General features: G+C 73.7%; 94 protein-coding genes and 1 riboswitch (1 of these 95 running past the window's edge). Of the genes, 65 read left to right on the forward strand and 29 right to left on the reverse strand.

Annotation, left to right across the window (positions count from 1 at the left end):
- Positions 1-244 carry the start of a SpoIIE family protein phosphatase gene (locus J7W19_RS24065; RefSeq protein WP_004954797.1) on the reverse strand. 2,375 nt of this gene lie to the left of the window's left edge, so 244 of the gene's 2,619 nt are visible here — the first part of the coding sequence; it begins with the start codon at positions 242-244; its stop codon lies beyond the left edge, outside the window.
- Positions 245-748: 504 nt separating this feature from the next.
- Here J7W19_RS24065 and J7W19_RS24070 point away from each other — a divergent pair.
- The 13 genes from J7W19_RS24070 (at position 749) to J7W19_RS24130 (ending at position 16,860) form a co-directional block, all read left to right on the forward strand.
- Positions 749-6,229, forward strand: a complete 5,481-nt coding sequence (locus tag J7W19_RS24070) for a HAMP domain-containing protein (protein ID WP_078588271.1) — start codon at positions 749-751, stop codon at positions 6,227-6,229.
- A gap of 244 nt (positions 6,230-6,473) precedes the next feature.
- Positions 6,474-7,163, forward strand: coding sequence for a response regulator (locus J7W19_RS24075; protein WP_004954792.1), 690 nt, complete (start codon positions 6,474-6,476; stop codon positions 7,161-7,163).
- Positions 7,164-7,295: 132 nt separating this feature from the next.
- Positions 7,296-9,986, forward strand: a complete 2,691-nt coding sequence (locus J7W19_RS24080) for a DNA translocase FtsK (RefSeq protein ID WP_210455370.1) — start codon at positions 7,296-7,298, stop codon at positions 9,984-9,986.
- A gap of 247 nt (positions 9,987-10,233) precedes the next feature.
- The gene (locus tag J7W19_RS24085) at positions 10,234-11,046 is read left to right on the forward strand and encodes a helix-turn-helix domain-containing protein (RefSeq protein ID WP_004955580.1); all 813 of its coding nucleotides are present in this window, start codon (positions 10,234-10,236) and stop codon (positions 11,044-11,046) included.
- A 118-nt stretch (positions 11,047-11,164) separates the two neighbouring features.
- A complete protein-coding gene (gene rimO, locus J7W19_RS24090) occupies positions 11,165-12,676 on the forward strand; it encodes a 30S ribosomal protein S12 methylthiotransferase RimO (protein WP_040892751.1) in 1,512 nt (503 codons plus the stop codon).
- On the forward strand, positions 12,673-13,299 hold the full coding sequence (gene pgsA, locus J7W19_RS24095; RefSeq protein WP_004955583.1) for a CDP-diacylglycerol--glycerol-3-phosphate 3-phosphatidyltransferase: 627 nt from the start codon (positions 12,673-12,675) through the stop codon (positions 13,297-13,299). Before rimO ends, pgsA begins: the two co-directional genes overlap by 4 nt.
- A complete protein-coding gene (locus J7W19_RS24100; protein WP_004955587.1) occupies positions 13,296-13,835 on the forward strand; it encodes a CinA family protein in 540 nt (179 codons plus the stop codon). The genes pgsA and J7W19_RS24100 overlap by 4 nt, the downstream gene beginning before the upstream one ends.
- 94 nt (positions 13,836-13,929) lie before the next feature.
- The gene (locus J7W19_RS24105) at positions 13,930-14,313 is read left to right on the forward strand and encodes a helix-turn-helix domain-containing protein (RefSeq protein WP_004955592.1); all 384 of its coding nucleotides are present in this window, start codon (positions 13,930-13,932) and stop codon (positions 14,311-14,313) included.
- A gap of 305 nt (positions 14,314-14,618) precedes the next feature.
- Positions 14,619-15,089, forward strand: coding sequence for a Dps family protein (locus tag J7W19_RS24110; RefSeq protein ID WP_004955596.1), 471 nt, complete (start codon positions 14,619-14,621; stop codon positions 15,087-15,089).
- A gap of 328 nt (positions 15,090-15,417) precedes the next feature.
- The gene (locus tag J7W19_RS24115) at positions 15,418-15,906 is read left to right on the forward strand and encodes a peptidoglycan-binding domain-containing protein (RefSeq protein ID WP_210455372.1); all 489 of its coding nucleotides are present in this window, start codon (positions 15,418-15,420) and stop codon (positions 15,904-15,906) included.
- 100 nt (positions 15,907-16,006) lie between these two features.
- A complete protein-coding gene (locus J7W19_RS24120; protein WP_004945423.1) occupies positions 16,007-16,192 on the forward strand; it encodes a hypothetical protein in 186 nt (61 codons plus the stop codon).
- A gap of 106 nt (positions 16,193-16,298) precedes the next feature.
- Positions 16,299-16,520: a hypothetical protein gene (locus J7W19_RS24125; RefSeq protein WP_004945420.1), complete on the forward strand. Its 222-nt coding sequence runs from the start codon at positions 16,299-16,301 to the stop codon at positions 16,518-16,520.
- Between the two features lie 67 nt (positions 16,521-16,587).
- The gene (locus J7W19_RS24130; RefSeq protein ID WP_004945417.1) at positions 16,588-16,860 is read left to right on the forward strand and encodes a hypothetical protein; all 273 of its coding nucleotides are present in this window, start codon (positions 16,588-16,590) and stop codon (positions 16,858-16,860) included.
- Positions 16,861-17,156: 296 nt separating this feature from the next.
- Here J7W19_RS24130 and J7W19_RS24135 read toward each other — a convergent pair whose 3' ends face one another.
- Positions 17,157-21,974: an ATP-dependent helicase gene (locus tag J7W19_RS24135; RefSeq protein ID WP_004945414.1), complete on the reverse strand. Its 4,818-nt coding sequence runs from the start codon at positions 21,972-21,974 to the stop codon at positions 17,157-17,159.
- Between the two features lie 77 nt (positions 21,975-22,051).
- The gene (locus tag J7W19_RS24140) at positions 22,052-23,017 is read right to left on the reverse strand and encodes a hypothetical protein (protein ID WP_004945411.1); all 966 of its coding nucleotides are present in this window, start codon (positions 23,015-23,017) and stop codon (positions 22,052-22,054) included.
- Between the two features lie 173 nt (positions 23,018-23,190).
- Between J7W19_RS24140 and J7W19_RS24145 the strand changes: the two genes are divergently transcribed.
- The 4 genes from J7W19_RS24145 (at position 23,191) to recX (ending at position 26,055) form a co-directional block, all read left to right on the forward strand.
- Complete coding sequence (locus J7W19_RS24145) at positions 23,191-23,766, forward strand: hypothetical protein (protein ID WP_210455373.1); 576 nt, start codon at positions 23,191-23,193, stop codon at positions 23,764-23,766.
- A 17-nt stretch (positions 23,767-23,783) separates the two neighbouring features.
- On the forward strand, positions 23,784-23,978 hold the full coding sequence (locus tag J7W19_RS24150) for a DUF3046 domain-containing protein (protein WP_004945405.1): 195 nt from the start codon (positions 23,784-23,786) through the stop codon (positions 23,976-23,978).
- Positions 23,979-24,282: 304 nt separating this feature from the next.
- On the forward strand, positions 24,283-25,401 hold the full coding sequence (recA, locus tag J7W19_RS24155; RefSeq protein ID WP_004945402.1) for a recombinase RecA: 1,119 nt from the start codon (positions 24,283-24,285) through the stop codon (positions 25,399-25,401).
- Positions 25,402-25,407: 6 nt separating this feature from the next.
- Positions 25,408-26,055 carry a recombination regulator RecX gene (recX, locus tag J7W19_RS24160; RefSeq protein WP_004945400.1) on the forward strand — a complete coding sequence of 216 codons (648 nt, stop codon included), beginning with the start codon at positions 25,408-25,410 and terminating at the stop codon, positions 26,053-26,055.
- A 49-nt stretch (positions 26,056-26,104) separates the two neighbouring features.
- Here the strand turns inward: recX and J7W19_RS24165 are convergent, their stop codons facing one another.
- From J7W19_RS24165 to J7W19_RS24195, 8 genes are all read right to left on the reverse strand, one after another.
- Positions 26,105-26,479: a rhodanese-like domain-containing protein gene (locus J7W19_RS24165; protein ID WP_004945396.1), complete on the reverse strand. Its 375-nt coding sequence runs from the start codon at positions 26,477-26,479 to the stop codon at positions 26,105-26,107.
- Complete coding sequence (locus J7W19_RS24170; protein WP_004945393.1) at positions 26,476-27,012, reverse strand: cupin domain-containing protein; 537 nt, start codon at positions 27,010-27,012, stop codon at positions 26,476-26,478. The genes J7W19_RS24165 and J7W19_RS24170 overlap by 4 nt, the downstream gene beginning before the upstream one ends.
- A 106-nt stretch (positions 27,013-27,118) precedes the next feature.
- Positions 27,119-27,205 (reverse strand): putative leader peptide, encoded by an 87-nt coding sequence (locus J7W19_RS33705; protein WP_313772161.1) that lies wholly within the window; start codon positions 27,203-27,205, stop codon positions 27,119-27,121.
- A gap of 33 nt (positions 27,206-27,238) precedes the next feature.
- Positions 27,239-29,074 carry an FAD-dependent oxidoreductase gene (locus tag J7W19_RS24175; RefSeq protein WP_078588041.1) on the reverse strand — a complete coding sequence of 612 codons (1,836 nt, stop codon included), beginning with the start codon at positions 29,072-29,074 and terminating at the stop codon, positions 27,239-27,241.
- Between the two features lie 166 nt (positions 29,075-29,240).
- The gene (locus tag J7W19_RS24180; protein ID WP_004945388.1) at positions 29,241-30,116 is read right to left on the reverse strand and encodes an amino acid ABC transporter permease; all 876 of its coding nucleotides are present in this window, start codon (positions 30,114-30,116) and stop codon (positions 29,241-29,243) included.
- Entirely contained in the window at positions 30,113-30,763 is a 651-nt protein-coding gene (locus tag J7W19_RS24185) for an amino acid ABC transporter permease (protein ID WP_004945387.1), read from the reverse strand. Before J7W19_RS24185 ends, J7W19_RS24180 begins: the two co-directional genes overlap by 4 nt.
- A 92-nt stretch (positions 30,764-30,855) precedes the next feature.
- Entirely contained in the window at positions 30,856-31,776 is a 921-nt protein-coding gene (locus J7W19_RS24190; RefSeq protein WP_004945384.1) for a glutamate ABC transporter substrate-binding protein, read from the reverse strand.
- 73 nt (positions 31,777-31,849) lie between these two features.
- Entirely contained in the window at positions 31,850-32,644 is a 795-nt protein-coding gene (locus J7W19_RS24195) for an amino acid ABC transporter ATP-binding protein (protein WP_004945380.1), read from the reverse strand.
- A 274-nt stretch (positions 32,645-32,918) separates the two neighbouring features.
- Here J7W19_RS24195 and J7W19_RS24200 point away from each other — a divergent pair, with 274 nt between their 5' ends.
- Both J7W19_RS24200 and J7W19_RS24205 read left to right on the forward strand, forming a co-directional pair.
- Complete coding sequence (locus tag J7W19_RS24200; RefSeq protein WP_004945377.1) at positions 32,919-33,617, forward strand: response regulator transcription factor; 699 nt, start codon at positions 32,919-32,921, stop codon at positions 33,615-33,617.
- A gap of 15 nt (positions 33,618-33,632) precedes the next feature.
- Positions 33,633-35,033, forward strand: a complete 1,401-nt coding sequence (locus J7W19_RS24205) for a sensor histidine kinase (RefSeq protein ID WP_004945375.1) — start codon at positions 33,633-33,635, stop codon at positions 35,031-35,033.
- A gap of 12 nt (positions 35,034-35,045) precedes the next feature.
- On the opposite strand, the gene J7W19_RS24210 is transcribed toward J7W19_RS24205, so the two are convergent.
- A complete protein-coding gene (locus J7W19_RS24210; RefSeq protein ID WP_004945371.1) occupies positions 35,046-36,041 on the reverse strand; it encodes a TAXI family TRAP transporter solute-binding subunit in 996 nt (331 codons plus the stop codon).
- Between the two features lie 157 nt (positions 36,042-36,198).
- Between J7W19_RS24210 and miaB the strand changes: the two genes are divergently transcribed.
- Both miaB and J7W19_RS24220 read left to right on the forward strand, forming a co-directional pair.
- Positions 36,199-37,722: a tRNA (N6-isopentenyl adenosine(37)-C2)-methylthiotransferase MiaB gene (gene miaB, locus J7W19_RS24215; RefSeq protein WP_004945368.1), complete on the forward strand. Its 1,524-nt coding sequence runs from the start codon at positions 36,199-36,201 to the stop codon at positions 37,720-37,722.
- A gap of 27 nt (positions 37,723-37,749) precedes the next feature.
- Positions 37,750-38,469 (forward strand): class III extradiol dioxygenase subunit B-like domain-containing protein, encoded by a 720-nt coding sequence (locus J7W19_RS24220; RefSeq protein ID WP_004945366.1) that lies wholly within the window; start codon positions 37,750-37,752, stop codon positions 38,467-38,469.
- Positions 38,470-38,667: 198 nt separating this feature from the next.
- On the opposite strand, the gene J7W19_RS24225 is transcribed toward J7W19_RS24220, so the two are convergent.
- Together J7W19_RS24225 and J7W19_RS24230 are read right to left on the reverse strand one after the other, a co-directional pair.
- Positions 38,668-38,904: an antitoxin gene (locus tag J7W19_RS24225; RefSeq protein WP_411848845.1), complete on the reverse strand. Its 237-nt coding sequence runs from the start codon at positions 38,902-38,904 to the stop codon at positions 38,668-38,670.
- Positions 38,905-38,983: 79 nt separating this feature from the next.
- Entirely contained in the window at positions 38,984-39,265 is a 282-nt protein-coding gene (locus J7W19_RS24230) for a hypothetical protein (protein ID WP_004945361.1), read from the reverse strand.
- Between the two features lie 181 nt (positions 39,266-39,446).
- On the opposite strand from J7W19_RS24230, the gene miaA reads away from it, so the two are divergent.
- From miaA to hflX, 6 genes are all read left to right on the forward strand, one after another.
- A complete protein-coding gene (miaA, locus tag J7W19_RS24235; RefSeq protein WP_004945358.1) occupies positions 39,447-40,385 on the forward strand; it encodes a tRNA (adenosine(37)-N6)-dimethylallyltransferase MiaA in 939 nt (312 codons plus the stop codon).
- Positions 40,386-40,491: 106 nt separating this feature from the next.
- Positions 40,492-40,950 carry a hypothetical protein gene (locus J7W19_RS24240; RefSeq protein WP_004945356.1) on the forward strand — a complete coding sequence of 153 codons (459 nt, stop codon included), beginning with the start codon at positions 40,492-40,494 and terminating at the stop codon, positions 40,948-40,950.
- A gap of 227 nt (positions 40,951-41,177) precedes the next feature.
- Positions 41,178-42,062 (forward strand): diaminopimelate epimerase, encoded by an 885-nt coding sequence (dapF, locus tag J7W19_RS24245; protein WP_004945353.1) that lies wholly within the window; start codon positions 41,178-41,180, stop codon positions 42,060-42,062.
- 193 nt (positions 42,063-42,255) lie between these two features.
- Positions 42,256-44,403: a RelA/SpoT family protein gene (locus J7W19_RS24250; protein WP_004945350.1), complete on the forward strand. Its 2,148-nt coding sequence runs from the start codon at positions 42,256-42,258 to the stop codon at positions 44,401-44,403.
- Between the two features lie 105 nt (positions 44,404-44,508).
- Positions 44,509-45,975, forward strand: a complete 1,467-nt coding sequence (locus tag J7W19_RS24255; protein ID WP_004945348.1) for a M1 family metallopeptidase — start codon at positions 44,509-44,511, stop codon at positions 45,973-45,975.
- A 151-nt stretch (positions 45,976-46,126) separates the two neighbouring features.
- Complete coding sequence (gene hflX / locus J7W19_RS24260) at positions 46,127-47,623, forward strand: GTPase HflX (RefSeq protein WP_004945346.1); 1,497 nt, start codon at positions 46,127-46,129, stop codon at positions 47,621-47,623.
- A 63-nt stretch (positions 47,624-47,686) separates the two neighbouring features.
- On the opposite strand, the gene J7W19_RS24265 is transcribed toward hflX, so the two are convergent.
- Positions 47,687-48,895, reverse strand: a complete 1,209-nt coding sequence (locus J7W19_RS24265) for a trypsin-like serine peptidase (RefSeq protein WP_004945344.1) — start codon at positions 48,893-48,895, stop codon at positions 47,687-47,689.
- A gap of 263 nt (positions 48,896-49,158) precedes the next feature.
- Here J7W19_RS24265 and J7W19_RS24270 point away from each other — a divergent pair, with 263 nt between their 5' ends.
- The 3 genes from J7W19_RS24270 to J7W19_RS24280 all read left to right on the forward strand — a co-directional run bounded on the left by J7W19_RS24270 (position 49,159) and on the right by J7W19_RS24280 (position 54,690).
- Positions 49,159-50,676, forward strand: coding sequence for an aminotransferase class III-fold pyridoxal phosphate-dependent enzyme (locus tag J7W19_RS24270; RefSeq protein WP_004945341.1), 1,518 nt, complete (start codon positions 49,159-49,161; stop codon positions 50,674-50,676).
- A complete protein-coding gene (locus J7W19_RS24275) occupies positions 50,628-52,583 on the forward strand; it encodes an IucA/IucC family protein (protein ID WP_004945339.1) in 1,956 nt (651 codons plus the stop codon). The genes J7W19_RS24270 and J7W19_RS24275 overlap by 49 nt, the downstream gene beginning before the upstream one ends.
- Positions 52,584-52,677: 94 nt before the next feature.
- On the forward strand, positions 52,678-54,690 hold the full coding sequence (locus J7W19_RS24280; RefSeq protein WP_004945335.1) for an ATP-dependent DNA helicase: 2,013 nt from the start codon (positions 52,678-52,680) through the stop codon (positions 54,688-54,690).
- A gap of 241 nt (positions 54,691-54,931) precedes the next feature.
- Here J7W19_RS24280 and lexA read toward each other — a convergent pair whose 3' ends face one another.
- Entirely contained in the window at positions 54,932-55,717 is a 786-nt protein-coding gene (gene lexA / locus J7W19_RS24285; protein ID WP_004945332.1) for a transcriptional repressor LexA, read from the reverse strand.
- 913 nt (positions 55,718-56,630) lie between these two features.
- Between lexA and nrdR the strand changes: the two genes are divergently transcribed.
- The 6 genes from nrdR (at position 56,631) to J7W19_RS24315 (ending at position 63,551) form a co-directional block, all read left to right on the forward strand.
- Positions 56,631-57,185: a transcriptional regulator NrdR gene (gene nrdR / locus J7W19_RS24290; RefSeq protein WP_004945329.1), complete on the forward strand. Its 555-nt coding sequence runs from the start codon at positions 56,631-56,633 to the stop codon at positions 57,183-57,185.
- 119 nt (positions 57,186-57,304) lie between these two features.
- Positions 57,305-60,175, forward strand: coding sequence for a vitamin B12-dependent ribonucleotide reductase (locus tag J7W19_RS24295; protein WP_004945326.1), 2,871 nt, complete (start codon positions 57,305-57,307; stop codon positions 60,173-60,175).
- A gap of 180 nt (positions 60,176-60,355) precedes the next feature.
- Positions 60,356-60,790, forward strand: a complete 435-nt coding sequence (locus J7W19_RS24300) for a hypothetical protein (RefSeq protein WP_004945323.1) — start codon at positions 60,356-60,358, stop codon at positions 60,788-60,790.
- A 33-nt stretch (positions 60,791-60,823) separates the two neighbouring features.
- Positions 60,824-61,975, forward strand: a complete 1,152-nt coding sequence (locus J7W19_RS24305; protein WP_051072607.1) for a sensor histidine kinase — start codon at positions 60,824-60,826, stop codon at positions 61,973-61,975.
- Entirely contained in the window at positions 61,972-62,580 is a 609-nt protein-coding gene (locus J7W19_RS24310; RefSeq protein ID WP_004945317.1) for a response regulator transcription factor, read from the forward strand. Before J7W19_RS24305 ends, J7W19_RS24310 begins: the two co-directional genes overlap by 4 nt.
- A 365-nt stretch (positions 62,581-62,945) precedes the next feature.
- Complete coding sequence (locus J7W19_RS24315; RefSeq protein ID WP_004945314.1) at positions 62,946-63,551, forward strand: YdbC family protein; 606 nt, start codon at positions 62,946-62,948, stop codon at positions 63,549-63,551.
- Positions 63,552-63,571: 20 nt separating this feature from the next.
- On the opposite strand, the gene J7W19_RS24320 is transcribed toward J7W19_RS24315, so the two are convergent.
- Entirely contained in the window at positions 63,572-64,258 is a 687-nt protein-coding gene (locus J7W19_RS24320; RefSeq protein WP_004945312.1) for a TetR/AcrR family transcriptional regulator, read from the reverse strand.
- A 104-nt stretch (positions 64,259-64,362) separates the two neighbouring features.
- Here J7W19_RS24320 and abc-f point away from each other — a divergent pair, with 104 nt between their 5' ends.
- The 5 genes from abc-f (at position 64,363) to J7W19_RS24345 (ending at position 69,262) form a co-directional block, all read left to right on the forward strand.
- The gene (abc-f, locus tag J7W19_RS24325) at positions 64,363-65,979 is read left to right on the forward strand and encodes a ribosomal protection-like ABC-F family protein (protein WP_210455375.1); all 1,617 of its coding nucleotides are present in this window, start codon (positions 64,363-64,365) and stop codon (positions 65,977-65,979) included.
- Between the two features lie 46 nt (positions 65,980-66,025).
- Positions 66,026-66,685, forward strand: a complete 660-nt coding sequence (locus tag J7W19_RS24330; RefSeq protein ID WP_004949067.1) for a histidine phosphatase family protein — start codon at positions 66,026-66,028, stop codon at positions 66,683-66,685.
- 11 nt (positions 66,686-66,696) lie between these two features.
- The gene (locus J7W19_RS24335) at positions 66,697-67,593 is read left to right on the forward strand and encodes an ADP-ribosylglycohydrolase family protein (RefSeq protein WP_004949066.1); all 897 of its coding nucleotides are present in this window, start codon (positions 66,697-66,699) and stop codon (positions 67,591-67,593) included.
- Positions 67,594-67,894: 301 nt separating this feature from the next.
- Positions 67,895-68,623 (forward strand): ribonuclease HII, encoded by a 729-nt coding sequence (locus J7W19_RS24340; protein WP_004949064.1) that lies wholly within the window; start codon positions 67,895-67,897, stop codon positions 68,621-68,623.
- Positions 68,624-68,680: 57 nt separating this feature from the next.
- Positions 68,681-69,262: a hypothetical protein gene (locus J7W19_RS24345; RefSeq protein WP_078588132.1), complete on the forward strand. Its 582-nt coding sequence runs from the start codon at positions 68,681-68,683 to the stop codon at positions 69,260-69,262.
- A 66-nt stretch (positions 69,263-69,328) separates the two neighbouring features.
- Here the strand turns inward: J7W19_RS24345 and J7W19_RS24350 are convergent, their stop codons facing one another.
- Both J7W19_RS24350 and J7W19_RS24355 read right to left on the reverse strand, forming a co-directional pair.
- Entirely contained in the window at positions 69,329-69,925 is a 597-nt protein-coding gene (locus J7W19_RS24350; protein ID WP_004949061.1) for a hypothetical protein, read from the reverse strand.
- Between the two features lie 208 nt (positions 69,926-70,133).
- Complete coding sequence (locus J7W19_RS24355; RefSeq protein ID WP_004949059.1) at positions 70,134-72,299, reverse strand: RecQ family ATP-dependent DNA helicase; 2,166 nt, start codon at positions 72,297-72,299, stop codon at positions 70,134-70,136.
- A 140-nt stretch (positions 72,300-72,439) separates the two neighbouring features.
- On the opposite strand from J7W19_RS24355, the gene J7W19_RS24360 reads away from it, so the two are divergent.
- The 7 genes from J7W19_RS24360 (at position 72,440) to J7W19_RS24390 (ending at position 83,041) form a co-directional block, all read left to right on the forward strand.
- Positions 72,440-73,831, forward strand: a complete 1,392-nt coding sequence (locus tag J7W19_RS24360; protein WP_004949057.1) for a DUF4192 domain-containing protein — start codon at positions 72,440-72,442, stop codon at positions 73,829-73,831.
- A gap of 111 nt (positions 73,832-73,942) precedes the next feature.
- Positions 73,943-75,985: a glycogen debranching N-terminal domain-containing protein gene (locus J7W19_RS24365; protein WP_004949056.1), complete on the forward strand. Its 2,043-nt coding sequence runs from the start codon at positions 73,943-73,945 to the stop codon at positions 75,983-75,985.
- Between the two features lie 110 nt (positions 75,986-76,095).
- Complete coding sequence (locus J7W19_RS24370; protein WP_004949054.1) at positions 76,096-76,857, forward strand: NUDIX hydrolase; 762 nt, start codon at positions 76,096-76,098, stop codon at positions 76,855-76,857.
- 159 nt (positions 76,858-77,016) lie between these two features.
- On the forward strand, positions 77,017-78,810 hold the full coding sequence (locus J7W19_RS24375) for an ABC transporter ATP-binding protein (RefSeq protein ID WP_004949053.1): 1,794 nt from the start codon (positions 77,017-77,019) through the stop codon (positions 78,808-78,810).
- 264 nt (positions 78,811-79,074) lie between these two features.
- Positions 79,075-80,013 (forward strand): FadR/GntR family transcriptional regulator, encoded by a 939-nt coding sequence (locus J7W19_RS24380; protein ID WP_078588131.1) that lies wholly within the window; start codon positions 79,075-79,077, stop codon positions 80,011-80,013.
- A 417-nt stretch (positions 80,014-80,430) separates the two neighbouring features.
- A complete protein-coding gene (locus J7W19_RS24385; protein ID WP_051072668.1) occupies positions 80,431-81,987 on the forward strand; it encodes an RNA polymerase sigma factor in 1,557 nt (518 codons plus the stop codon).
- 181 nt (positions 81,988-82,168) lie between these two features.
- Entirely contained in the window at positions 82,169-83,041 is an 873-nt protein-coding gene (locus tag J7W19_RS24390) for a S1 family serine peptidase (RefSeq protein ID WP_004949047.1), read from the forward strand.
- 147 nt (positions 83,042-83,188) lie between these two features.
- Here the strand turns inward: J7W19_RS24390 and J7W19_RS24395 are convergent, their stop codons facing one another.
- Positions 83,189-83,419, reverse strand: a complete 231-nt coding sequence (locus tag J7W19_RS24395) for a DUF7455 domain-containing protein (protein ID WP_004949045.1) — start codon at positions 83,417-83,419, stop codon at positions 83,189-83,191.
- Positions 83,420-83,865: 446 nt separating this feature from the next.
- On the opposite strand from J7W19_RS24395, the gene J7W19_RS24400 reads away from it, so the two are divergent.
- The 4 genes from J7W19_RS24400 (at position 83,866) to J7W19_RS24415 (ending at position 88,727) form a co-directional block, all read left to right on the forward strand.
- Entirely contained in the window at positions 83,866-85,986 is a 2,121-nt protein-coding gene (locus tag J7W19_RS24400; protein WP_004949044.1) for a DNA gyrase/topoisomerase IV subunit B, read from the forward strand.
- A gap of 165 nt (positions 85,987-86,151) precedes the next feature.
- Positions 86,152-86,640 (forward strand): hypothetical protein, encoded by a 489-nt coding sequence (locus tag J7W19_RS24405; RefSeq protein WP_004949043.1) that lies wholly within the window; start codon positions 86,152-86,154, stop codon positions 86,638-86,640.
- A 58-nt stretch (positions 86,641-86,698) separates the two neighbouring features.
- A complete protein-coding gene (locus J7W19_RS24410; protein ID WP_004949042.1) occupies positions 86,699-87,862 on the forward strand; it encodes a sensor histidine kinase in 1,164 nt (387 codons plus the stop codon).
- 61 nt (positions 87,863-87,923) lie between these two features.
- Complete coding sequence (locus tag J7W19_RS24415) at positions 87,924-88,727, forward strand: response regulator transcription factor (protein WP_004949039.1); 804 nt, start codon at positions 87,924-87,926, stop codon at positions 88,725-88,727.
- A 40-nt stretch (positions 88,728-88,767) separates the two neighbouring features.
- On the opposite strand, the gene J7W19_RS24420 is transcribed toward J7W19_RS24415, so the two are convergent.
- Both J7W19_RS24420 and J7W19_RS24425 read right to left on the reverse strand, forming a co-directional pair.
- Positions 88,768-89,445, reverse strand: a complete 678-nt coding sequence (locus J7W19_RS24420) for a response regulator (RefSeq protein WP_004949038.1) — start codon at positions 89,443-89,445, stop codon at positions 88,768-88,770.
- A gap of 158 nt (positions 89,446-89,603) precedes the next feature.
- On the reverse strand, positions 89,604-90,509 hold the full coding sequence (locus J7W19_RS24425; protein WP_004949037.1) for a sucrase ferredoxin: 906 nt from the start codon (positions 90,507-90,509) through the stop codon (positions 89,604-89,606).
- 155 nt (positions 90,510-90,664) lie between these two features.
- Between J7W19_RS24425 and J7W19_RS24430 the strand changes: the two genes are divergently transcribed.
- The gene (locus J7W19_RS24430; protein WP_004949035.1) at positions 90,665-91,708 is read left to right on the forward strand and encodes a CobW family GTP-binding protein; all 1,044 of its coding nucleotides are present in this window, start codon (positions 90,665-90,667) and stop codon (positions 91,706-91,708) included.
- A 30-nt stretch (positions 91,709-91,738) separates the two neighbouring features.
- On the opposite strand, the gene J7W19_RS24435 is transcribed toward J7W19_RS24430, so the two are convergent.
- A complete protein-coding gene (locus J7W19_RS24435) occupies positions 91,739-94,198 on the reverse strand; it encodes a DNA gyrase/topoisomerase IV subunit A (protein WP_004949033.1) in 2,460 nt (819 codons plus the stop codon).
- A gap of 251 nt (positions 94,199-94,449) precedes the next feature.
- Here J7W19_RS24435 and J7W19_RS24440 point away from each other — a divergent pair, with 251 nt between their 5' ends.
- The 4 genes from J7W19_RS24440 to J7W19_RS24455 all read left to right on the forward strand — a co-directional run bounded on the left by J7W19_RS24440 (position 94,450) and on the right by J7W19_RS24455 (position 99,472).
- Entirely contained in the window at positions 94,450-95,835 is a 1,386-nt protein-coding gene (locus J7W19_RS24440) for a M16 family metallopeptidase (protein WP_004949028.1), read from the forward strand.
- 44 nt (positions 95,836-95,879) lie between these two features.
- The gene (locus tag J7W19_RS24445) at positions 95,880-97,247 is read left to right on the forward strand and encodes a M16 family metallopeptidase (RefSeq protein WP_040891068.1); all 1,368 of its coding nucleotides are present in this window, start codon (positions 95,880-95,882) and stop codon (positions 97,245-97,247) included.
- Positions 97,248-97,471: 224 nt separating this feature from the next.
- Positions 97,472-97,627, forward strand: a riboswitch (cyclic di-AMP (ydaO/yuaA leader).
- 14 nt (positions 97,628-97,641) lie between these two features.
- A complete protein-coding gene (locus J7W19_RS24450; protein WP_004949023.1) occupies positions 97,642-98,448 on the forward strand; it encodes a M23 family metallopeptidase in 807 nt (268 codons plus the stop codon).
- 277 nt (positions 98,449-98,725) lie between these two features.
- Positions 98,726-99,472: a GntR family transcriptional regulator gene (locus J7W19_RS24455; protein ID WP_004949022.1), complete on the forward strand. Its 747-nt coding sequence runs from the start codon at positions 98,726-98,728 to the stop codon at positions 99,470-99,472.
- Between the two features lie 186 nt (positions 99,473-99,658).
- Here the strand turns inward: J7W19_RS24455 and J7W19_RS24460 are convergent, their stop codons facing one another.
- Positions 99,659-99,940 carry an HPr family phosphocarrier protein gene (locus J7W19_RS24460; protein WP_152263926.1) on the reverse strand — a complete coding sequence of 94 codons (282 nt, stop codon included), beginning with the start codon at positions 99,938-99,940 and terminating at the stop codon, positions 99,659-99,661.
- A 107-nt stretch (positions 99,941-100,047) separates the two neighbouring features.
- Between J7W19_RS24460 and J7W19_RS24465 the strand changes: the two genes are divergently transcribed.
- The 4 genes from J7W19_RS24465 (at position 100,048) to J7W19_RS24480 (ending at position 105,505) form a co-directional block, all read left to right on the forward strand.
- Positions 100,048-102,834, forward strand: a complete 2,787-nt coding sequence (locus J7W19_RS24465) for a bifunctional acetate--CoA ligase family protein/GNAT family N-acetyltransferase (RefSeq protein ID WP_004949341.1) — start codon at positions 100,048-100,050, stop codon at positions 102,832-102,834.
- Positions 102,835-102,956: 122 nt separating this feature from the next.
- Positions 102,957-103,544: a DUF5998 family protein gene (locus J7W19_RS24470; protein WP_004949338.1), complete on the forward strand. Its 588-nt coding sequence runs from the start codon at positions 102,957-102,959 to the stop codon at positions 103,542-103,544.
- Positions 103,544-104,752 (forward strand): alkaline phosphatase family protein, encoded by a 1,209-nt coding sequence (locus J7W19_RS24475; protein WP_004949336.1) that lies wholly within the window; start codon positions 103,544-103,546, stop codon positions 104,750-104,752. Before J7W19_RS24470 ends, J7W19_RS24475 begins: the two co-directional genes overlap by 1 nt.
- A 63-nt stretch (positions 104,753-104,815) precedes the next feature.
- Positions 104,816-105,505: a thymidine kinase gene (locus J7W19_RS24480; protein ID WP_004949334.1), complete on the forward strand. Its 690-nt coding sequence runs from the start codon at positions 104,816-104,818 to the stop codon at positions 105,503-105,505.
- Here J7W19_RS24480 and J7W19_RS24485 read toward each other — a convergent pair.
- Positions 105,480-106,277 (reverse strand): VOC family protein, encoded by a 798-nt coding sequence (locus J7W19_RS24485; protein WP_004949332.1) that lies wholly within the window; start codon positions 106,275-106,277, stop codon positions 105,480-105,482. The genes J7W19_RS24480 and J7W19_RS24485 overlap by 26 nt on opposite strands.
- A gap of 313 nt (positions 106,278-106,590) precedes the next feature.
- On the opposite strand from J7W19_RS24485, the gene J7W19_RS24490 reads away from it, so the two are divergent.
- Positions 106,591-107,433: a sulfurtransferase gene (locus tag J7W19_RS24490; RefSeq protein WP_040891171.1), complete on the forward strand. Its 843-nt coding sequence runs from the start codon at positions 106,591-106,593 to the stop codon at positions 107,431-107,433.
- 162 nt (positions 107,434-107,595) lie between these two features.
- On the opposite strand, the gene sepH is transcribed toward J7W19_RS24490, so the two are convergent.
- Entirely contained in the window at positions 107,596-108,657 is a 1,062-nt protein-coding gene (sepH, locus tag J7W19_RS24495; protein ID WP_040891169.1) for a septation protein SepH, read from the reverse strand.
- A 346-nt stretch (positions 108,658-109,003) separates the two neighbouring features.
- On the opposite strand from sepH, the gene J7W19_RS33145 reads away from it, so the two are divergent.
- A complete protein-coding gene (locus J7W19_RS33145; protein ID WP_040891166.1) occupies positions 109,004-110,071 on the forward strand; it encodes an ICP22 family protein in 1,068 nt (355 codons plus the stop codon).
- A gap of 21 nt (positions 110,072-110,092) precedes the next feature.
- On the opposite strand, the gene J7W19_RS24505 is transcribed toward J7W19_RS33145, so the two are convergent.
- Both J7W19_RS24505 and J7W19_RS24510 read right to left on the reverse strand, forming a co-directional pair.
- Positions 110,093-111,433 (reverse strand): D-arabinono-1,4-lactone oxidase, encoded by a 1,341-nt coding sequence (locus J7W19_RS24505; protein ID WP_040891163.1) that lies wholly within the window; start codon positions 111,431-111,433, stop codon positions 110,093-110,095.
- Complete coding sequence (locus J7W19_RS24510) at positions 111,372-112,676, reverse strand: MFS transporter (RefSeq protein WP_004949323.1); 1,305 nt, start codon at positions 112,674-112,676, stop codon at positions 111,372-111,374. The genes J7W19_RS24505 and J7W19_RS24510 overlap by 62 nt, the downstream gene beginning before the upstream one ends.
- Before the next feature lie 194 nt (positions 112,677-112,870).
- Here J7W19_RS24510 and J7W19_RS24515 point away from each other — a divergent pair, with 194 nt between their 5' ends.
- Both J7W19_RS24515 and J7W19_RS24520 read left to right on the forward strand, forming a co-directional pair.
- Positions 112,871-113,998: a ferrochelatase gene (locus J7W19_RS24515; RefSeq protein ID WP_004949321.1), complete on the forward strand. Its 1,128-nt coding sequence runs from the start codon at positions 112,871-112,873 to the stop codon at positions 113,996-113,998.
- A 37-nt stretch (positions 113,999-114,035) separates the two neighbouring features.
- Complete coding sequence (locus J7W19_RS24520) at positions 114,036-114,845, forward strand: inositol monophosphatase family protein (protein WP_004949320.1); 810 nt, start codon at positions 114,036-114,038, stop codon at positions 114,843-114,845.
- 92 nt (positions 114,846-114,937) lie between these two features.
- Here the strand turns inward: J7W19_RS24520 and J7W19_RS24525 are convergent, their stop codons facing one another.
- Positions 114,938-115,105 (reverse strand): hypothetical protein, encoded by a 168-nt coding sequence (locus J7W19_RS24525; RefSeq protein WP_004949318.1) that lies wholly within the window; start codon positions 115,103-115,105, stop codon positions 114,938-114,940.
- Positions 115,106-115,343 lie beyond the last annotated feature (238 nt).

Below are 115,343 nucleotides of genomic sequence, written 5' to 3' on the forward strand. Positions count from 1 at the left end.
CACGTTCGGGGTAGCGGTCGCTGACCTCGATGCGGACGCCCTCGTCCGTCCTGACACAGAGGACGTCGGCGGAGGTGCCGGCGTGGACGACGGCGTTGGTGACCAGTTCGCTGGTCAGCACCACGGCGTCGTCGATGATGTCCGGGAAGCCCCATCCCTGGAGGGTGTCCCGGACGAAGGCCCGGGCAGCGGCGACCGAACGCCCGACCGGCTCGAAGGTGGCGGCTGCCCGCGCGGTGATCACAGCACTCCCCATTGGCCTCTCATCGCTCCCCCGAGTCCTGTGCCCGATTCCCATGACGACGATTCGTCCGCCAGGCTAAACCGTCGGCAGAGGGGATGGGGAACGATGGGGGAAGGACGGGGAACGGGAGCGGGGATTCCCGGGGGTAATGCGGGGCCGGGAAGGGGTGGTGAAGGGGGTGGGGATGGAGCGGGGAAGGGGGCCGAACCGTACGCGCTTTCCCCTTGGAATGGAGGGGGCGTGGAAGCGGTCGGGAGCGGTGTGGTCTGCGGGGACGGCTTCTGGGTAGGGGGTGTGCGGGGACGCGGAAAGTGCCGTCGGTATGTGCGGTTCCGCCGAAGCTCCGGCAAGCGTGGGTCAGGTTTTCCTGTTCATCTTTAACGAGCTGTCCCGTCACCTGGTTACGCTCTGACGGGCAGCCGCCCCGGTGCGCTTGAGTGAAACACTGGGAAAGCTGGAAGCGAAAACCCCTACGAGGATCAGCGACCCTGCGGGAGGGACACGGTGGAGTCTGGCGGAGCGACGCGAGGCACAAGCGCGCGCGCGAAGGGCGGACGGTCCCGGCCCCAGGGGACGACGGAGGTGGACAGCGCAGCGCTGTACCGCCTGCTGGGGGCGCTGGAGGCGATGCGGGACGGGAACTTCCGGCGCCGTCTGACGATCTCCGGGGACGGGGTGATGTCCGAGATCGCGGCCGTCTTCAACGAGGTCGCGGACCGGAACCTGCAGCTCACCGGCGAGCTGGCGCGGGTGCGGCGGGTCGTCGGGCGGGAGGGCAAGCTCACTGAGCGGCTGGAGGTCGGCTCCTGCGAGGGGGCCTGGGCCGCGGCGATCGACGCCTCGAACGCCCTGGTCGACGATCTGGTGCGGCCGGTGTCGGAGGTCGGCCGGGTGCTGTCGGCGGTGGCCGAGGGCGATCTGGACCAGCGGATGGACCTGCGGTCGCACGCCGCCGACGGTTCGGCGCACCCGCTGCGCGGCGAGTTCCTCAAGGTAGGGCGGACCGTCAACGGGCTGGTGGACCAGCTCTCCGCGTTCACCGACGAGGTGACACGGGTGGCGAGCGAGGTCGGCACCGAGGGCAAGCTCGGCGGGCAGGCGCGGGTGCGCGGGATGTCCGGCTCGTGGAAGGACCTCACGGACTCCGTCAACACCATGGCGTCGCGGCTGACCGCCCAGGTGCGTGACATCGCGCTGGTGACGACGGCGGTCGCCAAGGGCGATCTGTCCCGGAAGGTCACGGTCCACGTGGCCGGGGAGATGCTGGAGCTGAAGAACACCGTCAACACGATGGTGGACCAGCTGTCGTCCTTCGCCTCCGAGGTCACCCGGGTGGCCCGGGAGGTGGGCACCGAAGGCGAGCTCGGCGGCCAGGCCCAGGTGCCCGGCGTCGCGGGCGTCTGGAAGGACCTCACCGACTCGGTCAACCTGATGGCCGGGAACCTCACCGCCCAGGTGCGCGGGATCGCGCAGGTCACCACCGCGGTCGCCAACGGCGACCTGTCGCAGAAGGTGACGGTGAGCGCGCGCGGCGAGATCGCGCAGCTCGCCGAGACGATCAATCAGATGACGGAGACGCTGCGGACGTTCGCCGACGAGGTGACGCGCGTGGCCAGCGAGATCGGCGCCGAGGGGCTGCTGGGGGGCCAGGCGCAGGTGCCGGGCGCGGCGGGGACGTGGAAGGACCTCACGGACTCCGTCAACACGGCGTTCCGGAACCTCACCGGTCAGGTGCGGGACATCGCGCAGGTGACGACGGCGGTCGCCAACGGCGATCTGGGGCAGAAGGTGACGGTCGACGTCTCCGGCGAGATGCTGGAGCTCAAGAACACCGTCAACTCGATGGTCGACCAGCTGCAGTCCTTCAGCGCCGAAGTGACGCGCGTGGCGCGGGAGATCGGTGTGGAGGGCGAGCTGGGGGGCCAGGCGCAGGTGCCGGGGGCGGCCGGGACGTGGAAGGACCTCACGGACTCCGTCAACACGGCGTTCCGCAACCTGACCGGGCAGGTGCGCAACATCGCGCAGGTGACCACGGCCGTCGCCAACGGCGACCTCGGGCAGAAGGTCACCGTCGAAGTGTCCGGCGAGATGCTCCAGTTGAAGAACACCGTCAACACGATGGTGGACCAGCTGTCGTCGTTCGCGGACCAGGTGACCCGGATGGCGCGGGACGTGGGCACCGAGGGGCGGCTCGGCGGGCAGGCCCGGGTGGACGGGGTCAGCGGTACCTGGAAGGAGCTGACGGACTCCGTCAACTTCATGGCGGGCAACCTCACCTCCCAGGTGCGGCAGATCGCCCAGGTGACCACGGCCGTGGCGCGCGGTGACCTCTCCCAGAAGATCGACGTGGATGCCCGCGGCGAGATCCTGGAGCTCAAGAACACCATCAACACCATGGTCGACCAGCTCTCTGCCTTCGCCGACCAGGTCACGCGGGTGGCCCGGGAGGTCGGCACCGAGGGCAGGCTCGGGGGCCAGGCACAGGTGCCGGGCGTCGCGGGCGTCTGGCGGGACCTCACCGACTCCGTCAACGGCATGGCCGGCAATCTGACCGCCCAGGTGCGCAACATCGCCCAGGTCGCGACGGCGGTGGCGCGCGGCGACCTGTCGCAGAAGATCGACGTGGACGCGCGCGGCGAGATCCTGGAGCTGAAGAACACCCTCAACACGATGGTGGACCAGCTCTCCTCGTTCGCCGAGCAGGTGACCCGGGTGGCCCGGGAGGTCGGCACCGAGGGCATCCTGGGCGGTCAGGCCGAGGTGAAGGGCGTCTCGGGCACCTGGAAGGACCTCACCCAGTCCGTCAACTTCATGGCCAACAACCTGACGTCCCAGGTGCGGAACATCGCCGAGGTGACGACGGCGGTGGCCATGGGCGACCTCTCGAAGAAGATCACGGTCGACGCCAAGGGCGAGATCCTGGAGCTGGTCACCACCGTCAACACCATGGTCGACCAGCTGTCGGACTTCGCCGAGCAGGTGACCCGGGTGGCGCGCGAGGTCGGCACCGAGGGGCAGCTCGGCGGTCAGGCGCGAGTGCGGGACGTGACCGGCATCTGGAAGGACCTCACCGACAACGTCAACCTGATGGCCAACAACCTGACCAGCCAGGTGCGCAACATCTCCCAGGTGGCCGGCGCGGTCGCCAACGGCGACCTCACCAAGAAGATCACCGTGGAGGCGCGCGGCGAGGTGGCGCAGCTCGCCGACACCGTCAACACCATGGTGACCACGCTGTCGTCGTTCGCCGACGAGGTGACGCGGGTGGCGCGGGAGGTCGGCACGGAGGGCCGGCTGGGCGGCCAGGCGCGGGTGCCGGGCGTCAGCGGCACCTGGAAGGACCTCACCGAGTCGGTGAACTCGATGGCCTCCAACCTCACCGGCCAGGTCCGCAACATCGCGATGGTGACCACCGCCATCGCCCAGGGCGACCTCACCAAGAAGATCGACATCGACGCCCGGGGCGAGATCCTCCAGCTGAAGACGACCATCAACACGATGGTGGACCAGCTGTCGTCGTTCGCCGACCAGGTCACGCGGGTGGCCCGGGAAGTGGGCACGGAAGGGCAGCTCGGCGGTCAGGCGCGGGTCCGCGACGTGGACGGCACCTGGCGCGACCTCACGGAGTCCGTCAACGAGATGGCCGGGAACCTCACCCGGCAGGTCCGCGCGATCGCCAAGGTGGCGACGGCGGTGACCCGCGGTGACCTCGACATGCGGATCAACGTGGACGCGGCCGGCGAGATCCTGGAGCTCCAGGACAACATCAACACGATGATCGTCAACCTGCGTTCGACCACCCTGGCCAACAAGGAGCAGGACTGGCTCAAGGGCAACCTGGCCCGGATCTCCGGTCTGATGCAGGGCCGCCGGGACCTGGAGGACGTCGCGCAGCTCATCATGAGCGAGCTGACGCCCGTCGTGGACGCCCAGCACGGCGCCTTCTTCCTGGCGATGCCGGCCGCCGAGGGGGAGAGCGGCGAGGACGCGTACGAGCTGCGGATGCTCGGCTCGTACGGCTACTCGATGGGCTCGATGCCGACCTCCTTCCGGCCCGGTGAGTCGCTGATCGGTACGGCGGCCAAGGAGAAGCGCACCATCCTGGTGGAGAACGTGCCCTCCGGCTATCTGAAGATCGCCTCCGGACTGGGGGACGCGCCGCCCGCCCATGTGATCGTGCTGCCGGTGCTGTTCGAGGGGCAGGTGCTCGGTGTCATCGAGCTGGCCTCGTTCAAGCGGTTCACGCAGATCCAGCGGGACTTCCTCAGCCAGATCGCCGAGATGATCGGCACCAGCGTCAACACCATCAGCGTCAACACCAAGACGGAGATGCTGCTCAGGCAGTCGCAGGAGCTCACCGAGCAGCTGCGCGAGCGGTCGGCGGAGCTGGAGAACCGGCAGAAGGCGCTGGAGATCTCCAACGCCGAGCTGGAGGAGAAGTCCGACCGGCTGGCCCGGCAGAACCGGGACATCGAGGTCAAGAACACCGAGATCGAGGAGGCGCGGCAGGTGCTGGAGGAGCGGGCCGAGCAGCTCGCCGTCTCCATGCGCTACAAGTCCGAGTTCCTGGCCAACATGTCGCACGAGCTGCGGACCCCGCTCAACTCGCTGCTGATCCTGGCCAAGTTGCTGGCGGACAACGCGGACGGCAACCTCTCGCCGAAGCAGGTGGAGTTCGCCGAGACGATCCACGGGGCCGGGTCGGACCTGCTCCAGCTGATCAACGACATCCTCGACCTGTCGAAGGTCGAGGCGGGCAAGATGGACGTCAGCCCGACCCGGATCGCCCTGGTGCAGCTCGTCGACTACGTGGAGGCCACCTTCCGGCCGCTGACGGCGGAGAAGGGGCTGGACTTCTCGGTCCGGGTGTCGCCGGAGCTGCCGGCCACCCTGCACACCGACGAGCAGCGCCTCCTCCAGGTGCTGCGCAACCTGCTGTCGAACGCGGTCAAGTTCACCGACACCGGGGCCGTCGAACTGGTCATCAGGCCGGCCGGGGGGGACGTCCCGGACTCGATCCGCGAGCAGCTGCTGGAGGCGGGCGCGCTGCGCGACCCGGACGGCGAGCTGATCGCCTTCTCGGTGACGGACACCGGCATCGGCATCGCCGCCAGCAAGATGCGCGTCATCTTCGAGGCGTTCAAGCAGGCCGACGGCACGACCAGCCGCAAGTACGGCGGCACCGGTCTCGGCCTGTCGATCAGCCGGGAGATCGCCCGGCTGCTGGGCGGCGAGATCCACGCGGCGAGCGAGCCGGGCCGGGGGTCCACGTTCACCCTCTACCTCCCGCTCGACGCGGCCGAGCCGGCGGCCGAGGGCTTCCCGCAGCTGCCCGGCGGGGAGAGCGGTGAGCAGCGGGCCCTGCCGCCGGGCGGCGGGCCGGCCGCGGAGCGGCACGGTGGCGAGTCGCCGGCGCGCGGCGCGGCCGGGCTGTTCCTGCGCCGCCGGCGGGCCGCGCAGGCGGCGGCCGGCCGGGGCGCCGCGTCCGCCGGGGCGGCGGCTTCCGCGCCGGCGGACGGCGAGCAGCGGCAGCCGGCCCCGGCCGCGCCGCGGGAGGAGTGGGCCGAGGAGGGCCGGGAGGCGGAGACCCCCGGGTTCACCGGCTCGTTCCACGGTGAGAAGGTGCTGATCGTCGACGACGACATCCGCAACGTCTTCGCCCTCACCAGCGTGCTGGAGCAGCACGGGCTGACGGTGCTCTACGCGGAGAACGGGCGCGAGGGCATCGAGGTGCTGGAGCAGCACGACGACGTGGTGGTGGTCCTGATGGACATCATGATGCCGGAGATGGACGGTTACGCGACCACGGCGGCGATCCGCAAGATGCCGCAGTTCGCCGAGCTGCCGATCATCGCGCTCACCGCGAAGGCGATGAAGGGCGACCGGGAGAAGAGCATCGACGCCGGGGCTTCCGACTATGTCACCAAGCCGGTCGATACTGATCAACTGCTGACGGTGATGAAGCAGTGGATGAGCGCAGAGTGACGATCTCCGGATCGAAGGTTCCCGCTTTGCTGACCGGGAGTGGCCGACGAGGTGTGGGACCGCGGCATTCCGGGAACTTTCACGTCCCGTGCCGCGTTTCCGCTACGTGCGCAGTGACATCGCGGTGACAGGGTGTGGTGACAGGCGGGGTGCGGCTACCATGACCGGCACAAGGACGGGCGGCGCAAGGGAGTCGTCCCCTGGGGCGGCGCCCGGTGCACTTCCGGGGCGAGGAGGACGGGCCATGGTGCAGAAGGCCAAGATCCTCCTGGTCGATGACCGGCCGGAAAATCTGCTGGCGCTGGAGGCCATCCTCTCGGCGCTCGATCAGACACTGGTGCGGGCATCGTCAGGGGAGGAGGCGCTCAAGGCGCTGCTGACGGACGACTTCGCGGTGATCCTGCTGGACGTCCAGATGCCGGGCATGGACGGGTTCGAGACCGCGGCCCACATCAAGCGCCGGGAGCGGACGCGGGACATCCCGATCATCTTCCTCACGGCCATCAACCACGGCCCGCACCACACCTTCCGCGGCTACGCGGCCGGTGCGGTGGACTACATCTCCAAGCCGTTCGACCCCTGGGTGCTGCGCGCGAAGGTCTCCGTCTTCGTCGAGCTGTACATGAAGAACTGCCAGCTCCGGGAGCAGGCCGCCCTGCTGCGCCTCCAGATGGAGAACGGCCAGGGCACCGGCCGCCCCGCCGTCGGCGAACCCCCGGAGACCGCCGGGCTGCTCGCCGAGCTCTCCGCGCGGCTCGCCGCCGTCGAGGAGCAGGCGGAGGCGCTCTCCAAACAGCTGGACGAGTCGGCCGACGCCGCCGCGGTCGCCACCGCCGCCCACCTGGAGCGCAAACTCAACGGCCTGCGGCGCGCCCTGGACGCCCTGGAGCCCGGCACGGGCAGCAATGTGCCGCCGGTGGCCTCGCAGAGCTGACGGCCCGGCCGGAAGGCGTCTGACGGTGTGTCAGCCGTGTTCCCGTCCGGCCGTGGCACAACGGCCGTGACACGAACGGACGAACGCCCGGGCCCACGTGTCCCGCCCGCCCGGCGGCGGTAACCTCGCACCATGGCCTCACGTACGTCCGGCAAGGGTTCCCAGAGCACGGCGGGCACCAGGCAGCGCACCGGACGCGCCGGGGGAGCCGCCGCCAAGCCGTCCGCCAAGAAGAGCGCGGCGAAGCCCGTCCAGAAGCGGCCCGCTGCCCGGCCGGCGCGCAAGGCGCCCGCCAAGAAGGCGGCGCCGCCCCGCCCGTCCATGGCCGGCCGCGCCGGCCGCGGGCTGGCGCACGGCGTCGGCGCCCTCTTCCGGGGCGTCGGGCGCGGCGCCCGCAGCCTGGACCCCGCGCACCGCAAGGACGGCGTCGCGCTGCTCCTCCTCGGCCTGGCCCTGATCGTCGCCGCGGGCACCTGGTCGGGGCTGGAGGGGCCGGTGGGCGAGCTGGTACGGATGCTGGTCACCGGCGCGTTCGGGCGGCTGGACCTGGTCGTGCCGATACTCCTGGGCATCATCGCGATCCGGCTGTTCCGCCACCCCGAGCGGCCCGAGGCCAACGGACGGATCGTCATCGGCCTCTCGGCACTGGTCACCGGCGTCCTCGGCCAGGTCCACGTGGCCTGCGGGGCGCCCGGCCGCGGCGAGGGGTCGCAGGCCCTGCAGGACGCCGGCGGGCTCATCGGCTGGGCCGCCTCCAAGCCCCTGGTCTTCACCGTCGGCGACGTCCTCGCCGTACCGCTGCTGGTCCTGCTCACCGTCTTCGGCCTGCTGGTCGTCACCGCCACGCCCGTCAACGCCATCCCCCGGCGGCTGCGGCAGCTCGGCATACGGCTCGGCGTCATCGAGCCGCTGCCCGGCGAGTACGCGGCGCCCGCGGAGGACGGCTACGACGCCGAGTGGCGGGAGGCGCCGCCCAAGCGCCCCCGCCGCGCCGCCACGAGCCGGCCGGCCGCGGAGCCGGACGGCGTCGAGGCCGCCGAGGAGGCCGCGCTGGAGGGCCGCAAGCGCGCCCGGAAGACGCCCGCCAGGAAGTCCGGCCCGGACGCCGTGGACCTCGCGGCGGCCGCCGCCGTGGACCTGGACGGCGCGGTGCTGCACGGTGTCCAGCCCTCACCGCTCGTCGCCGGGCTCAGCAGCGGCATCCGGCAGGACACCGAGCGGACGCTCCCGGTGCCCTCCGGCCGGGACGACACCGCGCCCACCGTGGCCGTGCCCGACCTCACCAAGCCCGCCCCCGAGCCGCCCGCCGGCCTGCCCCCGCGCGCCGAGCAGCTCCAGCTCGCCGGGGACATCACCTATGCCCTGCCCTCCCTCGACCTGCTGGAGCGCGGCGGCCCCGGCAAGGCGCGCAGCGCCGCCAACGACGCCATAGTGGCCGCCCTGACCACCGTCTTCGCGGAGTTCAAGGTCGACGCCGCCGTCACCGGCTTCACCCGCGGCCCGACGGTCACCCGGTACGAGGTCGAGCTCGGCCCCGCGGTCAAGGTCGAGCGCATCACCGCCCTCACCAAGAACATCGCCTACGCCGTGGCCAGCCCGGACGTCCGGATCATCAGCCCCATCCCCGGCAAGTCCGCCGTCGGCATCGAGATCCCCAACACCGACCGCGAGATGGTCAACCTGGGCGACGTCCTGCGGCTCGCGGAGGCGGCCGGCGACGACCACCCGATGCTCGTGGCGCTCGGCAAGGACGTCGAGGGCGGCTATGTGACGGCCAATCTGACGAAGATGCCGCACGTCCTGGTCGCCGGCGCCACCGGCTCCGGAAAGTCGTCCTGCATCAACTGCCTCATCACCTCGCTGATGGTCCGGGCCACCCCGGAAGAGGTCCGGATGGTGCTGGTCGACCCCAAGCGCGTCGAACTGACCGCCTACGAGGGCATCCCGCACCTGATCACGCCGATCATCACCAACCCCAAGCGGGCGGCCGAGGCCCTCCAGTGGGTCGTCCGCGAGATGGATCTGCGCTACGACGACCTGGCCGCCTACGGCTTCCGGCACATCGACGACTTCAACGCCGCGGTGCGGGAGGGGAAGCTGACGCCGCCGGAGGGCAGCGGGCGCGAGCTGTCGCCGTACCCGTACCTGCTCGTCATCGTGGACGAGCTAGCCGACCTGATGATGGTGGCGCCGCGCGACGTCGAGGACTCCATCGTCCGGATCACCCAGCTCGCGCGGGCCGCCGGCATCCACCTGGTGCTGGCCACCCAGCGGCCGTCCGTGGACGTCGTCACCGGCCTCATCAAGGCCAACGTCCCCTCCCGCCTCGCCTTCGCCACCTCCTCGCTCGCCGACAGCCGCGTCATCCTGGACCAGCCCGGCGCCGAGAAGCTGATCGGCAAGGGCGACGGCCTCTTCCTGCCGATGGGCGCCAACAAGCCGGTCCGGCTCCAGGGCGCCTTCGTCAGCGAGGCCGAGGTCGCCGCCGTCGTCAAGCACTGCAAGGACCAGATGGCGCCGGTCTTCCGGGACGACGTCACGGTCGGCACCGGGCGGAAGAAGGAGATCGACGAGGACATCGGCGACGACCTCGACCTGCTGTGCCAGGCCGCCGAGCTGGTGGTCTCCACCCAGTTCGGCTCCACGTCGATGCTCCAGCGGAAACTGCGTGTGGGATTCGCCAAGGCGGGCAGGCTCATGGACCTGATGGAGTCGCGCAACATCGTGGGCCCGAGCGAGGGGTCGAAGGCCCGGGACGTGCTCGTCAAGCCGGACGAGCTGGACGGAGTCCTCGCACTGATCCGCGGGGAGACCGCCGGCTGACGGACGGCCGGGGCGGGCGCGACCGCTCCCGGCCGGCTCCCCTCCCCGGGAACGCTCCGGCGTTTCCCGGGGCCCGCGCGGCGCCCGCGGGAAGGAGGGACGACATGCCACCGCCGGTACGGCGGAGCCGCCTGAGGCCCGGGTCTTCTGATGGCCTACAAAGACCGGCTTCCCGCTTGCCGGACCCTTTTGCGTCCCCCCTAGACTGAACTTCCAGCAGGTGGCTGCACGCTCGAAAGGCGCCCACGTGTCCATCGGCAACTCACCCCCGGAAGACGACCGGCCGTCCGTCGGCCGCGCTCTCCAGCAGGCCCGGATCCAGGCCGGGCTGACCGTCGACCAGATCAGCACGACGACCCGCGTGCGCATCCCGATCGTGCACGCGATCGAACAGGACGACTTCTCCCGCTGCGGCGGGCACGTCTACGCCCGAGGACATATCCGCACGCTGGCGCGCGCCGCCGGCCTCGATCCCACGCCCCTCGTCGAGCAGTACGACGCCGAGCACGGCGGGCGCCCCCGGCCGAGCCGGGCGGCCCCGGTCTTCGAGGCGGAACGGATCCGGCCCGAGCCGCGGCGGCCCAACTGGACCGCCGCCATGGTCGCGGCGATCGTCGCCGTCGTCGGCTTCGTCGGGTTCACCCTCTTCAGCGGTGGCACCGGCGGCGGCCGGGGCGACGCGGTCGAGGCCGGGCAGGCGTCGGTCAAGCCGTCCAAGTCCCCCGCGAAGGCACCGCCCAACCGGCCCGCCGACGCCAAGCCCGAGCCGTCCGACAGCGCCATCGCCGGCGCCCCGGCGAACAAGGTCACCGTCAAGCTCACCGCCGAGCGCGACCAGACCTGGATGTCGGCGAAGGACCACAACGGCAAGCTGCTGGAGGAAGGCGTCCTCCAGCGCGGGGCCTCCAAGACCTTCACCGACAGCAACCGCATCGACCTGGTGCTCGGCAACGCCGGGGCGGTCCAGCTGTTCGTCAACGGCAAGGAGATCAAGAACGTCGGCGACGACGGGCAGGTGCAGCGGCTGAGCTACACCAAGGGCGACCCGGCCGCCGGCTGACCGGGCCGTACGGCGGTCGGGCCGCGTCCGGGCGGCGAGCCGGTGGGTGACCAGGCTCTCCGCACCGGGCGGCCACTCGGCAGCGGAAGCGGCGTCCGGACAAAGTAGGCTGAGCCCTATGCCCGAACGCCGTACCGTCGCTCTTGTCACACTTGGCTGCGCCCGTAACGAGGTGGACTCGGAGGAGCTGGCAGGCCGTCTGGCGGCGGACGGCTGGGACCTCGTCGAGGACGCCGCCGACGCCGACGTGGCCGTCGTCAACACCTGCGGCTTCGTCGAAGCCGCCAAGAAGGACTCCGTCGACGCCCTCCTGGAGGCGAACGACCTCAAGACCGCATCTTCCGAGGGGCGTGGCGGCCGCACCCAGGCCGTGGTGGCCGTCGGCTGCATGGCCGAGCGGTACGGCAAGGAGCTGGCCGAGGCCCTGCCCGAGGCCGACGGCGTGCTCGGCTTCGACGACTACGCGAACATCTCCGACCGGCTCCAGACCATCCTCTCGGGCGGCGTCCACGCCTCCCATACCCCCCGCGACCGCCGCAAGCTGCTGCCGATCAGCCCCGCCGCGCGGCAGGGCGCCACCGTGGCGCTCCCCGGCCACGCGCAGGAGGCGCCCGCGCCGGCCCCCGAGGACCTGCCCGAGGGCGTCGCCCCGGCCTCCGGCCCGCGCGCGCCGCTGCGCCGCAGACTGGGCGCCAGCCCGGTGGCCTCCGTCAAGCTGGCCTCCGGCTGCGACCGCCGCTGCTCCTTCTGCGCCATCCCGTCCTTCCGCGGCTCCTTCGTCTCCCGCCGCCCCTCGGACGTGCTGGGCGAGGCCCGCTGGCTCGCCGAGCAGGGCGTCAAGGAGATCATGCTGGTCTCCGAGAACAACACCTCGTACGGCAAGGACCTGGGCGACATCCGGCTGCTGGAGACGCTGCTGCCGGAGATCGCGGCGGTGGACGGCCTGGAGCGGGTCCGCGTCAGCTACCTGCAGCCCGCCGAGATGCGGCCCGGCCTGATCGACGTGCTGACCTCCACCGAGAAGGTCGCCCCCTACTTCGACCTGTCCTTCCAGCACTCGGCCCCCGGCGTGCTCCGCGCCATGCGGCGCTTCGGCGACACCGAGCGCTTCCTGGAGCTGCTGGACACCATCCGCTCCAAGGCGCCGCAGGCCGGCGCCCGGTCCAACTTCATCGTCGGCTTCCCCGGCGAGACCGAGGAGGACGTCGCCGAGCTGGAGCGCTTCCTCACCGCCGCCCGGCTGGACGCCATCGGCGTCTTCGGCTACTCCGACGAGGACGGCACCGAGGCCGCCGGGTACGAGGACAAGAACGACCCCGACGTCGTCGCCGAGCGGCTGGCGCGCGTCTCGCGGCTGGCCGAGGAGCTGACCGCCCAGCGCGCCGAGGAGCGGATCGGAGAGACAATCGAAGTACTGGTCGAGCAGGTGGACGACGAGGACGGCGTGACCGGCCGGGCCGCTCACCAGGCGCCCGAGACCGACGGCCAGGTCAGGCTGCTTACCCAGGGCCTGGACAGCCCGCCGGTGCCCGGACGTATGGTCGTGGCCACGGTCGTGGCCGGCGAGGGGGTCGACCTCGTCGCCGAGCCGGTCCGAGACGGCGGACGCACCGAGGAGGCGGGCAGATGAGCGGAGTCCCGGCATCGGCCGCGGGCCGTCCCGCCCCGGCGCCGGGCGTGCGGCGGGTCAGGCTGTGGAACATCGCCAACATCCTGACTATGGGGCGCCTGTTCCTGGTGCCCGGTTTCGTGCTGCTGATGCTCCACAACGGCGGGTACGACCCGGCGTGGCGCTCGTTCGCCTGGGCCGCGTTCGCCATCGCCATGATCACCGACCTGTTCGACGGGCACCTGGCCCGGACGTACAACCTGGTCACCGACTTCGGCAAGATCGCCGACCCGATCGCCGACAAGGCGATCATGGGCGCGGCGCTGCTCTGCCTCTCCGCCCTCGACGACCTGCCCTGGTGGGTCACCGGTGTGATCCTCGCCCGTGAGATCGGCATCACGCTGATGCGGTTCTGGGTGATCAAGCACGGCGTGATCCCGGCCAGCCGGGGCGGCAAGATGAAGACGCTCGCCCAGGGCGTCGCCGTCGGGATGTACATCCTGGCCCTGGAGGGGCCGCTGGCCACCGCCCGCTTCTGGGTGATGGCCGTGGCCGTCGTCTTGACGGTCCTCACCGGTCTCGACTACGTACGACAGGCGGTCGTGCTGCGCCGGAACGCCCGGGCCGCGGGGTCCGGGCGGTGAGCGCCGGGGTCCCGCGGGAAGCGGAGCGGGCGCTGGCCGCGCTGGTCTCCCGGGGCCGGACGGTGGCGGTGGCCGAGTCGCTCACCGGAGGGCTGGTGGCCGCGGCGCTGACCGCCGTCCCGGGCGCCTCCCGCGCGGTGCGCGGCGCGGTCACCGCGTACGCCACCGACGTCAAGCGCGAGGTGCTGGGCGTCGACGGCGGGCTGCTGGCCGCGCGCGGCGCGGTCGACGCCGACGTCGCTCGGGGGATGGCCCGGGGCGTCCGCGCGCTGCTGGCGGCGGACTGGGGACTCGCCACGACCGGCGTCGCCGGCCCCGACCCGCAGGACGGCAAGCCCGTGGGCACGGTCTTCGTCGCCGCGGCCGGCCCGGACGGGACGTGCGCGGTGCGCGAGCTCGCGCTGGACGGCGGCAGGGAAGCGATCCGGACAGAAAGCGTGCGCGCGGTTCTCGGCCTGCTGCTGGACGAATTGACGGGGAACGCGGGGGCAAAGGATACGGAACACAAGGGGGGGAATGGATGTTTGCAGCCCTGAGTGAACACGACATAGCTCCCCGCACGGCCGCACCCCGAGGCGGTACGGTGGGGCGTGAAGGATCCGGATTCGCGGTCCAAGGAGGGAGCCACCGATGATTCTGCTCCGTCGCCTGCTCGGTGACGTGCTGCGTCGGCAGCGCCAACGCCAGGGCCGCACTCTGCGCGAGGTCTCCTCTTCCGCCCGGGTCTCGCTCGGCTACCTCTCCGAGGTCGAGCGGGGGCAGAAGGAGGCGTCCTCCGAGCTTCTCTCCGCAATCTGCGACGCTCTGGACGTCAGGATGTCCGAGGTCATGCGCGAGGTGAGCGACGAGCTGTCGCTCGCCGAGCTGGCGCAGTCGGCGGCGGCGAGCGAGCCGGTACCCGCGCCGATGCGGCCGATGTTCAACCCGGTGTCCGTGACGTCCGTGACCGGCGTTCCCGGCGAGCGCGTGACCATCAAGGCGCCCGCCGAGGCCGTCGACGTGGTCGCGGCGTAGCGCGGGGCGGCGGGGCGGGCCTTCCGGCCGGCTGTCCCGTCCGTTTTCGACTCCCCGGTCCCCGCGGGCCCTCGTGGCCCGCGGGGACCGGTGCGTTTTCCGCTTCATTCGGGTTCTTCCGGGGTCTTCGAGTTCTTCGGGTGCTTCGGGGGCTTTCCGCCGCGTGTGTCTTCCGCTTCGCGGCCGATGGCGGGTATGTCCCGACCTGACGTATCACTCCGCATTTCCGGCCCGTTTCGAGTCGCTGTGGGATGGTAGGTGCAACGGAGGAAAGCGAAACGACGTCGACGGTGAAGGAGCAGCGCATGTCTGTCGTGAAGAGCCCTCTGTCCGAGCCGGACCGCAAGACCGTCGGTGACGCCCTCCAGGGAGCCCTGGTCGATCTGGTGGACCTCTCGCTCGTGGCCAAGCAGGTCCACTGGACGATCGTCGGCCCGCGCTTCCGCTCGGTGCACCTCCAGCTCGACGAGGTCGTGACCACCGCCCGGCAGCACGCCGACACCGTCGCCGAGCGCGCCTCCGCCCTCGGGATCGCTCCGGACGGCCGTGCCGAGACGGTGGCCAAGACCAGTGCCATCGACACCGTGGGCGGCGGCTGGAACAAGGACGTCGAGGCGGTGCGCATCATGGTCGAGGCGCTGGGCGCGGTGATCTCCCGGATGCGGGAGCGCATCCGTGACACCGACGAGCCGGACCCGGTGACGCAGGACATCCTCATCGGGCTCACGGCCGATCTCGAGAAGCACCACTGGATGTTCCAGGCGGAGAACGCCTGAGCGGGGGCCGGGTGTTGACCACCCGGGAAGTCGAGCGGTGCCAGTGAGGGCCTTCTGACCGGATGCCGGTCGGGGGCCCTCCGGGCTGTTCGGGGGGTTCGATGCCGAGCGCACGGGTTTCGTACGTAACGGAGACGTAACGCAGGCTGTCGGGCGCTCCGGAGTCTCCCGAGTGCCGACATGCACTCCTTCGGAGGGTTTCGCCGCACGGCCGCGGTCACGCGCGGTCAGGCCGTGGACCATGGTGCCGAGGGTGCCGTCGACACGGCCGGCGTTCCGTTCGCCGGACGTGCCGGGTTCCCGGTCATGGGACACGGAGGGGGAAACCATGCGGTCGCGTTCTCTCGTCAGGGCACTCGTCGGTCTGTCCGCCGCCGTCGGTCTCGCGGTCGCGAGCCCGGTCGGCGCGGGTACCGGTCACGCGGTCCCCGCGCCGCCCGCCGCGCGGCAGCAGGCGGGCCCGCTGTCCGCCGGTCGCCTCGCGGTGGAGAACCTGGGGCTGAGCGCCGCGCAGGCGCAGAACGTCCAGTGCTGGCTGAGGAAGTTCTGGGGCTACCCCGACGCCCTCGACGGGCAGTTGGGGACCAGCAGTTGGCAGGCGTACCAGAGAGCGCTGCGGCACGACTGGGGTTACATCGGCGCGATCGACGGGGTCGTCGGGAGCGGCACGGTGATGGCGCTGCAGCGGCAGATGCGGGACGCGGGCTGGGGGTACAGCGGGGCGATCGACGGGGTGGCCGGGCCGGAGACCAGGGCCGCCTTCCAGCGGTTCGCCGAGGCGTGCGTCAGTGTGTGCCGGCAGGGGATCGTCGTGTGAGCGCGGCGATGTGGCGTCTCCCGGCGTGGGGGACGGCGGGCCGGGGGCGAATCCGGGCGAGGCGGTGGTGGCGGGAATGCGAGGCCCTAACCTGAGACGCATGTCTGCCGACGCCGCGGACGGGCCCTGTCCCGCCGAGGAGATCAACCGCGCCATCCGCGCGTTCCTGACCGACCGCGACGGCCGGCCCCTCACCCCGGCCGAGCGGCGGCAGTACGAGCAGTTGCGGGCGCGGTGGCTGGAGGCCGTGCGCCGGCGCAGGGGATGCGTGACGCCCTCGCCCTGACGAGGTCCACCCGGCCGAGGTTCCGGGGGCTCGACGACGCGGGTGCGGGCTGCCCGGGCGGGCCGCTCGGGTGGCGGAGCACGGCGTGGCGGGGTCTCCTGGGGACATGGACGAGCACCCGGTGATCCGGTTCACGAACGAGCTCATGGTGGTGTCGGAGCTCGATCAGCGTACCGCCGGCGCGTTCGTGCGCAGCGTCTACCAGGAGGGTGCGCGCGAGGGCGAGCAGCGGGTGATCGTCGAGCTGCACCGGCGCGACCGCAGGATCGCGGAGCTCGAAGGGGAGCTGGCGCGGCTGCGTGGTGAGGACGGGGAGACGGCCGGCTGACGGGCGGCGCCCGGTGGGCGCTCCGTCGCGGGGACGCGGGTTCCGGCGTCCCGCCGAAGGAGGCGGCATGCTCTGGCGCGAGATACGGCGGCGGCGTCCGCTCCTCCGGCTGCTGCCCCTGGCGATGGGCGGGGTGTGGTGGTGGGCGGTCTGCCGGCTCGTCGACGAACCGGAGCGGGCGGGCTCCGTGGAGGGTCTGGTGGTGACCGGGGGATGGGGGTTGAGCCTCTTGCCCGTGCACTGTGTGCCGTGGACGCGGGGGCGCCGGGGCGGGACGCGGGCCCGCGGGGGCGAGGGGCGGGAGCGCCCGGAAGCGGGGGAGGGGGACGAAGGGCGTTAGCGGGGGGCGGTCGGCGGGGCTTCGGGTCACCCATTTGGGTGGAGGGCCGCGGTGGGGTGGAGGGGGTACGACGAGCGTGCGGCTCGCCCCGGTCTGCCGGCCGGATCCGGACGGTGCCGTCCGGCCGGCCGCCCGAGCCGGGTGCGGTGCTCAGGGCGCCCGGGGCTCCGCGTTGCCTTGGGCGAGCGTGCGGTCTGTGCGGGCGCGCCGGCCGGGGGCGGTCGGCAGGGCTGGGCGCGGCGGTCATGGTGCCGGAGCCCGTGTTCCCTGGGGGCGGGCTCGCCGGAGCGGGCCGCTCAGGGGGCTCGCAGTCGCATCCCCTTCGGGGTCGCGTGGAAGCCCGCCGACTCCAGCAGTGAGCCGAGCGGGGAGCCCAGGGCCGGGGATCCGTTGACGCGCTCCACGGTGACCGTGCCGAGGGCCCCCGCGCGGGCCGCGTCGGCCAAGGCCTCGGCGGCCTCCCGCAGCCCGGGGTCGTCGGCGTCCGCAGGCTCCGCGCCGTCCCCGCCCGCCGTGCCGGGCCAGGCGAGGAGCGTCTTCCCGCCGCGCTCCATGTACAGGGCGAGCGCGCCGTCGAGGAGGACGACGAGCGAGCCCGCCTTGCGGCCCGGCTTGTGGGTGGCGCCGGACGGCGGGTCGGGCCAGGGGAGCGCGGCGCCGTACGCGTTGGCGGGGTCGGCGGCGGCCAGTACCACCGCGCGGCGGCGGGCCGGGCGGCCGGGCGCGGCCGGGGCGGGGCCCGCCGCGCCGCCCTCGGCGCGCTCGCGGGCGGTGGCGACGGCGCGCAGCCGGTCGATCGCGCCCTCCATGGCGAACTGGGCGGCGCCCAGGCCCTCGACGACGTAGCCGCGGCGGGCCTGTCCGCTGTCCTCGAAGGCGGCGAGCACGCGGTAGGCGGCGGAGAAGCCGCCCGCCACGCCCTCGGCGGCGACGGCGCCGCGGGTGACCACGCCGTGCCGGTCGAGGAGGGTGCGGGCCAGGGCGTGGGCGCGGTGGGTGGTGTCGCCCTCGGGGCGCGGCAGCAGGGACCAGCGGCCGGCGACGGTCGGGGGGCCGCCGCGCGAGGCGGTGGGCCGGCCGGTGGCCGCCAGAGCGGTACGGGCGGCGAGCGCGCCGTAACGGCCGCGCGGGACCGCCCGTTTGGCGCGGTGCGCGGTGGATCCCGCCGTCCGGCCCGAGCCGAGGAGCGCGCGCAGCGGCGCGAGCGTGTCGTTGGTGAGCCGGCCCGACCATGCCAGGTCCCAGACCGCGTCGGCCAGATGGGCGTCGGTGGGCGGCGATCCGTCGGGCTCCCGGTGCGTCTCCCGGACGTGCTCGGCGATCTGACGGAAAAACAGGCCGTAGCCGCCGGAGAGCGCGTCGAGCACGGCTCGGTGCAGCGGTGTGAGCTCCAGCGGGTGCGGTTCGGGCAGCAGCAGCGGTGCCGTGTCGGCGGGCAGGAGGGAGACCCAGCCGTCCTTGCCGGGGAGCGCGCCGGCGCCGGCCCAGACGACCTCGCCGGCGGCGGTGAGCTCGTCCAGCAGCGCCGGTGCGTAGTCGGAAACCCGCGCGGGCAGGACGAGCTTCTCCAGGGCGGACGCGGGGACGGGCGCGCCCTGCAACTGCTCGACGGCGCGCAGGAGTCCGTCGACGCCGCGCAGCTCGTGGCCGCCGATGTGCTGCCACTGCGGGAGGAAGGCGGCGAGGGCCGTGGGCGGTACGGGCTCCAGCTCCTGCCGGAGCGCCGCGAGGGAGCGGCGGCGCAGTCGGCGCAGGACCGTGGCGTCGCACCACTCCTGGCCGATGCCCTCGGGGTGGAACTCGCCCTGGACGACCCGGCCGCCGGCCGCCAGGCGCTGCAGGGCGCCGTCGGTGACCGCGGGCCCCAGGCCGAAGCGGGCGGCGGCCTCGGCGGAGGTGAACGGGCCGTGGGTGCGGGCGTAGCGGGCGAGGAGGTCGCCCAGCGGGTCCTTCACGGGCTCGGTGAACGCCTCCGGGACGCCCACCGGGAGCGCCGTGCCCAGGGCGTCGCGGAGCCGCCCCGCGTCCTCGACGGCCGCCCAGTGGTCCCGGCCGGCGATCCGTACCCGCAGCGCGCGGCGGGCGGCGGACAGCTCCTCCGCCCAGGCCGGGTCGGCGCCGCGGGCGGCCAGCTCGTCGTCGGTCAGCGGCCCGAGGATCCGCAGCAGGTCGGCCACGCCCTCGGCGTCCTTGACCCGGCGGTCCTCGGTGCGCCACTGGAGTTCGGCCTCCAGCTCGGCGAGGACGTCGGCGTCCAGCAGCTCGCGCAGCTCCGCCTGGCCCAGCAGTTCGGCGAGCAGCCGGGAGTCGAGGGAGAGGGCGGCGGCGCGGCGCTCGGCGAGCGGGGAGTCGCCCTCGTAGAGGAACTGGGCGACGTAGCCGAACAGCAGCGAGCGGGCGAACGGCGACGGTTCGGGGGTGGTGACCTCGACGAGGCGCACCCGGCGGGCCTCGATGTCGCCCATCAGCTCGGTGAGCCCGGGGACGTCGAAGACGTCCTGGAGGCACTCGCGGACGGCCTCCAGGACGATCGGGAAGGACCCGAACTCGCTCGCCACCTCCATCAGCTGGGCCGCCCGCTGGCGCTGCTGCCACAGCGGGGTGCGCTTGCCGGGGTTGCGGCGCGGGAGCAGGAGCGCGCGGGCGGCGCACTCGCGGAACCGGGCGGCGAACAGCGCGGAGCCGCCCACCTGTTCGGTGACGATCCCGCCGATCTCGCCGCGGTCGAAGACCACGTCGGCCGCCCCGACCGGCGACTGCTCGGCGTCGTACTCGGTGCCCTGCCGGGCCGGGTCGGTGTCGAGCAGGTCGAGGCCCAGCAGGTCGGCGTCGGGCAGGCGCAGCACGATGCCGTCGTCGGCGTGCATGACCTGGGCGTCCATGCCGTACCGCTCGGCGAGGCGGGAGCCGAGGGCCAGCGCCCAGGGGGCGTGCACCTGGGCGCCGAACGGGGAGTGGACGACGACCCGCCAGTCGCCCAGCTCGTCGCGGAACCGCTCGACGACGATCGTCCGGTCGTCGGGCACGTGGCCGCAGGCGCGGCGCTGTTCGTCGAGGTAGGCGAGGACGTTGTCGGCGGCCCAGGTGTCGAGGCCGGCGGCGGTGAGCCGGGCGCGGGCGTCCTCCGGGCCGGCGCCGCCGATCTCGCGGAGGAACGCGCCCAGCTCCCGGCCCAGTTCCAGCGGGCGGCCCAGCTGGTCGCCCTTCCAGAACGGCAGCCGTCCCGGAACGCCCGGGGCGGGGGTGACGAGGACGCGGTCGCGGGTGATGTCCTCGATGCGCCAGGAGGTCGTGCCGAGGGTGAACACGTCGCCCACCCGCGACTCGTACACCATCTCCTCGTCCAGCTCGCCCACCCGTCGCCCGCCACCACCCCGAGTGGAAGCGCTGCGCGCTGCCGTATCCGATGGGCCGCCGCCCCGCTTGGGGTCGCTGCCGGCGAGGAAGACACCGAAGAGGCCGCGGTCCGGGATGGTGCCGCCGGAGGTGACGGCCAGGCGCTGCGCCCCCGGGCGGCCGGTGACCGTGCCGGCGACGCGGTCCCACACCAGGCGGGGCCGCAGCTCGGCGAAGGCGTCGGAGGGGTAGCGCCCGGCGAGCATGTCGAGCACGCCGGTGTAGGCCGACTCCGGCAGCGCCGCGAACGGGGCCGCACGCCGCACCAGGGCGAGCAGCTCGTCGACGTCCCAGGTGTCCATGGCCGTCATGGCGACGATCTGCTGCGCCAGCACGTCCAGCGGGTTGGCGGGCACGCGCAGCGACTCGATGGCCCCCTGGCGCATCCGCTCCGTCACCACGGCCGCCTGCACCAGGTCGCCCCGGTACTTGGGGAAGACCACGCCGGTGGAGACCGCGCCGACCTGGTGCCCGGCGCGGCCCACGCGCTGGAGGCCGGAGGCGACCGACGGCGGCGACTCGACCTGGACGACGAGGTCGACGGCGCCCATGTCGATGCCCAGCTCCAGGCTGGAGGTGGCGACGACGGCGGGCAGCCGGCCCGCCTTGAGATCCTCCTCGACCAGGGCGCGCTGCTCCTTGGAGACCGAGCCGTGGTGCGCGCGGGCGAGGACCGGCGGCGCGCCGTGGGCGGCGCCGGACTGGGCCATCAGCTGGGCGGGGGCGTGGTGCTCGGGCAGCGGCTCGCCGGTGGCCCGTTCGTGGGCGATCTCGTTGAGCCGGTTGCACAGCCGCTCGGCCAGCCGGCGGGAGTTGGCGAAGACGATGGTGGAGCGGTGCGCCTGGACGAGGTCGGCGATGCGCTCCTCGACGTGCGGCCAGATCGACGGCTTCTCCCGCTCGTCCCCCTCCTGGACGGGCGAGGCGCCCAGCTCGCCCAGATCCTCCACCGGGACGACCACGGAGAGGTCGAACTCCTTGCCCGACGGCGGCTGGACGATCTCCACCCTGCGCTGCGGGGACAGGTAGCGGGCCACCTCCTCCACCGGGCGGACGGTGGCGGACAGGCCGATGCGCCGGGCCGGGCGGGGCAGGAGGGTGTCCAGCCGCTCCAGGGACAGGGCGAGGTGGGCGCCGCGCTTCGTCCCGGCGACGGCGTGCACCTCGTCGAGGATGACCGTCTCCACCCCGGAGAGCGCCTCCCGCGCGGCGGAGGTGAGCATCAGGAACAGTGACTCGGGGGTGGTGATCAGGATGTCCGGGGGCCGGGTGACCAGCGCGCGGCGCTCGGCGGCCGGGGTGTCGCCGGAGCGGATGCCGACCCGGATCTCCGGCTCGGGCAGCCCGAGCCGGACGGCTTCCTGGCGGATGCCGGTGAGGGGGCTGCGCAGGTTGCGCTCGACGTCGACCGCGAGGGCCTTGAGCGGTGAGACGTACAGGACGCGGCACCGCTTGGCGCGCTCGGCGGGCGGCGGGGTGTTCGCCAGCCGGTCCAGCGAGGCGAGGAAGGCGGCGAGCGTCTTGCCGGAGCCCGTGGGGGCGACGACCAGCACGTCCGAGCCCGCGGAGAGGGCCCGCCAGGCGCCGGTCTGGGCGGCCGTGGGCGCGTGGAAGGCGCCCGTGAACCAGGAGCGGGTCGCGGGGGAGAAGCCGTCGAGTGCCGCGTCCCCCGCCGGGGCCGCCGCCCGTTCCGTCGAGTCGGCCGGTTCATCCGTCATGCCCCCCATCGTGCACCGGGGCACTGACAATGCCCCGCAAACACAGGTCAGCGCTGGTCAGCCCAGGTCAGCCGGGGTCAGAGCTGATCGGCGCAGAGTCGCGGGGACGGCAGGGAGGCGCCGCGGCCGTGGGCGCGCAGGGTCAGGAGCGCGTCGATGGTGGCCATCGGGCGGCCTTCGAGGGCCGTGCCGGGCGCCCAGGCGCGCCGCCGCAGCGGCCAGCCGCCGTCCTCCTGCTGGGCGGCGGCGAGGTGGTCCAGCGACCGTTCGAGCTCGGCGTCGGTGAACCAGGAGCGGGCCCGGGAGTCGGGGCTGCGCGCGTAGTCGTGCGGGAAGTGCGCCGGGGGCCGGTTCTGCGGGACGCCCTCGCCCGGGCCGGCGCCGGTCCGCTCCGGGTCCAGCACGGCCAGCCGCTGCTCCCGTACCACCCGGCCGAGCCGGTCCGCGGCGGCCTCGGCCCGCTTGCGGTCGGGGACGCCGTCGAGGAACGCGACCGCCGCCTCGACCTCGTACGGGTGCGGCCGGCCGCCGAGGGACAGCGCCTCGATCGCGGCCCAGCAGAAGTCCGTGGCGCGGAACAGCCAGGCGTGCCACACGGCGTTGCGGTGCAGCAGGCCCACCACCGGGCCGGTGGTCAGCAGGGAGCCGGTGCCGGCCCGGGCGCCGGCGGCGGGGTGCCAGGGGGCGGCCGGCCAGCCGGCGGACGCGGGGTGCAGGGCGGGCAGGGCGCCGTCGGGGGTGGAGATCGCGGTCAGGAAGCGGCAGACGGCCTCGGCCCGGCGGTCCCCGCAGCGGCCGATCTCGTCCAGGACGCGCAGGGCGTGCGCGGTGTGGTGCGGCTGGCTCACCGGGCCGCGGAGGTCGGGGTCCAGGGCGTGCCCGTAGCCGCCGTCGTCGCCCCGGTAGGCCGTGAGGGCCGCCTCGACGGCGTCGGGGCTGCCGTCGCGGAAGTGGAAGGCGAATCTGCGCTGTTCGAGGACGCGGGCGGTCAGCCAGATGAAGTCTTCGGCGCGGGCTGCGGGGGATGCTCCGGACGGTGCCATGGAACAGACCGTAGGGCCCGGAACGCCGCCGGTCAGCGGCTCGTGCCCGGCTGCACCCGCAGGGGCGGCGGACAGGGGGCGCGCGGTTGACGTGCGGGGGCCGGAGGGCGCTCGGGCGGCCGTTTCCGGGGGCTTTAGGATCAGTGGAATCCGGGGGAGTGGAGGGGCCGGTCGTGGACGAGGGACGAACCGCGGTGTCGGCGGTGGCGAGCGCCGCCGCGGACGGGAACGGGGCCGGTCTGCTCGGGGCCGGCAACGCCGTCGTGATCCTGGGGATCGTCGGGCTGGTGCTGTTCCTGCAGTTCCGGGCCCGGCGGGTACGGGCGGTGGCGTTCGTCTGGGTCGCCCTGCTGGTCGTCCGTGGCCTGTTGCCCCCGGGGCCCGCGCGGACCACCGCGGCCGGGCTGGCGTTCCTGGCGGTGGGGCTCGTCGTCTCCGCGGTGTTCGGGTGGCTGCGGGGCAGGACCATGCCGCTCTGGCGGGACCGCGACGGGGTGGTGTGGCGCCGGGGCGACTCGGTGACGCTGCGGTTGTGGCTGCTGACCATCGGCGCGCGGTTCGCGTTGACGGGTGTCGAGTACGCGCTGTTCCACGAGCCGTTCGACGGCGGCTCTCTGCTGCTCGGTCTGGGACTGTCGCTGGCCGTCCAGCAGGTGGTCCTGATGCGGCGGGGGCGGGCGCTGACCCCCGGCGGCACCGAGCCGCGGGGCGGCCTCGGCCCGGCCGGCGTGCCCGGCTCCGCCGGGTGACGCCTTACCCTGCGTACATGCGGTTGACGGACTTCTGGCGGCGAATGGCCGACCACTTCGGGGCGGCGTACGCCGACTCCTTCGCACGTGATCACGTGATGTCGGAACTGGGCGGCAGGACGGTGCGCGAGGCGCTCGACGCCGGCTGGGACGCCAAGGACGTGTGGCGCGCGGTGTGCCGGGCGATGGAGATCCCCGCCGACCGGCGCTGACCGTCGCCGCTGCCGTCGCCGGCTCCCGGGGCCCCGCCCGCGGAACCCCCGCCCTCCCCGAGCCCGTCTCTCCGAGCCCGTCTCCCCGCGCCCGGCCGGACCCCGTCCGCGAGCCGGATTCCCGTTCCTCTCGACGCGCGTGGCGCGTTTGACACAAAAATCGAACATCCATTCTCATGGATGGACCGGGCCTGTGGGGAGAAGGTGTTTCTCCAGGTCAGCGCGGTGCCCGGGCCCGTTGTCAGTGGCAGGCGCTAGCGTCGTGGACGTGAAGCGATCGACTCAAACGAACCGGGTGGAACCCATGGCAGGCACGGACCGCGAGAAGGCGCTCGACGCCGCGCTCGCGCAAATCGAACGGCAATTCGGCAAGGGCGCCGTGATGCGCCTCGGTGAGCGTCCCAACGAGCCCATCGAGGTCATCTCCACCGGGTCGACCGCTCTCGACGTCGCGCTCGGCGTCGGCGGGCTCCCCCGGGGCCGCGTCGTCGAGATCTACGGACCGGAGTCCTCCGGTAAGACGACCCTCACCTTGCACGCGGTGGCCAACGCCCAGCGGGCCGGCGGCACGGTGGCGTTCGTCGACGCCGAGCACGCGCTCGACCCCGAGTACGCCCGCAAGCTGGGCGTCGACATCGACAACCTGATCCTGTCCCAGCCGGACAACGGTGAGCAGGCGCTGGAGATCGTCGACATGCTGGTCCGCTCCGGCGCGCTCGACCTGATCGTCATCGACTCCGTGGCCGCCCTGGTGCCGCGCGCGGAGATCGAGGGCGAGATGGGCGACTCGCACGTGGGCCTCCAGGCCCGGCTGATGAGCCAGGCGCTCCGGAAGATCACCAGCGCGCTGAACCAGTCCAAGACCACCGCGATCTTCATCAACCAGCTCCGCGAGAAGATCGGCGTGATGTTCGGCTCTCCGGAGACCACGACCGGTGGCCGGGCGCTCAAGTTCTACGCCTCGGTGCGGATCGACATCCGTCGCATCGAGACCCTGAAGGACGGCACGGAGGCGGTCGGCAACCGCACCCGTTGCAAGGTCGTCAAGAACAAGGTCGCGCCGCCCTTCAAGCAGGCCGAGTTCGACATCCTCTACGGCCAGGGCATCAGCCGCGAGGGCGGCCTGATCGACATGGGTGTGGAGCACGGCTTCGTGCGCAAGGCCGGGGCCTGGTACACGTACGAGGGCGACCAGCTCGGCCAGGGCAAGGAGAACGCCCGCAACTTCCTCAAGGACAACCCCGATCTCGCCAACGAGATCGAGAAGAAGATCAAGGAGAAGCTGGGCGTGGGCGTGAAGCCCGAGGCGGCGGGCGGTGAGCCGGGCGCGGACGCGGCGGGCGCCCCGGCCGAGCCCGCCAAGGCCGTGCCCGCCCCGGCCGCCAAGGCCACGGGGAAGGCCAAGGCCGCGGCCAAGGGCTAGCCGCCCATGACACGGCGAAGCGACTGGCCCGAGCAGGCCGTTGAGCACCGTGCGGGCCGTGGGGAGCGCGGTGACCGTGGCGAGCACCGCGAGCGTACGGGCGGTGGTGCCGCGTCCTCGTCGAGGGCCGGGGACACGGCACCGCCGCCGCCCGAGGAGCAGGCGCGGGCGATCTGCCTGCGCCTGCTCACCGGGAGCGCGCGCACCCGGAAGCAGCTCGCCGAGGCACTGGCCAAACGCGGGATCCCCGACGAGGTGACGGAGGAGGTGCTGTCCCGCTTCGAGGAGGTCGGGCTGATCGACGACGCCGCGTTCGCCGGCGCCTGGGTGGACTCCCGGCACCGCGGCCGCGGGCTGGCCCGCCGGGCCCTGGCCCGCGAGCTGCGCACCAAGGGCGTCGACGCGGCGCTGGTCGACGAGGCCGTCGGCCGGCTCGACGCGGACCAGGAGGAGCGCACCGCCCGCGACCTGGTCGAGCGCAGACTGCGCACGACCCGCGGCCTGGACCGGGAGAAACGGCTGCGCCGCCTCGTCGGCATGCTCGCCCGCAAGGGCTACTCCGAGGGCCTCGCCCTCCGGGTCGTGCGACGGGCGCTCGAGGAGGAGGGCGACGACCCCGAGGCGCTGGACGCGTACCTGCCGCCGGGGGAGTAGGTGCCGGGGTGCCCGGCACCTGCGGTCAGCTGTGCCCCGGCACCCGCGGTCAGCGCGCCACCGGCAGTCCCGCCGCCCGCCAGGCGCGGAAGCCGCCGATCAGGTCGGTGGCCCGGCGCAGGCCCAGCCGGCGCAGTGAGACGGCGGCCAGCGACGAGGCGTAGCCCTCGTCGCAGACGACCACCACCGGCAGGTCGTGGCCGGTGGCCTCCGGGGCCCGGTGCTCGCAGGCGGGGTCCAGGCGCCACTCCAGTTCGTTGCGTTCCACGATCAGCGCGCCGGGGATCGTGCCGTCGCGCTCCCGCAGGGCGGCGTAGCGGATGTCCACCAGCAGCCCGCCGCGTGCCTGGACCTCGGCGGCCTCGGCGGGGGACAGCCGGTCCAGTTCCGCGCGGGCGGCGGCGAGCAGTTCCTCGACCCTCATGCCCACTCCTCCGGCCACTCGACCTGTTCCAGCCGCAGCACCGGCCCGGTCCTGCTGTAGCGCCGCATCATCGGCAGCGGCGGGTGGTAGGCGTGCGCGGACACCGCGTGCCCGGCCTCCGCGTTGAAGACCTGGTGGACGTGGTGCGGGCCGAACGCCCGGCCGTCCCGCTCGGCGAGCCGGCGTTCGCGGTCGACGCCGTCCGCCAGTTCCAGGGTCTTCCACCCCTCGGTGGGCAGCCGGGCGGCCAGCGACTGCTCGGTCAGGGCGCCCCGGGCGGTGACGAAGGCGCCGTGCGAGCCGCCGTGGTCGTGCCAGCCGGTGCCGGCGCCGGGCGGCCAGCCGATGAGCCATGCCTCGCAGCCGCCGGGCCCGTCCAGCCGGATCCAGGTGCGGCCGGCGGGGTCGAGGGGGAGTGAGGAGACGAGGGCCGCGTCGGCAGCCACCTCCCGGACGAAGTCGAGGAGTTCGGCCGCGGAGGGCGCGCCGGACCGGGCGGAAGGAGACGTGCGGAGGGACGTACGGGGAGGCACAGACAACGGGAACCGTCCTGGAGGATCGCGGAGGAGCGCGCCGCGGCCCGGAGCGCGCACGAAGCGGGCACCCGAGCCGTCGTCGGCGGCGCGCGGTGGCAGCGGATCAGCAGGACGGACGACAGACACAGCCCGCGTAGCGGAGCAGGTCCACATGGACCCTCCGCCAGAAACGCGCGCCTCCGTCAGTCACGTTCCGGAGTGAACCATCGACCGTCCACCCCGGTCAACGCTTGGCCGAAGCCTCACGGGCGGCCGCCTCCACGGCGCTCTCCGGTCCGGCCCCCGAAACACTCGAAGCCCCCGAAACACCCGAAGCCCCCGAAGCATCCGCGACACCCGAAGCCCCCGCGACATCCGAAGTGCCGCCGGCCGGCTCCTTGACGAGGTCCGTCCCCGTCGCCGGGACCGGCTCCGGGGCGCCGCCGCGCGTGGCGTCCGCGCACGCGGAGAGCTCGGCGGGCCGCACCCCGGAGAGCGCGGCCACCAGGTAGCCGTCCGGCCGCACCACCAGCACCGTGTGCGCCGCGGCCCCCGGATACCCCTCCGCCACCAGCAGTTCGGCCCGCATCGGCAGCCCGTCCACGGCGGCGGCCAGCCCGGGCATCAGCCCCGCGCCGAGCCAGTGCCGGCGCTCCCAGACCCCTGTACCGGGGGCGACCAGCACCACGAGGAGGGGGCCGTCGAGCCGGTCGTGCAGCCGGACCGACGACCCGTCCGGCGCGGTCACCGGAACGTCCTCCACCGGGGCCCCGACCGGGGTGCCGACGGGCACCGAGCCGGCGGGCGGCGCCGGCGCCAGGGGCGTACGGCCGTACAGCACCGGACCGGCCAGCTCCCCCCGCCCCAGATGACCCTCCGTCAGAATCGCGTCGTGGCCGCGCACCGAACCCGGCACGACGCTCCGCCGGACCGCGCGCCAGCCGCCCGTGCCCCGGACCGCGGGCAGCGCCCGGTCGGCGGACCGCAGCAGGCAGCCGACCGCCTCCCGGCGCTCCTCCTCGTAGCTGTCGAGCAGCGCCTCCGAGGCGCCGTGGCGCCAGGCGAGGGCGAGCTTCCAGGCGAGGTTCCCGGCGTCCCGCAGTCCCTCGTCCAGTCCCTGGGTGCCGAAGGTGCCCAACTGGTGGGCGGCGTCCCCGGCGAGGAAGGCGCGCCCGACGCGCCACCGGCGCGCGAGGCGGTGGTGCACGGCGTACACGCCGGTGTCCAGCAGCTCGTAGGGGGGCACGTCCCCGCACCACGCCCCCAGCGAGTCGTGGATATGGCCCAACAGGGCCTCCGGGGTGACCAGTCCGCCGTCCGGCGGCAGCAGCCAGTCGAGCCGCCACACCCCGTCCGGCAGCGGACGGGCCGTCACCTCCACGCCGCGCAGCGGCGACCGCTGCAGCACGGCCTCGCCGGGCCACGGCAGCTCGGTGCGCAGCGCCGCGACGGCGTACCGCTCGACGTTGGTGCGCCCGGGGAAGCGCGCGTCCAGCAGCTTGCGCACGGTGGACCGCGCGCCGTCGCAGCCGACCAGATGGCTCGCCCGCCAGGCCACCCCGCGCTGGGTCTCCACCGTGACCCCTCCGCCGTCCTGCCGGAGCGCCGTCACCCGGCTGTCGGGGACGATCCGGGCGGTCTCGTGGGCGGCCAGCGCCGCCCGCAGTTCGCGGACCAGCGCGTGCTGCGGGAGGTGGAGTGGCGGCGGCTCGCCGGGGCCGCCGTCCGGTACCTCCTCGGCGGGCGCGTGCTCGTCGTCGGGGACGAACGCCCCGTCGTCCGCCGCGACTTCCTTGCCCGCGTCGGGCCCGGTGAAGGCCACCCGGACCACCGTCGACCGCCGGCGCAGGGTGCGCCAGCCCGTCCAGCGGGCGCCCTCCGCGGTGGTGCAGCCGAGCCGCTCCAGCATCGCGGCGGTGTCCGGCCGCAGCACGGCCGTCCGGGCGAGCCGCCGTTCGCCGAGGTCCGCGTCGCCGGCCGGTCTCTCGTCCAGGACGACGACGGGCACCTCGTGACGGGAGAGGGCCAGGGCGAGCGCGAGGCCGACGGGGCCGGCCCCGACGACGGTCACCGGGTCCACGGCGCGAGGGTGGTGAGGAGACGGAGCGCGATCACAGAACGTATGCAACCCATTGCCGGTGCTTGCGTCAAGTGATCAGTGGTCCCCCGGCGGCGCGCCGGTGGCGTACGCCCCCCGGTCCGCGGAGGGACCGGGAGCCGTCGCGCGCCACCGGGGCACCACCCGGTCAGGCCGCCGGACCTGCCCCGGCGGCGTTCCCCAGCTCCACCGGGACGGGGGGAGCGGGAGGGGCGCCCTTGCGGGAGCGCTTCGTGCGCCGTTCGATCCAGTTGGCGATGCCGGACAGGGCGAGGCAGAGCAGGATGTAGATCGAACCGAAGACGATGACCATCGGGATGAACGGGTAGACCCCGCCCACCGGCACCTGCTGCTGCGCGAACGACTTGCCCACGAAGAGCAGTTCCTCGTAGAGGATGATGAAGCCCAGTGAGGTGTCCTTGAGCGTCACCACGAGCTGGCTGATGATCGAGGGCAGCATCGAGCGGACGGCCTGCGGCACCAGGATGCCCGTCATCACCTGGGTCTTGCGCAGCCCGATGGCGTAGGCGGCCTCGCTCTGGCCCTTCGGGAGGGCTTTGATGCCGGACCGGAAGATCTCCGCCTGTACCGACCCGTTGTACAGGGTCAGGCCGATGACCAGGGCCCACATGGGCTCGGTGGTGAAGATCGCCGCGTACAGCAGGAAGATCATGATGAGCAGCGGCATGGCGCGGAAGAACTCCACCAGCACGGTGGCCGCCCAGCGCACCGGCCGGTGGTCGGAGAGCCGCCCGGTGGCCAGCAGCGCGCCGAGCGCGAGCGAGAGGGCCGCGGCGATGGCGAACGTCTTGAGGGTCGTCAGCAGGCCCTCGACGATGCGTTCCTGCGTGTCGTTGTACTGGTAGGTGTCCCACAGGCCGTGCTGGAACTGCCCGGTCACGTCCAGCCGGTGGAGGACGAAGGCGATCAGGCCGAGGATCGCGACGGACGCGAGGACGCCGTAGACGCGGTTGCGGACGCGGGCCTTGGGGCCGGGGGCGTCGAAGAGGACGTTGGTGCTCATCGGGCCACCGCCATCCGGCTCTCCAGCAGCCTGAAGAGGCCGCTGATCACGAAGGTGATGATGAGGTAGCAGATCGCGATCCAGAGGAAGATGACGTAGATGTTGTACCCCTCGTCGCCGTTGAGCTGCTTCTGGAGGGCCCCGAGTTCGGCCACGTTGAAGCCCGAGGCGATGGCCGTGTTCTTGGTCAGCGCGATCATCAGGCTGCCGATCGGGGGTATCGCGGTCCGCAGCGCCTGCGGGAGGACGACCTGGCTCAGCGTCTGGCCGAAGGTCATCCCGATCGAGCGGGCGGCCTCCGCCTGTCCCATCGGCACGGTGTTGATGCCCGAGCGGATGGCCTCGCAGATGAACGCCGAGGTGTAGCAGCCGAGGGCCAGCACGGCGAGCCAGAAGGAGTCCCAGCCCTTGAGGCCCAGCGCCGGCAGGCCGAGGGTCACGGCGAGGAAGAGGAGCACGAGCGGGGTGTTGCGCAGCAGTGTCACCCAGGTCGTGCCGAAGACGCGCAGCGCGGGCACCGGAGAGACCCGGAAAGCGGCGATCAGGGTGCCCAGCACCAGGGCCAGCAGTGCGCTCAGCACCGTCAGTTCCACGGTGTTGAGGAAGCCTTCGCGGAACTCCGCGAAGTGGTCCGTCAGAACGTTCAAGTCACTTCTCCGGAATCGCGTGGCGGTCGTCCCCGGGGCCCCGGCCCCCGCTCAGGGGGCCGGGGCGGCCCGGCAGGCGGCAATCGGTGGCGTCAGTACCGGTCGACGGCGGGCGGCTCCTGGGCGGCCGCGCCCGACTGGCCCAGGGTGGCGTCGTACGCCTTCTTCCAGTCGCCGTTCTTCATGTGGGCTTCCAGCGCGTTGTTGACCGCGTCGCGCAGCGCCTTGTCGCCCTTCTTCAGGCCGACGCCGTACGGCTCCTTGGAGAACGGGCTGCCGACGACCTTGAGCTTGCCCTTGTTCTGCGCGGCGTAGCCCTTGAGGATCGAATCGTCGGTGGTGACGGCGTCCACCGTGTCGTTGAGGAGCTCCTGCACACAGAGCTGGTAACCCTGCTGCGCCTTGACCTCCTTGGCGCCGTACTTGGCCTCCTTGATCCGCTTCAGCGGGGTGGAGCCGGTGGCCGAGCAGACCTTCTTGCCCTTGATGTCGTCCGGGCCCTTGATGTCGCTGTCGGCCTTGACGAGCAGGTCCTGGCCGGCGATGTAGTACGGGCCGCCGAAGTCGATCTGCTTCTTGCGCTCGTCGTTGATCGTGTACGTGCCGACGTAGAGGTCGACGCCGCCGTTGGCGATCTGGGTCTCGCGGGCCTCCGAGGGCACCGTCTTGAACTCGATGTGGTCCTTGTCGAAGCCGAGGTCCGCCGCGATCATCCGGGCGATCTCCACGTCGAAGCCGGAGCGCGTCTTGTCGCTGGGGTTCTCGAAGCCGAGGAAGGGCTGGTCGGCCTTGGTGCCGATGGTGATCTTCTTGCCCTTGATCTTCTCGAAGACCGGCGAACCCTTCACGTCGGCCGCCGTGTTGACCTTGTAGGTCGGGACCGCCGGGGCCGAGGAGCCGGCTCCGGGGTCGGCCTTCTTGTCGTCGGTGTCGCGGTCCTTGCCGCAGGCGGTCGCGGACGCGGCCAGCGCCACCACCACGGCGGCCACGGCGGCGGTCTTCCGGAGCTTCATCGTGAACATCCTTTGGGTCGGCGGGTGTTCGCCCTGCGGGAGGACGGCGTGGGGGTGGGGTGAAGGGAGGGGCTCAGTGGTGGAGGATCTTGGAGAGGAAGTCCTTGGCCCGGTCGCTGCGCGGGTTGCTGAAGAAGCTGTCCGGCCGCGCCTCCTCGACGATGCGGCCGTCGGCCATGAAGACCACGCGGTTGGCGGCGGAGCGGGCGAAGCCCATCTCGTGGGTGACGACGACCATGGTCATCCCGTCCCGGGCGAGCTGCTGCATGACCTCCAGCACCTCGTTGATCATCTCCGGGTCCAGGGCGGAGGTCGGCTCGTCGAAGAGCATCACCTTGGGGTCCATGGCGAGCGCGCGGGCGATGGCCACGCGCTGCTGCTGGCCGCCGGAGAGCTGGGCCGGGTACTTGTCCGCCTGGGCGCCGACGCCCACGCGGTCGAGGAGGGTGCGCGCGGTGGCCTCGGCCGACTTGCGGTCCTTCTTGCGCACCTTGACCTGGCCGAGCGTCACGTTGTCCAGCACGGTCTTGTGCGCGAACAGGTTGAAGGACTGGAAGACCATGCCCACGTCGGCGCGGAGCCGCGCCAGCTCCCGGCCCTCCTGGGGCAGCGGCCGGCCGTCGATGGTGATCGACCCGGAGTCCGTCGTCTCCAGCCGGTTGATCGTCCGGCAGAGCGTCGACTTCCCGGAACCGGACGGGCCGATGACGACGACCACCTCGCCCCGGGCGATGGTGAGGTCGATGTCCTGAAGCACGTGCAACTGCCCGAAGTGCTTGTTGACCTTGTCCAGGACGACCAGGGGGTCCCCCGCGGGGGCGGTGCCCTCGGCGGCCGTGGCGTCCTTGGTCACCGGTGCTTCGCTCATCGGCGTTCCTCGCTCCGTCCTCCTCGAATGAGAGGACAGTAGTGAGCCGCCCCGACCAGCGTCATTACATCTGAGCTGAAATTGAGCATAACGATCCGGCTGCGGCCGGACACCGTCGGTGAAGGGGGCGCGCGGCGCGCGCGGGGCGTACCGGCTGCATAACGGAAGCCCCCGGCCGGGCCGCACCCCCTTGACGCGCGCCGCGTCCATCGGAGTGGATGCGGTGTCACCGTACGAGGCGGGCGGCACGCGGACGGAAGGCGACGGAGGACGAGTGAGACTGCTGCTGGTGGAGGACGACGACCACGTCGCCGCGGCCCTGTCGGCCGTACTGGCCCGGCACGGCTTCGCCGTCACCCACGCCCGCAACGGCGAGGAGGCCCTGCAGGCCCTGCTGCCGGGTGACGCCGCGCCGTTCGGCGTCGTGCTGCTCGACCTCGGCCTGCCCGACCAGGACGGGTTCGAGGTCTGCGGCAGGATCCGCAAGCGCACCGGCATCCCCGTCATCATGGTGACCGCGCGGGCCGACACCCGATCCAAGATCCACGGCCTGAACCTGGGCGCCGACGACTACGTCGTCAAGCCCTACGACACCGGCGAACTGCTGGCCCGCATCCACGCGGTGGCCCGGCGCACCCCGCAGGGCCCGGGCCCCGGGCCGGACGACGTGCCGGGCAGCACCCTGCGCCTGGGCGGCCTGACCATCGAACTCCCCACCCGCCGCGTCTCCGTGGACGGGCTCGCGGTCCCGCTCACCCGCAAGGAGTTCGACCTCCTGGCGCTGCTCGCGCAGCGGCCCGGCGTCGTCTTCCGCCGGGAGCAGATCATCAGCGAGGTGTGGCAGACCAGTTGGGAGGGGACGGGCCGGACGCTGGAGGTGCACATCGCATCACTCCGGGGCAAACTGCGCATGCCCGCGCTGATCGAGACGGTCAGGGGCGTCGGCTACAAAATCGTCGTCCCCTCGGCGTGACGGCCGGCCACCTCCGTGCGCGCCCGACTCCTCCCCCTGCTCATCGTCCTGATGGCCGGCGTGCTGCTCGCCCTCGGCCTCCCGCTCGGCGCCGGCCTGGCCAATGTGCAGCAGCAGCGGCTGGTGGTCGACCGCATCGACGACACCGCCCGGTTCGCCGCGCTCGCCCAGTACGTGGCCACCCGGCCGTTCGAGACGCCCGCCGACGTGGACGAGCGGCTGATCACCCTGCGGGCCGAACTCAACCGCTACGAGGACCTCTACGGCATACACGCCGGCGTCTACTACCGGAACGGCAAGGCCATGGCCGCGGCCCCGCTCGGCTGGGAGGGCCCGCCCGACGCGGAGGGGCGGCGGGCGTTCCAGGAGGCCCTGGCCGGGCGGCGCAGCCACGACCCCGAGCAGGTCTGGCCCTGGGACCACCGCCGGCTGACCGTCGCCTCGCCGGTGATCCGCGACGGCGACGTCGTCGCGGTCGTCGTCACCGACTCGCCCACCGGGGCGATGCGCTCGTGGATCCTGCACAAGTGGCTGCTCATCCTGGCGGGGGAGTCGGCGGCGATGCTGCTCGCCGTCGCCGCCGCGTTCCGGCTGACCGGCTGGGTGCTGCGGCCCGTCCGCACCCTGGACGCCGCCGCGCACAACATGGCCACCGGCCACCTCAACTCCCGGGTGGTGGTCGACCAGGGGCCGCCGGAACTCCGGCGGCTCGCCCGCTCGTTCAACGAGATGGCCGACAACGTGGAGGAGTCGCTGGAACAGCAGCGCGCCTTCGTCGCCGACGCCTCGCACCAGCTCCGCAACCCGCTCGCGGCGCTGCTGCTGCGGATCGAGCTGCTGGCGCTGGAACTGCCCGACGGGCACGAGGAGATCGCCTCCGTGCGCACCGAGGGCAAACGGCTGGCCCGGGTGCTGGACGACCTCCTCGACCTCGCCCTCGCCGAGCACGCCGCGAGCGACCTCCAGCTGACCGACGTCGCGGAGCTCGTCACGGACCGGGTGGGCGCCTGGTCGCCGGTGGCCGAACGGGAGGGCGTCGCCCTCGCCTACACCGGCCCGGCGGCGGCCACGGGCTGGGCCGACCCCGTCGCGCTGTCCAGCGCGCTCGACGCCGTCGTGGACAACGCCCTCAAGTTCACCCCGGAGGACGGCCGGGTCGAGGTGTCCCTGGAAGCGGCGGGGGACCGCGTCGTCGTCGCCGTCACCGACGAGGGCCCGGGGCTGACGGACGAGGAACTCACCCGTGTCGGCGACCGCTTCTGGCGCAGCGGCCGGCACCAGAACGTCTCGGGGTCCGGCCTCGGCCTCTCCATCGCCCGCACCCTGCTCACGGCCGGTGGCGCGGACATCCGCTACGGGCACAACGAGCCGCACGGGCTGCGGGTCGTCATCGACGTACCGCGCGAACGCCCTTGAGCGGGCGCCGTGTCAGGGCTTCGTCGACACGTAGTACCGCCGCGCCCCGGAGTGCAGCGGCAGCGGATCGGTGAAGACCGCCGTGCGCAGGTCCACCAGCTGCGCCGCGTGCACCACCTGCCCGATCCGGTCCCGGCTCGCTATCACCGTGCGGGTCACGCCCTCGGTGAGGCGCGCGTCGGTGTCCTCGGTGGTGATCAGCAGGTTCGCGACCGCGATGGTCTTCACCACCTCGGTGGCGCGCATGTCCGGGTAGGCGTCGGCCGGCATCACCGCGGCCCGGTAGAACCGCGTCTCGCGGCCCAGGGTGCGCAGCGGTCCGATCATGTCGCCGAGCTGGACGAGCCGTACCGGCATCCGCCGGCTGAGCGACAGGACGGCATTGGTGGGCAGCCCGCCCGACCAGAAGAAGGCGTCGATGTCGCCCTTCTCCAGGAGGTCCGGCATGCGGTCGATGCCGACCTGGACGGGGGTGATGTCCTTGGCGAAGTCCAGGCCCGCGGCCTTGAACAGCCTCCTGGTGATCAGCTGCACCCCGGAGCCCTCGGCTCCCACGCCGACCTTGAGCCCCTTGAGGTCCCGGATGGACTGGGCCGGGGCGTCCCGGGGCACCACCAGCTGCATGTAGTCGTCGTAGAGGCGGGCGCAGGCGCGCAGCCGGTCGCCGCCCGGGCGGTCGTTGTCGACGTAGTCCGCGGCGGCGTCGGCGGTCGCGATCGCGAAGTCCGCGTCGCCACTGGCGAGCCGCCGCAGGTTGTCGACGGAGCCGGTGCTGAGTCGCAGGCGGACGTCCAGCGCCGGGAGGTCGCGGTGCAGGTCCTCCTTGAGGAGGGCGCCGTACTTGGCGTAGACGCCGGTCGGCACCCCGGTGGCGACGGTGATCCGGCCGCCGGGCACCGGGTCCTCGGGCGGGGCGGCCAGCGACCAGGTCAGCAGCGCGAGCAGGGCGGCGGACAGGGCGCCCGCCCATACGGTGCGGCGCCTGCCCAAGGGGGTACGGGGGGCCATGGGCGGATCCTGCCAGCGCGCGCCGGGGGACGCCAGGGCCGCGCGGGCTCTTCGCGGGAGGGAACCGTCACCGGGACCGGGCCGCCGCGGACCGGGAGCGGAGCGGGACATTCCGGCACGGAGGAGGTCCTCCGGGACACCGCCTACCCTTGTGTGCATGACCAGCAGCGACCGGAGCCACGACGTGCCCTCGACCAAGACCTATCTCATCCGCACCTACGGGTGCCAGATGAACGTCCATGACTCCGAGCGGCTCTCCGGCCTGCTGGAGGACGCGGGCTACGTCCGCGCCCCCGAGAACACCACGGAGGGCGACGCCGACGTCGTCGTCTTCAACACCTGCGCCGTCCGCGAGAACGCCGACAACAAGCTGTACGGCAACCTCGGGCGGCTGGCCCCGATGAAGACCCGGCGCCCCGGCATGCAGATCGCCGTCGGCGGCTGCCTGGCGCAGAAGGACCGCGACACCATCGTCAAGAAGGCGCCGTGGGTCGACGTCGTCTTCGGCACGCACAACATCGGCAAGCTGCCCGTGCTGCTGGAGCGCGCCCGGATCCAGGAGGAGGCGCAGGTCGAGATCGCCGAGTCGCTGGAGGCGTTCCCGTCCACCCTCCCGACCCGGCGCGAGAGCGCGTACGCCGCCTGGGTCTCGATCTCCGTCGGCTGCAACAACACCTGCACCTTCTGCATCGTCCCCGCGCTGCGCGGCAAGGAGAAGGACCGCCGGCCCGGCGACATCCTGGCCGAGGTGGAGGCGCTGGTCGCCGAGGGCGTCAGCGAGATCACCCTGCTCGGGCAGAACGTCAATGCCTACGGCTCCGACATCGGCGACCGCGAGGCGTTCTCCAAGCTGCTGCGCGCCTGCGGCAAGATCGAGGGCCTGGAGCGCGTCCGCTTCACCTCGCCGCACCCGCGCGACTTCACCGACGACGTGATCGCCGCGATGGCCGAGACGCCCAACGTGATGCCGCAGCTCCACATGCCGCTCCAGTCGGGCTCGGACACCGTCCTGAAGGCCATGCGCCGCTCGTACCGCCAGGAGCGCTTCCTCGGCATCATCGACAAGGTGCGCGCCGCGATGCCGGACGCCGCGATCTCCACCGACATCATCGTCGGCTTCCCGGGCGAGACCGAGGAGGACTTCGAGCAGACCATGCACGTGGTCCGCGAGGCCCGCTTCGCCCAGGCGTTCACCTTCCAGTACTCCAAGCGCCCCGGCACCCCGGCCGCGACCATGGACGGCCAGATCCCCAAGGAGGTCGTGCAGGCGCGCTACGAGCGGCTGGTGGAGCTCCAGGAGCGGATCTCCTGGGAGGAGAACAAGAAGCAGGTCGGCCGGACGCTGGAGATCCTGGTCGCCGAGGGCGAGGGCCGCAAGGACGACGCCACCCAGCGGCTCTCCGGCCGGGCGCCCGACAACCGGCTGGTCCACTTCACCAAGCCGGACGAGCCGGTCCGCCCGGGCGACGTCGTCACCGTCGAGATCACCTACGCCGCCCCGCACCACCTGCTGGCCGAGGGCCCGGCGAAGGGCGTGCGCCGCACCCGCGCGGGCGACGCCTGGGAGAAGCGCAACGCCGCCGCCGCGGCGAAGCCGAAGGGCGTGCTGCTCGGCATCCCGACCATCGGCGCCCCCGCGCCGTCCCCGGCCCCGGCCGCCGCGGGCTGCGGCTGCGACTGAGCACGGCGAGGGCTTAAGGTTCCGAGCATGCTCGTCGCCGCCGCCGTGTGCCCCTGCCCGCCGCTGCTCGTACCCGAGGTCGCCGCCGGGGCCGCCCCGGAGCTGGACCCGCTGCGGGCCGCCTGCCTGGACGCCGTCGCCGTCCTCGCCGCCGCCCGGCCCGACCGCCTGGTCGTGGCCGGACCGGCCCCGGAGGACGGCGCGGGCGGCTATCCGGCGGGCGCCCGCGGTTCGTTCCGCGGCTTCGGCGTCGCGCTCGACGTCCGGCTGGGCCGGGGCGACGCCGGGGACGGTACGGACGGGCGGACGCTGCCGCTGTCCCTCACCGTCGCCGCCTGGCTGCTGGAGCGCACCGGCTGGTCGGCCGCCCCGGTGACCGGCCTCGGCGTGGCCGAGTCGCTCGCCCCCGCCGACTGCCTCGCCGCCGGCCGTGAACTGGCCGCGCGGGACGAACGCGTCGCGCTGCTGGTCATGGGCGACGGCAGCGCCCGGCGCACGGTCAAGGCGCCCGGCTACCTCGACGAGCGGGCGGAAGGCTTCGACGCGGCCTCCGCGGCGGCCCTGGGCTCCGCCGACACCGCCGCCCTCGCCGCCCTGGACCCCGCCACGGCCCGCGAGTTGCAGGCCGTCGGCCGGCCCGCCTGGCAGGTGCTCGCGGGCGCGGCGGAGGGCGCGGGACTGAGCGGCCGGCTGCTGCACGAGGAGGCGCCGTACGGGGTGGGCTACCACGTCGCGGTCTGGTCCTGAGCGTCCGGTCCTGAGCACCCTGTCCTGAACGACCGCTTCCGGCCGCCTCCGGTCGCGAGCGTCCGGCCGGTGTGAGCGCCGCCCGGAGGGCCCCCGCATACGGCGACGGCCGCGGAGCGAGCTGCTCCGCGGCCGTCGCCGTACAGGGAGTCCTCCCGGACCCGGACGAGGCAGGCCCTCCGGACCCGGACGAAGCGGTCAGGAAGCCGGGGAACCGGCGCCGCCCCCGGGACCCTCGGACTTCGGGCCTCCGGAACCCGGTCCGTCGGTCTCGGCGAGCCGGCCGAGCGCCTCCTTGGCCTTGTCGGCACCGGTCCGGATCTGGTTGCTGTACTTGCCGTCGGTCTTGGCGTCGACCATCCGCGCGGCCTTGTCCAGCCCCTGCCCGATCTTGTCCCCGTGCTGTTGCACGAGGCCGCCGACCTTGTCCTTCATCGGACCGATTGTGGCCTTGAGATCGTCGAACAGGCCCATGGGCACCTACCCTCGCTTCGTTCCGCGCGCGGTCCGCGCACTACTTGCGGGCGCCCTCACCGGCCTCGCTGTCCGCCGCCTCGTCCGCGGACTGCTGCTTGGGGATGTCGACGCCCTCGGCGCCCTCGCCCCCCTCGCCACCCTCGGCCGCCCCGGTCTCCTCGGCGGAGCCCGCCGCGGCGGCCCCGGTGGCCGTCGCGCTCGTGCCGGCCGCCTCGTCCGTCCCGGTCCCGCCGTCCGGTTCCGCCGTCAGGGTGTCCGTCGCGGCCTCCTCCGTTGACGCCTGCGACGGCTTGCGGCGAAGCCATGAAAACACGCCCATATCTACTCCATTACCTTACTGGTGTGAGCGAAATCCCGGGTCGCCCGGAGCGTCCCATTGCGCGCTCGCGGGCTCCGGCCCGTGAACCGGCGGTCGGAACCTCGCAACAGGCAACGAGACCGGAAGCGTCGCGTCACGTCGCTCGTTCGAGGGGAGGCCCGGTGTTTGCGAGACTGGTGAGGTGAGAAAAGCAGCCCCCGCACCGCAGGTCATCGCCGTCGTAGGCCCCACCGCGGCCGGCAAGTCCGACCTCGGCGTCGCGCTCGCGCGGCACCTCGACGGAGAGGTCGTCAACGCCGACTCCATGCAGCTCTACCGCGGCATGGACATCGGCACCGCCAAGCTGACGACCGAGGAGCGGCAGGGGATCCCCCACCGGCTGCTCGACATCTGGGACGTCACCGAGGCGGCGAGCGTCGCCGAGTACCAGCGGCTGGCCCGCGCCGAGATCGACCGGCTGCTGGCCGAGGGCCGGACCCCCGTGCTCGTCGGCGGCTCCGGCCTGTACATCAAGGGGGCCATCGACGCCCTGGAGTTCCCCGGCACCGACCCGGCCGTCCGCTCCCGCCTGGAGGACGAGCTGGCCGAGCTAGGGCCGGGCGCGCTGCACGCCCGGCTGGCCGCCGCCGACCCGGACGCGGCCCGTGCCATCCTCCCCGGCAACGGCCGCCGCATCGTCCGGGCGCTGGAGGTCATCGAGATCACGGGGAAACCGTTCACCGCCAACCTGCCCGGCGAGACGCCCGTCTACGACGCCGTGCAGATCGGCGTCGACGTCGAGCGGCCCGAGCTCGACGAGCGGATCACCAGGCGCGTGGACGTCATGTGGGAGGCCGGACTGGTCGACGAGGTCCGCGAACTGGAGCGGGCGGGACTGCGCGAGGGGCGCACGGCGTCCCGCGCGCTCGGGTACCAGCAGGTGCTCGCCTTCCTCGCCGGCGAGTGCACCGAGCGGGAAGCGCGCGACGAGACCGTACGCGCCACCAAGCGCTTCGCGCGCCGGCAGGACTCCTGGTTCCGCCGCGACTCCCGCGTCCACTGGCTCAGCGGCGCCGCCGACCGGCGCGCGGAACTCCCGGAACTCGCGCTGGCGTTGGTCGAACGGGCGGTCACAGCCTGATCACGTGATGGCATCGGGACGCGCCACGTGTCATCGGGGTCTGTCCGACCGTGCCATCATCAGTCTTCGATCGAGCCGTGAAGTCCGGTTGGGAGGGCGCGTGGCGATGGAGGCCGGCCCTCGTGACAGACCGCAACAGCCGCTCCAGGACGGGCCCGGCGGCCTCACCCCGGACGGCCCCGACGCCACGGACGGCTCCGTTCCGGAGCCGGGCGCCGGTGGTGCGGCGGAGTCCTTCCGCGAGCTGCGGCCCCCGCGCCGGCTCCGCGTCTGGCAGGTCGCGCCGATCGTCGTGCTCGCCGTGGCCGGCTCCCTGATGTTCGCCTTCCCGCTCGCCTTCGAAGTCGGCGACGGCGGTCCGGTCGTCGCCATGCTCGGCCTGCTCATCTGCGGCTGTGCCGCCGGCTGGGGCGTGATGGCGGCCCGCCGCGTCGGCTACACCTGGCCCGGCCTGCCGCCGCGCGGCTCCGGCCGCCGCCCGGACTGGCGGTACGTGGCCGCGTACACCGCCGTCGTCGTGCTGGCGACGGTCCTGGCCGTCTGGCGCGTGGCGCGGCTGCGCTGACGGCCCGGACGGGGCCGGAGGACGGGCGGGACGGGCGAGTCGTCGCGCGGGTCGGCCGGGCTCGTCGTACGTCGCCGCGTCCGGCCGGGTGCCGATCCCGGGAACGGCCCCGGTCCCCGGCGTCCGGAGGGGCGGCCCGGGCGCCGGGAGGCTTCGGCGGGGTCTCCTGGCCCGCGCCGCGCGGGACCGCCGGACGGCCCGCCCGCCGCCCGCCGTACCATCGACACGTGAGCACCGCGCAGACCGCCTTCCTCAAGGGCCACGGCACCGAGAACGACTTCGTGATCATCCCGGACCACGACGGGCTGATCGACCTCTCCCCGGCCGCCGTCGCGCGGCTGTGCGACCGCCGGGCCGGCATCGGCGCCGACGGCGTGCTGAGGGTCGTCCGGTCCGCCGCGCACCCCGAGGCGCGCGCGATGGCCGACGAGGCCGAGTGGTTCATGGACTACCGCAACAGCGACGGCAGCGTCGCCGAGATGTGCGGCAACGGCGTCCGCGTCTTCGCCCGCTACCTCCAGCGGGCCGGGCTCGTCGGGGCGGGCGACCTGGCCGTCGCCACCCGGGCGGGCGTGCGCCGCGCGCACATCGCCAAGGACGGCCCCGACGGCGAGCCGGGCCCGGTCACCGTCTCCATGGGCCGGGCGGCGCTGCCCGACGGCGAGGTGACCGTGACCGTCGGCGACCGGAGCTGGCCCGCGCGCAACGTCAACATGGGCAACCCGCACGCCGTCCTCTTCGTCGAGGACCTCGCCCACGCCGGGAAGCTGGACGACGCCCCGGCCGTCAGCCCGGCGGACGCCTACCCGGACGGGGTCAACGTCGAGTTCGTCGTCGACCGCGGCCCCCGCCACGTCGCCCTCCGCGTCCACGAGCGCGGCTCCGGCGAGACCCGCTCCTGCGGCACCGGCGCCTGTGCGGTGATGGTCGCCACGGCCCGCCGCGACGGGGCCGACCCGGCCGTCGACGGGCGGCCCGTCACCTACACGGTGGACGTCCCCGGCGGCCGGCTGGTGATCGGCGAGCTGCCGGACGGCACGGTCGAGATGACCGGTCCCGCCGTGATCGTCGCCGAGGGGCACTTCGACAGCTCCTGGTTGACCGCTTCCTGACGGCCCGGAGCCCGGTCCGGAGCCCGGTGGCGGTCTCCGCCTCATCGGTTTTCCGGATGAACGCCTCCCTCGAATGGGTGATCCGGTTCACTCTGCGCGAGAGGGGGTGAGCGGTGCGTGATGGGGTCGGTAGCATCAAGCACCGGCCCGGACGGCGTGAGCCGACCGCCGGTCGACGCTGCCGGAGGTGCCCATGAGCGCAGAGGCCACGAACGAACGCCCCAGCCGCCGCAGGCTCGGTCCCCGGATCGACCTGAGACGGCTGGGCCGCGCGGCGCTCGGCGGCTCGGGGGCCCGGGGCCGGCTCCCCGACGCCCTGGAGCACGTCGCCAAGGCGCACCGGGCCCACCACCCCGGGGCCGATCTGGACATCCTGCGCCGCGCCTACCTGTTCGCGGAGTCCTCGCACCGGGGGCAGACGCGCAAGAGCGGCGGCCCGTTCATCACCCACCCGCTCGCCGTCACCCTGATCCTCGCCGAACTCGGCGCGGAGACGACGACGTTGACGGCCTCCCTGCTGCACGACACCGTCGAGGACACCGAGGTGACCCTCGATCAGGTGGGCGAGCGGTTCGGCGCGGAGGTGCGGTTCCTCGTCGACGGCGTGACCAAGCTGGAGAAGGTCGACTACGGCGCGGCGGCCGAGCCCGAGACGTTCCGCAAGATGCTGGTGGCCACCGGCAACGACGTCCGCGTGATGTCCATCAAGCTCGCCGACCGGCTGCACAACATGCGCACCCTCGGCGTGATGCGCCCCGAGAAACAGGCCCGGATCGCCAAGGTGACGCGGGACGTGCTGATCCCGCTCGCCGAGCGGCTGGGCGTCCAGGTGCTCAAGGCCGAACTGGAGGACCTGGTCTTCGCCATCCTCCACCCCGAGGAGTACGCCGCCACCCGGGAGGCCGTCCTCGCCCACGCCGGCCGCCCGGACCCGCTCCAGGCCACGGCGGCGCGGGTGCGCGCGGTGCTGCGGGAGGCCGGGGTCACCGCCGAAGTGCAGGTCCGGCCGCGGCACTTCGTCTCCGTGCACCGGGTGCTGCTCAAGCGCGGCGAGGTGACGGCGTCGGATCTGGGGCGGCTGCTCGTCCTGGTCGGGGAGGACGCGGACTGCTACGCGGTCCTGGGCGAGCTGCACACCTGCTTCACCCCGTACATCTCCGAGTTCAAGGACTTCATCGCCGCCCCGAAGTTCAACCTCTACCAGTCGCTGCACACCGCCGTCGCCGGCGAGGCCGGCCAGGTCGCCGAAGTCCTCATCCGCACCCACCAGATGCACCGGGTCGCCGAGGCCGGTGTGATCGCCCTCGGCAACCCCTACGCCGCCGCCGAGGCCCCCGACGCGGCCGAGGGCGAACGGGCCGACCCCACCCGCCCCGGCTGGCTCTCCCGCCTCCTGGAGTGGCAGCGGTCCGCCCCCGACCCGGACACCTTCTGGACCTCGCTCCGCGACGAGCTGGCCCAGGACCGGGAGATCACCGTCTTCCGCGCCGACGGCGGCACCATCGGCCTCCCGGCCGGCTCCAGCTGCGTCGACGCCGCCTACGCGCAGTACGGGCAGGGCGGGCACACCTGTATCGGCGCCCGGGTCAACGGCCGGCTGGTCGCCCTCGGCACGGTCCTGCGCGACGGCGACACGCTCCAGCTGCTGATGTCCCCGGACACCGCCTCCGGGCCGTCCCCCGACTGGCGCGAGCACGCCCGTACGCCCGCGGCCCGGATCGCCATCGGCCGCTGGTTCGCCACCCACCCGGCGCCCGACCCCGCCGCGGACCACGGCCCGGCCGGCCCCGTCGGCCCCGCGCTGTCCCTGCCCCCCGCGGCCCGGCCCGGCGTCCGGGGGCCGGCCCCCGCGGCCCGGGAGCCGGTCGTGGTCGGCTGCGCCGAGGCGGGCCTCGCCGACGCCAGCGTGCGGCTGGCCGGCTGCTGCACCCCCGTGCCCCCCGACGAGGTCACCGGCTTCGCCGTGCGCGGCGGCGCCGTGACGGTGCACCGCGCCGAGTGCCCGGCGGTGGCGCGGATGACCGCGGCCGGCCGGCGGCGGATCGCCGTGCGCTGGCGCCGCCCCGACGGCTCCGGGCCCGGTGACTTCCGCGTCACCCTGCGCGCCGAGTCGTTCAGCCGCCCGCACCTGCTCGCCGACCTCACCGAGGCCATCGCGGCGGAGGGCGTCGCCGTCATCTCGGCGGCCGTCGAACCACCCCACGAGCAGCGGGTCCGCCACACCTACACGCTGCAACTCCCCGACGCCTCCCACCTTCCGGAGCTGATGCGCGCCATGCGCCGGGTGCCCGGCGTGTACGACGTGGGGCGCGCCGGCCGGCCCGCCGCCGCGCCCCTGTGACCGTAGTGAGCGCGGAGGCGTACGCGCCCCCGGCACACCGCCCGTACGGGTGGGGCCGCGCGCGCCGCGCCCCGGAGACGACGGCGCGCTGATAGCGGTGGACGCATGCCGCACTCTCCCGGGGCACGCCCCCCGCAGCACCGCCGCAGGCTCCGCCGCGCCGCCCTCGCCGCCGCCGTGCCGCTGCTGCTCCTGACCGCCGCCGCGCCACCGCCCGCCCCGCTGGGCATCGGCGACCGGCTCTTCCCCTACCTCGGCAATCCGGGCTACCACGTCACCGACTACGCCCTCACCTTCGACTACCGGGGGAATGACAGGCCGCTGGAGGCCGTGACCACCATCGAGGCGCGGTCCACCGAGCGGCTGGACCGGTTCAACCTGGACTTCGCCCGGGGCACCGTGCGCTCGGTCGAGGTGAACGGGGCGCGGGCCGCGTTCAGCCCCGTCGAGGAGGACCTCGTCGTCACCCCGGCCCACCCGGTGCCACGCCGCACGCCCTTCACCGTCACCGTCCACCACACCAGCGACCCGCGGGGCGGGGACGGCGGCTGGGTCACCACCAAGGACGGGCTGGTCATGGCCAATCAGGCCGACGCGGCCCACCGTGTGTTCCCGAGCAGCGACCACCCCTCCGAGAAGGCGGACTTCACCTTCCGGATCCGCGCCCCCAAGGACCTCACCGTCGTCGCCAACGGCGTCGCCGCCGGGCGCACCACCCGGGGCTCCACCTCCACCTGGACCTACCGCACCCGCCACCCCATGGCCACCGAGCTCGCCCAGGTGTCCATCGGCCGCTCCGCGATCCTGGAGTCCACCGGACCGCACGGCCTTCCGCTGCGCAGCGTCGTCCCGGTGGGCCGGCGGGACGGGCTGGCGCCCTGGGTCGCCAAGACCCCTGAGCACCTGGCCTGGCTGGAACGCAGGCTCGGCCGCTACCCCTTCGAGAACTACGGCGTGCTCCTGGCCGAGGCGACGACCGGCTTCGAGCTGGAGACCCAGACCCTCTCCCTCTTCGAGGCCGACCTGTTCACCAAGCGCTCCTTCCCCGCCTGGTACCTGGAGTCGGTCATGGTCCACGAGCTGGCGCACCAGTGGTTCGGCGACAGCGTCACCCCCCGCACCTGGGGCGACCTCTGGCTCAACGAGGCCCACGCCACCTGGTACGAGTCCGAGTACGCCGAGTCCAAGGGCGGCCGCAAGCTGGTCGACCGGATGCGCCGGGCGTACGAGTACTCCGACCTGATGCGCGCCGACGCCGGCCCGCCCGCCGCCCTCAAGCAGCCCGCGCCCGGCAAGAAGGTCGCCATCTTCCGGCCGGTCGTCTACGACGGCGGCGCCCTGGTGCTCTACGCCCTCCGGGAGAAGATCGGCGCCCGTGCCTTCGAGGAGCTGGAGCGCGCCTGGGTCGACCGCTACGCGGACCGGACGGTGACCACCGCCGACTTCGTCGCCCTCGCCTCCAAGGCTGCCCACCGCGACCTCTCCGGCTTCCTGCGGCCCTGGCTCTACGACACCGCCACCCCGCCCATGCCGAACCACCCCGACTGGAAGGCCACCGGGAAACCCGCGTGACGGCCCCCGCGCGGCATGGGACCATCGTCGGGTCGGCCGGCGCGGCGCGGGCCCCGGGAATCACGGGGGACCGTCCGGCGTTGTCGACATGTGGGCCCCCGTCCGGGGGCGCCGCCGTGCGCCAGCACGACCCGACGAAGCAAAGGATCACATGACCTCCACTTCTTCCCTTCCCCAGGACCGGCAGGACCGGCAGAGCCTCCCGGAGAGCCTTCGGGCCGACGCCCTGATGGAAGAGGACGTCGCCTGGAGCCACGAGATCGACGGGGAGCGCGACGGGGACCAGTACGACCGCTCCGAGCGCGCGGCGCTGCGCCGTGTCGCGGGCCTGTCCACCGAGCTGGAGGACGTCACCGAGGTCGAGTACCGGCAGCTGCGCCTGGAGCGCGTGGTGCTGGTCGGCGTCTGGACGTCCGGCACGGTGCGGGACGCCGAGAACTCCCTGGCGGAGCTCGCCGCGCTCGCGGAGACCGCGGGCGCCCAGGTCCTGGACGGCGTGATCCAGCGCCGCGACAAGCCGGACCCGGCCACGTACATCGGCTCCGGCAAGGCCCAGGAGCTGCGGGACATCGTCCTGGAGTCCGGCGCCGACACCGTCGTCTGCGACGGTGAGCTCAGCCCCGGCCAGCTCATCCACCTGGAGGACGTCGTCAAGGTCAAGGTGGTCGACCGCACCGCCCTGATCCTCGACATCTTCGCCCAGCACGCCAAGTCCCGCGAGGGCAAGGCGCAGGTCTCCCTCGCGCAGATGCAGTACATGCTGCCCCGGCTGCGCGGCTGGGGCCAGTCGCTGTCCCGGCAGATGGGCGGTGGCGGTTCGGGTTCGTCGGGCGGCGGCATGGCCACCCGCGGTCCCGGTGAGACGAAGATCGAGACGGACCGGCGGCGGATCCGCGAGAAGATGGCGCGGATGCGCCGGGAGATCGCGGAGATGAAGACCGGGCGCGACCTCAAGCGCCAGGAGCGCCGCCGCAACAAGGTCCCCTCGGTCGCCATCGCCGGCTACACCAACGCCGGGAAGTCCTCGCTGCTCAACCGCCTCACCGGCGCCGGCGTCCTGGTGGAGAACTCGCTGTTCGCCACCCTGGACCCGACCGTCCGGAAGGCCGAGACGCCCGGCGGCCGGCTCTACACCCTCGCCGACACCGTCGGTTTCGTCCGCCACCTGCCGCACCACCTCGTCGAGGCGTTCCGCTCCACCATGGAGGAGGTCGGCGACTCCGACCTCATCCTGCACGTGGTGGACGGCTCGCACCCGGCGCCGGAGGAGCAGCTCGCGGCGGTCCGTGAGGTGATCCGCGACGTGGGCGCGCTCGACGTGCCCGAGATCGTCGTCGTCAACAAGGCGGACGCGGCCGACCCGCTCGTCCTGCAGCGCCTGCTGCGCGTCGAGCGGAACGCGATCGCGGTCTCCGCCCGCACCGGCGAGGGCATCGACGAGCTGCTCGCCCTGATCGACGAGCAGTTGCCGCGCCCGGCGATCGAGGTGGAGGCGCTGGTGCCGTACACCCGGGGCGCGCTGACCGCGCGGATCCACTCCGAGGGCGAGATCCTCTCCGAGGAGCACACGCCGGAGGGCACCCTGGTCAAGGCCCGGGTGCACGAGGAACTCGCCGCGGAGCTGCGGCCGTTCGTCCAGGCCGCCTGACCCGGTACGCAGGCGAAGGGCCCGCCCCCCGAGGGGGACGGGCCCTTCGCCGTACGCGCGCCGTCAGCGCGCGGTCGCGAACTTCCGGCTGACGGCCTGGTAGATGCCCTTGGCCTCCGGGCCCAGGTGCGGACCGGCCAGCCAGCGGCTGTCGGACGGGCCGACGGAGGTGTTGGACACCAGCACCGCCTTGCCGCCCGGGCCGACGCGGAACCAGCCGCCGCCCGAGGAACCGCCGGTCATCGTGCAGCCGATGCGGTACATGGTCGGCTGCGCACTGTCCAGGGTGAGCCGTCCCGGCCGGTCGATGCAGTCGTACATCCGCTGGCCGTCGAACGGCGGCGCGGCCGGGTAGCCCCAGGCGCCCATCGAGGAGATGGACTTCACCTGCGGGGCGTCGAAGTCCACGGCGAGCGCGGTGCCGACCGTCTCCTCCAGCGACTTGCCCGAGCCCTGCTCCGGCTTCACGTGCAGCACGGCGAAGTCGTACGGGGCGCCCGCGCCGCCGCTGGACGCGCCCTGGGCGATCCACTGGCCGGAGGTCTGCGCCCAGTCCGCCCACCACACGCCGTACGGCGCGACCTGCTGCACCGGCGCGCTGTTGACCTGCGAGGCGGGCAGGCCCCGGTTGTTGTAGGACGGCACGAAGGCGATGTTGCGGTACCAGCCGCCCTTCTGGCCCGCGTGCACGCAGTGGCCCGCCGTCCACACCAGGTTGGACTTGCCCGGGTGCGCCGGGTCCTTGACGACCGTCGCCGAGCAGACCATGTGGCCCTGGGGGCTGTCGAAGAAGACCTTGCCGACCGGGGCGGCGTTGTCGCTGTACGGCCGCTTCACCTCGCGGGCCTTCACCGGCCGCGGCTCCGGGTCGGTGACCCCCTGGTCGCCCTGGGACGAACCGCCCGGGGGAGTCCCCGGAGCGTCCTTGACGGTCTTGTCACTGGATCGGGCGTCCTTCATCGAGTCGGGCTTCCAGTGCCCCTCGATGATCGGGTTGATGAAGTCCCGGGCCTCCCGCAGCCACCGGTCCTTGTCCCACTTCTTCCAGGCGCCGCCCTTCCACTTCTCCAGGTCCTGGAGAGTGAGCCCCTTGGGCAGCTTGAGCCCCTCCAGGCCCTGGGCGCTCGCCGACGCGGTGGGCTTGTCGCCGCCGGACGCGTCGTCGTCGGACGGGCCGCAGGCGGCGGTCAGCGCCAGCACGGACGCGACGGCGACCGCGGCCAGGGTGCGCGGCCCCCGTCGGCGGACGACGGGCGGGCGTTGGGATGACATGGAGTGATCTCCCCCGTTCGGTGACACATGTGCGGGTGCGTGCCGCGTCCGCGGAACTGACCGGACGGACTTGTCATGCACCGCCCCGGTGGCGGGGCAGGGACACCCTACGCCGCCGCCGCGGGGGCCGGGCCGGGGCGGCACGCCGGTGGCGATGTGGCGCGCGCCGCACCTTCCCTCCCGCACACCCGTGATCCGGACGGCCCGGCGTCGTTGGTACGTACGGGGGACGTCCGGCGTTCAACAGGAGGAGGACACAGGTCGTGGCCTTGACCCAGCCACCGGCAGTGCTCTCGGCGGGACGCGGCGCCCCGCGCCGGGAGCCGCCCGCCCGCGCGTACGCCTGCCCGCTGCCCCTCGTCCCCGCGCGCGCCCGGGGCCTGACGGTCGAGACGGCCGACGGCCGCCGCTACCTCGACTGCTTCCCCGGCGGCGGCGCCCTCGTCCTGGGCCACCACCACCCGGTGGTACGCGAGGCCGTCCGCTCCGCGCTCGCCCGCGGCGTCCCGCCGGCCGAGGTCTTCGCCGACGAACTGCGCGCCACCCTGCCCGGCCGGCTGGCGGACCGCGCCCACCTCTCCTTCTGCCCGCCGACCCGCGCGGCGGCGCTCGCGGCGGCGCGGGCGCTGGCCGAAAGCGCCGGCAGGTTCGTCGAGCTCGTCCCCGGCGGGGACGGAGCCGACGGTTCAGGCGGTCCGACGGCCGTAGGGGCGGCCGTCGGGGCCCTCGAAGACCCGGACGGCGGGGGCTTTCCCGGCGCGCTCGACCTCGCGGCCGGCCGGACGGTCACCGGCCGCCCGGGGCCCGCGCCCGGCGGGGACGGCAGAGCCGCCGCGGTCCGGGTGACCGCCTGTCGCCCAGGGGCCGGACCCGGCGGGGGAGGAGACCATCCGGCCCGCGACGCCGCGGCGGCCACGGCGCTCGTCGGGGGCTCCGGGAGCCGCGTCAGGGCGGTGCCCGGCGGGGGCGGAGGAGACGGCACGCCGCCCCGCGACGTCACCGCCACCCGGGCGCAGGCCCGTGGCCGTGCCCTCCTCGTCGCCGACGAGACGCGCACCGGCCTCGGCCGTACCGGCGCCTTCTGGGCCGTGGAGCACACCGGCCGCGCCCCGGACGCCATGATCCTCGCCGGCGCGATCGGCGGCGGGCTGCCGCTCGCCCTCGTCGTCCACGGCGACGACGTGCCCGCCGCCCTCCCGGACCGGGACGCGCACGGCAACCGGCCGGCCATGGCGGCCGGCGCGGCCACCCTGCGGTACGTCCGGGAGAACGGTCTGGCCGCACGGGCCGCGGCCCTGGGCGCGCGGATGCTCACCCGGCTCCGCCGGGCCGTCGCCGACCGCGACCCGGTCACCGGCGTGCACGGCCGCGGCCTGCTGCTGGGCGTCACCTGCGCCGACGCCACCGCCGCGGAGGCCGTCCGTCGCGCCTGCCTCCGCCGCGGCCTCCTCGTCGGAACGGACGACGACCCCCGCCTGCTGTGCCTCCTGCCGCCCCTCACCCTCACCGACGAACAGGCCGAAGCCGTACTCGACCGCCTCACCGACGCGGTCGGCGCCGTGTCCGGGGGCTCGCGGGCGGGCGGTCCGGTGGCGCCCCGGCCCGCCGCCCGGCCGCGCGCGGTCGGGGCGGTCACCGGCGGCGAACGCACGGCGTCGGCGGAGGCGGGTTCCTCGCCGGGAAGCGAACCGGCGGCAGGCGGTGCCGCCGGGCCCGTGCCGCCGGTCAGCCCATGGAAGCCCGCCACCCCACGGAAGGAGGCAGGCGCGCCCCCGGCCTGACGGCCGGCCCGCCGCACCGTATGAACGCACGCCTCGTCACGTCACTGATCCCCGCCCCGACCTCGCCGGCCGCCGTACCGCCCCGGACGGCGGCCGTCCCCTGCGCCCCCGACGACGTCCTCGGCACCCCTCACGCTCCCGACCCCCTCGACCACCCCGACCCCGCGACCGCCGCCGACAGCGCCGCCGTCGACGCCCTGCTGCGCTGCTGGGTGCGCGAGCACGACGTCGACCGGCCGCCCGGCCACTGCCTCCAACTGCCGCTCGCCACCGACGGGAACGTCCTCCACGTCCCCGTCCGCTACTGGTCGCCCACCGGGCGGCACCGGTTCGGCGCGCCGACGCTGCTGAACGCCCCCGACGGCGCCCCCGCCCTGGACGCCGTCACCCTGGCCGCGCTGCTCGGCCGGGAAGCCGCGTACAGAAGGGGCCGGGGGAGCGCGGCCGGCCTGGTCGGCCGGGTAGCCGACTCCGTACGCCGGACCGCGGCGTTCGTCGAGGAGCGCCGGGCCCGCCCGGCCGACCCCGCCACCGACGCCCTCTTCCTGCACGGGGAACAGGCGTCGTTCCTGGGCCACCCCTGGCACCCCGCGCCGCACGGCCGCGAGGGCCTCTCCACCGCCGAGTCCCCGCGCTACGCGCCCGAGTGCCGGGGCGGCTTCCCGCTGCACTGGCTGGCCGTCCACCGTTCCGTCCTGGCCGCCGACTCGGCCTGGACGGAACGCGGCCGGCCCGTCGAGGCGGCGACCCTGGCCGCCCGCCTCCTTCCTCCGGAGCCCGGACCGCGCCTCCCGCCCGGCACCGTGCCGCTGCCCCTCCACCCCTGGCAGGCACACGACGTCCGCTGCCGCCCCGCCGTCGCCGAACTCCTCGACGCCGGGCTGCTCCACGACCTGGGACCGCACGGCGCGCCCTGGTACCCGACCTCGTCGGTGCGCACCGTGCACCGCCCCGACGCCCCGGTGATGATCAAGCTCGCGCTGGGCGTCCGCCTCACCGGCCGCACCCGTGAGCCGAGCCGGGCGGAGCTGCGCCGCGGCGTCGCCCTGCACCGGCTGCTGCGCGGCGGCCTCGCCGAGCGCTGGCGGGCGGCCTGCCCCGGCGGCCTGGGCTTCGACGTGGTCCGCGACCCCGCCTGGCTCGCCGTGGACACCCCCGGCGGCGCCCCGGCGCCCGGCCTCGCCGCCGTCCTCCGGCACAACCCCTTCGGCCCCGGCGACGACGCCGTCTGCCTCGCCGGGCTGACCTCGCTCCGCCCCTGGCCGGGCCGCACCGCACCGGCCGGGCACCCGGCCGTCTCCTCCCGGCTCGCCGAGACCGTCCGCCGGCTCGCCCGGCGCACCGGCCGGCCGCCCGCGGTGATCGGCGTCGAATGGTTCCTGCGCTACCTCGGCGCGGTGGTCCGCCCGCTCCTCTGGCTCGACGGCGAGGCGGGCGTCGTCCTCGCGGCGCACCAGCAGAACACCCTCGTCCTGCTGGACCGCGACGGCTGGCCGGTCGGCGGCCGGTACCGGGGCGGTCAGCACGCCGGATTCCGGGAGTCCGCGCGGGACGCGCTCACCGCCCGGCTCCCGGCCCTCGCCGCGGCCGACGAGGACGCGTTCCTGCCGGACGGGACGGCCGACGAGCGTTTCGCCCATCACTTGGGCTGCGACAACGTCCTCGGCCTGATCGGCGCCTTCGGCTCGCAGCGGCTCGCCGACGAACGGATCCTGCTGGCGGCCCTCCGCCGGTTCCTCGCCCGCGCCGCCACCGGACCGGACGCGACGCGTTCGTCCCTGCCGCGCCGCCTGCTGGACGCGCCCACCCTGCGCTGCCCGGCCCACCTGCTGGGCGAGCTGGCCGGGGACGGTTCCGGGCCGCCGTACGTCACGATCGCCAACCCCCTTGCGGCGAACGGACGATGAGGTCGGTGGAAGGAGTGGCGCGGGGCGGCGGAAGGCGGCGGTTGTCGCGGACGGGGCCCGCGATGTCGGTGCCGCCCCGTAGGGTGGAAGGGCTATGACTGCCACCCCCGCGCCCTCCGCGTCCCCCGCCCCGTCCGGGTCCCGGCCCGACCTCACCGCCCTGCTGCACGCGGCCGTCACCGCGGTCGGCGGCACCGAGCGCCCCGGCCAGGTGGCCATGGCCGAGGCGGTGGCCGAGGCCATCGAAGGCACCTCGCACCTGCTGGTCCAGGCGGGGACGGGCACCGGCAAGTCCCTCGGCTACCTCGTGCCCGCCCTGGCGCACGGGGAGCGGGTCGTGGTGGCCACCGCGACGCTCGCGCTCCAGCGCCAGCTCGTCGAACGCGATCTGCCGCGGACGGTCGAGGCCCTGCACCCGCTGCTGCGCAGGCGCCCCGAGTTCGCCATGCTCAAGGGCCGTTCCAACTACCTGTGCCTGCACCGGCTGCACGAGGGCGTGCCGCAGGAGGAGGAAGACGGCCTCTTCGACCCCTTCGAGGCGGCGGCCCCCACCAGCAAGCTCGGCAAGGACCTGCTCCGCCTGCGCGACTGGTCGGACGAGACGGAGACCGGCGACCGCGACGACCTCACCCCGGGCGTCTCCGACCGGGCCTGGTCCCAGGTCTCGGTCACCTCGCGGGAGTGCCTGTCCGCCTCGAAGTGCGCTTACGGCGCCGAGTGCTTCGCGGAGGCGGCCCGGGAGCGGGCCAAGCTGGCCGACGTCGTCGTCACCAACCACGCCCTGCTGGCCATCGACGCCATCGAGGGCGCCCCGGTGCTGCCCCAGCACGAGGTGCTGATCGTCGACGAGGCGCACGAGCTGGTCTCCCGCGTGACCGGCGTGGCCACCGGCGAGCTCACCCCGGGCCGCGTCAACCAGGCCGTCCGGCGCGCGGCCAAGCTCGTCGACGAGAAGGTCGCCGACGCGCTCCAGACGGCGGCCGAGAGCTTCGAGCGGCTGATGGAGCTGGCCCTGCCCGGCCGGCTGGAGGAGATCCCCGAGGACCTCGGCTACGTCCTGGTGTCGCTGCGGGACGCGGCGCGGACGGTCGTGTCGGCGCTCGGCACGACGCGCGACAAGTCCGTCCAGGATGAGGACGCCGTCCGCAAGCAGGCGCTCGCCGCCGTGGAGAACGTGCACGCCGTGGCCGAGCGCATCGTCGCGGGCTCCGAGTACGACGTGGTCTGGTACGAGCGGCACGACCGCTTCGGCGCGTCCCTGCGGGTGGCCCCGCTCTCGGTCTCCGGGCTGCTGCGGGAGAAGCTGTTCAGCGAGCGGTCCGTGGTGCTCACCTCCGCCACGCTCAAGCTCGGCGGCGACTTCAACGGGGTCGGCGCCTCGCTCGGCCTCGCCCCCGAGGGCGTCACCGGCGAGGACCTGCCCGAGTGGAAGGGCGTGGACGTCGGCTCCCCGTTCGACTACCCCAAGCAGGGCATCCTCTACGTCGCCCGGCACCTGTCCCAGCCCGGCCGGGAGGGCGGCCGGGCCGACATGCTGGACGAGCTGGCCGAGCTCATCGAGGCGGCGGGCGGACGGACGCTCGGCCTCTTCTCGTCGATGCGCGCCGCGCAGGCCGCGGCCGAGGCGCTGCGCGGCCGGCTCGACACGCCGATCCTGCTCCAGGGCGAGGACACCCTCGGCGAGCTGATCAAGAACTTCTCGGCGGATCCGGCGACCTGCCTGTTCGGCACGCTCTCGCTCTGGCAGGGCGTCGACGTGCCGGGGCCGAGCTGCCAGCTCGTCGTGATGGACCGGGTGCCCTTCCCGCGCCCCGACGACCCGCTGATGAGCGCCCGGCAGCGGGCGGTGGAGCAGGCGGGCGGCAATGGCTTCATGTCCGTCGCCGCGACGCACGCCGCCCTGCTGATGGCCCAGGGCGCGGGGCGTCTGGTGCGGGCCACGGGCGACCGGGGCGTGGTGGCGGTGCTCGATCCGCGGCTGGAGACGGCGCGCTATGGGTCGTTCCTGCGCGCTTCCCTGCCGGATTTCTGGTACACGACCAACCGCAATCAGGTCCGCCGCTCGCTGGCGGCCATCGACGCGGCGGCGAAGGCGGAGAATCGCTGAGCGGGCATTTACGGTCGCAATGCGGAGGCGGGGGAATTCGGGCGCGACGCGTTGTGCGACCCGTTCCCCGCTTCACCCTCCGGCCCCTCATGGAACTCTCCCGCCTCCGTGAGGAAAGGGGGTGGCGAACACCGGCGCCGGTCCCGGGCAGGGGAGAGCCCCGGAACCGGCGCAGTGATTCCGGGGCCCGGTCTCGGCCCGCCCGGACCCGTCCGGTCCGTTCAGGCCCGTCCCGGTGCGCTCAGACCCGCCGCAGGACGGCCACGACCTTGCCCAGGATGGTGGCCTCGTCGCCGGGGATGGGCTGGTAAGCGGCGTTGTGCGGCAGCAGCCACACATGGCCGTCCTCGCGCCGGAAGCGCTTGACCGTCGCCTCCCCGTCGAGCATCGCGGCCACGATGTCACCGTTCTCCGCGACCGGCTGGCGGCGGACCGTCACCCAGTCCCCGTCGCAGATGGCGGCCTCGATCATGGAGTCGCCGACCACCTTGAGGACGAACAGCTCGCCGTCGCCCACCAGCTGCCGGGGGAGGGGGAAGACGTCCTCGACCGACTCCTCCGCGAGGATCGGGCCGCCCGCGGCGATCCGGCCGACGAGCGGCACATAGGACGCGGCGGGTTTGCCGGTGGTGTCCGTCGGCTGGGAGCTGGGCTGGTCGGAGCCACGCACCTCGTAGGCGCGGGGACGGTGCGGATCCCTGCGCAGGAAGCCCTTGCGCTCCAGCGCCATCAGCTGGTGTGCGACCGAGGAGGTGCTGGACAGCCCCACCGCCTGGCCGATCTCGCGCATGGACGGTGGGTAGCCGCGCCGCTGCACGGAGTCCCGGATGACCTCGATGACGCGCCGCTGCCGGTCCGTGAGGCCGGAGCTGTCCGCGCGGATTCCGGGTGGCCGCCCGGGGAGCGAACGGGCGGGCTTCTGCCCGTCGTTGTTCATGCTGGAGTCGTTCATCGGGTGTGTCTGGTCGAGTCGGCTCTGGGAGCGGTCCTGGGCGGTGATGGTGGCGCTGTTTGCGGTGGTGGTCACGTCGGCCCCTCTCGAAATGTTCTCCCTAGCTGGACAACGGTAGTTGCTTTCGAAAGGTTGCGCCAAACACACGTTCGAGTGAAATATCGCTGATTCGCTGACTTGATCAGGCGTGAGGGTGTACGAGCGAAGATCAATTCCGCTCCCGGCGGGCCGTGATCGCCCCGGCCGGACTTCGCGCCGGCCGCGGCCGGCGCGCGATTCCCGGGAATTCCGGGGGTTTCCCGGAGTCCACCCTTCCATGACTCCATCGCCCCACCGTTCCCGGCCGCGCGGGAAAACCGTTCTCCGGCCGCGCGGGAATTCCGCAATTCGCGGCTCCGGCAGCTCCCGAACCCGCAGGAGTGGGGCGTCATCGCCGCACGCCCGGGGTGACGACATGGTCCCGGGCGGTGCGTGGTGCGCGAGGGCATCAGTGTGGCATCCGCCCGGAGGCCGGCGCCCCCGAGGGTCCGCCGCCGCGCCGCTCGCGTACGCTCGACACCGGTCCCGCCGAGCCCGGCGTCCGACCGCGCCGCGCCCTTCGGCCGCCCCCGTCGGCGACCCCGTGGACGGCCTTCCAGGCGCCCCGCGACGAGCCGCGCGCGCCACTCCGTCCGCCGGGGCCCGACGGCCTCCAGGCGGCCGCCCGACGCCCCTCCGGAGGCCCTTTCCCGGCCCTCGCCCCAGGCCCCGCGCCGCGACACGCGCTGGGCCCGCTTGGCGACCGGACACCAGATCTAGTGGTTTGATGGCGGCAGCCGCCCACAAGTTGTGGTCGGTGGCCGATCCCGGTCATCCCCACCCATGGCCATCGCCTATGCTTGGGGCTGCTTCGCGGGGGCCCTGTCACCAGGGCCGGCCGGAGCCGTGGATCGTGCACGTCCCCCGGGTCTCCCGGGGTCTCGTCGAGGGTGAAGGAGGGTGGAGAGCCATGCACTGCCCCTTCTGCAGGCACCCCGACAGCAGGGTCGTCGACAGCCGGACCACGGACGACGGCTGCTCGATCCGCAGGCGCCGCCAGTGCCCCGACTGCTCCCGCAGATTCACGACGGTCGAGACCGCGTCCCTGATGGTGATCAAGCGGAGCGGAGTGACCGAGCCGTTCAGCCGCACCAAGGTGATCTCCGGTGTGCGGAAGGCGTGCCAGGGCCGCCCCGTCACCGAGGACGCCCTGGCCAAGCTCGGCCAGCGGGTCGAGGAGGCCGTGCGCGCCACCGGCAGCGCCGAGCTCACCACGCACGACGTCGGCCTGGCCATACTCGGCCCGCTCAAGGACCTCGACCTCGTGGCCTACCTGCGGTTCGCGTCCGTCTATCAGGCGTTCGACTCGCTCGACGACTTCGAGGCGGCCATCGCCGAGCTGCGCGGCAACGCTCCCGGCGCCCCCGCGGGCGCCGGCCAGGAGGGCCGGGACGGCCCCGCGAAGGACGCCGGCGGTCGCGGCGGGGACGTCGGCGTCCCCGCGCCCGCCACGGCCGCCGGCTAGAGCGGCCCCATCCGAGACCTGCCCGGTGCGCCCCCGCGCACCCGGGCGAACGACACACATCGCGCCATGGAAGAAATGTGCGCACAAGGGCGTTTTGGCCCTTTGTAGAGGGAGGCGGCATGACAGAGACGACGAGCGGCCCGGCACGAGGTTCCCGCTCCAAGGGGAACAAGGGCGGCAAGGGTCTGCGCATCGAACGCATCCACACCACCCCCGGCGTGCACCCCTATGACGAGGTGGTCTGGGAGCGTCGTGACGTCGTCATGACCAACTGGCGCGACGGCTCCATCAACTTCGAGCAGCGCGGCGTCGAGTTCCCCGACTTCTGGTCGGTGAACGCGGTCAACATCGTCACGAGCAAGTACTTCCGCGGCGCGGTCGGCTCCCCCGAGCGCGAGGCGAGCCTCAAGCAGCTCATCGACCGCGTGGTGCTCACCTACCGCAAGGCCGGTGAGGAGCACGGGTACTTCGCGTCCCCCGCGGACGCCGAGATCTTCGAGCACGAGCTGACCTACGCCCTGCTCCACCAGGTGTTCAGCTTCAACTCGCCGGTCTGGTTCAACGTCGGCACCGCCCAGCCGCAGCAGGTCTCCGCCTGCTTCATCCTCTCCGTCGACGACTCCATGGAGTCGATCCTCGACTGGTACAAGGAAGAGGGGATGATCTTCAAGGGCGGCTCTGGCGCCGGCCTGAACCTCTCCCGCATCCGCTCCTCCAAGGAGCTCCTCTCCTCCGGCGGCAACGCCTCCGGCCCGGTGTCGTTCATGCGCGGCGCCGACGCCTCCGCCGGAACCATCAAGTCCGGCGGCGCCACCCGCCGCGCGGCCAAGATGGTCGTCCTCGACGTCGACCACCCGGACGTCGAGGCGTTCATCGACACCAAGGTGAAGGAGGAGGAGAAGGTCCGCGCCCTGCGCGACGCCGGGTTCGACATGGACCTGGGCGGCGACGACATCACCTCCGTCCAGTACCAGAACGCCAACAACTCCGTCCGCGTCAACGACGAGTTCATGAAGGCCGTCGAGACCGGGTCGAAGTTCGGCCTGCGCTCCCGCCTGACCGGTGAGGTCATCGAGGAGGTCGACGCCAAGGCGCTGTTCCGCAAGATGGCCGAGGCCGCCTGGGCCTGCGCCGACCCGGGCATCCAGTACGACGACACCATCAACCACTGGCACACCTCGCCGGAGTCGGGCCGCATCACCGCGTCCAACCCGTGCAGCGAGTACATGCACCTGGACAACTCCTCGTGCAACCTCGCCTCCCTCAACCTGATGAAGTTCCTCCGCGACGACGACCAGGGCAACCAGTCGTTCGACGCCGAGCGCTTCGCCAAGGTCGTCGAGCTGGTCATCACGGCGATGGACATCTCCATCTGCTTCGCCGACTTCCCGACCGAGAAGATCGGCGAGACCACCCGCGCCTTCCGCCAGCTGGGCATCGGCTACGCCAACCTCGGCGCCCTGCTGATGGCCACCGGCCACGCCTACGACAGCGACGGCGGCCGCGCCCTGGCCGGCGCCATCACCTCGCTGATGACCGGCACCTCCTACCGCCGCTCCGCCGAGCTGGCCGCGATCGTCGGCCCGTACGACGGCTACGCCCGCAACGCCGACGCCCACCAGCGCGTCATGAAGCAGCACGCGGACGCCAACACCGCCGCCAAGCGCATGGACGACCTGGACACCCCGGTCTGGGCCGCGGCCACCGAGGCCTGGCAGGACGTGCTCCGCCTCGGCGAGAAGAACGGCTTCCGCAACGCCCAGGCGTCCGTGCTGGCCCCCACCGGCACCATCGGCCTGATGATGGACTGCGACACCACGGGCGTCGAGCCGGACCTGGCCCTGGTCAAGTTCAAGAAGCTCGTCGGCGGCGGCTCGATGCAGATCGTGAACAACACGGTCCCCAAGGCCCTCAAGCGCCTGGGCTACCTGCCCGAGCAGGTCGAGGCGATCGTCGCCCACATCGCCGAGCACGGCAACGTGATCGACGCCCCGGGCCTGAAGGCAGAGCACTACGAGGTCTTCGACTGCGCCATGGGCGAGCGCGCGATCTCCGCCATGGGCCACGTGCGCATGATGGCCGCCGCGCAGCCGTTCCTCTCCGGCGCGATCTCCAAGACCGTCAACCTGCCCGAGTCGGCCACCGTCGAGGAGGTCGAGGAGGTCTACTTCGAGGGCTGGAAGATGGGCCTGAAGGCCCTCGCGATCTACCGCGACAACTGCAAGGTCGGCCAGCCGCTCTCCGCCAAGAAGAAGGAGGAGGAGAAGAAGGCCGAGGTCGTTCCCGCGGTGGCCGAGAAGGTCGTCGAGTACCGCCCGGTCCGCAAGCGCCTCCCGAAGGGCCGCCCGGGGATCACCACCTCCTTCACGGTCGGCGGCGCCGAGGGCTACATGACGGCCAACTCCTACCCGGACGACGGCCTGGGCGAGGTCTTCCTCAAGATGTCCAAGCAGGGCTCGACCCTCGCGGGCATGATGGACGCCTTCTCCATCGCCGTCTCCGTCGGCCTCCAGTACGGCGTGCCACTGGAGACCTACGTCTCGAAGTTCACCAACATGCGCTTCGAGCCGGCCGGCATGACGGACGACCCGGACGTGCGGATGGCGCAGTCGATCGTCGACTACATCTTCCGCCGCCTGGCGCTGGACTTCCTGCCGTTCGAGACCCGCTCGGCGCTCGGCATCCACTCGGCCGAGGAGCGCCAGCGCCACCTCGACACCGGCTCCTACGAGCCGGCCGACGAGGACATGGACGTCGAGGGCCTGGCCCAGTCCGCCCCGCGCCAGGTGGAGGCCCCGAAGTCCGAGTCCGCCCCGGCCGCGGCCGCCGTCCCGGCACCGAAGCAGCCGCACAACTCCACCGAACTGATGGAGATGCAGCTGGGCCTGAACGCGGACGCCCCGCTCTGCTTCTCCTGCGGCACCAAGATGCGCCGCGCGGGCAGCTGCTACCTCTGCGAGGGCTGCGGCTCGACGAGCGGCTGCAGCTGACGCCCGGTGCGGGTGAGGGCTGACACGTAGTCAGACGGAGGGGACCGGCCACGCGGCCGGTCCCCTCCGGCGTTCCTCCGTGAGCGGCTGAGAGGCGTCGGGCGCGATGACAAATGTCATGGGCCGGCAAGGGGCCATCGCACTGCCGGGGCGCCGCCGCCCGCGCCGACGATGGTGCGCATGGACAAGCAGCCCACCCCCGTACCCGAGGCAGACCTCCGCCACCCCCTCAGCCGGAAGGCGTTCCGCACCGTGAAGGTGCTCGTCGGGGGCTACCTGGCCCTCAGCGTGCTGACCCTCGGGGTCGTCGCCCTGCTCCGCGACGACGCGACCGCGGTGAACCCCGCCGTCTGGACCCGCGCCGGGATCGTCGTCGCCAGCGCCCTGTTCACCCGCGCCTTCGCCGTCCGCGCGGCGCGCGGCTCGCGCGGGGCCTACCGCAGGCTGCGCATCGTCTCCGGCGTCATGGTGATCGCCATCGTCGCGATCGTCGCGCTGCCCGGGACGTTTCCGCTGTGGATGAAGACCGAGCAGGCGGTCTGCGGGCTGCTGCTGCTCGGCGTCGTCCTGATCGTCAACGGGCGGCACCTGCGCTCCCAGTTCGCGGCCCGGTGAGCCACGTGACCGGACGGTGTTAGCGTGCCCGGCATGGGCGACGTCGCGCAGGCAAGCGGAGGTGGCGTGCCGGGGGGCGACCCGCTGCGCTGGACGCGCGGCTGGCGGCGCACCGTCCTCGCGTCCGGGATGCTCGTCTATCCGGGGGTGACGGCCTTGGGCGTCGCCCAGTACGCGACGGGCGGCACCGCCGTCGTCGGCTACGCCGTCGTGGCCGCCTTCTGCGTGGGGTACCTTCTCGCGGGCGTCTCCTTCGTCAGGGCCCGCCGGGCGCGGACAGGGGCGCTGCTCTGGATCATGACCGCGCTGTGCGCGGCCGAGGTGCCCGTCGCCCGGAACTACGCCTTCTTCCTCGCCGCCGTGGTCGTCTCCTTCGCGGCCATGGCGTTGCGCCGGTACCGGACCCTCATCGTGACGGCCGGCGCTCTCGCGGCGCTCGTCGTCCCCTGGGCGGTGCGGCCGTGGCACCGCGGGCCCGGCTGGATGGAGGCGCTCATGATCCTCTTCACCAGCCTGATGGTGCTCGGGTTCTCCGAGATCGCGAGCGCCAACCGCGCCCTGCTGGAGGCCCGCGCCGAGGTCGCGCACCTGGCGTCGGAGGCCGAACGGGCCAGGATCGCGCGGGACCTGCACGATCTGCTCGGGCACTCGCTCACCGTCGTCGCCGTCAAGAGCGGCCTGGCCCGCCGCCTCGCCGAGAGCGGATCGCCGGGCGCGGTGCGGGAGATCACGGAGGTCGAGGGCCTGGCCCGGCGGATGCTCACCGATGTGCGGGCGGCCGTGTCCGGCTACCGCGAGGTGACGCTCGCCGGCGAACTCGCGCGCGGCAGGGAGCTGTTGCGCGCGGCGGGCGTGGCGCCCGATCTGCCGACGGCCACCGACCACGTCGACGCGGCAAACCAGGAGCTGTTCGGCTGGGTGGTACGAGAGGGCATCACCAATGTCGTCCGCCATGCGCGGGCCACCCGGTGTAGCGTGCGCCTGTCGCCGCTCTGTGTCGAGATCCGCGACGACGGGACCGGCGCCCCGGCCTCCGGCGGCAACGGGCTGACCGGGTTGCGGGAGCGGGTCGCCGCGGCCGGCGGCACGGTGGAGGCGGGCCCGGCCGGCCCGCGCGGCTGGCGGCTCCGCGTCACCCTCGGGCCGCCGGAACCCCGTCGCACCACGGAGGGCACCTCCTCATGACGATCAAGTTGCTGCTCGCCGACGATCAGGACCTGATCCGTGGCGCCCTGTCCGCGCTGCTCGGACTGGAGGAGGACTTCGAGGTCGTCGCCTCCGTGGACCGGGGCGACAAGGTCGTCGAGGCCGCCCGCGCACACCAGGCGGACGTGGCCCTGCTCGACATCGAGATGCCGGGCCTCGACGGCCTCGCCGCCGCGTCCGCCCTGGCCGCGCAGGTGCCCGAGTGCCGCGTGGTGATCCTCACCACCTTCGGCCGCGCCGGATATCTGCGCCGGGCGATGACGGCCGGCGCCGTCGGCTTCGTCGTCAAGGATGCCCCGCCGGAGGCCCTCGTGGACGCCGTCCGCCGCGTCATGCGCGGCGAGCGCGTCATCGACCCCGCGCTCGCGGCGGCGACTCTCGCGGCGGGCGCGTCCCCGCTGACTCCGCGGGAAGGCGACGTATTGAACGCGGCCCGCTCCGGCGCCACCGTCGCCGAGATCGCCGCCGGCCTGTACCTGTCCGAGGGGACCGTGCGGAACTACCTGTCGGCCGCGATCGCGAAGACGGGCGCACACAACCGGATGGAGGCGGTGCGCGTCGCCGACGAGCGGGGCTGGCTGTGACCTTCCCGCGCCCGTGTTCCCCGGCGGAGGACCGTACGCAGGGAAGCGTCGAGCGCTCCCTCGCCGCGCGGGGCGCGCTCCGTCTGCCGGAGGGGGCGGCCTCTCGAAATCGGCGCATTCGCGTCGCCCGGGTGTCTACGGGGCCTGGTGCAGCGGGCGGATGCGGAGTCGCGAGGGAGGGCGGTGGAGCCGGGGGATCACTCCGGTGGCGCCGTCGACGAACAATGATGGGCGGGACGGGAGTTGACGCCGGGGGCCGAGTCGCGTGGAGGGGTGCGGACGGGCGCTGGTACGTCGCCCGGGCCGCTCGTCGGGGCTCGTCCGCGGCGTGACGCGGGCCACTTCGGGCGCCGTACGATGACCCGGTGCTGATCAAGTGGATTCGCTGCGTCGTGGGGGACCGCCGGGGCTTCGACCGGGCGCAGCGGAAGTGGGCGGGGCTGCTGGGGGAGCCGGGATTCCTGAGCCAGGGCGGCGGGTGGAGCCGGAGCCGTCCCGACGTGGTGCACCTCTTCTCCTTCTGGGAGAGCAGGGCGTTCTACGACTCCTTCATGGCGCGATCGCACGACAGACTGGCGGCGGCCCAGGCGGGCACGTACAAGGACCTCCGGGTGCGGCTGTTCGAGCACCGGCTGGACGTGAAGGTGGGATTCCGCCCGGAGTTCACGGACGCGGACGTGGTGCGGATCGCGCACTGCCGGGTCCGGGAGGAGCGGGAGGAGCACTTCCGCACCGTGCAGGAGAAGGTGTGGAACCCGGCGATGGCCGGCTCGCCCGGGATGCTGCGCGGCATGCTCGGCGCCGCGCCGGGCCCGGAGTTCCTGATCCTCTCGATGTGGAACTCCGAGGCCGAGCACGGGAAGTACCGCGCGGAGCGCGTGGAACGGCTGGCGCTGCGCGCTCAGATGGAGGCGGACGTGGAGGCCGTCGACGGTGACGTCGTCGGGGTGGAGGCCTCCTGGACGGTGTGACGGAGGCGGCTCGCCCAGGGTCACGCCACCCGTCCGCCCGTGATGTCCAGGGTGGCGGCGTACACGCCCGCCCGGGCGGCGGCGAGGGCCGCCGCCGCGGCCTGGTCCGCGGCGGCCGCGTCCACGGGCTCCCGGGTGATGAAGAGGCGGAGGAACAGGGGAGCGCCGACCGCCCGGACGAGCGCCCCGGGATCGGTGCCGGCCGGGACCTCGCCGCGCTCCGCGGCGCGTGCGACGAGCGGGGCGCAGCGCCGGAAGCGCTCGTCGTAGAAGCCGCGGAGGGCCTGCGCGGCACGTTCCGACTGGAACGCGGCGGCGATGAAGGCGGCCGGGGCCGCCGCCGTCGCCGGGTCGGTGAAGGTGTCCAGGATCTCCTGGGCGAGGGCCCGGAGGTCGCCGTCGAGGGAACCGGAGTCGGGTGGCGTCCAGGTGTCCTCGCCCGCGAGGTCGAGGGCGTCCGCGAGCATGCCCTCCACGCCGCCCCAGCGCCGGTAGAGCGTGGTCTTGTGGACGCCCGACCGCTCGGCGACGTACTCGACGGTGAGACCCGGATAGCCGTGTTCGACCAGACCGGTGAGCACGGCGTCCCGGACGGCGGCGCGGGTGCGCGCGGTACGGCCGCCGGGCCGGACGGTGCCCGGGGTCGGGGGCGGGGTGGAGGGCGAAGCCGGCGCCGGCGTCCCGGGGGCATGCTGATCCGAAGGCAAGTGCAACTCCAGTTGTATTAGGCGGCGAGTCGTGTCATCATGATGGCATCGTAACGCCATCGAAGTTGCGTTTGGCGGTGTTCGCCGTCGGAGGGGGAATTCGCATGCCTGCTCAGCTTTCCTTGCGTGAGGCGACCGTGTCCCGGGGCGACCGGCCCCTGCTGGAGCGCGTGTCCATCACCGTGCGGCCGGGAGAACGCGTCGGCCTCGTCGGTGAGAACGGGGCGGGGAAGTCCACGCTCCTCAAGGTCCTCGCGGGCGCCGAACCGCCCGACGACGGCTCGGTCGTGACCGAGGCGGAAGGCGGGATCGGCTACCTCCCGCAGACGCCGCGGTTCCCACCCGGCGGGACGGTGGCGGACGCCGTCGACGAGGCGCTGTCCGAACTCCGGGCGATCGAACGCGCGTTGCGCGACCTGGAGCCGACCCTGGGCGCCGGGGACGCCGGGGCGCTGGAGGAGTACGGGCGGCTGCTCACTGCCTTCGAGGCGCGCGGCGGCTACGAGGCGGACGCCCGGGTGGACAAGGCGCTGCACGCCCTCGGCCTGGCCGGCGTCGACCGCGACCGGCGGTTGGACACGCTGTCCGGCGGCCAGCAGGCCCGCCTCGGCCTGGCCTGTCTGCTCGCCGCCGCGCCCGAGACCATGCTCTTGGACGAACCGACCAACCACCTCGACGAGACGGCCCTTACCTGGCTGGAGGACACCCTCCGCGCCCACCGCGGCACCGTTGTCGTCGTCTCGCACGACCGGGCCTTCCTCGAACGGGTCGCCACCGCCGTCCTGGAGGTCGACGCGGACCGGCGCACCGTCGTCCGCTACGGCGGCGGCTACGCCGGCTACGTCGCCGAACGGCTGGCGGCCCGCCGCCGCTGGGAGCAGGAGTACGAGCGGTGGTGCGCCGAGACGGAGGCGCTTGCCGAGGCGGCGTCGGACACCGCCCGCCGCGTCGCCCCCGGCCGCGCCATGAGGGACGGCAACAAGATGGCGTACGACCGGGCCGCGGGCCGGGTCCAGGCGTCGGTCGCCGGCCGGGTCCGCAACGCGCGGGAGCGGCTGCGCAGACTCCAGGCCGACCCCGTCCCCCGGCCGCCGGAGCCCCTGCGCTTCACCGCCCGCCCGGTACGGGCGGAGGCGGACGGGCTTCTGGCGACCCTCGACGACGTCCGGGTCGGCGACCGGCTGCGGGTCGACTCGCTCCGCCTCGAGGCCGGCGACCGGCTGCTGGTGACCGGCGCCAACGGGGCCGGGAAGTCCACGCTGTTGCGGGTGCTCGCCGGTGAGACCGACCCGGACGCGGGAACGGTGACCCGGCGTGGCCGGATCGCCCACCTGCCGCAGGAGGTTCCGGTGGGCCGGCCCGCCGACCGGCTGTTCACCGCCTACGCGCGCGGCCTGCCCGGAACGCCCGACGAGCAGCGCGAGGCCCTGCTGTCCACCGGCCTCTTCCGGCAGCGCGACCTGCACGTGGCGGTGGGGTCCCTCTCGGACGGCCAGCGCCGCCGGCTCGCGCTCGCCCGCCTGCTGGCCGGGCCCGCCGACCTGCTGCTGCTCGACGAGCCCACCAACCACCTGGCGCTCGCCCTGGTCGAGCAGTTGGAGGAGGCGCTCGCCCAGTGGACCGGGGCCCTGGTCGTCGTCTCCCACGACCGGACCCTGCGGGACCGCTTCGCCGGCCGGCGCTGCGAGATACGGGACGGCCGGCTGCTGGACGCCCGGTGAGCCGGGGCGGGCGCCCGGGCGCCGCATCTCGCCATAGGGTGGCGTCATGGCACGGCCCCGGCGCATCGTCCTCCTCCGCCACGGCGAGTCGGAGGGCAACATCGACGACACGGTCTACGAACGCGAGCCCGACCACGCCCTCGCCCTGACGGCTCTCGGCCGTCGGCAGGCCGAGGAGGCCGGCGCCCGGCTGCGGGAGCTCTTCGGCGACGAGCGGGTCTCCGCCTACGTCTCCCCCTACCGCCGGGCCCACCAGACCTTCCACGCGCTGGGGCTCGACCCGGCCCGGGTCCGGGTCCGCGAGGAGCCCCGGCTGCGCGAGCAGGACTGGGGGAACTGGCAGGACAGGGAGGACGTGCGCCGCCAGAAGGCGTACCGCGACGCCTACGGCCACTTCTTCTACCGCTTCGCCCAGGGGGAGTCCGGGGCCGACGTCTACGACCGGGTGGGCAGCTTCCTGGAGAGCCTCTGGCGCAGCTTCGACGACCCCCGGCACCCGCCGAACGTCCTCCTGGTCACCCACGGACTGACCATGCGGCTGTTCTGCATGCGATGGCTGCACTGGACCGTCGCGGAGTTCGAGAGCCTGTCGAACCCGGGCAACGGGGAGAGCCGGATGCTCCTCCTGGGAGCCGACGGGCGGTACCACCTGGACCGGCCGTTCGAGCGTTGGTGTACCCCTGAATCGTATGGCTTCACCGATTAGAGTTCGCTGCGATGACCGCTGACCGATTCCACCGGGCCCTCGCCAGCCTGCGCGGGCTGGCCGTGGGCGACGCCCTCGGCTCCCAGTTCTTCGTTCCCGCCAACCTTCCCGCCCTCAAGCGCCGCGACCTGCCGCCCGCTCCCTGGCAGTGGACCGACGACACCGAGATGGCCTGCTCCGTCGTGGCGGTCCTCGCCGCCCACGGCCGCGTCGACCAGGACGCCCTGGCCCGGTCCTTCGCCGAGCACCACGACTTCGACCGCGGCTACGGCCCGGCCGTGGGCCGGATGCTCCGGCTGATCAGGGAGGGCGGCGACTGGCGCGAACTGGCGGCGGCGCTGTTCAAGGGGCAGGGCTCCTGGGGCAACGGCGCGGCCATGCGCATCGCCCCGCTCGGCGCCTGGTACGCGGGCGACCCCGAGCAGGCCACGCACCAGGCGGAGATCTCGGCCTACCCGACCCACCAGCACCGCGAGGCGGTGGCGGGGGCCATGGCCGTGGCCGCCGCCGCGGCCGTGGCGGCGGAGGCCGACGGCGCGGCGGTCGGCCGCGAACGGCTGCTGGACGAGGTGATCCCCCTCGTGCCGCGCAGCGCGGTGCAGGCGGGGCTGCGCAGGGCGCGCGACATGCTCGACTACGACGACGCGACCACGGTCGCGGCCGTGCTCGGCTGCGGCCGCCGGACCAGCGCGCACGACACCGTGCCGTTCGCCCTGTGGTCCGCGGCCCGCCATCTGGGCGACTACACGGGCGGATTCTGGACGACGGCGTCGGTCGGCGGGGACGTCGACACCACCTGCGCCATCGTCGGCGGGGTGATCGCGGCGGCGGGGCGTGGCGCGCCTCCGGCCGCCTGGGAGGAGGCCACCGAGGCCCTCCCCGGCTGGCTGCCGGCCGCGCCGGACTGACCCCGGGGCGAGCCTGGGGGTGTCTCGGGACGGGACTGCCGACGTCTCCAAGGCGTTCTCGGACCGTTTGCGAGGGACCCGTCGACCGCCCTCGGAGGGGCCCGTCGGCGGTCGTCGGAGGGGTTGGTCGACCTCCCTGGGAGGGGCCCGGCGGCGTCCCCGGCCGGTCCGTCGACCGTCCTTGGCCGGTCCGTAGGCCCTCCCCGGCCGACGAGCCGACCGCCCCCGACCGGTCCGCGGACGACGAGTGAGGGGGCCGGGGCGGCACGGGCGGCTGCCGGGGCGTACCCTTGCTGGCGCCATGCCCTACGAACCGCCTACCCACAGCGTCGAGCGCTCCCTCCGGGCGACGACCGGAGCCAAGATCGTCGCCGGCGTCGACGAGGTCGGCCGGGGCGCCTGGGCCGGCCCGGTCACCATCTGCGCGGCCGTCACCGGCCTGCGCCGCCCGCCGGAAGGGCTCACCGACTCCAAACTGCTGACCCCCAAGCGCCGCCGGGCGCTCGCCGGGCAGCTGGAGTCGTGGGTCACCGCCCACGCCCTCGGTCACGCCTCCCCCGAGGAGATCGACGAACTGGGGATGACGGCGGCGCTCCGGCTGGCGGCCGTGCGGGCCCTCGCCGGCCTCCCGGTGCGGCCCGACGCCGTCATCCTCGACGGCAAGCACGACTACCTCGGCGAGCCGTGGCGGGTCCGCACGGTCGTCAAGGGAGACCAGTCCTGTGTGGCCGTCGCGGCCGCGTCCGTGATCGCCAAGGTGCGGCGGGACGCGATGATGGCCGAACTGGACGCGGACCACGCGGAGTTCGGGTTCTCCGACAACGCGGGGTACCCCTCGCCCGTCCACCGGGACGCCCTGGAACGGCTGGGGCCCACGCCGCACCACCGGTTGTCCTGGGCCTACCTGGACGCGCTGCCCCGGTGGCAGCATTTGAAGCGACCACGCCTCGCGGCCGGGGGCCCGGAGGGCCCCGCGGGCCGTGGCACGGCCGCCCTGGAAGCCGGCGGTCAGCTCGGTTTCGAGTTCTGACCGCGGAAGTGCCACCCGCCGATGCGGCTCGCACCGGCGTTTGATAGACATCGACCTATGCCTCTCATCCCCGAGGAGCCTCAGATTCACGAGAGTGTCCCGGGTCCCCGCGCTGTTCCGGCCGCCGGCCGCACCGCGTCGACCCCCCGCCCCGTTCCCGGCCCCCGCCCGGCCCCCCGGCCCGGCCCCCGCGCCGCACGCCCGGTGCCCGCGCCCCCCGGCCCGCGCACCCCGCCCCCGGCGGCACCCGCCGCCCCGCAGGTCCAGCTGATCCCCGTTCCGGCGGAGGGTGCCCTGGACGCCGCCGACGAGGCCGTCGACCTGCTGCTCGACACCGGCCGCGCCCCCGGCGACGTCCTGGTGCTCACCACCGGGGAAGCACACCCCTGGGCCGCCCACGAGCTGTCCTTCGGCGAGGCTTCCTACTGGGCCCAGCACGACGCCGTGGACGACGTCTTTTACGCCGACGCCGGTGCCGACCGCGTGAAGGGCCGTCCCGTCGTGGTCGTCGCCGTCAACGGCGGTTCCGACGCGGTGGTGCGGCAGGCGCTGCCCGCGGCCCTGCGGCGCGCCGGTGCGCTGCTGGTCGTCTGCGGGGACAGCGCCCGCGTCAACTCCGTTCTGTCGGCGGCCGTCTGACCCGGTGCCTCCCCGAGGCACCGGTTCCGGACCGTACGGGCCCGGTGCCGGGTGACCGCGCGCGTGTCACCCGGCCGCGGCGTGCGGCAACGCCGCCGGCACCGGGCGGACGGCGCCGGCCGCCGTGGCGCGGTGCGCCGCGGAGCGGGGGCTGCGCCCGCTCCTGCCCTCGCCGAGGATCCGCCAACCCCCGTCCGTCAGCGTGATGTACGCCCCGCAGCGCAGACCGTGCAGCACGCAGGCGTCGCGCAGGGCCCACATCCACGCGCCGTCCTCCACGGTCCAACGGCCGTCTCCCTCACGGCAGTAGAGCAGCACCGCCGTGCGCACCGGCGAGCGCCTGCGCAGGTCGTGCGGGATCACCCGGCGCAGCCGCGCCAGCAGGGCGTTCCGCAGCTCCCAGCCGTCCCGGACCGCCGCCCGGCGCGTGAACGACGCGCTGGCCACCAGCCGTTCGTCCGGATCGAGGACGGCGATCACGGCCGTGCGCGGCGTCGGCAGGTGCCGGGCGTGCAGCCCGGTGACGACCTCACGAGGGTTGCGCAGCAAGGGAATTCCGGCGGCGGCCCACTCGGCGGGCTCCACCACGCGGACCGGGCGCCCGGGGGTGAGCCGGGACGGGGAAGGGGCCGGGCCGGGGGACGGGACCGGGCCGAAGGCCATGACTCTCCCTTCGTCTGCGCGCCCACGGCGGCGGGCGTCGACAACGAGGAACAGCGGACGGCAGCCCAGCGGGCCGTGTGGGGGACGGGAGCGGGGAGCCGGTCCCATTCTCGTGGCCCCACCCGCCGCACGGCAACGATCAATTGACGTCACCGGCCGGAACCAGGCAGCACTCCTTCCGCTTCGCGCGTGATCACCCCCTCCCCGGTCAGCCCTGCACGGCCAGCACCAGAGGGAACACCTGGGACGCGCCGGCCCGTCGCAGCAGCCGCGCCGCCACCGCCAGCGTCCAGCCGGTGTCCGCCAGATCGTCGACGAGCAGGACCGGACCGCGCGACTCCGCCAGCCGCGCCGCGAGCTCCGGCGGAACGGTCAGCGCGCCGTCCAGCGCCCGCAGCCGCTGCGCGCTGTTGGTGCGCGGCACCCGCGACTCCGCCGCGTCCGCGCGGTACGAGACGGCGCCCAGGAACGGCATCCGGCCGACCGCCGCGATGTGTTCGCCCAGCGAGCCGATCAACTTCGGCCTGCTGCGCGAGTCCACGACGACGACGCCCACCGGCCGGTCCGGCGCGTCCGGCGCGCCGGACGCCCAGCCGCCCGGCCCCTTGGCCCAGTCGGCCAGCACCGTCACCACGGCGCCCGCCACATCGTCCGGAACAGGACCGTCCGGAGCCTGCGCGGCCAGCAGCGGGCGCAGCCGGTTGCCCCACCCGATGTCGGAGAGCCGCCCCAGCGCCCGGCCGGGAGCCGCCTGCTCCCCCGCCGGGATGCGCCCCTTGAGGTCCACCCCCACGGCGGGCATGCCGGTCGGCCACATCCTGCGCGGCTCGACCTCGACCCCGGGCCGCCCCAGTTCGCCCCGCGAGGCGTCGAGCGCCTGCCCGGACACCTCCGCGGAGAACCGGGCCCCCGCGCAGTTGTCGCAGCGTCCGCAGGGTGCCGCCTGCTCGTCGTCCAGCTGACGGCGCAGGAACTCCATCCGGCACTCCGTCGTCGTCGCGTAGGCCCGCATGGCCTCCTGCTCGGCCTTCCGCTGCCGGGCCACCCAGGCGTAGCGCTCCGCGTCGTACGTCCACGGCCGGCCGGTCGCCGTCCAGCCGCCGCGCACCCGGTGCACGGCGCCATCCACGTCCAGGACCTTGAGCATGGTCTCCAGCCGCGACCGGCGCAGCTCCACCAGCGGCTCCAGGGCGGGCAGCGACAGCGGCCGGTCCGCCGCCGCGAGGACGTCCAGCGTGCGCCGCACCTGCTCCTCGGGCGGGAACGCCAGCGAGGCGAAGTACTGCCAGATCGCCTCGTCCTCCCGGCCCGGCAGCAGCAGCACCTCCGCGTGCTCGACCCCGCGCCCCGCGCGGCCCACCTGCTGGTAGTAGGCGATGGGGGAGGAGGGCGAGCCGAGGTGGACGACGAAGCCGAGGTCGGGCTTGTCGAAGCCCATGCCGAGCGCGGACGTCGCGACCAGGGCCTTCACCCGGTTGGCCAGCAGATCCTCCTCCGCCTGCTGCCGGTCGGCGTTCTCCGTCTTGCCGGTGTACGCGGCCACCACGTGCCCGCGCCGGCGCAGGAACGCCGTCACCTCCTCCGCCGCCGCGACGGTCAGCGTGTAGACGATGCCCGAACCCGGCAGTTCGTCCAAGTGGTCGGCGAGCCAGGCCAGTCGGTGCGCGGCGTCCGGCAGGCGCAGGACGCCGAGGCTCAGGCTCTCCCGGTCGAGCGGCCCCCGCAGCACCAGCGCCCGCTCCGCGCCCTCGCCCGTCCCCAGCTGCTCGGCGACGTCGGCGGTGACCCGGGCGTTGGCCGTCGCGGTGGTCGCCAGCACCGGGACGCCCGGCGGCAGTTCGGCCAGCATCGTGCGCAGCCGCCGGTAGTCCGGCCGGAAGTCGTGGCCCCAGTCGGAGATGCAGTGCGCCTCGTCGACGACCAGCAGCCCGGTCGCGGCGGCCAGCTTGGGCAGCACCTGGTCCCGGAAATCGGGGTTGTTGAGGCGCTCGGGACTCACGAGGAGCACGTCGACCTCACCGGCGGCGACCTCGGCCTGGATGGTGTCCCACTCCTCGGGATTGGCCGAGTTGATCGTGCGGGCGTGGATCCCCGCCCGCGCCGCGGCCTCCACCTGGTTGCGCATCAGCGCCAGCAGCGGGGAGACGATCACCGTCGGACCGCTGCCGCGCTCGCGCAGCAGGGCCGTGGCGACGAAGTACACGGCCGACTTGCCCCAGCCGGTGCGCTGGACGACCAGGGCCCTGCGGCGGTCGGCGACCAGCGCCTCGATCGCCCGCCACTGGTCCTCGCGCAACCGGGCTCCGCCGGTGGCATCACCCACCAGCCGGGCGAGGACGGCGTCGGCGGCGGTACGGAGGGCTTCGTTGGTCATGGACCCATGCAACACGAGACCACTGACATCGCGCGACCAAGGTCGGTGGACGGCTGTTGTCCACAGGCATTCGTACGATGATCCTGCCGCCGTTATCCACAGGTCTACCGGGTCCGGACGCTCCGCGGGACGCTCGGCGCATGACCGATCACGACGCATCCGCCGGCCCTCCGCCCCCGCCCGCCCCCGACCGGGAGCCGCCCCCTCCCACGCACGTCACCCTCCGCAGCCCGGCGGAGCTGGCCGACGCGCTGCCGTACCTGCTGGGCTTCCACCCGAACGACAGCATCGTCCTCATGGCACTGCACGGCGAGGGCAGACGCTTCGGCGGCCGGCTGCGCCTCGGCATCCCCGTACCGGACGACTGGCCGGACGTCTCCGACCAACTCGCGGAGACCCTCGTCACCGGCTGCCTCAAGCGCGGCGCCCCACCGGACGGAATCGTCCTCTACCTCTGTCAGGACCCCGCCGAGGGCGAGACGTCCACGACCGTGATGGAACGGCTGCGCCCGCTCGCCCAGCGCCTGCGGATCGCCTGCGGGGCCCTGGACGTGCCCGTCGTCGAGGCGCTGTGCCTCTCCGACGGCCGCTTCTGGTCCTACTGCTGCTCCGACTCCCGCTGCTGCCCGCCCGAGGGCACGCCCTTGGCGGTCCCCGGCACCACGGTCATGGCCGCGGCCGCCGCCTACGTCGGCATCCGCGTGCGCGGGACCCTGCGCGAGATGGAGGCCCGGCTGAGCCCGCGCCCCGGCCCGTGGCACGAGGAACAGCGGCGCGCCCTGGACTCCGCCACCTCCCGCCTGCTTCCACGCGTGATCGCCGGGGAATGCGTGGCGACCCGCGAGGAGACCCTGGACCTGGCGGAACGGCTGCTCGAACGCCTCCACGAGACCCCGCCCGGGGCGGACAACGCGGAATCCGACGCCAAGGACGACGCACTCCTGACCACGGAGGAGACCGCCACGCTCGTCCTCGGCCTGCAGGACCGCGTCTCCCGGGACCGCGCCGCCGAGTGGATGGAGGGCCCGCGCACCCAGGCGGCGCTACGCCTCTGGCGCGCCCTCGCCCGGCGCTGCGTCCCGCCGTACACGGAGCACGCCGCCGCACCGCTGACGCTCGCCGGCTGGGTGGCCTGGTCCAGCGGTGAGCAGGCCGAGGCGCGGGTCGCCCTCGGCCGCGCCCTGACCGCCGACCCCGACTACCTCTTCGCGCAACTCCTCCACCACGCCTGCAACGAGGGGCTGGATCCGGAGACCCTGCGCGAATGCCTGCGGCAGGAGCGCGCCGACCGCGCCCTCCGCCTGGCCGCCCGCGCCGCCGACACGAAGCCGCCCGCCGAAGAGACGGACGGGACCCGGCCCGCCGCACCCTCCGGAGGGAAGGCGACGGTGCCGCGGGCCCGCCGGCGCAGGTCCGCCGACGACGCCACACGTCCGAAGCGGACGACCGGCGGCGCCTCCACCGGCGGCCCCGCGGGCAAGCCCGCACCGCGTCGGCAGCCGGCCCGCCGCACCACCCGCGAACGCCGGTGACGGCGGTCACGCGCGCACCCGCGTGACCTCGGCGGCGCCGCCGCCGTTCACCTGTGTGGCCCTCCTTCCCGCCCGACGTCCGGCCCGTGACCTCCCAGGGAGCGCAGACCCGTGCAAGGCACCGCCGCCCATGCCCAGCCCGCCGCCCGCCCGGCCGTGCCCCGGCGTCCCGGTGACGCCCCCCGCCCGCAGGGGCCGCGCCCGGTCCACACGGCGCTGATCTGCGTGGCCCTGCCCGCCCTGGCGATCTCCGAGGAGCACGGGCAGCTCACCGGCCACGGGCTCGACGGCTTCTACCGCAACGGTCGCCGCCTGCTGGCCCGTTGTGTGCTCCGGGTGGACGGCGCCGAACCGGTCCCGCTCCAGGGCCGGCTGGTCGACGCCGGGCGGGCGCGGTTCGTGGCCGGCCTCCGCACCGCGGCGGACGAGGGTCCCGACCCCGCCGTGACGGTGGAGCGCGTCCGGGACGCCGAGGGCGTCGAGCGGGTCACCCTGCGCAGCGCGGCACCGCGCGAGGTCCGGCTGCGCGTCGAGATGTCGCTCGGGACGGACCTCGCGGACCTCGGCCTGATCGCCCACGGCACGGCGGCTCCCGAACTGCCGGCCGCCGTGCACGGCTCGGGCCTCCGCTGGACGGCGCCCGGCCTGCACACCGTGGTGACCGCCGACCCGCCGCCGGACGACGCCCTGGCCTCGGCCGGACTGCTCTGCTGGGAGATACGGCTGCCGCCCGGCGGCACGCGCGGTGTCGAACTGCGGGTCCGCCCCGAGGTCCCCGGCAGGCCCCGCCCGCCCGAGGGCCCCCGCACCCGGACGCGCGCCCCGGCGCCCTGGGGCGACGCCCAGGCGGACGGCGACGACCCCCGGGCCGCCGCCCTGCTGGCAGGCAGCCTCGACGACCTCAGAGCCCTGCTCGTCCGCGACCCCGAGATCCCCGGGGACGCGCACGTCGCCGCCGGCGCCCCCTGGCGCTGCGGCGGCCTCGCCCCGGCCGAGGCCCTGTGGGCCGCCCGGATGACCCTCCCGCTCGGCGTCCGGCTCGCCGCCGGGACGCTGCGCACCCTCGCCCGCACCCAGCTCCCCGGCCCCGGGCCCGAACGGGGCCGCATCCCCGGCGCCCTCCGGCACACCGGGGCGCACCTCCCGCCCGGGTGCACCGGGATCGAGGCCACCTTGCTGTTCCCCACCGTCCTGGCGGAGGCATGGCGCTGGGGACTGCCGTCCCAGGAGATCGAGCCGCTGCTCCCGGCGGCCGAACGCTGCCTGGCCTGGCTGCGCTCGGCCGCCGACGACCGCGGCTACCTCGCGGATCCGGGGCCCGGCGGCCCGTACCGCTGCGAGGTGCAGGCGCACGCCCACCGGGCCGCCCTGCTGGGCGCCGACCTCCTCGCGGCCCACGGCCGCCCGGAAGCGGACGAGTGGCGTACTTGGGCGGCCGGCCTGCGGCGCCGCTTCCGCGAGGACTTCTGGGCCGACGACCGCGGCGGCGGCCGACCGGTCGCCGCCCTGGCACCCGACGGCGAGCCCGTCCCGCACCTGGGCTGCGCCGCCGCCCACCTCCTGGACACCGGCCTGCTCGGGGCCGGCGAGTACGCCCCCGGCCTGCTGGACCGGGCTCGCACCGAGCAGTTGGCCAGGCTGCTGGGCAGCCCCGCCCTCGACTCCGGCTGGGGGCTGCGCAGCCTGGGGGCCAAGGAAGGCGGGCACAACCCCTTCGGCCACCGCGGCGGGGCCGTGCGCGTCCACGAGACGGCCGTCGCCGTCGCGGGCCTGGCCGCCGCCGGGTTCGAGAAGGAGGCGGGCTCCCTCGCCCGCGGCGTCCTGGACGCCGCCGAGACCTTCGGCCACCGGCTGCCGGAGATGTACGCGGGCGAGCAGCGCACCGCCGGGAGCGCCCCGCTGCCCCATCCGGCGGCCTGCCGCCCCGCGGCCGTCGCGGCGGCGGGCGCCGTCCATCTGCTGACGGCGTTCGCGGGCGTGCGGCCCGACGTCCCGGCGGGCGGTGTGACGGTCCGTCCGCCCGGTTCGGCACCCCTGGGGGCGCTGCGGTTCACCGGACTGCGGGTGGCAGAGCAGCCGTTCGCCGTACGCGTCAGCCGGCTCGGTCTGGGCATGGTGGAGGAAGCCGCCGACGGACTGCAACTGGGGGTGTGAGCGCAGTGCGCACCGTTCCCTTCGAGGGCTCCCGCGGGACCGCGTCCTCCACCGCGGCCCACGTACGACAAGAACCTGTTTATCGTCAAGCAGACGACTATGATCGCGTCATGCCCTACGACCCGTCGGCCTTCCCGCCCTTCGCCGTCACCGTCGACCTGGTCGTGCTCACCGTGCGGCGGCACTCCCTGTGCGCGCTGGCGGTGCGCCGCGGCGAGCCTCCCTTCCAGGGCCGGTGGGCGTTGCCCGGAGGATTCGTCCGGTCCGACGAGGACCTGGCGACGGCCGCGGCCCGGGAGCTGGCCGAGGAGACGGGGCTGCACGTGCTGCACGACCCCGCCTGCCCCGCCACCGCCCACGCGGCCCACCTCGAACAGCTCGCCACCTACGGCGATCCCAAGCGCGACCCCCGCATGCGCGTCGTCAGCGTCGCGCACCTGGCGCTCGCCCCCGACCTCCCGGCGCCCCGCGCCGGCGGCGACGCGCACAGCGTGCGCTGGGCCCCCGTCGAGGACCTGCTCGACCAGGACGGCCACGCCCGGGACGGTGAGCAGGCGGCCCCGCTGGCCTTCGACCACGCCCGCATCCTCGCCGACGGCGTCGAACGCGCCCGCTCCAAGATCGAGTACTCGTCCCTCGCGACCGCCTTCTGTCCCCAGGAGTTCACCGTCGGCGAGCTGCGCCGGGTCTACGAGGCCGTCTGGGGCGTCGCCCTCGACCCCCGCAACTTCCACCGCAAGGTCACCGGCACCCCCGGCTTCCTGGTCCCCACCGGCGGCACGACGACCCGGCAGGGCGGACGCCCCGCACAGCTCTTCCGCGCGGGCGGCGCCACCCTCCTCAACCCGCCCATGCTCCGCCCGGAGGCGTAGCGCCGGCGTGCTCGCCCCCTCCGGGCGCGGCTGGGACACACCCCGCTCCGCTGCGTAGCAAATAGGACATATCGGGTTACGGTGCTGCGGTACGTCCGTGCTCCCGCGCCGCCCTTCCCCTTCCGCGCGGGACCGTCTCACGCCCCCGCGAGGGAAGTCATGATCCAGGCCATCGGACTGACCAGCGTCCCCCGCCGCAACCGGCCACCCGTCGTCGACGACCTGACCTTCGAGGCCCGCCCCGGGCGCGTGACCGTCCTGCTCGGGGAGGCCGGCGCCGGCAAGACCAGCGCCCTGCGCCTGATGCTGCGGCTCGACCCGGGCCGCGGCGTCGCCCTCTTCCGCGGCCGCAGCCTCGACCGCGTCGCCCACCCCGTACGCGAGGTCGGCGTGCTCCTCGGGGACGTCCCCGGCCACCCCGGCCGCACCGCCCGCGGCCACCTGCGCATGCTGGGCGCGGCGGCCGGAGTCCCCGCCGCCCGTGCCGACGAGGTGCTCGACGTCGTGGGCCTCAGCGGGCTGGCCGACCAGCGCATCGGCGACTTCTCCCGCGGCATGGACCGCCGGCTGGGCATCGCCGCCGCCCTCCTCGGCGACCCCCACACCCTCGTCCTGGACGAGCCGACCGCCGATCTCTCCCCCCGGGAGACCGCCTGGCTGCACGGGCTCCTGCGCGGCTACGCGGCCCAGGGCGGAGCCGTGCTCGTCACCTCGGCCTCGCCGGGAGAGGCGGCCCGCGTGGGCGACCAGGTCGTCACCATCCACCGCGGACGTCTCGTCGCCGACCAGGAGACCGCGGTCTTCGCCCGGGCCCGCCTCAGACCGCGGGTCGCCGTCCGGTCGCCTTCGGCGGCGCGGCTCGCGCACATCATCTCCGCGGAGGCCGAGGCCGCCTGCCCGCCGTCCGAGGCCCCGCCCGTGGAGGTCGTCCACGAAGGCGGCGGCACGCTCGCCGTCTACGGCAGCAGCTGCGCCGCCGTGGGGGAGGCCGCCTACCGGCACGGCATCCTCGTCCACAGGCTCGCCGAGGAGGTCGAGCCCGGTCCGGTCCCCCCGCTCCAGCGCGCCGACGGCCGCCGACCCGCCGACACCGCGACCGCCCCCGACGTCCCGGCCGGTGTACCCGCCGCACCGGGGCGCGACGCGCCCGAGGGACCGCTCTCCCGCGTACAGCCGCCCCTGCCGGCGCCCGGCCCGGCCTGGCCGCTGCGCTACGAGCTGTACCGCTTCGCCGGGGTGCGCACCGGCTGGGCCGTGGCGGCCGGTGCTCTGCTGCTCGCCCTGCTCGCCGCGATCCTGCTGGCCCGGTCCGGGGCGCCGGAGCCCAGCCTGCTCGCCGGGTGGCCCGCGCCGCTCCCGCTGCCCCCGGCCGCGCTCGGCGCGGGGGTGCTGGGAGCGCTGGCCTTCGGTCAGGAGTACCGCTATCCGGCGTTGGCGCCCGATGCGGGGGGCGTCCCCCGGCGGCTGGCGCTCCTCGGCGGCAAGCTGACGGTCACGGCCGCCGCCGCGCTGCTGCTCGCCCTCTCCTCGGTGGTGCTGAACGCCGTGGTGGTGCGGCTCCTCTTCGGGCGGTCGGTGGCACTCTTCCCGGACGCCTGGCCCGGCGCCCTCGCCGGGTGGATCGCCCTCGCCCTGGGCTGCGCGTGGGCCGGGCTGCTGGGCGCGGGCCTGTTCCGGTCCACCCTCCTGGGGCTCGTCGCCGTCCTGGTGGTCCCGACGCTGGTGGTCCCGGTGGTGAACGCCGTGCTCGCCGCTCCCGCGGCCCGCTCGCTGGCCGGACTGCCCGGACGGCTCCGCTCCACCGCGCCGCTCCAATGGCCGGCCGGGGTGGACGAGGGCGTGTCGACGGCCCTGCGGCTGGTGTCCCAGCCCGTCGGCTGGGCGCTCGTGCTGTCCCTGACGGGGTTGCTCGGGGCCTACGTCCTCACAGTGTTCAGGGGGCGGCCGCGGTGAGGTCTGTGCTAGGGCTCCGCCGGCCCGCGCCGATCCGGCCTCCCGCTACGGGGGATACGGAGCGTAGCCGCCGCCCCGCCGGGCTCGCGGCGAACGCGGACGTCATCGCCGGGTCCCCCGCCCGCCGGTCCCCGTGGGGAGACGCCCTACGACACGCTCCGGAACCGGCCCTCTATCGCTGTCCGTACGCGCTCAACCTCGAAGAGTGCCCAAATCTGTCCGTTTGGACGTCAATTGTGAGGTAATGGGCGATCACCCTTTCGTGTGCTTTTCACCAAAGACCTCAAGGCCCGTCGACCCGTCGCCGACAAAGGAAGCGTGAGTACCCTTGCGCACACCATGATGACCGCGGCTCGCCCCGCCGACTCCGGCCTGACGGGCCCGGGCGAGCTCGACCGCTACTCCTACGCGGAGGCCCCCGGGGCCGACCGCGGTTCCGCGCACGCCTGGGACGGTGACGCGGAGCTGGGCCGCGCCGGCCGCCGGGCGGCCGGCAGCCGCGGCCGGGGGCTGCACGGACAGCTCGTCCAGCAGCTGGGGCAGATGATCGTCTCCGGCGATCTCGGTGCCGACCGGCCGCTCGTCCCCGAGGAGATCGGCCAGCGCTTCGAAGTCTCCCGCACCGTCGTCCGGGAGTCGCTGCGCGTTCTCGAGGCCAAAGGTCTGGTCAGCGCCCGCCCCAACGTCGGCACCAGGGTCCGTCCGGTCAGCGACTGGAACCTCCTCGACCCGGACATCATCGAGTGGCGGGCCTTCGGGCCCCAGCGCGACGACCAGCGCCGGGAGCTCTGCGAGCTCCGCTGGATCATCGAGCCGCTGGCCGCACGGCTCGCCGCCGGCCACGGCCGCGAAGACGTCCAGCAGCGCCTCGCCGACATGGCGGAGATCATGGGGCACGCCCTGGCCCAGGGTGACTCGCTCACCTTCTCCCGCGCCGACGCCGAGTTCCACACCCTGCTGCTCCAGGTCGCCGGCAACCGCATGCTGGAGCACCTGTCGGGCATCGTCTCGGCGGCCCTGCACGTCTCCGGCGCCTCGGCCGGCGGATGCGACCGCCCCACGGACGCGGGCGTCGGCCACCACCTCCGGATCGTCGACGCCGTCGGGGCGGGCGACGCGGCCGCCGCGGAATCCGCCATGCGTCAGCTGCTCGTCTCGCACCCGGAAGTCGAGCGGGCCGTGCCCGCGCCGCGCGAGCACTGATCCGCGGGAACGGGCCGTACGGACAAGGAGAGGTGCGCGCGGGACTGTTCGTCCGCCCCGCGCGTACGGCCGCGCGGGGAGTCGCAGAGCCGCGCGGAGCGATCCGTACAGGCGCGTGCGAGAGGAAACGCGCCGCCGGTCTTGGGTCGAGCTGCGGAGGAGCGCATCGTTCTGTCCCGTTCAGTGGCGTTTCACGCCCTTACGGGGTGTGACTCGGGCCACGGGGATTGGGCGTAACGCTCCCTGAGGCAGCGCGATGACTTAAGAGGTGGTGGCCGTGGAGGGAATACAGACCTCGAACGAGGCGCTGTGTTGCTACCGCACTATCGCCCGCGCCGTCGGTTCATCCTTGCCGACGGTCGTCGGCTCCGATCCCCAGCGGATGGAGCCGGAAGCCGTTTCCATCGTTCCGAGAGGTTGTTCGTGTCGGCCAGCACATCCCGTACGCTCCCGCCGGAGATCGCCGAATCCGAGTCTCTGATGGCGCTCATCGAGCAGGGAAAGGCCGAGGGGCAGATCGCCGGCGACGACGTGCGTCGGGCCTTCGAGGCTGACCAGATTCCGCCAACCCAGTGGAAGAACGTTCTGCGCAGCCTCAACCAGGTCCTCGATGAGGAAGGTGTGACGCTGATGGTCAGTGCGGCAGAGGCGCCCAAGCGCACCCGCAAGAGCGTCGCAGCGAAGAGCCCGGCGAAGCGCACCGCCACCAAGGCCGTCTCGTCCAAGACGGTCACGTCCCGTCCGTCGTCCACGGCCGCCGCCTCGTCCGCCGCGGGCTATGGCGACGAAGCGGGTGACGAGGCCGTGACGCCCGCCAAGAAGGCCGCCGCGAAGAAGACGGCCGCGAAGAAGACGGTGGCCAAGAAGGCCACCGCCAAGAAGACGACGGCCAAGAAGGCCACCGCCAAGAAGGACGCCGACGAGCTCCTCGAGGACGAGCTCGTCGACGAGACCCCCACCCCCGGCAAGGTCGACGAGGAGGAGGAGACCGGCGAGAACAAGGGCTTCGTGCTGTCCGACGAGGACGAGGACGACGCCCCGGCGCAGCAGGTCGCGGTGGCCGGTGCCACCGCCGACCCGGTCAAGGACTACCTCAAGCAGATCGGCAAGGTGCCCCTCCTCAACGCCGAGCAGGAGGTGGAGCTCGCCAAGCGGATCGAGGCCGGTCTGTTCGCCGAGGACAAGCTGGCCAACGCGGACAAGCTCGCCCCGAAGCTCAAGCGTGAGCTGGAGATCATCGCCGAGGACGGCCGGCGCGCCAAGAACCACCTGCTGGAGGCCAACCTCCGTCTCGTGGTCTCCCTGGCCAAGCGCTACACCGGTCGCGGCATGCTCTTCCTGGACCTGATCCAGGAGGGCAACCTGGGTCTGATCCGTGCGGTCGAGAAGTTCGACTACACGAAGGGCTACAAGTTCTCGACCTACGCCACCTGGTGGATCCGCCAGGCGATCACGCGAGCCATGGCCGACCAGGCCCGCACCATCCGTATCCCGGTGCACATGGTCGAGGTCATCAACAAGCTCGCGCGCGTGCAGCGCCAGATGCTCCAGGACCTGGGCCGTGAGCCCACCCCGGAGGAGCTGGCCAAGGAGCTCGACATGACCCCCGAGAAGGTCATCGAGGTCCAGAAGTACGGCCGTGAGCCGATCTCCCTCCACACTCCGCTGGGTGAGGACGGGGACAGCGAGTTCGGTGACCTCATCGAGGACTCCGAGGCGGTCGTCCCCGCCGACGCGGTGAGCTTCACGCTTCTGCAGGAGCAGCTGCACTCGGTTCTGGACACGCTCAGCGAGCGCGAGGCCGGCGTGGTGTCCATGCGCTTCGGCCTCACCGACGGTCAGCCGAAGACGCTCGACGAGATCGGCAAGGTCTACGGGGTGACGCGTGAGCGCATCCGGCAGATCGAGTCGAAGACCATGTCCAAGCTGCGTCACCCGTCGCGTTCCCAGGTGCTGCGCGACTACCTGGACTGATCCTCGGGCGACGCCCCGATCACAGGGCCCGGTTCCTCTTCGGAGGGGCCGGGCCCTCGTCGTCCGGCCGGTACGGCGACGGCCGTCCGGAGGGTGTGGCGGACGGCGGACTCCGGATGCGGCGGACGGTGCCGGGGTTGACTCTGGGAAGGCAAGTGCTTCCGCTGCGTCAGGAGACGGTATGCGCGCCCTGAGCTGTTCGCTGACCGCCGCCTTCGCGCTGCTGCTCGCGGTGCCGAAGCCGGTGGCGGCCGATGAGCGGCTGGTCGTGGGCGGGCAGGAGGTGAAGACCGCGGACGCGCCGTGGATGGTGGCCCTGGCGAGCCGGGAACGGTTCGGTGCGACGCGCTCCGGGCAGTTCTGCGGCGGCGTCGTGGTGGGGCGCAGCACGGTTGTGACCGCCGCTCACTGCCTCACCCGCGAGGTGCTCGGCACGGATCCGAGCGCGGCCTCCGACCTGCGGGTCATCGTCGACCGCGACGATCTGCGCGGGAAGGCGGGGTCGGAGCTGGCTGTGAAGGAGACCTGGGTCAACCCGGACTTCAACGCGGGGACCAACGCCGGGGACGTCGGCGTCATCACGTTGGCGGAGCCCCTCCCCGACGGCCGTGCGATCGCGATGGCGCAGCAGGGCGAGCCGGTCTACGCGGCGAATACGCCGGCCATGGTGTACGGCTGGGGCGACACGCTGGGCAACGGGTCGTACTCGGACACACTGCGTGCCGCCTCGGTGCTCGTCCTCGCCGACGACCTCTGCGAGAAGGCGTACCCGGGCGGGCTGGAGGGAGCCTACGACCGGAAGACCATGCTCTGCGCGGGCTGGTCGGAAGGCGGGAAGGACGCCTGCCAGGGCGACAGCGGAGGGCCGCTGGTGGCGGACGGACGGCTGGTGGGGCTGGTGTCATGGGGGAGCGGATGCGCCCAGCCCGGCCGTCCGGGGGTCTATACGCGCATCTCCGCCGTTTCCGCGATGGTCACGGCGCACAGTGTCGACGCGAAGCCGCACACGTCTCAGGGGCCCGCTCAGCTGGCGCGCCCGGCGGTCCCGTCGTAAGGGCGGGCGTGCACCCGACGAGGACGGGCGGCCGCCCCGGTGGGGGCGCCGCCCGTCGCTGCCCGGCCCACAAGGGCCGGACCTCGCTCGTCGTGGATGCGATGTGCCAGCGTTCCAGCGGTGGACTCAGCGGTCCTGGGGAGGGCCTCAGCGGTCCTCGTCGGACGCGGAGGCCGGGACGGCCGTCAGTCGCTCGGTCTCGTCCTGTATCTCCGCAGCGATCTTCTTGAGCTCCGGCTCGAACTTGCGCCCGTGGTGGGCACAGAACAGCAGCTCACCGCCGCTCAGGAGAACGACGCGCAGGTAAGCCTGAGCGCCGCACCGGTCGCAGCGGTCAGCGGCCGTCAGCGGGCTCGCGGGGGTCAGAACAGTAGTCACGTCGCCTCTTCTCTAGCTCGACGAGCTGTCGTACCAGGGTCAACATCCAACCAGGCCGAAAACGTTCCCGCTCGTGGCTTTTCCTCGAAACTTTCTTCCGAGTGAGCCGGATCTTGACGTTTGGCGGCGAATGAGCCGTATTGCGTGGGTCTACGGTTTCACATCGCTGAGGTTCACATCACCGGGGGGTCCGTCCACCCGGCCGGCTTGCCGGGTTGTTCTTCAGGACGTGCCCGGAGCCTAAATGGTTCATGCCTCCAAGGGAACGTGATGTGCACGTCACCCCATCGAGTCATCGAACGGGTATTCGAAATTCGACTAGCATGGTCGGCGCCGCGGGTGGCGGCACAAAGGCTCTACCGGGCCTCGGTACCCTCTGAACGGCGAACGAGCCAGCCATGCGCCCGCAGACGGGTGACAGAGAAATTCAGCGAGGAGCGAACCGCGTGACCGCCGATACGTCCGTGCCGTCCACCGCATTGCTGACCGGGGCAGACCGGGACGGATCCAACTACACCGCGCGGCACCTGCTCGTCCTCGAAGGACTGGAAGCCGTCCGGAAGCGTCCCGGCATGTACATCGGGTCGACGGACAGCCGCGGCCTGATGCACTGCCTCTGGGAGATCATCGACAACTCCGTCGACGAGGCCCTGGGCGGCTACTGCGACCGCATCGAGGTCGTCCTGCACGACGACGGCTCCGTGGAGGTCCGCGACAACGGCCGGGGCATCCCGGTGGACGTCGAGCCGAAGACGGGGCTGTCGGGCGTCGAGGTCGTCATGACCAAGCTGCACGCGGGCGGGAAGTTCGGCGGTGGCTCGTACGCCGCCTCCGGCGGTCTGCACGGCGTGGGCGCCTCGGTCGTCAACGCGCTCTCCGCGCGGCTGGACGTCGAGGTGGACCGGAACAGCAGGACCCACGCGATCAGTTTCCGCCGCGGTGTGCCGGGCATCTTCACCGAGTCCGGCCCCGACGCCCCCTTCGACCCGGCCAACGGACTGCTCAAGGGCAAGAAGGTGCCCAAGAACCGGACCGGCACCCGCATCCGCTACTGGGCGGACCGCCAGATCTTCCTCAAGGACGCCAAGCTGTCCCTGGAAACGCTGTACGGGCGCGCCCGGCAGACGGCCTTCCTGGTGCCCGGGCTCACGATCGTGGTCCGGGACGAGCGGGGTCTGGACGGCGCGGACGTCACCGAGGAGACGTTCCACTACGACGGCGGGATCGGCGAGTTCTGCGAGTTCCTCGCGCAGGACAAGGCCGTCTGCGACGTGCTGCGGCTCAGCGGACAGGGCACGTTCAAGGAGACCGTGCCCGTCCTCGACGAGCGCGGGCACATGACGCCCACCGAGGTCACCCGCGAGCTGGGGGTGGACATCGCGCTGCGCTGGGGCACCGGCTACGACACCACGGTCAAGTCGTTCGTCAACATCATCGCCACCCCGAAGGGCGGCACCCACGTCGCGGGCTTCGAGCGGTCCGTCACCAAGACCGTCAACGACGTGCTGCGGGCGAGCAAGCTGCTGCGCGTCGCCGAGGACGACGTGGTCAAGGACGACGCCATGGAGGGCCTCACGGCGGTGGTGACCGTGCGGCTGGCGGAGCCGCAGTTCGAAGGCCAGACGAAGGAGGTGCTGGGCACCTCGGCCGCGTCCCGGATCGTCGCGAACGTCGTGGCGAAGGAACTCAAGGCGTTCCTGACCTCGACCAAGCGCGACGCGAAGCAGCAGGCGCGGGCGGTCCTGGAGAAGATCGTCGCGGCCGCCAGGACGCGGATCGCCGCCCGGCAGCACAAGGAGGCGCAGCGCCGCAAGACGGCGCTGGAGTCCTCGTCGCTGCCGGCCAAGCTGGCCGACTGCCGCAGCGACGACGTGGAGCGCAGCGAGCTGTTCATCGTCGAGGGCGACTCGGCCCTGGGCACCGCCAAGCTGGCGCGGAACTCGGAGTTCCAGGCGCTGCTGCCGATCCGGGGCAAGATCCTGAACGTGCAGAAGGCCTCGGTGTCGGACATGCTCAAGAACGCCGAGTGCGGGGCGATCATCCAGGTGATAGGAGCGGGGTCCGGCCGGACCTTCGACATCGACGCCGCGCGCTACGGCAAGGTCATCTTCCTCGCCGACGCCGATGTCGACGGAGCGCACATCCGCATCCTGCTGCTCACCCTCTTCCAGCGGTACATGCGGCCGATGGTGGAGGAGGGACGGGTGTTCTCCGCGGTGCCGCCGCTGCACCGGGTGGAGCTGACCCACCCCAAGAAGGGTCAGGACAAGTACATCTACACGTACTCCGACAACGAGCTGCGGCAGACGCTGCTGGAGCTGGAGCGCAAGGGCGTCCGGTACAAGGACTCCGTCCAGCGCTACAAGGGTCTGGGCGAGATGGATGCCGACCAGCTCGCGGAGACCACGATGGACCCGCGCCACCGCACCCTGCGCCGGATCAACATCAGCGACCTGGAGGCCGCCGAGCGGACGTTCGACCTGCTGATGGGCAACGAGGTCGCGCCGCGCAAGGAGTTCATCACCAACTCGGCGGCGACGCTGGACCGCTCGCGCATCGACGCCTGATTCTCCACCCCCGGGTGGAGAGAGGGTCTCCACCCGGGCTCCACCCCTGATCCACCCCTGCTCCGATCCGTGCCGGGCGCCGGCTCCGTAGCGTCGGATGTGTCGGCCGGCGGCGTGTTCACCCGCGGTCGGCCGCGGTGTCCACGCTCAACGGAGGGGTGTTCCATGTCCGGTCTGATCGACGCAGGGGTGATTGTCGCCGTCGTCGTGCTCGTCGTCGTCCGGCAGTTCAAGCCGCAGAAGGTGGTCTCGGGCGAACGGAAGTGGTGGATCGCGCCCGTGGCGCTGGTCGTCGTCGCGGCCAGGGAGCCGGGGATGGTGGACGCCGGCCATCGGGTGGCGTCCGTGGGGCTGCTGACGGCGGGGGTGCTGGTGGGCCTCGCCACGGGTGCGGCCTGGGCCTGGACCACCCGAATATGGACCGACGAGTCGGGCGCGGTCTGGGCGCGGGGCACGAAGGCCGCGGTGGGGATCTGGGCCGGCGGGCTGGCGCTGCGGCTGGGGCTGTCCGGGGTCGGGGCGCTGATCGGCGTCCATCAGGGGACGGCGGCCACTCTGGTCACGGTCGCGGCGATGCTGCTGGCCCGGACCGGGATCGTGGTGCTGCGGGCCCGGCGGCCCCTTCCGGCGTACGGTGTCGTTGCCGGTGGCTGAGATCGCGGGACGTGAGGCCGCATGGCGCGGCACCGGAGCACGGGTGGAGGAGCCGGACGTGCCCAGGGAGAGCTGGACCGCGTGGCCCGCCCGGGAGGCGCTCTCCCAGGCCGGGGTGCCGCGCCGTCGCCAGGTGCTGAAGTGGATCGTGCGAGCCGTGCTGGTCGGGCTGTTCTTCGCCAGCGTGGTGCGGGAGGACGTGCTCCGCGGGTGGGAGTACGCGGTGGTGGCCGCGGGGTTCGCGGTGTGCGGCGCCGCGATCTGGCGGTGCTTCACCACGACGCTCGACCGGCGGCTGTGGGCCTCGATCGGTCTGTTGGCGGTGCCGGTCGTGGCAGGGGCCCCGGCCGAGTGGGCGGGGACGCATGTCACCGCCGCCGGGCTGTGGTGCGTCGCCGCCGTCGTCGCGGTGGAGCGGCTGCCGCTCGGGCCCGGGCTGGGGCTGGCGGCGGTCCCGCTCGGCGCCTACGTCCTGACGACGCGGGACTCCTGGGCGGGAACGACGGCGACGGTGGCCGTGGTGCTGCTCACCGGGTACTCGCTGCGGCTGGACGAGGAGGCGCGGGGGGCCGGGTTCCGGATGCTGGCCCAGGAGCGGGCCGCGCGCCGAGCGGAGGCGGAGACGGCGGCGCTGAACGAGCGGGCGCGGATCGCACGGGAGATCCATGACGTCCTCGCGCACAGTCTCTCGGCCCAGCTGGTCCACCTGGAGGCCGCGCGGCTGCTGGTCGAGAGCGGCGCGGAACGCGACCAGGTCCTCGAACGGATCGTGTCGGCGCGGGGGATGGCCAGGGAGGGGCTGGCCGAGACCCGGCAGGCGCTGTCCGCGCTGCGGGGGGAGATGACACGGCCGGAGGAGTTCCTGCGGGACCTCGCGGCCGCGCAGGGGGCCGGGCTGCGGGTGACCGGCGAGCCGCGTCCGCTTCCGGCCGAGGCCGGGCTGGCGGTGCGACGGGTCGCGCAGGAGGCGCTCACCAATGTGCGCAAGCACGCTCCGGGGGCGCGGGTGGACATGGAGTTCTCCTATTTGGAGGGAGAAGTGGAGCTGGCGGTTCATGACGGTGGGGCGCGGGGGAAGAACACCGAGCTGGCCGGCTCCGGCGCCGGGTACGGGCTGCTCGGCATGCGGGAGCGGGCCGAGCTGCTGGGGGGCAGTCTTGAGGCCGGTCCGGTGGGTCAGGGGCGCGAGGGCTTCCTGGTGCGCCTGAAGGTGCCGGCGTGATGAGAAACATGGGGAATGTCAGGTGGGGGGAGCGGGAGTGGTTCCGGGAGGCGGGAGTGGTGTGAGCGGAGCGGGTGAGGCGGAGCGGTCGCCGGCGCGGGTCCTGGTGGTGGACGACCAGACCGTGGTGCGGGAGGGGATCGTGATTCTGTTGGGGTTGCTGCCCGGCATCGAGGTCATCGGGTCGGCCGCCGACGGGCTGGAGGCCGTGCGGCTCGTCGCCGAGCACGCCCCGGATGTGGTGCTGATGGACCTGCGCATGCCGCGCTGCGACGGTGTCGAGGCCACCCGGCGTATCCGCGCGGACCATCCGGACACCCAGGTCGTGGTGCTCACCACCTTCGGAGACGACGACTCGCTCTTCCCCGCGCTCCAGGCCGGGGCGCGGGGGTATCTCACCAAGGACGCGGGAGGGGAGGAGATCGTCCGGGCGATCGAGGACGTGAGGTCGGGGGAGGCGGGGCTCTCCCCGCAGGTGCAGCGGAGGCTGCTGGAGCGGCTGGCGGCGGCGCCCGCCAAGGCGTCAGGGCCGTACGGCTCGTCGGCGCCGGCGCCGACGGCGGCGTCATCGGCGTCGTCGGTGTCGTCCGGTCCGTCCGCCGATCGCCGGGCGGCGGGGGCCGGGGGGACTGCGGAGGCGCTGCCCGACGGGCTGACCGCGCGTGAGGCGGAGGTGCTGGCGCTGGTCGCGGAGGGGCTGTCCAACACGGAGATCGCCCGGCGGCTGCACGTCAGCACGGCCACGGTGAAGACCCACATCAACAACCTCTTCGCCAAGACGGGGGTACGGGACCGGGCGCAGGCCGTCCGGTACGCGTTCCACCACGGCATCGCGGGGCCTCTCGGGCCGGGGCCCCGGGGATGAGAGCGTGAGGGACTGGGAGGTGCTCCTCGTCGGTCAGCGGTCAGCGGCCGGACCAGGTGTAGCGGTGTTCGGGGCGGCCCGTGGAGCCGTAGCGCAGGGTCAGGCTCAGCCGGCCGGACGTCTCCAGGCGCTTGAGGTAGCGCTGGGCGGTGGAGCGGCTCAGTCCGGCGCGCGCCGCGACCTCGTGGGCGGACAGCGGATGCGCGGCGTCGCGGAGCACCCGGCGGATCAGCTCCGCCGTCGGGGCGGACTGCCCCTTGGGCAACGGCGGTGCGGCGGCGGCCGTCCGCAGGGTGGAGAAGATCCGGTCCACCTGTTCCTGCTCGGCCTCCTCCGTGCCGTCGAGGGCCAGGCGCAGCCGGGCGTACGCCTCCAGCTTCGCCCGCAGACCGGGGAAGGAGAACGGTTTGACGAGGTACTGCAGGGCTCCGTAGCGGATGGCCGTGCGGACGGTGGCGATGTCCCGGGCCGCGGTCACCATGATGACGTCCGTCGGATGCCCCGACTGCCGGACGCGGCCCATGAGCGACAGGCCCGTCTCGTCCGGCAGGGAGTGGTCGAGCAGCATCAGGTCGACGTGCTCGCGTTCCAGAACGGCCATGGCCTGGGCCGCGTTGTGGGCGGTGGCCCGTACGCGGAAGCCCGGAACCCGTTCCACATACGCCGCGTTGACCTCCGCCACACGGAAGTCGTCGTCCACGACGAGGACTTCGAACATGGTGCACCCCTTCGAGCGGTGTGGCCGGACGGCCCTCGGCTCCGCCGTCTCGCGGCCCCGTCGTGCCGCCACCTGTTCTAGCGTGCGCAGAACGAGCAGAACAGGGTTCGCGTGCTCACGTGGCACACCGCGCGGGCGGGGCCGGCTTCCGCGGCTCCTCAGCTGAGCGGGACGACGGCGACGACGTCCATGCGGGCCGGTGAGCCGAGGGCCCGGCCGCAGCTCTCGGGGCGGGGTGGCTCGGCGGCTCCCCGCTCGACGAGGACCCGCCAGGACCGGCCGTCGGCATGGGCCACGGTCACCTCGTGGCGAGGGGCGGAGCCGGTGGTGGCGGCCACGGTGAGGGCGTCCGCGTCCGTCTCGCCGGTCAGGGCGCGGACGGCCAGTTCGGCGGCCTGGGCGGGGCGGTCCCAGGCGGACCGGCCGCGGCAGTTCGCGGTCACCACATGGCCCTCGCGCGCGGCCTCCAGCACTTCCTTCACTCCGTGCGCGGTGGCCCGGCCGTACGCGTAGCCGAAGGGCAGCACGAAGAGGGTCGGCGCGAAGCGGTGGCCGCCGATGTGAGTGACCTCCCAGACCCCGGTGCCCCCGGCGGCCGTCAGCTCCGCCGCGAGCGGACGGCCCAGCAGGGCGCAGCAGCGGTCGCGCTTGCCGTTGGTGCACACCAGGGCGAGCGGATCGCCGGTGTACGGCTCCCACAGCCCGCCGTGGTGTCCGGCGCCGAGTGCGGCGAAGTCCAGGTCCAGGAGGCGGGCCGGGTCGTCGAGTTCCGTGGTGCGGATCCAGGAGCGGCCGGGTGCCGTGTGCGCGACGAAGATCCGGCGGCCGGCCGGCGGGCGGCAGTCCGCGTGCCGCCCGGGGCGGCGGATGAGGGCGACCCGTACGTCCGTGCCCGCGGCCGCCTGCTCCAGGGCCCGGCCGACGGCGGAGTCGAGGCGGCTGCCGGTGAGTGCCTTGGCTCCCCAGGGGCCGGGCTGTTCGATCAGCAGCCAGGTGGGGGCGGTGACGGCGGTGCCGGCCAGGGGCTCGGTCAGCAGTCGGGAGGCGGTGGCGCACGTGCTCACATAGGTGAGCCTAACCTGGGCCGGAGGGCGCTGCGCGCCCGGTCGGTCCCGGCTTCCGGTACGACCATATCCTGGGGCGGGCAGGGTGCGGGGAGCCGCCGTGTTCTCCGACCGGCGACGGAATCACGACGGAAAGACGACGGAAAGGCGCTCGGGTGGCCAGACGACAGATCCCCGTCATCGTGCTCGCGGGCTTCCTCGGCTCGGGCAAGACGACGCTGCTCAACCACCTGCTGGCACACAGCGGGGGCAGCCGGATCGGTGTGGTGGTCAATGACTTCGGCAGCATCGAGATCGATGCCCTGAGCGTGGCCGGCCAGGTGGACTCCATGGTGTCGCTCGGCAACGGCTGCCTCTGCTGCGCGGTCGACACCAGCGAGCTGGACGGCTTCCTGGAGCGGCTGGCCCGCCCGGCGGCCAGGATCGACGTCATCGTGATCGAGGCCAGCGGACTGGCCGAGCCGGAGGAACTGGTCCGGATGATCCTGGCCAGCGACAACGAGAGCATCGTCTACGGCGGTCTGGTCGAGGTGGTGGACGCCGCCGAGTTCGGCCGGACCCGTGAGCGGCACCCCGAGCTCGACCGGCACCTGGGCATCGCGGACCTGGTGGTGCTCAACAAGACGGACCGGGTGACCGACGCGGAGCGGGAGGACCTCGAGGCGGTTCTCGCCGGACTGGCGCCCGGCACCCCCGTCGTCGCCTCCTCGCACGGCCGGGTCGACCCCGAGCTGCTCTTCGACCGCAAGCCGCGCGAGGACCGCCTGGAGGCGATCCGGCAGCTCTCCTTCGAGGACCTGGCCCACGAGGAGCGCGACCACGCGCACGACGGGCACGAGGGGCATCTGCACGCGGCGTACGAGAGCGTCGAGTTCGTCTCCGACGACCCCCTGCACCCCCGCCGCTTCATGGAGTTCCTGGACCGCAGACCGGAAGGGCTCTACCGGATCAAGGGATTCGTCTACTTCGGGGTGCCCGGGCACCGGCAGAAGTTCGCCCTGCACGCGGTGGGGGACTTCCTGCGCATGTACCGCTCGCCCTGGGCGCGGTCGGAACGCCGCCTCACCCAGCTCGTCATGATCGGCAGCGGCATCGACGGGAGCGCCCTGCGGGCCGGCCTGGAAGTCTGCCGCAACGAGGCGCCGCAGGACGCCGACGACCACAGCATGTGGGGCGTCCTGCGGTACACCCAGGGCTGACCCGGGCCGGCCCTGGGTGTACCGGCCGGATCACACCGGTCCGGCCACCACCGCCACCGGCTTGGCCAGCGGCGTACCCGAGCCGTCGCGGCGCGGGTCGGGCTCCGGCAGGACCGCGGGCGTCCCGTTGGCCGTCGCGGCGCGGGCCGGGGCGGCGCCCGCCCAGGCCAGGACCAGGCAGTCCTCGCCCTTGAGGAACCGCTGGCAGCGCACGCCGCCGGTGGCCCGGCCCTTGCGCGGGTACTGGTCGAACGGCGTCAGCTTCGCCGTCCCCTCGGAGGCCGCGCCGGGCAGTCCGCCCGCGGCCCCGGCCACCGTGAAGACCACCGCGTCCTCCGCCGGGTCGACGGCGGTGAAGGAGATCACCTTCGCCCCGGAGGACAGCTTGACGCCCGCCATGCCGCCCGCGGGCCGGCCCTGCGGCCGCACCTGCCCGGCCTGGTAGCGCAGCAGCTGGGCGTCGTCGGTGATGAAGACCAGATCCTCGTCGCCGGTCCGCAGCTCGGCCGCGCCCACGACGCGGTCGCCGGCCTTGAGGGAGATGACCTCCAGCTCGTCCTTGTTGGCCGGGTAGTCGGGGACCACGCGCTTGACGACGCCCTGCTCGGTGCCGATGGCGAGGCCGGGCGAGGACTCGTCCAGCGTGGTCAGGCAGACCACCCGCTCGTCGTCGGCCAGCGACAGGAACTCCGACAGGGGCGCGCCGCCGGCCAGGTTGGGCGCCGCGGCCGTCTCCGGCAGCTGGGGCAGGTCGATCACCCGCAGCCGCAGCAGCCGCCCGGCCGAGGTGACCACGCCGACCTCGCCCAGCGCGGTGGCGGGCACCGCCGAGACGATCACATCATGCTTCACGCGCTTGGTCTCGCCCGCGCCGGGCGCGAACGGCTCGCCGGTGGCGGTGCGGGCCAGCAGGCCCGTCGAGGAGAGCAGCACCCGGCACGGGTCGTCGGCGACCTGGAGCGGGACGGCCGACGCCGGGGCGCCCGCCGACTCCAGCAGGACCGTGCGCCGGTCGGTGCCGAACTTCTTGGCGACGTCGGCCAGTTCGGAGGAGACCAGCTTGCGCAGCTCGGCGTCGGATTCGAGGATCTTCGTCAGCTCCTCGATCTCCGAGGTCAGCTTGGTCCGCTCGTCCTCCAGCTCGATCCGGTCGAACTTGGTCAGCCGGCGCAGCGGGGTGTCGAGGATGTACTGCGTCTGCACCTCGGAGAGGGAGAAGCGCTCGACGAGTGATGCCTTCGCCGCCGCGGCATTGTCGCTCGATCGGATGATTCTGATGACCTCGTCGATGTCAACGAGCGCCACCAGCAGGCCCTCGACCAGGTGAAGCCGGTCGCGCCGCTTGCCGCGGCGGAACTCGCTGCGCCGCCGGACCACCTCGAAGCGGTGGTCGACGTAGACCTCCAGCAGCTCCTTCAGACCCAGCGTCAGCGGCTGGCCGTCCACCAGCGCGACGTTGTTGATGCCGAAGGACTCCTCCATCGGGGTCAGCTTGTAGAGCTGCTCCAGCACGGCCTCGGGGTTGAAGCCGTTCTTGATCTCGATGACCAGCCGCAGGCCGTGCGCCCGGTCCGTGAGGTCCTTCACATCGGCGATGCCCTGGAGCTTCTTCGCCCCGACCAGGTCCTTGATCTTGGAGATGACCTTCTCCGGGCCGACCGCGAACGGCAGCTCGGTCACCACCAGGCCCTTGCGGCGGGCCGTCACGTTCTCGACGGAGACGGTGGCGCGGATCTTGAAGGTGCCGCGGCCCGTCTCGTACGCGTCCCGGATGCCGTTCAGCCCGACGATTCGGCCGCCCGTGGGCAGGTCGGGACCGGGGACGTACTTCATCAGGGTGTCGAGGTCGGCGTTCGGGTGCCGGATCAGGTGCCGGGCGGCGGCGATCACCTCGCCCAGGTTGTGCGGAGGCATGTTCGTCGCCATGCCGACCGCGATGCCCGTGGTGCCGTTGACCAGCAGGTTCGGGTAGGCGGCCGGGAGGGCGACCGGCTCCTGCTCGCTGCCGTCGTAGTTGGCGGCGAAGTCGACGGTGTCCTCGTCGATCGACTCCGTCATCAGCGAGGTCGCGGACGCCATCCGGGCCTCGGTGTACCGCATGGCGGCCGGCGGGTCGTCGTTGCCCAGCGAGCCGAAGTTGCCGTGGCCGTCGACCAGCGGCACGCGCATGGAGAACGGCTGCGCCATGCGCACCAGCGCGTCGTAGATGGAGGCGTCACCGTGCGGGTGCAGCTTGCCCATCACCTCGCCGACCACGCGCGCGCACTTCACGTAGCCGCGTTCGGGCCGGAGGCCCATCTCGTTCATCTGGAAGAGGATGCGGCGCTGCACCGGCTTGAGGCCGTCGCGGGCGTCGGGCAGGGCGCGGGAGTAGATGACGGAGTAGGCGTACTCGAGGAAGGAGCCCTGCATCTCGTCGACGACGTCGATGTCGAGGATGCGCTCCTCGAACTCTTCCGGCGGCGGGGTCTTCGTGCTGCGGCGGGCCATCGCGGCTGCGGCTCCTTCGGTCGATTGCCGGGGGCGGACTGACGCCGACCATTGTGGACCTCCCCACTGACAACGCCGACCGCGACCCGTCCGCGAGGACCGCACCGGCCTCGGGAACTTCGCCGGATGTCGGTGCGCTTGCATACAGTGACAGCAGTGTTCATCACGCGAGTCGTCGCGGGCGCCGCGGGCGGGTAACGGCGGCGCGGGATGCAGCGAGATATCGAGCGATCGAAGGGACGTACATGCCCATGGGTCACACGGCCGCGCAACAGGCCGGCACCGGCGGCCTGACAGCGACCGAGCACCGCCTGGCCAACGGCTTGCGAGTGGTGCTCTCGGAGGACCACCTGACCCCGGTCGCGGCAGTCTGCCTCTGGTACGACGTCGGCTCGCGCCACGAGGTCAAGGGCCGCACCGGCCTCGCCCACCTCTTCGAGCACCTGATGTTCCAGGGCTCGGCGCAGGTGAAGGGCAACGGCCATTTCGAGCTGGTGCAGGGCGCCGGCGGTTCGCTCAACGGCACCACCAGCTTCGAGCGGACCAACTACTTCGAGACCATGCCCGCCCACCAGCTGGAGCTGGCGCTGTGGCTGGAAGCCGACCGGATGGGCTCGCTGCTCACCGCGCTCGACGACGAGTCCATGGAGAACCAGCGCGACGTCGTCAAGAACGAGCGCCGCCAGCGGTACGACAACGTGCCCTACGGCACCGCGTTCGAGCGGCTGACGGCGATGGTCTACCCCGAGGGCCACCCCTACCACCACACGCCCATCGGCTCGATGGCCGACCTGGACGCCACCTCCCTGGAGGACGCGCGGGAGTTCTTCCGCACGTACTACGCGCCCGGCAACGCCGTCCTCGCCGTGGTCGGCGACATCGACCCCGAGCGGACGCTGGCCTGGATCGAGAAGTACTTCGGGTCCATCCCCGCCCACGACCGCAAGCAGCCGCCGCGCGACGGCGCCCTGCCCGACGTCATCGGCGAGCAGCTCCGCCAGGTGGTCCGCGAGGAGGTGCCCTCGCGCGCCCTGATGGCCGCCTACCGGCTCCCGCACGACGGCACCCGGGAGGCGGACGCCGCCGACCTGGCGCTGACCGTCCTCGGCGGCGGCGAGTCGTCGCGGCTGCACAACCGCCTGGTCCGGCACGACCGCACCGCGGTCGCGGCGGGCTTCGGCATGCTGCGCCTGGCGGGCGCCCCCTCGCTGGGCTGGCTGGACGTCAAGGCGTCCGCCGGCGCCGAGGTGGCCGACATCGAGGCGGCCGTCGACGAGGAGCTGGCCCGCTTCGCCCTGGAGGGCCCCACCGCCCAGGAGATGGAGCGCGCCCAGGCCCAGCTGGAGCGCGAATGGCTGGACCGGCTGGCCACCGTCAGCGGCCGCGCCGACGAACTCTGCCGCTTCGCCGTCCTCTTCGGCGACCCGCAGCTCGCCCTCACCGCGGTCCAGCGGGTCCTGGAGGTCACGCCGGAGGAGGTGCGGGCCGTCGCCCAGGCGCGGCTGCGCCCCGACAACCGCGCGGTGCTCGTCTACGAGCCGACCGGGCCCCAGACCGCGGGCTCCGAAGAGAGCGGCGCCACCGAGGGCGCCATGGCGCAGGAAGCCGACGTACAGGAACAGGAGACGGCCCAGTGAGCGAAGCCGCAGTCGTGGGCGCCACCGGCACCGCCGAACCCACCATGCAGTTCCACCCGCAGCCCCGGCCCGGCACGGCCACCCCGTGGAACTTCCCGGCCCCCGGCCGCGACCGGCTGCCCAACGGCCTGACCGTGCTGCGCTGCCACCGCCCCGGCCAGCAGGTCGTCGCCGTCGAGGTCAGCCTCGCGGCCCCGCTGGAGGCCGAGCCGGCCGGCCTGGACGGCGTGGCCACGATCATGGCCCGCGCCTTCTCCGAGGGCACGGACAAGCTCAGCGCCGAGGACTTCACGGCCGAGCTGGAGCGCTGCGGCGCCACCCTGGACGCCCACGCCGACCACCCCGGCGTACGGCTCTCCCTGGAGGTCCCGGCCTCCCGGCTGACCAAGGCCCTGGGCCTGCTCGCCGACGCCCTGCGCGCCCCGGCCTTCCCCGACAACGAGATCGAGCGCCTCGTCCGCAACCGCCTCGACGAGATCCCGCACGAGCTCGCCAACCCGGCCCGCCGGGCCGCCATGGCGCTCTCCGCCGAGCTCTTCCCGGCCGACTCGCGGATGTCCCGGCCGCGGCAGGGCACGGAGGAGACGGTCGAGCGCATCGACGCGGCCTCCGTGCGGGCCTTCTACGAGGCGCATGTGCGCCCGGCCACCGCCACCGCCGTGGTCGTGGGCGACCTGACCGGCGTCGACCTGGACCAGGCCCTGGCCGACACCCTCGGCGCCTGGACGGGCTCCCCGGCCGAGCCCCGGCCCGTCCCGCCCGTCTCCGCCGACGACACCGGCCGCGTCGTCATCGTGGACCGCCCGGGCGCCGTCCAGACGCAGCTCCTCATCGGCCGCGTCGGCGCCGACCGGCATGCCAGCGTCTGGCCCGCGCAGGTGCTCGGCACGTACTGCCTCGGCGGCACCCTGACCTCCCGTCTGGACCGTGTGCTGCGCGAGGAGAAGGGCTACACCTACGGCGTCCGCTCGTTCGGCCAGGTGCTGCGGTCCGCCCCCGACGGCACCGGGGCCGCGATGCTCGCCATCAGCGGCTCCGTGGACACCCCCAACACCGGCCCGGCGCTGGCGGACCTGTGGACGGTGCTGCGCACCCTCGCCGCCGAGGGGCTGACCGACGCCGAGCGCGACGTCGCCGTGCAGAACCTGGTGGGTGTCGCGCCGCTCAAGTACGAGACAGCGGCGGCCGTCGCGGGCACGCTGGCCGACCAGGTCGAGCAGTACCTCCCGGACGACTTCCAGGCCCGGATGTACGAACGCCTCGCGGAGACCGGGACGGTGGAGGCCACCGCGGCCGTCGTGAACGCCTTCCCGGCCGACCGCCTGGTCACCGTGCTCGTCGGGGACGCCGCGGAGATCGCCGAGCCCGTCCGGGCGCTCGGCATCGGCGAGGTGACGGTCGTTTCCGCCTGACGGGAGCTCAAGCCTCGGCGTGCGCCCCGGCGCACGCGCGGGGGCGGAGAGGCGCGTGGTTCCTTCGGGGGCCGCGCGCCTCCGTTATGCCCGATTTATAGGAGCGGTTGCATCGTTCCTCTGTGGCGTGCGTCACTAAAACGGGGTTCCGTTTGCCGTTCGAATCTGACGACGATTAGCTTCAGGGCGGCAGTCCGTCGGATCGGAGCCGCAACCGCGGCCCCGGGCAGCCATCGCCGAGTCCCCGTACGGCGCGAGCCAGGGGAGCCGGGGAACCACATGTTCCCTGGGGTGAATCGGGTCCCTCTCCGGAGGGGGCCGTAGGAGACCTTCCTGCTCCGAACCCGTCAGCTAACCCGGTAGGCGAGAAGGAAGGAAAGGAACAGCCGCAACCATGGCGTTCACCCGTGCCACCGGGAAGCACCGTCGTCCGAGCCGTGCCGTACGTGTCGGCGCCAACGTCGCCGGCATAGCCACCCTGAGCGCCGCGGGCGTCGTCGCCGGTGTCGCCGCTCCGGCCTTCGCCGCCTCTCCGGAGGAGGCGCCCCGCGTGCAGGACACCGGCCTCACCCAGGCCGTCGTCATCTCCGACCACGTGGCCGACAGCGTGGACGAGCAGGCCCAGATGCAGCGCGGCGTGGCCGAGCAGGACGCCGCCACCCAGAAGGCCGAGGACGCGGCCAAGGCGCAGGCCGCCCTGATCAAGAAGCGTGCCGACGAGGCCAAGCGCAAGGCCGAGGCCGAGCGCGCCGAGAAGGAGCGCGCGGCCCGCGAGGAGGAGCGCAAGCGCCTCAACACCTTCGTGATGCCGATCGCCGGCTCCTTCGTCTCCACCCAGTACCACGCCTCCAGCGGCCTGTGGTCCTCCGGCAGCCACACCGGTGTCGACTTCCACGCCGGCGAGGGCACCAGCGTCCAGGCCGTGGGCGCCGGCACCGTCGTCGAGGCCGGCTGGGGCGGCGCCTACGGCAACAACATCGTCATCAAGCACAACGACGGCACCTACACCCAGTACGGCCACCTCTCGTCGATCGGCGTCAGCGTCGGCCAGACCGTCACCCCGGGCCAGCAGATCGGCCTCTCCGGTTCCACCGGCAACGTCACCGGCCCGCACCTGCACTTCGAGGCCCGCACTGCGCCCACCTACGGCTCGGACATCGACCCGGTCGCGTACCTGCGTTCGCACGGCGTCAACATCTGACCGGCCGTCCCCTTTCCTCCGCCGAGCCCCGCCCGGACCACACGTCCATGGCGGGGCTTTCGGTCGTCGCGAACGGACCGTCCGGGCACGGTGGGCTTTCCCGTTCCCTCCGCTTGGCCAAATCATTTCCATGGGCATCCGATGGCCATCGGAAACCGCGCGGGATTGCCATAGAGTCGAGCGAATCCTGAAGAAGCGTCCCCCGCCTGCCGGCCGCCGCTTTCACGCGAGGCCGTGTCGGGGTCGATCCGGAGGTCCGTCCAATGCGGGGACGTTTGTGAACGGCGGGACCGACGCGGTTGCCGAGAGCCGCCGCGTCTCCGCGCAGGCGGTGTGCACGGCGATCCGCGACGACATCGTCTCCGGCGCCTTCCCGCCCGGCAGCCGGCTCATCGAGGAACTGCTCGCCCGACGGTACGGCGTCTCGCGCGTCCCGGTGCGGGAGGCGCTGCGGACCCTGGCCTCCGAGGGCTTCGTGACCACGCGCCGGCACGCGGGCGCCTGCGTCGCCGAGCCGACCGAGCAGGAGGCGGCCGACCTGCTGGAGGTGCGGGCGCTGCTGGAGCCGCTGGGGGCCGCCCGGGCCGCGCAGCGGCGGACCGAGGCGCACCTGAAGGTGCTGCGCGGACTGGTCCGGCTGGGCCGGGAGCGCGCCCGCGCGGGGCAGCCGGGCGAGCTGTGCCCGCTGGGCGACTGGTTCGACGAGACGCTCGCCCAGGCGTCCGGCAGCCCGAGCCTGGCCGCCCTGCTCACCCAGGTGCGGCGCAAGATCGCCTGGATGTACGCGCCCGAGCCGCCCGCCCGGCCCGTGGAGACCTGGGAGACGCACGCCGCGCTGGTCGACGCGGTGGTCAGGGGGGACGTGGAACGCGCCCGGGGCATCGCCGCCGGACGGGCCGGGCGGGCACCCGGGGAATTCCGGTTCTGGCGGCCGGTGGCTGCTTCTTCCGCTTCTCGAACTTCTCCGGCGCCGTCGGCCGCCGTTCGGAAACGTGCCGTTCACACGGCGGGCGCCGGAATGTGACGGCCGTCCGGCATTCCGGGGCCGGCGGGTAATTCACCGGTGCACGCCCGGTGTTTTCCGGCCGGAATGCGCGCGCGGGGCGAAACGCGCGAGCGGGGCCGCGGCGGCCGGGTCCACCGGCCGCCACGGCCCCGCTCGCGACCCTCGGGAAGCCCGCCGAGATCGGCGGCTCCCCGGGGCGAGGGCTCAGACGGTCTCCGGAAGCTCCTCGAGCCCCTCGGCGACGAGCTTGGCCAGACGGTCGAGCGCGGCCTCGGCACCCGCGTCCTCCGAGGCCAGGACGATCTCCTCGCCGCCCTGGGCGCCCAGGCCCAGCACGGCCAGCATCGACGCGGCGTTGACGGGGGTGCCGCCGGCCTTGGCGATGGTCACGGGGACGCCGGCGGCGGCGGCCGCACGGACGAAGATCGACGCCGGACGGGCGTGCAGGCCGTCGGCCCAGCCGACGTTTACACGGCGCTCAACCATGGTGTTGCCCTTCGAGTCGCGAATGGGTTGTCTAGACCAGTGTCGCATGGTGCGGGCAGTGCTCCGCCGCGGCCGTCATTGTCAGTGGCCGGTCGTACGCTGATCCCATGCAGACGCCGTCCGAGCACGCGTATCCGGCCCACTGGGAAGCCGATGTCGTCCTCCGCGACGGCGGGACCACCCGCGTCCGGCCCATCACCCCCGACGACGTCCAGCGCCTGGTCAGTTTCTACGAGCAGGTCTCGGACGAGTCCAAGTACTACCGCTTCTTCGCGCCCTACCCCCGGCTGTCCGACCGCGACCTGCACCGCTTCACCCACCACGACTACAACGACCGGGTCGGGCTGGCCGCCACGATCGGCGGCGAGTTCATCGCCACCGTCCGCTACGACCGCATCGACTCCCGCGGCCGCCCGGCCCACGAGCCGACCGACGAGGCCGAGGTCGCCTTCCTGGTCCAGGACGCCCACCAGGGCCGCGGGGTCGCCTCCGCCCTGCTGGAGCACATCGCGGCCGTCGCCCGCGAGCGCGGGATCCGGCGCTTCGCGGCCGAGGTGCTGCCCGCCAACACCAAGATGATCAAGGTGTTCACGGACGCCGGGTACACCCAGAAGCGGAGCTTCGAGGACGGCGTGGTCCGCCTGGAGCTCGACCTGGAGCCGACGGACCGCTCGCTCGCCGTCCAGCGGGCCCGCGAGCAGCGCGCCGAGGCCCGCTCGGTGCAGCGCCTCCTCGCCCCCGGCAGCGTCGCGGTCTTCGGCACCGGCCGGGAGCCCGGCGGGATGGGCCGGGCCGTGCTGCGCAACCTGCTGGCCGGCGGGTTCACCGGCCGGGTCCTCGCGGTCAACACCTCCTTCCCCGACGGCCTCACCAGGCTCGACCCCGAGGGCGTCCCGGCCCTCCGCTCGCTCCGCGAGGCCGAGGGCCCGGTCGACCTCGCCGTCGTCGCCGTGCCCGCCGACCGCGTGCCGTCCGTCGTCGAGGACTGCGGGGAGCACGGCGTCCAAGGGCTCGTGGTGCTCTCCGCCGGGTTCGCCGAGGGCGGCGCCGACGGCCGGGCCCGCCAGCGCGAGCTGGTCCGGCAGGCCCGCTCGTACGGTATGCGCATCATCGGCCCCAACTCGTTCGGCCTGGTCAACACCGCCGCCGGGGTCCGCCTCAACGCCTCCCTCGCCCCCGAGCTGCCCCCGCCCGGGCGGGTCGGCCTGTTCAGCCAGTCCGGCGCCATCGGCATCGCGCTGCTCTCCGGGCTCCAGCGGCGGGCGGCCGGGCTCGCCGGCCTCGCCTCGGTCTCCACCTTCGTCTCCACGGGCAACCGCGCGGACGTCTCCGGGAACGACTTCCTCCAGTACTGGCACGACGACCCGGACACCGACGTCGCCCTGATGTACCTGGAATCCATCGGCAATCCGCGGAAGTTCACCCGCCTCGCCCGGCGCACCGCGCTCCACAAGCCGGTCGTCGTCGTCAAGGGCGCCCGGCACGGCGGCGTCACCCCGGCGGGGCACACCGTGCCCACCACCCGCATGCCCGACGCCACGGTCTCCCACCTCCTCCGGCAGGCCGGCGTGATCCGCGTCGACACCGTCACCGAACTCTCCGACACCGGGCTGCTGCTCGCCGCCCAGCCGCTGCCCGCCGGCCCGCGCGTGGCCATCCTGGGCAACTCCCAGTCCCTGGCGCTGCTCACCTACGACGCCTGCCTCACCGACGGCCTCCGCCCGCTGCCCCCGCGGGACCTGACCACCGCCGCCGGCCCCGAGGACTTCCACCGGGCGCTCGCCGCCGCCCTGGCGGACCCGGCCTGCGACGCCGTCGTCGTCACCGCCATCCCCCGGGTCGACGGCGAGTCGGCCGCCGGTCTCGCCGCCGCCCTGCGCGACGCCGTCGCCGCGGCCCCCGTGGCGAAGCCCGTCTGCGTCGTCCACCTGGAGATCCCGGGCCTCGCCGAGGCCCTGGCCGCCCCGCCCGAGGCCGGCGCGCCCGCCCGGCCGGGCTCGGTGCGCGTTCCCGCCTACCCCGCCGCCGAACGGGCCGCCCGGTCCCTGGCCCACGTCGCCCGGTACGCCGAGTGGCGGCGGCGCACCGAGGAGCGGCCCGGCCGGGTCCCCGAGTACGAGGACATCGACGAGGCGGGCGCCGCGGCCGACATCGAGGTGCTGCTCACCGCGCACGGGGTCACCGAGGGCGACCCCGGCGGGCCGCGTGCCGTCACCCTGTCCGCCGCCGACACCCAGCGCCTCCTCGCCCGCTACGGCATCGCGGTCCTCCCCGCGCTGCCCGCCCCCGACCCGGAGGCCGCCGTGGCGGCGGCCCACCGGCTGGGCTTCCCGGTCGCCCTCAAGCCCACCGCCCCGCACCTGCGGCACCGCGCCGACCTGGGCGGCGTCCGCCTCGACCTCGGCGGCGAGGCCGAACTGCTGCGGGCCTACAGCGAGTTGACCGAGCTGCTCGGCAAGCCCTCGGAGACCCGCCTGGTGGTGCAGTCGATGGCCCCGCGCGGCGTCGACACGGTCGTCCGGGCCACGATCGACCCGGCGGCCGGGGCGGTGCTCTCCTTCGGCCTCGCCGGAGCGCCCTCGCTGCTGCTGGGTGACACCGCGCACTGCCTCGTCCCCGCCACCGACCGGGACGCGGCCGAGCTGATCCGCTCGGTGCGCACCGCGCCCCTCCTCTTCGGCTGGCGCGGTGCCGCCCCCGTCGACACCGGGGCGCTGGAGGAGCTGCTGCTGCGCGTCTCCCGCCTGATGGACGACCATCCGGAGGTCGTCGGCGCCGACCTGGAGCCGGTGATCGTCGCCCAGCACGGCATCCACGTCCTGGGCGCCTCCATACGGCTGGCTCCGCCCCCGCCGCGCACCGACCCGGGGCCGCGGAGCCTGCCGACGTACTGAGCGGTGCCTGACCGTCCACCGAGCGGGGCCCGCCCGCGCACCGGGGCCGCCCGGCCCGGATCCCGGGCACCGGCCCGGGCATCGGCGGCGGCAGGGGTCCGTACGCCCCGTAGGATGGGCGTATGGCGAAGACCGGTACGACGACCCAGGGGCTGCGCGCGGCGATCGAGCGCAGCGGCTACTACCCGGCCCTCGTGGCCGAGGCCGTGGAGGCGGCCGTGGGCGGGGAGCCGGTCGTGTCGTACCTGGTCCACCAGGAGACGACGTTCGACTCCAACGAGGTCCGCCGCCATGTGACGGTCCTCGTCCTCACCCGTACGCGGTTCATCGTCAGCCACACCGACGAGCAGGCGGCCGACGGCACCTCGCCGTCCCCGTACGCCACCACCTCGACCGAGTCCGTGAAGCTCGACCGGATCTCGTCCGTCGTCGTGAGCCGCGTCGTGGCCAACCCCGAGTCGTACACGCCGGGCGCGCTGCCCCGCGAGGTGGTCCTCACCATCGGCTGGGGCGCGGTCTCCCGGATCGACCTGGAGCCGGCCGCCTGCGGCGACCCCAACTGCGACGCGGACCACGGCTACACGGGCTCCTCGACCGCCGACGACCTGAGCCTGCGCGTCAGCGAGGCGGGCGACGGCCCCGACAGCGTCCGCCAGACCCTCGCCTTCGCCCAGGCGATCTCCGAGGCGACCGCGGTCACCGGCCGCTGATGTCGTACCCGAGCACCGCGGGCGCCGCCTGGCACGAGCCCGCCCCGCTGGACCACCGCACCGCACCGCTGCCGCGCTACGGTTCCGGTTCCCTCTCCGACCTGCTGCCCGCCGCGGTGGCGGGCATGGGCGTGCCGGGCTTCCGTTCCGGACTGGAACTGGCGCCCGCCGACCGGGTCTGCGTCTTCCTGATCGACGGCCTGGGCTGGGAGCTGCTGCGTGCCCACCCGGCCGAGGCGCCGTTCCTCCACTCGCTGCTCGGCAGTTCGCTGAACGGCACCGGCGCCCCCCTGACCGCCGGTTTCCCGTCCACCACCGCGACCTCACTGGCCTCGGTGGGCACCGGACTGCCGCCCGGCGCCCACGGTCTGCCCGGTTACACGGTCCTCGACCCGGCCACCGGCGAGCTGATGAACCAGCTCCGCTGGCGCCCCTGGACGGACCCGCACCACTGGCAGCCGTACCCCACCGTCTTCCGGCTCGCGGACGACGCGGGCGTCCACACCTGCCAGGTGTCGTCCCCCGACTTCGAGCACACCCCGCTGACCCGGATCGCGCTCAGCGGCGGCACCTTCCACGGCCGGCTGTCCGGCGAGGACCGGATGGACCTCGCCGCCGCGCAGCTCGGCGCCGCCGACCGCTCGCTCGTGTACACGTACTACAGCGAGGTGGACGGCAAGGGCCACCGCTTCGGGGTCGACTCCGAGGAGTGGCGCGGCCAGCTGATGTACGTGGACCTGCTGGCCCGGCGGCTCGCGGAGCAACTGCCCCCGCGTTCCGCGCTGTACATCACCGCCGACCACGGCATGATCGACATTCCGTTCACCCCCGAGGCCCGCATCGACTTCGACGAGGACTGGGAGCTCCGCGCCGGCGTCTCGCGGCTCGGCGGGGAGGCCCGGGCCCGGCACGTCTACGCCGTACCGGGCGCCGCCGCCGACGTCCTCGCGGTGTGGCGCGAGGTGCTGGGGGAGCAGATGTGGGTCGCGGGACGCGACGAGGCCATCGAGGCCGGCTGGTTCGGCCCTCCCGGAGCCGGCGTGGACGACCGGGTGCACGCGCGGATCGGCGACGTGGTCGCCGCGGCCCGGGACGACGTGGCGATCGTCGCCACCGAGACCGAGCCCAACGAGTCCAAGATGGTGGGCCTGCACGGCTCCATGACGCCCGTCGAGCAGCTGGTGCCGCTCCTCGAAGTCCGCACCTGAGCACCACCCCGTGCCCTGTCCCCCACTTCCCCGCCCCACGAAACGAAAGGCGTTGGCCTTCCCATGCCCGAGCTGGTGTTCTTCTCCGGAACGATGGACTGCGGAAAGAGCACCCTCGCTCTGCAGATCGAGCACAACCGCTCGGCCCGCGGCCTGCAAGGGATGATCTACAGCCGCAACGACCGCGCGGGCGAGGGCAAACTGTCGTCCCGGCTCGGCCTGGTGACGGACTCCGTCGAGGCGGGCGAGGGGTTCGACTTCTACGCCCATGTGGTCGGCCGGCTCTCCGCGGGCGGCCGGGTGGACTACGTCATCGCGGACGAGGCCCAGTTCCTCGCCCCCGAGCAGGTGGACCAGCTCGCCCGGATCGTCGACGACCTCGAACTCGACGTCTTCGCCTTCGGCATCACCACCGACTTCCGCACCCGGCTGTTCCCCGGCTCGCAGCGGCTGGTCGAGCTCGCCGACCGGATCGAGGTCCTCCAGGTCGAGGCCCTCTGCTGGTGCGGCGCCCGCGCCACCCACAACGCCCGGACGGTCGGCGGGCAGATGGTCGTCGAGGGGGCCCAGGTCGTCGTCGGGGACGTCAATCAGCCGGAGACGGTGGTGGGTTACGAGGTGCTCTGCCGGCGTCACCACCGCCGGCGCCTCACCGCGGCGGCGGCCCGGGCCGCCGCGCTCTCCCCGGACGTGCTGCCGGTGGACCCCGAGCCGGCGGGCGGCGCGGCTAACGGGGTGACCGCACCAGCGTGAGGACGGCCCCCTCCGGGTCCGCGACCGTCGCCGTCCGCCCGGCCGGTCCGTCCTGCGGGGCCTCCAGCACCCGCCCGCCCAGTTCCTCCGCGCGCCGGGCGGCGGCGTCGGTGTCGGTCACCTCGAACCAGGTCGTCCACCGCGGGCTCCGCACCGCGGGCCCGACGCCGCGTACGGAGGCGACGGGCCGGCCGTCCAGGTGCAGGGTGAGCCGGTCGGAGTCGACGGAGCCGGCCGGTTTGACCTCGTAGGGGAAGAGCGCCTTGTAGAACTTCACGGCCACGGCCGGGTCGTGGGTCAGCAGCTCGTGCCACACGGCCGTCCCGGGCACCCGGGGTGCCGGCGCCGCCGGCGGCTCGTGCGGCTGCCGGACGCCGAAGGGGGCACCGGCCGGGTCGGAGGCCAGCACCAGGCGGCCGGTGTCACCGGTGGCGAGCGGGCCCACCCCCACCGTGCCGCCCGAGCAGCGGATCCACTCGGCCGTCACATCGGCGTCGTCACTGGCCAGATAGGTGGTCCACTCCCGTGGCAGCCGCCGGTCGGGCGGCAGTTCGCCGAGCCCCGCGACCTCGCGGCCGTCGAGCACCGCGCGGACGCAGGGGCCGAGCCGGCACGGCCCCGGGCTGTCGTAGGTCCAGCCGAAGAGGCCGCCGTAGAACTCCTGCGTCGCCCCCAGGTCGTGCACCAGCAGGCTCGTCCAGCACGGGGTGCCCGGGACGTGCCGGACCTGCCCCTCGCTCCGCTGCGGGGCGGACCCCCATACCTCGGTCATCGTCGCTCTCTCCTCGGACCATCGTGGTGGCCGCGCGGCGCTCCCATGGCCTGACGGCACGGGCGGAACTCCCGTGGACTGCGGCGCGCGGGGTGGTGCGGGACGGTGCCTGAGCAGATGGTTGCACCACCGGTCGTGTCATGCCCCCCGGCCGCGCCGGATGACACTGGTTCCCGTGGGATCCAGCAGGAAGAGGCCGGAAATCGTGTTTCGCTTCCGTTTCGGGGCTCTTGCCGTCCAGTATCGATCGGTCGTGCGCTGTCCCGCCAGGGTGCCTGTCGGACGCAGAGGTGACTACGCCAGGATGGCTCGCATGAATCCGATCATCAGCGCAAGGGAATTGGCGGAGCTGCTGGGGGCGGGGGAGCGGTCGCCCCGGCTGCTGGACGTCCGTTGGCGGTCGGGCGGCCCGTCGTGCCGCCCGGAGTACGCCGCCGGCCACCTCCCCGGAGCCGTCTACCTCGACCTGGAAGAGGAACTGACGGGCCCCAAGGGGACGACGGGCTGCCGCCACCCGCTGCCCGACCCGGCCGCCTTCGGGGCCGCGATGCGCCGCGCGGGCGTCCGCGCGGACGACGACGTGATCGTGTACGACGGCGGCCAGAACTGGGCGGCGGCCCGCACCTGGTGGCTGTTGCGCTGGACGGGTCACCGGTCGGTGCGCGTGCTCGACGGCGGCGTGGCCGCGTGGACGGCCGCGGGCGGTGAACTCTCCGACGAGGTACCGGAGGTCGCGGAGGGCGACTTCGTCCCGGCGCCGGGCGCGGTACCGCTGCTCGACGCGGACGGCGCGGCGGCGCTCGCCCGCCGGGGCGTGCTGCTGGACGCCCGCGCGGCGGAGCGCTACCGCGGCGAGGTGGAGCCGCTGGACCCGGTCGCCGGGCACATCCCGGGCGCGCTCTCCGCCCCGACCACCGAGAACGTGGACGCGGACGGGCTGTTCCGGCCCGCCGCCGAACTGGCCGAGCGCTTCTCGGCGCTGGGCGCGGTGCCGGGGGCCGAGGTGGGCGTCTACTGCGGGTCCGGGGTCTCCGGTGCGCACGAGGTGCTGGCGCTGGCCGTGGCGGGCGTTCCGGCCGTGCTGTACGCCGGGTCGTGGAGCGAGTGGACGGCGGACCCGTCCCGTCCGGTGGCCACGGGCGCCCAGCCGGGCTGAGCCGGGCCGCGCTCGGATTCCCGCGCTCGGTTTCCCGGGCCGGGCATGCCGATCGCCGGGCGCGACCGCCCGGCGATTCAGGCAAAAGGGTTACGGCGGTGCGCTCGTAGGGAACCACGCGAAAGGGGCAGACCGGGTGTAGGCAGGCCGTACGGCCCGGCCTCACTCCTGTTTCTTGCGCCGCGTCCCGAAGACGATCTCGTCCCAGCTCGGGACCGCCGCCCGGCGGCCCGGCCGGACGCCGTCCGCCTCCGCCTGCCGGTCCGTGGTGCCGATCAGCCGCTCCCGGTGCCCGGCCACCGACCGGGGCATCAGCACGTCCGCGTACGCCGAACCCGCGCTCGCCGCCGGGGCGGGCGGCTCGACGGCCTCCGCCTCCTCCGCCGGGATCTCGCCCGGCGGCGCCGACGGGGGCTCGGGTACGACCATGTCGCCCCGGAAGCTGGGCACGGCCTCCAGCAGGCTGGTCAGGGAGTCGCGCTCCTTGGCGGCCTCCTCGGCGGCGGGCGCCGCGACGGCCGCCGGGGCCTCGGCGGGCTCCGCCGCCGGACGGTCCTGGGGCCGCTCCCGGGGCAGCCGGGCGATGCGCGGGACGAAGGGGAAACTGGGCTCCGGGGTGTCCTCGGTCTCGCCGATCAGCGCCCGCGCCTCGTCGTCCAGCGCAGAGACGATCCGGCGCGGCGGATCGTAGGTCCAGCTCGCGGCCCGCGGCTCACCGGCCACGCGGTAGACCAGCAGCACCTCCCAGGTGCCGTCGTCGCGCCGCCACGAGTCCCACTGCGCGGTGTCCTTCTCGGCGCCGCGCAGCAGCAGCCGCTCCGCGACCGCCTCGCCGAGCTGCGGTCCGGTGCTCTCGCCGGGGCGGCGCACGGGGGTCTTGCGGGCGCGCTCGGCCATGAAGGCGCGCTCGGCGAGGACCGGGCCCTCGAAGCGGCGCACGCGTTCCACGGGGATGCCGGCGAGCTGGGCGACCTCCTCGGCGGAGGCGCCGGCCCGGATCCGGGCCTGGATGTCGCGGGGCCTGAGGTGGCTCTCCACCTCGATCTCGATCTGCCCCAGGCGCGCGCGGTCGTTGCGCACGGCGGCGCGCAGCCGCTCGTCGATGGGAAGGGTGTACTCCGTGCTGTCCGCAGCCTTGAGCACCAGCCGTGTGCCGTCGTTGGAGACGGCCACGACACGCAGTTCGGGCATGGGGACCTCCCGGGTGGTGCCTGCCGACGTCACGTGCGTCGCTGCTTCCGCTGGTCGAGTGTGGCCTGCCCGGGTAGCAGCCTGCCACAACATTGCCGAGTTGACGGGGCGAGAGCCGCCCGGGCCCCTCCCGTTGGGTCCGGGCAACCGGACGGGATACCGGGGCCGGGCTCGCCACAGTACTCCATTCGGACCACTGGGGGTGGAGCGGCGCGCCATCGATGTTCACGTCCGGCAAGGGAGTTGATTGCCCCCTCTTGCGCCGGAGACCTTCCCACGGGTGGCGAGGTTCACACAATCACCGGATTCGGAACTGTTCGTTACGCTCGAATGTCCCTTCTGAGTGCAAGAGGCGCGAAAGGTTCGACAGAGGCTGGAGATGGACGACAAAGCCGAAAGTGGCGCAAAAGCCAAGGGCAAACGCCTGGACTTGAGCGTCGCCCAGGTGGCGGGCAGTGCGCTGGCCGCGGTGATCGCCGCCCTGCTCGCCGGCAAGCTCGGTGTCTACGGCACGGTGATCGGCGCCGGAGTCGTGAGCGTGGTCGCCACCACGGGTGGCACGGTCTTCCAGCACCTGTTCAGACGGACCGGCGAGCAGGTGCGGGACGCCGCGGCGCAGGCCGCGCGGCCCCGGCTGCGGCAGGTCCCGCTGGGCGACGCGGAGCGCGCGGTCGGCCGGGCGCGCGCCGCCGACGCCTCCGACGCCGCCCCGGGGCACCCGGGCCCGGCGCTGCCGCCCGACCCGGAACGGACCCGGCTGTTCGCGCGGATCGGCACGGACGGTGACGAGGACGCGACGCGGATGCTGTCGGAAGCGCACGCCGGTGCGTACCCCGGCGCGTACGACGGTGCGCACCCCGTTCAGGGCTCCGCGGGGTTTTCCGGGGAGTTCTCGGCCGGCACGACGCACGGCACCCGATGGCGCGGATGGAAGCGGCCGTTTCTGGCCGCCGGCGCGGTCTTCGTCCTCGCGATGGGCGCGGTGACAGCGGTCGAACTGGTGTCGGGGCAGAGTGCCGACGGCACCAAGGGCGGGACGACGATCATGCGCTCCTTCCAGCAGGACAAGAAGCGGGACGAGCCGAAGCACGACGACAAGAGGGGTACCGGCGGCGAGAGCGGCCGGGACGGTTCCCACGGCACCGGCTCCGGGGCCGACGAGGGGACGGACGGGAGTCAGGACCCGTCCCGTTCGCCGGGCACGGACGGCGGCGCGGGCTCGGACAAGAGCGGGGGAGTGACGCCGTCCCCCGACGCCTCGCGGCCCGCCGGCGGTACCGGTGGGCAGACCCCGGACCCGGGCACGTCCCCCTCGGGCGGCGCCTCGCCGAGCCCGGACCGGACCCCGCAGCCGGGCGGTTCGCCGGACGCCGGCAAGGGCGGCACGGCCGAGGGCAAGGGCGGCGCGAGTGCGCCGCCGGCCCAGGGGACGGGCACCGGCGCCTGAGCCGGTGCCCGACGCGGTGGTTCAGTCTCCGAGCACCCGCCGCAGATACGGGTTGCCGAACACCCGGTCGGGGTCCAGCCGGTCGCGCACGGCCGTGAAGTCGGCGAACCGGGGGTAGACCCCGGCCAGGTAGGAGGCGTCCCGGCCGTGCAGCTTCCCCCAGTGCGGCCGGCCGCCGTGGGCGATCATGATCTCTTCCGCCGCCGAGAAGTACGCCCGGTACGGCGCGCCCCGGTACATGTGCACCGCGAGGTAGGCGGTGTCGCGGCCGGAGGCGGTCGACAGCCAGACGTCGTCGGCGGGCGCGGTCCGGACCTCGACGGGGAAGGCGACCCGCAGCCGCCGCCGCTCGATCACCGCCTTCAGCTCGCGCAGCGCCGGGACGGCGGCCTCGCGCGGCAGCGCGTACTCCATCTCCACGAAGCGGACCCGCCGGGGGCTGGTGAAGACCCGGTAGGGGATGTCCGTGTACGTCCGCGCGGACAGGGCGCGGCCGGTGACGCGCGCGATGGAGGGCACCGCCGCGGGCACGGCCCGGCCCACCGCGCACACCGCGCCGAACAGTCCGTTCGACAGCAACTCGTCGTCCACCCAGGCGCCGAGGCGGCCGAGCGGTGCGGCGGGACCCTGACTGCGGTTGTTGCGCTTGGTGGTGCAGTGTTCGGTGTGCGGAAACCAGTAGAACTCGAAGTGCTCGTTCTCCGTCGCGAGCCGGTCGAACTCGGAAGTGACCTGTCCGAAGGGCATCGGTTCCTCGCACGCGGTGAGCAGGAACTCCGGCTCCACGGCGAAGGTGATCGCGGTGATCACGCCCAGCGCGCCGAGGCCCACCCGGGCCGCCGCGAACACCGCGGGGTGCTCGGTCGCGGAGCAGGACAGCACCGAGCCGTCTGCGGTGACCAGTTCCAGGGCCGTGATCTGCGCGGCGATCGAGGCCGAGTCGCGGCCGGTGCCATGAGTGCCGGTGCTGACGGCCCCGGAGACCGTCTGCTCCATGATGTCGCCCATGTTCGTCAGCGACAGGCCGCGCGCGGACAGCGCCCGGTTCAGATCGGCGAGCCGGATGCCGGCCCCCACGGTCACCGTGCCGGCCGCGCGGTCGACGGACCGTATCCCGGCCAGCCGGTGCGGGCGGATCAGTATTCCGTCCGTCGCTGCCGCTGCCGTGAAGGAGTGGCCCGAGCCGGCGGCCTTCACCCGCAGCCCGTCCGAGGCGGCGGACGCCACCGCCCGGGCCAGGTCCGGAACCGTCTCCGGAGTGATCGTCCGGAGCGGGAAGGCGGTGACGTTCCCCGCCCAGTTACGCCACGCGCTCGTCCTCGCCGACGCCGTGGTTCGTGCCCTTGCTGGTGTCTCCGTCATATGCGCCAGACCCTCCCCTAGGCCGCGGGACGGACGTCCCGGTCCGCCGGGACACCCGCTCCCGCGCCGACCGCAGCCGGCGGTACCCGAGGAACGCCCCGACGGCCGCCAGCGCTCCCGCCACACCGGGCACCGCGTACCCGGTGCCGGCGCCCGAGGCGTCCACCACCGCTCCGGCGAGGGACGAGCCGAGCGCCGCCCCGACGGCCATCCCGGTGCTCGTCCAGGTCATGCCCTCGGTCAGGTTCGCGCGCGGTACGTGCCGCTCGACCAGGGCCATGGTGGTGACCATCGTGGGTGCGATGGCCAGGCCCGCGAAGAAGAGCGCGACGGTCAGGGACGGCAGGTTCCCGACCAGTTGGAGGGGGATCATACTCACGGCCATCACACAGACCCCGACGAGCCAGCGGCGGGCGGGTTCGCCCTTGGGGCGCAGCAGGCCGAACACCGTGCCCGCGATGCAGGAGCCGAGCGCCCACACGGCCAGGACCACGCTGGACAGCGCCTTGTGACCCAGCTCCTCGGCGAACGCGACGGTCACGACCTCGATGGAGCCGAAGAGGGCGCCCAGCGCCACCGACGTCCCCACGAGGACCCGCAGCCCGCCCGAGCGCAGGGCGGAGCCGCCCCCGCCGTGCGCGGTCCCGTGCGGCGGCGGCTCGGTGGCGCGCTGGGCGGTCAGCCAGAAGACGCCGAGCAGCAGGAAGACCCCCGCCAGCAGCGGCCCGGCCTCCGGGAACCAGCCGGTCGACAGGCCGATGGCGAGCACCGGGCCGGCGATGAACACCAGCTCGTCGATCACGGACTCGGCGGAGTAGGCGGTGTGCAGGTGATGGGGGGAGTCGCGGTAGAGGGCCGCCCAGCGGGCCCGCACCATCGCGCCCACGCTCGGCACCGCGCCCACTCCGAGCACCAGGACGAAGAGGGTCCAGTGCGGCCACCGCAGCCGCGCCCCCAGCAGCAGGCAGGCCGTCGCGGCCACCGAGAAGAGAGTGGCCGGCCGCAGCACGCGCCGCTGCCCGTACCGGTCGACCAGGCGCGAGACCTGCGGTCCCATCGCCGCGGTGGCCAGCGCGAGGGCCGCGGAGAGCGCCCCCGCCAGTCCGTACTCCCCGGTGATCTCCGAGGTCATCGTGACGATGCCGATGCCCATCATCGACAGCGGCATCCGGGCGAGGAGCCCGGCCGCGGAGAAGGACCTGGCGCCGGGAGCGGCGAAGATCGCGCGATACGGACTGGACAAGCCGGCTCCGCCCTGAGGAAGAGGAACGAGGGGTTCGTGACGAGGGTGCCGCAAGGGTCTTCGTTGGCCCATACAGGTTACGGGTGAACCTGTGTTCGCCGCGCGATATTTCCCGCCTTCCCCGGACGCCTCGGCGCACCGGCCTGCCGTGCCGGGTGACGCGGCTGTCAGTGGGGGGTGGCAGGATCGTAGCCATGTCGGATCAGCCAGCCCACGCCCCGTACGACGCCCTGCTGTTGCTCTCCTTCGGCGGCCCCGAGGGCCCGGACGACGTCGTCCCGTTCCTGGAGAACGTGACGCGAGGCCGGGGCATCCCCCGCGAGCGGCTCAAGGAGGTCGGGCAGCACTACTTCCTGTTCGGCGGCGTCAGCCCCATCAACGACCAGAACCGCGAGCTGCTGCGCGCCCTGCGCGAGGAGTTCGCGGCGAGCGGCGTCGACCTGCCGGTGTACTGGGGCAACCGCAACTGGGCGCCCTACCTGACCGACACCCTCCGCGAGCTGGTCCGCGACGGCCGGCGCCGGGTGCTCACCCTCGCCACCAGCGCGTACGCCTCCTACTCCGGCTGCCGCCAGTACCGGGAGAACCTGGCCGACGCGCTGGCCGCCCTGGAGGCCGAGGGGCTGCCCGTGCCGCGCGTCGACAAGCTGCGGCACTACTTCAACCACCCCGGCTTCGTCCGCCCCATGATCGACGCCACCCTCGCGGCCCTCGCGGAGCTGCCCGAGGCCGTACGGGCCGGAGCGCACCTCGCCTTCACCACCCACTCCATCCCCACGGCCGCCGCCGACACCTCCGGCCCCGCCGAGCACCACGGCGACGGCGGCGCCTACGTCGCCCAGCACCTCGACGTGGCCCGCGCCATCGCCGACGCCGTGCGCGAGGAGACCGGGACCGACCGGCCCTGGCGGCTGGTCTACCAGTCCCGCAGCGGCGCCCCGCACATCCCGTGGCTGGAACCCGACATCTGCGATCACCTGGAGGCGGTGCACGCCGACGGCGCCCCCGCCGTCGTGATGGTCCCCATCGGCTTCGTCTCCGACCACATGGAGGTCAAGTACGACCTCGACACCGAGGCCAAGGCCAAGGCCGTCGAGCTGGGGCTGCCCGTCGCCCGCGCGGCGACCGTGGGCGCCGACCCGCGCTTCGCCGCCGCCGTCCGCGAGCTGGTCCTGGAGCGGGCCGCCGCGGAGCGCGGCGAGCGGCCCGAGCGCTGCGCGCTGGGCGCCCTGGGCCCCTCGCACGACCTCTGCCCCGTCGGCTGCTGCCCGGCCCGGGCGCCGCGCCCCGCCGCCGCGGGCGCGGACAGCCCCTGGGCGTGACCCCGCCGACACGTCCCCTACCAGGCAAGGAGCCCCTGTGAACGCCCCCACCGACGCCCTCAAGGCCGAACTGCTGTCCGTGGCCGTGGAGGCCGCCGAGCGGGCCGGCGCGCTGCTGAGGGACGGCCGCCCCGCCGACCTCGGGGTGGCCGCCACCAAGACCAGCCCCATCGACGTCGTCACCGAGATGGACCTCGCCTCCGAGAAGCTGATCACCGGCTTCCTCGCCGAACACCGGCCCGACGACGGCGTGCTGGGCGAGGAGGGCGCCAGCACCCCCGGCACCAGCGGGGTGCGCTGGGTGGTCGACCCCCTCGACGGCACGGTCAACTACCTCTACGGACTGCCGTCCTGGTCGGTCTCCATAGCCGCCGAGTACGCCGGCGAGACGGTTGTCGGCGTGGTGGCCGCGCCCCTGCGCGGCGAGACCTACCGGGCCGTCCTCGGCGAGGGCGCCTGGCTCGGTGACCGCCGGCTCTGCGTCCGCCCCGCGCCCGCCTTCGAGCAGGCCCTCCTCGGCACCGGCTTCGGCTACCTCGCCGCCCGCCGCACCGCCCAGGCCGAGGTGGTCCGCCGGCTGCTGCCCGAGGTCCGGGACATCCGGCGCGGCGGCTCCGCCGCCATCGACCTCTGCGACGTCGCCTGCGGCCGGCTCGACGGCTACTACGAGCGCGGGCTCAACCCCTGGGACCTCGCGGCCGGCGACCTCGTCGCCCGCGAGGCGGGGGCGCTCACCGGCGGCCGCCCCGGCGCGCCCGCGTCCGGCGAGCTCGCCGTCGCCGCCCCGCCCGGCTTCTTCGAGCCCCTCCAGGCCCGCCTGGAGGAACTGGGCGCCTGGCACGACTGAGCCCGGCACCCCACGGCGCACACGGCGGAGCGCCCCGGCGCACGAGGCACCGGGGCGCTCCGGCCGCTTGCGCGGCGGTCGGCGGTCAAGGGTCAGGCGGCGCTGACCTCGACGCCGTGCTCCGCCGCGAGGCGGTGCAGGTCCTCCAGCTCCGCCTGTTCCATGTCGACGAGAAAGTCGTCTCCGCTGCGGCGGGCCCGGTCGAGATCACTGCGCGTGGTCTCTATGCGCTGCAGAATGCCGGCGGTGAACGCGTCCATGCTGCGCCCCCTCCTGGGTCGGCTCGGTGGCACGGGGGTGTGCCGGGGGGTATCCCCGGACGGTGGCCGGGGAAGACGATCACGTGCGTGGTGGTCCCCCGCGGTGCCGCGTGGTCATGGCGCACCACGGGACGGGGATCGTGATCGCGGGTGTGCAGACGTCTTCCCCACCCCCGTCCGCGCGGAAACCTCCCGTCCGCAAACGGACGGGAAGCCGCCTCCGGCGAGGGCCCCGGAG

It is taken from the genome of Streptomyces mobaraensis NBRC 13819 = DSM 40847, assembly GCF_017916255.1.
Lineage (GTDB): Bacteria > Actinomycetota > Actinomycetes > Streptomycetales > Streptomycetaceae > Streptomyces > Streptomyces mobaraensis.

What these genes read in the sequence shown, in the direction of transcription:
- J7W19_RS24075 (WP_004954792.1), top strand. Translation starts at nt 6,474, where the DNA reads ATGGTGCAGAAGGCCAAGATCCTCCTGGTCGATGACCGGCCGGAAAAT.
- J7W19_RS24080 (WP_210455370.1), top strand. Translation starts at nt 7,296, where the DNA reads ATGGCCTCACGTACGTCCGGCAAGGGTTCCCAGAGCACGGCGGGCACC.
- rimO (WP_040892751.1), top strand. Translation starts at nt 11,165, where the DNA reads ATGCCCGAACGCCGTACCGTCGCTCTTGTCACACTTGGCTGCGCCCGT.
- pgsA (WP_004955583.1), top strand. Translation starts at nt 12,673, where the DNA reads ATGAGCGGAGTCCCGGCATCGGCCGCGGGCCGTCCCGCCCCGGCGCCG.
- J7W19_RS24105 (WP_004955592.1), top strand. Translation starts at nt 13,930, where the DNA reads ATGATTCTGCTCCGTCGCCTGCTCGGTGACGTGCTGCGTCGGCAGCGC.
- J7W19_RS24110 (WP_004955596.1), top strand. Translation starts at nt 14,619, where the DNA reads ATGTCTGTCGTGAAGAGCCCTCTGTCCGAGCCGGACCGCAAGACCGTC.
- J7W19_RS24115 (WP_210455372.1), top strand. Translation starts at nt 15,418, where the DNA reads ATGCGGTCGCGTTCTCTCGTCAGGGCACTCGTCGGTCTGTCCGCCGCC.
- J7W19_RS24120 (WP_004945423.1), top strand. Translation starts at nt 16,007, where the DNA reads ATGTCTGCCGACGCCGCGGACGGGCCCTGTCCCGCCGAGGAGATCAAC.
- J7W19_RS24125 (WP_004945420.1), top strand. Translation starts at nt 16,299, where the DNA reads ATGGACGAGCACCCGGTGATCCGGTTCACGAACGAGCTCATGGTGGTG.
- J7W19_RS24130 (WP_004945417.1), top strand. Translation starts at nt 16,588, where the DNA reads ATGCTCTGGCGCGAGATACGGCGGCGGCGTCCGCTCCTCCGGCTGCTG.
- J7W19_RS24135 (WP_004945414.1), bottom strand. Translation starts at nt 21,974, where the DNA reads ATGACGGATGAACCGGCCGACTCGACGGAACGGGCGGCGGCCCCGGCG.
- J7W19_RS24140 (WP_004945411.1), bottom strand. Translation starts at nt 23,017, where the DNA reads ATGGCACCGTCCGGAGCATCCCCCGCAGCCCGCGCCGAAGACTTCATC.
- J7W19_RS24150 (WP_004945405.1), top strand. Translation starts at nt 23,784, where the DNA reads ATGCGGTTGACGGACTTCTGGCGGCGAATGGCCGACCACTTCGGGGCG.
- recA (WP_004945402.1), top strand. Translation starts at nt 24,283, where the DNA reads ATGGCAGGCACGGACCGCGAGAAGGCGCTCGACGCCGCGCTCGCGCAA.
- recX (WP_004945400.1), top strand. Translation starts at nt 25,408, where the DNA reads ATGACACGGCGAAGCGACTGGCCCGAGCAGGCCGTTGAGCACCGTGCG.
- J7W19_RS24165 (WP_004945396.1), bottom strand. Translation starts at nt 26,479, where the DNA reads ATGAGGGTCGAGGAACTGCTCGCCGCCGCCCGCGCGGAACTGGACCGG.
- J7W19_RS24180 (WP_004945388.1), bottom strand. Translation starts at nt 30,116, where the DNA reads ATGAGCACCAACGTCCTCTTCGACGCCCCCGGCCCCAAGGCCCGCGTC.
- J7W19_RS24190 (WP_004945384.1), bottom strand. Translation starts at nt 31,776, where the DNA reads ATGAAGCTCCGGAAGACCGCCGCCGTGGCCGCCGTGGTGGTGGCGCTG.
- J7W19_RS24195 (WP_004945380.1), bottom strand. Translation starts at nt 32,644, where the DNA reads ATGAGCGAAGCACCGGTGACCAAGGACGCCACGGCCGCCGAGGGCACC.
- J7W19_RS24210 (WP_004945371.1), bottom strand. Translation starts at nt 36,041, where the DNA reads ATGGCCCCCCGTACCCCCTTGGGCAGGCGCCGCACCGTATGGGCGGGC.
- miaB (WP_004945368.1), top strand. Translation starts at nt 36,199, where the DNA reads ATGACCAGCAGCGACCGGAGCCACGACGTGCCCTCGACCAAGACCTAT.
- J7W19_RS24220 (WP_004945366.1), top strand. Translation starts at nt 37,750, where the DNA reads ATGCTCGTCGCCGCCGCCGTGTGCCCCTGCCCGCCGCTGCTCGTACCC.
- J7W19_RS24225 (WP_411848845.1), bottom strand. Translation starts at nt 38,904, where the DNA reads ATGAAGGACAAGGTCGGCGGCCTCGTGCAACAGCACGGGGACAAGATC.
- J7W19_RS24230 (WP_004945361.1), bottom strand. Translation starts at nt 39,265, where the DNA reads ATGGGCGTGTTTTCATGGCTTCGCCGCAAGCCGTCGCAGGCGTCAACG.
- J7W19_RS24240 (WP_004945356.1), top strand. Translation starts at nt 40,492, where the DNA reads ATGGAGGCCGGCCCTCGTGACAGACCGCAACAGCCGCTCCAGGACGGG.
- J7W19_RS24250 (WP_004945350.1), top strand. Translation starts at nt 42,256, where the DNA reads ATGAGCGCAGAGGCCACGAACGAACGCCCCAGCCGCCGCAGGCTCGGT.
- J7W19_RS24255 (WP_004945348.1), top strand. Translation starts at nt 44,509, where the DNA reads ATGCCGCACTCTCCCGGGGCACGCCCCCCGCAGCACCGCCGCAGGCTC.
- hflX (WP_004945346.1), top strand. Translation starts at nt 46,127, where the DNA reads ATGACCTCCACTTCTTCCCTTCCCCAGGACCGGCAGGACCGGCAGAGC.
- J7W19_RS24265 (WP_004945344.1), bottom strand. Translation starts at nt 48,895, where the DNA reads ATGTCATCCCAACGCCCGCCCGTCGTCCGCCGACGGGGGCCGCGCACC.
- J7W19_RS24275 (WP_004945339.1), top strand. Translation starts at nt 50,628, where the DNA reads ATGGAAGCCCGCCACCCCACGGAAGGAGGCAGGCGCGCCCCCGGCCTG.
- J7W19_RS24280 (WP_004945335.1), top strand. Translation starts at nt 52,678, where the DNA reads ATGACTGCCACCCCCGCGCCCTCCGCGTCCCCCGCCCCGTCCGGGTCC.
- nrdR (WP_004945329.1), top strand. Translation starts at nt 56,631, where the DNA reads ATGCACTGCCCCTTCTGCAGGCACCCCGACAGCAGGGTCGTCGACAGC.
- J7W19_RS24295 (WP_004945326.1), top strand. Translation starts at nt 57,305, where the DNA reads ATGACAGAGACGACGAGCGGCCCGGCACGAGGTTCCCGCTCCAAGGGG.
- J7W19_RS24300 (WP_004945323.1), top strand. Translation starts at nt 60,356, where the DNA reads ATGGACAAGCAGCCCACCCCCGTACCCGAGGCAGACCTCCGCCACCCC.
- J7W19_RS24305 (WP_051072607.1), top strand. Translation starts at nt 60,824, where the DNA reads ATGGGCGACGTCGCGCAGGCAAGCGGAGGTGGCGTGCCGGGGGGCGAC.
- J7W19_RS24310 (WP_004945317.1), top strand. Translation starts at nt 61,972, where the DNA reads ATGACGATCAAGTTGCTGCTCGCCGACGATCAGGACCTGATCCGTGGC.
- abc-f (WP_210455375.1), top strand. Translation starts at nt 64,363, where the DNA reads ATGCCTGCTCAGCTTTCCTTGCGTGAGGCGACCGTGTCCCGGGGCGAC.
- J7W19_RS24330 (WP_004949067.1), top strand. Translation starts at nt 66,026, where the DNA reads ATGGCACGGCCCCGGCGCATCGTCCTCCTCCGCCACGGCGAGTCGGAG.
- J7W19_RS24335 (WP_004949066.1), top strand. Translation starts at nt 66,697, where the DNA reads ATGACCGCTGACCGATTCCACCGGGCCCTCGCCAGCCTGCGCGGGCTG.
- J7W19_RS24340 (WP_004949064.1), top strand. Translation starts at nt 67,895, where the DNA reads ATGCCCTACGAACCGCCTACCCACAGCGTCGAGCGCTCCCTCCGGGCG.
- J7W19_RS24345 (WP_078588132.1), top strand. Translation starts at nt 68,681, where the DNA reads ATGCCTCTCATCCCCGAGGAGCCTCAGATTCACGAGAGTGTCCCGGGT.
- J7W19_RS24350 (WP_004949061.1), bottom strand. Translation starts at nt 69,925, where the DNA reads ATGGCCTTCGGCCCGGTCCCGTCCCCCGGCCCGGCCCCTTCCCCGTCC.
- J7W19_RS24355 (WP_004949059.1), bottom strand. Translation starts at nt 72,299, where the DNA reads ATGACCAACGAAGCCCTCCGTACCGCCGCCGACGCCGTCCTCGCCCGG.
- J7W19_RS24360 (WP_004949057.1), top strand. Translation starts at nt 72,440, where the DNA reads ATGACCGATCACGACGCATCCGCCGGCCCTCCGCCCCCGCCCGCCCCC.
- J7W19_RS24370 (WP_004949054.1), top strand. Translation starts at nt 76,096, where the DNA reads ATGCCCTACGACCCGTCGGCCTTCCCGCCCTTCGCCGTCACCGTCGAC.
- J7W19_RS24375 (WP_004949053.1), top strand. Translation starts at nt 77,017, where the DNA reads ATGATCCAGGCCATCGGACTGACCAGCGTCCCCCGCCGCAACCGGCCA.
- J7W19_RS24390 (WP_004949047.1), top strand. Translation starts at nt 82,169, where the DNA reads ATGCGCGCCCTGAGCTGTTCGCTGACCGCCGCCTTCGCGCTGCTGCTC.
- J7W19_RS24405 (WP_004949043.1), top strand. Translation starts at nt 86,152, where the DNA reads ATGTCCGGTCTGATCGACGCAGGGGTGATTGTCGCCGTCGTCGTGCTC.
- J7W19_RS24420 (WP_004949038.1), bottom strand. Translation starts at nt 89,445, where the DNA reads ATGTTCGAAGTCCTCGTCGTGGACGACGACTTCCGTGTGGCGGAGGTC.
- J7W19_RS24435 (WP_004949033.1), bottom strand. Translation starts at nt 94,198, where the DNA reads ATGGCCCGCCGCAGCACGAAGACCCCGCCGCCGGAAGAGTTCGAGGAG.
- J7W19_RS24440 (WP_004949028.1), top strand. Translation starts at nt 94,450, where the DNA reads ATGGGTCACACGGCCGCGCAACAGGCCGGCACCGGCGGCCTGACAGCG.
- J7W19_RS24445 (WP_040891068.1), top strand. Translation starts at nt 95,880, where the DNA reads ATGCAGTTCCACCCGCAGCCCCGGCCCGGCACGGCCACCCCGTGGAAC.
- J7W19_RS24450 (WP_004949023.1), top strand. Translation starts at nt 97,642, where the DNA reads ATGGCGTTCACCCGTGCCACCGGGAAGCACCGTCGTCCGAGCCGTGCC.
- J7W19_RS24460 (WP_152263926.1), bottom strand. Translation starts at nt 99,940, where the DNA reads ATGGTTGAGCGCCGTGTAAACGTCGGCTGGGCCGACGGCCTGCACGCC.
- J7W19_RS24465 (WP_004949341.1), top strand. Translation starts at nt 100,048, where the DNA reads ATGCAGACGCCGTCCGAGCACGCGTATCCGGCCCACTGGGAAGCCGAT.
- J7W19_RS24470 (WP_004949338.1), top strand. Translation starts at nt 102,957, where the DNA reads ATGGCGAAGACCGGTACGACGACCCAGGGGCTGCGCGCGGCGATCGAG.
- J7W19_RS24475 (WP_004949336.1), top strand. Translation starts at nt 103,544, where the DNA reads ATGTCGTACCCGAGCACCGCGGGCGCCGCCTGGCACGAGCCCGCCCCG.
- J7W19_RS24480 (WP_004949334.1), top strand. Translation starts at nt 104,816, where the DNA reads ATGCCCGAGCTGGTGTTCTTCTCCGGAACGATGGACTGCGGAAAGAGC.
- J7W19_RS24485 (WP_004949332.1), bottom strand. Translation starts at nt 106,277, where the DNA reads ATGACCGAGGTATGGGGGTCCGCCCCGCAGCGGAGCGAGGGGCAGGTC.
- J7W19_RS24490 (WP_040891171.1), top strand. Translation starts at nt 106,591, where the DNA reads ATGAATCCGATCATCAGCGCAAGGGAATTGGCGGAGCTGCTGGGGGCG.
- J7W19_RS33145 (WP_040891166.1), top strand. Translation starts at nt 109,004, where the DNA reads ATGGACGACAAAGCCGAAAGTGGCGCAAAAGCCAAGGGCAAACGCCTG.
- J7W19_RS24505 (WP_040891163.1), bottom strand. Translation starts at nt 111,433, where the DNA reads ATGACGGAGACACCAGCAAGGGCACGAACCACGGCGTCGGCGAGGACG.
- J7W19_RS24515 (WP_004949321.1), top strand. Translation starts at nt 112,871, where the DNA reads ATGTCGGATCAGCCAGCCCACGCCCCGTACGACGCCCTGCTGTTGCTC.
- J7W19_RS24525 (WP_004949318.1), bottom strand. Translation starts at nt 115,105, where the DNA reads ATGGACGCGTTCACCGCCGGCATTCTGCAGCGCATAGAGACCACGCGC.